This window comes from Roseovarius sp. THAF8, assembly GCF_009363735.1.
Taxonomy (GTDB): Bacteria; Pseudomonadota; Alphaproteobacteria; order Rhodobacterales; family Rhodobacteraceae; genus Roseovarius.
Genome location: NZ_CP045410.1, coordinates 167,997 through 280,798 on the forward strand (window position 1 = coordinate 167,997; position 112,802 = coordinate 280,798).

The window sequence follows — 112,802 nt, forward strand, 5'->3', positions numbered from 1 at the left end:
CATCCCCGCCCGCGCCGACCGTGGCGGACTGCGCCGTTCCGGCAAGCTCTTGCGCCAGCGCCGCGCGCTCCGTGTCAGAGGCGCTGCGCAGGGCGCGACAAAAGGCATTGTGCAGCCCTATGGCGCTGTCATGGCCCGGTCCCAGTTCCAAGGCCCAGGCCCGCGGCGCCAACCACTTGCCTGCGCCAAGCGCCGGTCCGAACACCTCGGTGAACCGTGCCTCTTTCATCGCGCTGGGGCGTTCCTGGCGATGGTGGGGGTGGGTGGCGGCCCAATGCCGCGCGATGTCGCTGCGACGCGGGCACCAGACCGCATCGTGACGCTGCACATGCTCGATGAAGCGGCGCAACCCGGCGATCTTGCCGGGGCGGCCGATCAGCCGGCAATGCAGCCCCACCGTCATCATCTTCGGCGCGCCCGCCGCACCCTCGGCATAAAGCGTGTCGAACGTGTCGGTCAGGTAGGTCTCGAAATCGCCGCCCGTCACCCAGCCGGGCGTGGCGGCAAAACGCATGTCGTTGGTTTCCAGCGAATAGGGGATCATCAGTTGATCGCGCCGGGCGAACTCGCGCCAGTGGGGCAGATCGTCGTCATAGCAATCCGAGATATAGTCGAACCCGCCTTCCTCGGCGACAAGGCGCACGGTGTTGGCGCTGCACCGGCCCGTGTACCAGCCGCGCGGCCGTTCGCCGACCACCTCGGTATGCAGGCGCACCGCTTCGGCGATGGCCGCGCGCTCTTCGTGTTCGGGCATATCCTTGTGGTCGATCCATTTCAGGCCGTGGCTGGCAATCTCCCAGCCGGCGTCGGTCATCGCCGCCACCTGTTCGGGGCTGCGCGCCAGGGCGGTGGCGACGCCATAGATGGTCAGCGGAATACCCGCCCCGGTGAACAGATCGTGCAACCGCCAGAACCCGGCCCGCGCGCCGTATTCATAGATCGACTCCATGTTCCAGTGACGCTGGCCCGGCCAGGGCACCGCACCGGGAATGTCCGACAGGAACGCCTCGGAGGCCGCGTCGCCGTGCAGAACGCAATTTTCGCCGCCCTCTTCATAGTTCAGCACGAATTGCACGGCGATCTTCGCACCGTCGGGCCAGCGCGGGTCCGGCGGCGTCGCGCCGTAGCCGCGCATGTCGCGGGGATAGCGGGTCATGTCTGCTCCTTTGTTGAAATCTGTCCGGGCACGCGCCAGCGTCGGACGGGCGGAAGGGGCCGGCGCGCGGCCCCTTCCGGGCGATATGCGCGCCTCAGCCGTCGAGGAACCGGCGCGCGGCGGGCATGTGCCGCATCAGCAGGTAATAGGTCAGCCCCGCCGGGATCAGGCTTGCATACCACGACACCGACGAAAAGGTCAGTGCCGCGGCGATGCCCACCACCATGGCGATCAGCGCCGCCGGGTTGAACCCCTTGTAGTCGCCGGTCTCGTCATAGAGCTTGTCGAGATCCAGCACCTGCCGGCGCAGCACGTAGTAATCCACCACCAGGATCGCGAAGATCGGGCCGAGGAAGGCGCTGTAGGTCTGAATGAACAGGTTCAGACCGGCGGCGGACTCGTCCTTGACCAGCTCCCACGGGAAGGTGGCGAAGGCCAGCAGCCCGACCAGCACCGCCGAGGTCTTGTAGTTCAGCTTGAACACATCCATCAACGCATAGGCCGGCGGCACCACGTTGTTGAGAATGTTGGTCGTCACCTGTGCAAAGGCGATGAACAGCAGGGTGATGACCAGCAACAGCTTGTTGTCCACCGCGTTCGAGAACACGCGGATCGGGTCCACCTCGCCGGTCGCACCCGACACCATCAGCCCGATCAGCCCCATGAACAGCGTCGCCGGCAGGATCGAGTTGGCATAGATCACCACCTGCCGCGTGCGTCCGACGGACCGGCGCAATTCGCGCGAATAGTCCGACACGTTCAGCATCATCGTCGCGTAGATCCCGAGGAAAAGCATCGTCGCCCCCCAGAACGGCGCGCCCCAGGTGCCTTCGACATTGACCAGGTTCGTGCTGATCTCGTCGCCGTATTTCCCGATCACCGACACGAACATGTAGATCAGCGACCCGATGATGAAGACCGAGCCGATGTTCTCCAGCCACTTGATGCCGTGAAATCCGAGGACCGACAGGAAGATCTGCAGGGACTGGAAGCCGATGAAGAACACCACGATGTTGGAATAGCCGAACAGAGTCTCGCTCACCAGGTTCAGCGCGCCGGCCCCGATCCAGCTTTGAAAGCCGAACCAGACGATGGCCGGCACCGACCGCACCAGCGCGGGAATGCGCGAGCCGGTGAACCCGAAGGCGGACCGCACCTGCACCATCATCGGAATGCCGTACTTGTGGCCTGCGGCACCGTTGATCATCAGCGCAACGCCGATGACGGTGCAACCGATGGCGATGGCGATAAACACCTGAAGCAGGTTCAGCGTGCCCACAAGGCCCGACCCGATGGTAAAGGTGCCGATCGACACGCAGCCGCCCAGCCAGGCGAACAGGTACGACCAAGGATCCATGATCCGGGTCTCCTGCGGGGCCAGCGATTCCTCTCCCAGGCCCTTCTTGTCGATTGCATGGGGCACGTGGTCTTCCTTGGACCCGACGCCCTTGTTTGTATCCGAAATTGTCATCTGTCTCCTCCCAGTTGTCTGTTATTTCGGGTTTGGTGCGGCGTAAGCTCCGATCTTGCTCGTCTTCAGCCCCGCACCGACCAGCGCCTCGGCGAATTTCGTCGCCACCGAGACACCGTCGATCACCGGAATGCCTGTCTCCTCCGACAGCCATTCCACCAGATCGGACATGCCGGCACAGCCCAGCACCACGGCCTCGCAGCGATCCTCCTCGATCGCGCGCAGGATCTCGTCGCGCACCTGAATGCGGGCATTCGATCCGGGCTCTTCCAGCGCCAGCACCGGAATCGCCGCCGCGCGCACCTTGCGGCACTGGTGATCCAGCCCGTAGCGTCGCACCAGTTCCTCGATGATCGGGGCAGAGCGGGGCAGGGTGGTGATCACGCTGAACGACGTGGCGATCATGCTGGCGGCCTTCACCGCCGCCTCGCACAGCCCCACCACCGGGCCGGTCGCGATCTCGCGGCAGGCGCCCAGGCCCGGGTCGTCGAAACAGGCCACGACGATGGCGTCGGCCTGTCCGGCTTCGGCTTCGCGGACCTGATCCAGAAGCTTTGGCATCGCCATCGCCTCGTCGTAATGGCCCTCGATGCTGACCGGCGCGCCGATGCCGGTGCGTGCCTCTATCTCCACGCCCGGTGCGCAGACCGACCGCGCCGTCGCTGCGATCTTGTCTGTCATGCTGACCGTGGCGTTCGGATTGATGACGGCGATTTTCATGTGCTCCTCCACTTGATTTGCATTTTGGATAACATAAATTGTTAACAATCAAAACAGACAATTTTTGCAGTCGAATTTTGTCGGGGAAAATGGCACCTTGCGACACAGGTTGAATTGCGGAGTTCCCATGCCCGAAAATCCAGAACTCTTGATCGTGGAGCATGTCTTGGACGCGGTCGCGGATCAGCGCCTTCAGGCGGGCACCAAGCTGGGAGAGCAGGCGCTGAGCGATCTTTTTTCCTGCAATCGCGCGCATGTACGCCGTGCGCTGGCGACCCTGGCCGCCCATCAGGTGGTCGATCTGATCCCCAATCGCGGCGCGTTCGTCGCCACCCCGTCCGAAGCCGAGGCGCGCGACGTGTTCCAGGCCAGGCGGGCGATCGAGGCCACGATCATCCGCAACGTCGTGCGCAACGCGAACGCCGCCGACCTGACCGCCCTGCGCGCCCATCTGGAGGAAGAGGACCGCGTGCGCCACGCCAGCGACCGGCCCCGGGCGATTCGCGCCTCACGCGCGTTCCACATGCTGCTGGGTCGGATCGGGCGCAACAGCGTGCTGGAAAATTACCTGTCCGAACTGACCATGCGAACCTCGCTGATCATCGGGCTTTACGGATCGGACCGCGCCAGCCTGTGTGACGATGACGAACATTCCAGGATCGTCGAAAGCATCGCCGACCGCGACGAGGCAACGGCGCAGAAGCTGGTCGACATCCACCTGCGCCACATCGAGGCGGAAATCGACTTCGGCAAGAAACGCCCGCGTGGAGGCCCTCTCTCGGTCCTGATCCAGACGTCTTCTCCAGAGTAAAAACCCCGTGCCAGCCCTCCGGGGCCGATCTGCGCCCTCACGGACCTGCTGCGCTCCCTCGAGCGTGTAACCTGCCACGCAGGGGAGCCATCATGGCGCAGACACCAGCCCCGGAGATCCGCGCCGAGGCCGCGCGACGCCAGGAAAATTCGTACGAATTTTCCATCCCCCAAACTCTTCAAGCAAAGGCTCCCGGCTCTCCGTGTCGGCTCAGGGACGATACCGCCCGCTCTTGGGGTCCACAGACATCCAGTCGGGCAGGCCGATGAAATACTCCGCCCCGGCAATCAGAAGACAGATCGCGACGATGGCGAAGACGAACTTGACCCGTCCCGCGCTCGGCGGGTTCTGGGCCCATCGGGACATGCGGAACAGCCAGCGGGGGTTCATCGACGCTGCGGTTCCGTGTCGTAGCGGATGACATTTTCGCGCGACATTCCGTGTTTCCCTTGCATTTCGCGGACCAGTTTACGACACAGACCTGCACCGCCACAACCCAACGGACCGATCTGCCTTCATGCCTACTCATGCCGAAACCCGGACGCTGCCCTATACCGCGCAGCAGATGTACGACCTTGTCGCCGATGTCGGCTCCTACCCGGAATTTCTGCCCTGGACCGCCGCCGCGCGCGTGACCAGCGTCACGCCGCAGGACGACGGCAGCAAGGTGATGGAGGCCGACCTGGTGATCAGCTTCCGCGTCTTCCGCGAGCGGTTCAGCAGCCGGGTCGTGTTGTGGCCGGAAAAGAAGCGGATCGAGACCGAATACCTCGATGGTCCGTTTCACCACATGCGCTCCAACTGGGAATTTCGCGACGTTGGCGACGGCCAGTGCGAGGTCGGCTTTGACGTCGATTTCAAGTTCAAGAACAGGCTGTTGCAGGGCGCGGCGGAGCTGTTCTTCTACGAGGCGATGAAGCGCATCGTGCGCGCCTTCGAGACGCGGGCGGAGAAGCTCTATGGACGGGGGTGAGATCGGCGAACGGCTGGCCGGCTTCGTGCTCGGGCCCGTGAAGGCCCAGGACGCGATGGAAATCCTGCGCCTGTCGCTGCTCGACTGGGCCGCCGTGGGCATCGCCGGGCGCGACGAGCCCGTGGCGGCGGTCCTGCGCGCGCAGGCCGAGGACGAGGGCGGCAGCCCGCAGGCGGGGCTCATCGGCAGCGATCTGCGCGTTCCCGCCCGCATGGCCGCGCTGGTCAACGGCACGGTGTCCCACGCGCTTGACTATGACGACACGCATTTCGCGCATATCGGCCACCCGTCCGTCGCCGTCATCCCCGCCGCCCTGGCCGTGGGCGAGGCCATGGGCGCCACCGGAACCGCGCTGCAGGAGGCCGCGCTAATCGGCGTCGAGGCGTCGATCCGCGTGGGCGTCTGGCTGGGCCGGGCGCATTACCAGGTGGGCTATCACCAGACCGCCACGGCGGGGGCTTTCGGCGCCACGCTGGCCGCCGGGCGCCTGATGGGGCTGACCGAGGGACAGATGCAGCACGCCATCGGCCTTGTCACCACCCGCGCCTCGGGGATCAAGGCGCAGTTCGGCACCATGGGCAAGCCGATGAACGCGGGCCTTGCGGCCTCGAACGGGGTGGAGGCGGCGCAACTGGCCGCGCGCGGATTTGTCAGCGCGCCCGGCGCCATGGACGGTCAGAACGGGTTTGGTCCGACGCATCATGGTCAGGGACAGGGCAGCGCCTTCGACACGTTGGGGCAAGAGTGGCTGTTCGAGAGCGTGCAGCATAAGTTCCACGCCTGCTGCCACGGCTTGCACGCCACGCTGGAGGCGCTGCGCGACCTCGATGCAGGCGCCGACGCGGTCGAGAACGTGGAAATCACCACCCATCCCCGTTGGCTGAGTGTGTGCAACATCGCCACGCCCGCAAGCGGGCTTCAGTCGAAATTCAGCTACCGGATGGTCACCGCCATGGCCCTGACCGGGTACGACACCGCGCGGCTGGACACCTTCGACGACGCGCTGTGCGCCGACGCCGGTCTTGCCACGTTGCGCGAACGGGTCACGGTGGACAGCGACGACAGCCTGACCGAAATGCAGGCCCGCCTGCGCGTGACGCTCAAGGACGGGTCCGTGCAGGATCTCTTTCACGACCTCGACGCTGATCCCGGCCTAGCCGCGCGCCAGAAACGCGTGCGCGCCAAGGCCGCCGCCCTGCTGGGCGAAGGCCGCGCCGAGGCGATCTGGCAGGCGATCGAGGCCGATGCCCCGCCAGAGGAGTTCGCGGCGCTGCTGGTGCGCTAGGCCGGTCAGTCCTTTGGGAAGATGACGGCGTCTTGGGGCAGGTCCACCACGCTGCCGTCGTACTTGGGCAAATCGTCATCAATCTTCAGCCACGGCAGCCGCTTGTCGTAATGCACGTGAAAGGCCGGTTGCACCGCGCCCGGGTCCTCCAGCGCGGCGGCGTAGACATGCATGTCGCCCGGATAATGCGCCGCCTCGAACGCCATGGGCGTGCCGCAACTGGCGCAGAAATGCCTGTAGGCGCCGGGCGAGCTTTCGCGGGTCGCGGGCGCCGCGCCGGTCCATCGGAAGGCCGCCACCGGCACGCCCAGCCACGCCACCACCGGCGCCCCGCAATTGCGGCGGCAGTCGTCGCAATGGCAATAGCACGCCCAGTTGGGCGCGCCCTCGAACTGCCAGCGCGTTGCGCCGCAATGACAATGGCCGCGTGTCGTCATGTCGGAATGTCCCGTGCTGAACCCTGCCTGCAAGACCTAGCCGCAGGGCAGGGGCCGGGGCAAGATATTCAGTCCAGCGCCTTGAGCAACAGCGTCAGCGCATGGTCCCGTGCAGCGGCGCGCAACTCGGCCCGCCCCAAGGCGCCGAACTCGACCGTTTCCACTTGCGTCACGCGGCCCACGCGGGCCAGGCCGAAACAGACGCGCCCCTCGGGTTTGTGTTCGGACCCGCCGGGGCCGGCAATGCCGGTGATCGACACCGCCACGTCCGCCTCGGAATGGTCCAGCGCGCCTTCCGCCATCTCCCGCGCGACCTCTTCCGAGACCGCGCCATGCGCCTCAAGCGTATCGCGCGAAACGCCCAGCATCTGCCGCTTGGCCGTGTTGGAATAGGTCACGAACCCGCGTTCGACGACCGCCGAGGAGCCGGCAATATCCGTCAGCGCGGCGGCCACCATGCCCCCGGTGCAGGACTCCGCCACCGATACCATCAGACCCGCCGCTTTGGCGGCCTTCAGCACGTCCCCGGCGCTCATAGCCCCAGCACCCCGTGCGACAGCCAGGCGAAAAACACCACACCCAGCGCGGCGAAAAGCCCCGCAATCAAATCGTCCAGCATCACGCCGAAAGCTCCGCCCTGCCGGTCGGCCCAGCCCACGGGCCCGGGTTTCCAGATGTCGAACAGGCGGAACAGCAGGAACGCGGTCAGGAAGCCCGGCCAGAGCTCCCAAAGCGCCGCGCCCGCATGGGCCGCGCCGATCGACACGGGCAGGAAGGCCAGCCATTGCCCGGCGACCTCGTCGATCACGATCTCGCTCGGGTCGTGATCCTCTTTCCCCTTTGTTTCCAGCGCCGTGGCCCACCATCCTAATGCGAATGAGACCGCTATCCCTAAGCCAAGCAGAACCGGCCCGCCAAGCACATGCAAAAGCGCCGCCACGGGCAACGCCGCCAGCGAGCCCCAGGTCCCCGGTGCCGGGCGCAAATAGCCCACGCCGCCGAAGGTCGCGATCAGCTGCGCCGCCCTCATGGCCGCACCAGCGTGGCCACGGCCTGCGCCGCGATGCCTTCGCCCCGCCCGGTGAAGCCCAGTCGCTCGGTCGTGGTGGCCTTGACCGACACGCGATCCACCGCAAGCCCCATGATTTCCGACACCCGCGCCTGCATCGCCGCCGCGTGCGGCCCGATCTTGGGCGTCTCGCAGATCAGCGTCAGGTCCACGTTGGTGATGCGAAAGCCCTTTTCGGCAGCGAGGCCCGCCGCGTGGGACAGGAACACATGGCTCTCCGCACCCTTCCATTGCGGATCGCTGGGCGGAAAATGCCTGCCTATGTCGCCCTCGGCCATTGCGCCATAGATCGCGTCGGCCAGCGTGTGCAGCCCCACATCGGCGTCCGAATGCCCTTGCAGGCCGCGGTCATGCGGGACCGCCACGCCGCACAGCATCACGTGGTCGCCCGGGCCGAAACGGTGCACGTCAAAGCCGGTTCCGGTGCGTATGTCCATGGGCCCTCTCAGGATGGTCTCGGCCCGGGCGAAATCCTCGGGCGTGGTGATCTTCAGGTTGCTTTCGCGCCCCGCCAGGATGCGCACGGGGATGCCCGCGGCGCAGGCCACCTCGACATCGTCGGCGGCGCCTTCGGGGGCTGTGGCGTGGGCGGCGGCAATGGCGGCCAGGTCAAAGCCCTGCGGGGTCTGCGCCCGGTAGAGCCCGGCGCGCTCCTGCGTGCCGCTCACCAGCCCGTCTTCGCCAAGCCACAGCGCGTCGCTGACCGGCAGGGCCGGGGCCGCGGCCGGACAATCGGGGCCAAGTGCCGCGATGATCTCGGTGATCTGGTCCGGGGATACGCAGCAGCGCGCCGCGTCGTGGATCAGCACATGGGTCACGCCCACGCCCTCCAAAGCCGCCAGCCCGTTGCAGACCGAACCCGCGCGCGTGGCCGCGCCCTCGGTCACGGTGATGCCCGTCTCGCCGGCCAGTTCGGCGATGTCGTCGGGATGCACCACCACTACGATCCGCTCCACCGCCGGCACCGCGCGGAACGCCGCCAGCGTCCAGTCGATCACCCGTTTGCCGGCCACGCGCTGCCATTGCTTGGGCCGCTCGCCCCCGGCACGGGTGCCGCGTCCTGCGGCGACGATGATGGCTGCGATGCTCATATGCTTTGCTTACGCAAGCGCGTGGGCTCATGCAATGGGCGCCTCATTCCGGGTATTTGCCTAATTTTTAATCACCCACACGTTTTTGATCTTAATTTGGGCGTTCATAAATTGTACTCGGACGGTTGCGGCCATAAAACCTCCACATGCTCATTCGTTAGGCACCCATGCTCAACATCGGCCCTCGAAACCTACATCCTCCGGTCCTTCTGGCCCCGCTCGCGGGGATCACCGACCTGCCGTTCCGCACCCTGGTCAGCCGCTTCGGCGCCGGACTGGTCGTGAGCGAGATGGTCGCCAGCCAGGAAATGGTGCAATCCAAACCCGGCGTGCGCGAAAAGGCCGAACTGGGCTTCGAGGCCGCCGACACCTCGGTGCAACTGGCGGGGCGCGAGGCGCACTGGATGGCCGAGGCCGCCCGCCAGGTCGAAGGCAACGGCGCCATGCTCATCGACATCAACATGGGTTGCCCGGCCAAGAAGGTCACCAGCGCCAGCGGCTCGGGCGCCAGCGGGTCCGCGCTGATGAAGGATCTCGACCACGCGCTCACGCTGATCGAGGCGGTGGTGGGCGCGGTGTCCATTCCCGTGACATTGAAAACCCGCCTTGGCTGGGACGACAGCAACCTCAACGCGCCGGACCTCGCCCGGCGCGCCGAAGGGGCAGGGGTGCGCATGATCACCATCCACGGCCGCACCCGCTGTCAGTTCTACAAGGGCTATGCCGACTGGGCCGCGATCCGCGCCGTAAAGGACGCGGTCGGCATCCCCGTCATCGCCAACGGTGACATCACCGGCACCCCCACCGCCCGCGACGCGCTGATGAAATCCGGCGCGGACGGCATCATGATCGGGCGCGGCGCGCAGGGGCGTCCATGGCTCCTGGCGCAGGTCGCGCACGAGTTGCACGGCACACCCGCGCCGGACATTCCCGAGGGCGGCGACCTCACGCGGCTGGTGCAGGACCATTACGACGCCATGCTGTCCTTCTACGGCACCGATCTTGGCATCCGCGTCGCCCGCAAGCACCTGGGCTGGTACATGGACGGGCGCGACACGCCCCAGGCCCTGCGCAAACGCATCCTGACCGAGCGCGACCCCGCGAACGTCAACCGCCTGCTCGAAGATGCGATGACCGCCCCGGAAAGGACCGCGGCATGACCGGGATGGACGAGATGGTCTGGACGTCGCTGCCGGTGCCGGGGCTGATCCTCGACGGGCAGGACCGCATCGTCCAGATCAACCCCGCCGCCGAGGGCTTCCTGATGACATCCGCCCGCTCGATCATCGGCCAGCCGGTGTGGGACAAGCTGGCCGTCGACGCGCCCATCGAAGAAGCGCTGGAACGCGCCCGCGAGAAATCCGCGCCGCTCTTCGTCAATGACGTGGACGTGGGCACCGGCGACCGCGCCCCGATGCAGTGCAACCTGCAGATCGCGCCGGTCTCGGGCTGGGACGACCACATGATCCTGCTCATTTCGCCCCGCGAACTGGCGGGCCGCGTGACGCAAAGCCAGTCGGTCAAATCCGCCGCCAAATCCGCCATCGGCATGGCCGAGATGCTGGCGCATGAAATCAAGAACCCGCTGGCGGGCATCACCGGCGCGGCGCAGCTTCTGTCGATGAACCTGGATCAGGACGACCTGGAACTCACCGACCTCATCGTGTCGGAAAGCCGCCGCATCGTCGGCCTGCTGGAACAGGTCGAGCAATTCGGCAATGTCAGCCTGCCCAAGCTGCGCGCGGTCAACCTGCACGACGTTCTGGACCGCGCCCGCCGTTCGGCGCTGGTGGGCTTTGCCGCGCACATGAGCATCGTCGAGGATTACGACCCCTCGCTGCCGCTCGCCGTGGCCGATCCCGACCAGCTGTTGCAGGTGATCCAGAACCTGTTGAAGAACGCGGCACAGGCCGCGGGCGACAAGGGCGGCACCATCACCCTGCACAGCTATTACGAGCAATCCCTGCGGGTGCGGCGGGACAGTGGAGGCCCGGGCAAGTCGCTGCCGCTTCAGATTGAGGTCATCGACGACGGCCCCGGCCTGCCGCCCGAAATCGCCGGCAACGTGTTCGAGCCGTTCGTGTCGGGCCGCGAGAATGGCACCGGCCTGGGCCTCGCGCTCGCTGCCAAGATCGTCTCGGACCTCGACGGCTGGATCTCGGTCAGCTCGGTGCCGGGACGCACAGTATTCAGGATATCGCTGCCGCGCGCCGGCAAGGACATGGAGGAAAGCTAGATGGATGGCACGGTACTGGTCGCCGACGACGACCGCACGATCCGCACGGTTCTGACGCAGGCCCTGACACGGGCGGGGTGCCGGGTGCACGCCACCTCGTCGCTGACCACACTGATGCGGTGGGTGGGTGAGGGCAAGGGCGACGCGGTGATCACCGATGTCATGATGCCCGACGGCAACGGCCTGGAAATGCTGCCCAAGATCAACCAGGACCGTCCGGGAATGCCGGTGATCGTGATCTCGGCCCAGAACACCATCATGACTGCCATCCAGGCCGAAGAGGCCGCGGCCTTCGATTACCTGCCCAAGCCGTTCGACCTGCCGGACCTGATGAAACGCACCGCGCGGGCACTTGATGCCCGTACCAAGCGTCCCCCGACCGAGCCGAAATCCGAGGACCGCCCCGACGAGTTGCCGCTGGTCGGGCGCACCGCGGCGATGCAGGGGCTCTACCGCGTGGTCGCGCGGCTGATGAACACCGACCTGCCGGTGCTGATCACCGGAGAATCCGGCACCGGCAAGACGCTCATCGCCCGCGCGATCCATGACTTCTCCGACCGGCGGACGCTGCCCTTCGTGACCGTGACGCCCACCGACCTGGCCGACCTGGAAGGGCCCGCGCGGGTCATGGCGCGGGCCAAGGGCGGCACCATCGTGCTGGACGGGGTGGGCGACCTCAGCACCGACGCGCAGGCGCGCGTGGTGCGGATGATGGACGCGCCGGGCGATCACGTGCCGCGCTTCATGGCCACCTCGCTCGGCCGCCTGGCCGACCGGCTGGAAGAGGGCAAGCTGCGCGAGGACCTCTATTACCGCCTGTCGGGCGCCGTCGTCGAGGTGCCGTCATTGCGCGCCCGCGTCGACGACATTCCGCTCTTGGTCCAGCACTTCCTCCTGAAGGCCGAGCGCGAGGGCCAGCCACCGCGCACCGTCTCCGAAGACGCGATGGAACTGATGCGCGCCTACAGCTGGCCCGGAAATGTCCGCCAGATCGAAAACGCGGTCCAGCGTCTGGGCCTCACCGCGCGGTCCTCCGAAATCACTCGCTCCGAGGTCGAGGCCGTGCTGGGCAACCAGCCCGAGGCCGCGCCGGTGGTCGGCGGCGGCGGAGGGGAAACCCTGTCGACCTCGATCTCGCGCCACCTGCGCCGCTACTTCGACCTGCACGGCAACACCCTGCCGCCGCCGGGCCTCTACGGGCGAATCCTCAAGGAGATGGAGATGCCCCTGATCGAGATCGCGCTCGATGCGACGGGCGGAAATCAGGCCAAATGCGCCGATCTTCTTGGCATTAACCGCAATACACTACGCAAGAAAATCACCGACCTTGATATTCGCGTGACACGACGCCGCAAGTTGATGTAAAACTGCAACATGACTGTGGCGCTTCGGAAGCCTTGCCAGGTTTCAAGCCATATCTGGAGGTCTGGCGCATCCCGCGCCACAACCTGATGGGGGGATTGCGTGGCTGCAAAAGCACGCAGACTGACGTGGGAAAGGCTCGGGCGGCTGCGCCGGATGAAGCGCGTGCGCAATGCCGCCGCGTTCAGCCTCGTCGTTCTGGGCCCGGTGCTGGCATTCCTGACCTATCTCGTCATGGGCCCGCTCGACCAGGGCAGCTCGTCCAACATCCTGCGCATCGTCCTTCTGGCCGACATGGTCTACATCATCATGGTCGCCGCGCTGGTGTTGCAGCGCGTGGTCCAGATGGTCGCCGCCCGCCGCCGCAAATCCGCCGGCTCCCGCCTTCACCTGCGCCTGACCGGCGTCTTCGCGCTGATGGCGCTTCTCCCCACCATCACCGTCGCCGTCTTCGCCACGCTGTCGGTGAACATGGGGCTGGAGGCGTGGTTCTCCGACAGGGTGGGGCGCGTCGTCGACAACTCCGTCGCCGCCGCCCAGGCCTATGAGGACGAGCACCGCCGCGACCTGCTGACCGACGCGCGCGCCCTGGCGTCGCTGATCAACGCCACCAAGCGCGCCGCCGTCTTCCTCGACGATGGCGACATCCGCCAGATCCTGTCGCGCGGCCAGCGCGAGATCCAGCGCGGTCTGCGCGAGGCCTTCGTGATCGACGGCACCGGCGACATCCGCTCGCGCGGCGAACGCTCCTACCTCTTCGATTACGAGGAACCCTCGCGCGACATGTTTCAGGAGGCCAAAGAAGAGGGCGTCGTCGTCATCCGCGACTGGGACAACAACGAATTCCGCGCGCTCCTGCCGCTGGACGAGATCCCCGACCGCTACCTCTATGTCAGCCGCAATGTCGACGGCGACATCCTCAGCCTCTTGGACGACACCCAGGAAACCGCGCGCTTCTACCAGCAGCGCGAGGATGAACGCGACCGCGTACTGTTCGAGTTCGGCGTGCTCTACCTCGGCTTCGCGCTGATCCTGATCCTTGCCGCCGTCTGGCTGGGCATGTGGTTCGCGGAACGGCTCAGCCGCCCGGTGGGCCGCCTGACCAGCGCCGCCCAGCGCGTGGGCGAGGGCGATCTGGACACGCAGGTGCGCGAAGAGGACGGCGACGACGAGATCGGGATGCTCTCGACCTACTTCAACCAGATGACCCGCCAACTGAAGCAGCAGCGCGACAGGCTCCTGACCAACACCGAGCAGATCGAACGCCGCCGCAGGCTCTTCGACTCCGTTCTGGGCTCGGTGTCCTCGGGCGTGGTGGGGCTCGACGTGAAGGGCCGCGTCACCTTCGTCAACCGCGCCGCCGAACGCCTGCTCGACTGGCACGAGGACCAGCAATCGCTGGCGCTCTCCGTGGCAATTCCGGAATTCGGCGCGCTCTTCGACCGGCTGAAGGAGTCCAACACCGGATTCCTCCAGGAGGAGATCAAGGTCAGCCGCTCGGGCCGGATGGAAAACCTGCTGGTGCGCATGTCCACCCGCACCAACGACGGTGGCCGGCGCGAGGGCTACGTGGTCGCCTTCGACGACGTGACCGACCTCGTGACCGCCCAGCGCATGGCCGCCTGGGGCGACGTGGCACGCCGCATTGCGCATGAAATCAAGAACCCCCTGACCCCGATCCAGCTGTCGGCCGAACGCATCAAGCGCAAGTTCACCCGTGTGCTGGACGACGAACAGGCCGCCAGCCTGGAACAGCTGACCGACGTGGTCGTGCGCCAGACCAACGACCTGCGCCGCATCGTCGACGAATTTTCCAAGTTCGCCCGGATGCCCGAGCCCCAGACCAAAGTCGAAAGCCTGACCAAGCTCCTGCGCGAGGCGGTCCTTCTGCAGGAGGCCGGTCAGCCCGACGTGACCTTCGAGACCACGCTCACCGAGGATGCCCTGATGGCCGAGGTCGATGGCACCATGCTGCACCAAGCGCTGACAAACCTGATCAAGAACGCCGGCGAAGCTATTGAAAGCCTTTACGAAAAAGAAGGCGGCGACGGCCACGTCCCGCAGATCCGCGTGATCAGCCTGCGCGAGGACGACCATGCCGTCATTCGCATTTCGGACAATGGCATCGGTCTGCCCGAGGACCGCTCGCGCCTGTTCGAGCCTTACGTGACGACGCGCGAAAAGGGCACCGGCCTGGGCCTGCCCATCGTCAAGAAGATCATCGAGGAACATGGCGGCAACCTTGCGCTGGAAGACGCCGAACCCTTCGCGGACGGCGCCCGCCCCGGCGCCATGGCCGTAGTCCGCCTTCCCCTGACCCGGGCCGAGGCGGCGCCAGATGCCGACCCCGATACCGACCCGGACCCCGACTCCGATTTGAACGAATATGACCAACGACAGGCCGTATGAGGTGACCCATGAGTGACATCCTGATTGTCGACGACGAACGCGATATTCGAGAACTGATTTCAGACATCCTGCAGGACGAAGGCTTCACCACCCGCCTTGCCGGCAATTCCGACGAGGCAATGGCCGAGATCCGCGACCAGCCGCCGGGCCTGCTGATCCTCGACATCTGGCTGAAAGACAGCAACATGGACGGGATCGACATCCTCAAGGCGGTCAAACGCGACTATCCCGAGGTGCCCGTGGTCATCATCTCGGGCCACGGCAATATCGAGATCGCGGTGGCGGCCATCAAGCAGGGCGCCTACGACTTCATCGAGAAACCCTTCAACATCGACCAGCTGATGGTGGTGATCCGCCGCGGCATGGAAACCAGCCGCCTGCGTCGCGAGAACCTCGCGCTCAAGCGCCAGGGCAGCGGCCCGGCCGACATGCTGGGCGAAAGCCCCGCCTTCCGCACCCTGGTGGGCCAGCTCGACAAGGTCACGCGCTCCAACGGCCGGGTCATGCTGTCGGGGCCTGCCGGCTCGGGCAAGGAACTGGCCGCGCGCTACATCCATGCCAATTCTGACCGCGCGGCCGGCCCCTTCGTCTGCGCCGGCTGCGCCTCGATCGAACCCGACCGCATGGAAGAGGTGCTCTTCGGGCGCGAGGCCGAGGACGGCACCGTCACCCCGGGCCTTCTGGAAGAGGCCAATACCGGCGTGATCTATTTCGACGAGGTCGCAGACATGCCCATGGGCACCCAGGGCAAGATCCTGCGCGTGCTGGTCGATCAGACCTTCCTGCGGGTGGGCGGCAGCGACAAGGTCCAGGTCGACCTGCGCGTCATCTCCTCCACCTCCCGCGACCTCGAGTCGGAGATCAGGGCCGAGCGGTTCCGCCGCGAGCTCTACCACCGCCTCAACGTGGTGCCCATCGCCGTGCCCAGCCTCGAGGACCGGCGCGAGGACATCCCCGTGCTGGCCGGCTACTTCATCGAGAAGCTCAACGGCGAACAGGGGCTGCCGATCCGCGCCCTGGGCGACGAGGCGGCGGCCCTCCTGCAAACCATGCGCTGGCCCGGCAACGTGCGCCAGCTGCGCAACGTGATCGAACGCATCCTGATCCTGGGCGACAGCTCTGGCGACATCAATGCGCGTGAGATCCCCGGCGACAGCGCCACGCCCAGCGACGAGAGCCGGGTTGTCCTCTCGGGCACCGTGGCCACCATGCCGCTGCGCGAGGCCCGAGAGGCGTTCGAGCGTGAATACCTGATGACCCAGATCAACCGCTTCGGCGGCAATATCAGCCGAACGGCGGAATTCGTCGGCATGGAACGCAGCGCCCTGCACCGCAAGCTGAAATCGCTGGGCGTGGTCACCGGCGCCAAGGGCGCGCGGCTCTCTGACGAGGAAGAGGACAGCCAGCAGGCCGCCACCGGCTGACCGGGCCGGGCGGCACGGGGCCGCCCATCTTCCTCTGGCCCCAAATATCCCCGCCGGAGGCAGTCCCGAGGCGGCACGCCGCCGAGACATCGAGCGCGCCGCAGGCGCTCCTCCTGGTCACGCGACCTAGTCCGGGTTCACGATCTGGTATTTCCCGCCCTTGATGCGGATCGCGCAGGAATTCTCCGTCAGGGGTGGCTGCACGCGCGTCGCGGTGATCACCGTCGCCTCCACCACCTCGGGCGGGCAGGGCTTCAGGCTGACCTTCTCATACCCCTGGTCTGCCATGCACTGCCTGGCCACCCGCGCCCGCAGCCCCTCGTTGGCGTCGTACCGCTCCCACCGGCCGGGGGACAGCATCACGCGGACCGTGCGGCACGCGCCCGCTCCGTTGCAGACCTGCCGATAGCTGTAAGTCGGGGGAATGTACCGCGTCAGCGTGCGCACCGGCACTTGGCGCAGGGCGTCCACGTCGCATTGCGTGCGGTCCCGGGCGACACCGCTTACCGGCGCGCCTTCCTTGTAATAGACATTGGTCGGCAGGCACCCTGCCAACAGCAGCGCGATCACGGTGAAAAGCGGGACTCGGAACCATCTCATACGCGCCAGCCTATCCGGCAAATCCCCGCAGGACAAAGCAATTGACCGTGACAGCCCCATCTGTCATGCAAAGCGCTCGATTGGGTCAATAAGGGCATAGCCCATGAAGGTCATCATCTGCGGGGCAGGGCAGGTCGGCTGGCAGATCGCACGCCACCTGTCGGGCGAACGCAACGACGTCACCGTGGTCGACAGCAACCCCGACCTGGTGCGCCGCGCCACGGAAACGCTGGACGTGCAGGGCATCAACGGATTTGCCAGCTATCCCAACGTGCTCGACCAGGCCGGCGCGCGCGATGCGGACATGATCATCGCCGCCACCTACTCGGACGAGGTCAACATGGTCACCTGCCAGGTGGCGCATTCGGTCTTTTCCATCAACCGCAAGATCGCCCGCCTGCGGTCGCAATCCTATCTCGACGCGATCTATTCCGACCTCTACCGCCGCGACCACATGCCCATCGACGTGGTCATCTCGCCAGAGCGCGAGGTGGCCGAGGCCGCCCTGCAACGCCTTGCCGCGCCCGCGGCTTTCGACACCGAAACCTTCATGGAAGGCAAGGCACAACTTATGGGCCTGCGGATCGAGGATGACTGCCCCATCGTCAACACGCCCCTGCGGCAGCTGACCGACCTCTTTTCGACCCTCGAAGTGGTCGTGCTGGCCATCCGCCGCGACGGCAAGCTCTTCGCCCCCGAGGCCGAGGACCAGCTTTTCGTCGGCGACGACGCCTATGTCTTCGCCCCCACCGAGGACGTGCCGCGCACCATGGAGGTCTTCGGCAAGACCTCGCAGACGCAGGAGCGGCTGGTCATCATCGGCGGCGGCAATATCGGCCTCAGCGTCGCCAAGCGGATCGAGAAGCGCGGCAAGCGCACCCGCGTCAAGGTGATCGAACGCGACCGCAGGGTGGCCGAACGCGCCGCCGACGCGCTGGAACGCACCATCGTCCTGAACGGCGACGGTCTCGACGCGCAACTGCTGGCCGAGGCCAACATCTCGCGCACCGATGCGGTGCTGGCCGTCACCGACGACGACAAGACCAACATGCTCGCCGCCGTGCGCGCCAAGGCCGAAGGCTGCCCCTTTGCCATCGCGCTGATCAACGACCCCACGCTTCTGCCGATGATGGAGCCCCTGGGCATCGACGCTTATATCAACCCGCGCTCCACGACCGTCAGCTCAATCCTGCGCCACGTCCGCCACGGCCGCGTGCGCTCGGTCTATTCCATCGGAGACGCCGAGGCCGAGGTGATCGAGGCCGAGGTCATGTCCACCTCCAACATCGCCGGCGCCGCCATCCGCGAGATCGACTTTCCCGAGGGCGTGCTCGTGGGCGGCGTGCTGCGCGACGGCAAGGTGCTCAAGCCCTCCGGCACCATGCGGATCGAGGCGGGCGACGTGGTGGTGATCTTCGCGCTGGCGTCGGATGTGGGCCGGGTGGAACAGCTCCTGCAGGTTTCGATTGATTTCTTCTGAGACATCGTCGCCGGGCCTGACCGCCCGTCTCCTGCGGTTTCCGCTCATTCTCGTGCTGACCGGAATCGCCAGCGTCGCCATGCTCGGCCCCGCGCTCCATGCCTTCGTGCAGGACGATCATTCCGTCGCCCGCGCCTTTCTCTATTCCAGCGTCCTCGGGATCACCTTCATCCTGCTCATCGGCCTCGCAATCTCCGGCCGCCGCCAGCAGGACAACACCGACATCCAGAACCTCGCCTCGCTGGCGCTGGCCTATACCGCGCTGCCGATCTTTCTGGCGCTGCCCTTCTACGAGGGGCTCGAGACCACGCGCTTTCTCAACGCCTATGTCGAGATGGTGTCGTGCCTCACCACCACCGGCGCCACGCTTTTCGACAACCCTTCGCGGCTGGTCGACAGCCTGCATCTCTGGCGCGGTCTCGTCGGCTGGTTCGGCGGTCTGCTGATCTGGATCGCGGCCTCGGCGGTGCTGGCGCCGATGAACCTGGGCGGGTTCGAGATCACCGTCTCGGCCGAGCCGGGGCAGGGCGAGGATGCGCTCAGCCGCTTCCGCCGCGCCACCTCCGCCCGCCGCATCGCCCAGAGCACCCAGGCACTGGCGCCGATCTACGTGGGGCTGACGGGCGTTCTGTGGCTCCTGCTGGTGATCGGCGGCGACCGACCGCTCGTCGCCGTGGTTCATGCCATGTCCACCATGGCCACCAGCGGCATTTCCGCCGTCGGCGGGGTCGAGAATGCCGGCAGCGGCTTTGGCGGCGAGATCGTGATCTTCCTGTTCATGTTCTTCGCCCTCTCGCGGCTGACCTTCTCCTCGGACACGCTGACCAGCCGCTCCACCAGCGTGCTGGGCGACCCCGAGTTCCGCATCGGCTGCGCTCTCGTCATCGGCGTGCCCCTGATCCTCTTCTCGCGCCACTGGCTGGGCGCGTTCGACGTCGACCAGGTCGAGGATCTGGGCATGGCGCTTCAGGCGCTCTGGGGCGGCACGTTCACCGTCATGTCGTTCCTGTCCACCACCGGCTTTCAAAGCGCGGCATGGGAGGCGGCCCAAAGCTGGTCGGGCCTCGGCACGCCGGGCCTTCTGCTGATGGGGCTGGCGATGTTCGGCGGCGGTGTGGCCACCACGGCGGGGGGCGTGAAGCTTCTGCGGATCTACGCGCTCTACCTCAATGGCCAGCGCGAGATGGAGCGCCTGGTGCATCCCTCGTCGGTGGGGCGCGCCGGGGTCCACACCCGCCGGATGCGGCGCGAGGGCGCGTTCGTGGCGTGGATCTTCTTCATGCTCTTCGCGCTGTCGCTGGCGCTGGTGACCGTGCTGATGGCCGCCCTGGGCGAGGATCTGCAGAACGCCATCGTGCTCTCGACCGCGGCCCTCGCCACCGCCGGCCCACTGACCCAGGTCGGGGCCGACGCGCCCATTCCCCTGCTGGAGATGCGCCCGGCGGCCAAGCTGGTCTTTTCCGCCGCCATGGTGCTGGGCCGGATGGAGACGCTGGCGCTGATCGCACTGTTCAACCCCAGCCTGTGGCGCCGCTGAGGCCCGGCGCAGGCCGGGCCAAGTTGCGCGCGTGTCACGGTCGTGACATATCTTCCCGGCAAGACGCCGCAACGATTTGATTTTTGGGCTGGAAACTCCGAAACGCCCACTCCATACTCCCTTGCGAGGGAGACCGGGGCCGCAACGCGCCCCACGCAAGAACAAAGGCTATAAAAACAATGGCGACAGACCGACAAAACCTGCAAGACGCATTTCTGAATCAGGTCCGCAAGACCAAGATCCCGGTTACCGTTTTCCTGATCAACGGCGTCAAGCTGCAAGGCGTGATCACCTGGTTCGACAATTTCTGCATCCTGCTGCGCCGCGACGGGCAGTCACAGCTTGTCTACAAACATGCCGTGTCCACCATCATGCCGTCCCAGCCGGTCAGCCTTTACGAGGGCGATGACGGGTCTTGACCCAGACCGACGTTTCGGACACCCGCGCCTGGGTCCTGCACCCGGATATTCCCAGTTCAGACCGCGAGCGTGACCCCGCGCGCGCGCTGGAAGAGGCCGTGTCGCTGGCCCATGCCCTGCCGGGGCTGATGGTGTTGGGCGGCTCGGTCGTGCGCCTGCGCGACCCGCATCCGGGGATGCTGTTCTCCAAGGGCAAGCTGGCCGAGCTGAAATCGCTGGTCGAGGACAACGAGGTCGAACTGGTGCTGATCGACGGCCCGGTGTCGCCCGTGCAGCAGCGCAACCTGGAAAAGCAGCTGGGCGTCAAATTGCTGGACCGCACCGGCCTGATCCTTGAGATCTTTTCCGACCGCGCCGCCACCCGCGAAGGCGTGTTGCAGGTGGAAATGGCCGCGCTCAGCTACCAGCGCACCCGCCTTGTGCGCGCCTGGACCCACCTGGAACGCCAGCGCGGCGGGCTGGGCTTCGTCGGCGGTCCGGGCGAGACCCAGATCGAGGCCGACCGCCGCGCCATCGACGAACAGCTCGTGCGCCTGCGCCGCCAACTGGACAAGGTGGTCAAAACCCGCACGCTGCACCGCGCCGCCCGCGCCAAGGTGCCGTTCCCCATCGTGGCGCTGGTGGGCTACACCAACGCCGGCAAATCCACGCTCTTCAACCACCTGACCGGGGCCGAGGTCATGGCCAAGGACATGCTCTTTGCCACGCTCGACCCGACCATGCGCAAAATCGCCCTGCCGGGCGGCGGCCCCGAGGTCATCCTGTCCGACACGGTGGGCTTCATCTCGGACCTGCCAACCGAACTCGTCGCCGCCTTCCGCGCCACGCTCGAGGAAGTGCTGGCCGCGGATCTCATCGTGCATGTCCGTGATATCTCGCACCCCGAAACCGAGGACCAGTCCGGCGACGTGCACGAGATCCTCACCAGCCTCGGCGTGCTGGAAACCACGCCCCAAATCGAGGTCTGGAACAAGATCGACCGCCTGTCGGCAGAGGACCGCACCCTGGTCGAGAACCGCGCCGCGCGCCTTGAGAACGTGCAGCTTCTGTCGGCCATCACCGGCGAGGGCATGGACGCGCTCAGCGACACGATCATCACGCGGCTTGCCGGGGCCACTCATGTGGAAACGCTGACCCTGGGCTTTGACGCGGGCCGCAAACGCGCCTGGCTGTTCGAGAAGGGGCTTGTCGAGGACGAAGTTCAGGACGAGGACGGCTACACCCTGACCGTGCGCTGGAACGAGACGCAGAAATCGCAGTTCGACGGGCTTTGACCGCGCCGCCTCGCGGCCTCGTGATTTGCGAAATACCCGCTGCATCCCGATCTAGCGGCCTTGAGTACCTGAAAGGACGCAAGACATGGCCAAGACATTCCACGAACTCGCTTTCACCGACGCCGTCCGCGCCATGCAGGAAAAACAGGGCTCTGCCGCCATGTACGCCCGCAGCCTTGCCCCCGATGCCCCCGCCGACGACCGTCTTGGCCCCAACGAGACACAGTTCATCGCCCTGCGCGACGGCTTCTACCAGGCCACGGTCAGCGCCACGGGCTGGCCTTACGTGCAGTTCCGCGGCGGCCCGCGCGGCTTTCTCAAGGTGCTGGACGACACAACGCTGGGCTATGCCGACTATCGCGGCAACCGCCAGTATATCTCTGCCGGCAACCTGGCGGACAACGACCGTATTTCGCTGATCCTGATGGATTATCCCAACAGCGCCCGGCTCAAGATCCTTGGCCGCGTGGCGATCTCGGACGACCCCGACGTGATCGGGCGGCTGATGGATGACGGCTACAAGGCGCGCCCCGAACGGGCCGTGGTCATCACCGTCGAAGGGTTCGACTGGAATTGTCCCCAGCACATCCCCGTCCGTCTGACGGTCGAGGAACTGGGCCCGATCCTCGAACCCTTCCAGCAGGAGCTGGCCGACCTGCGCGCCGAGAACGCCGCGCTCAAGGCCCGCCTGGACGCGGCTCAGTCGCTGTGAACCAGTCGCAAATAGGGCCGTTCGCTGGGGTGTGACAGCGGCGCGGGCCGCTCATGCCGGGCCTTCGGCGCAGGGGGCTCCAACGGCGCCTGCTCTTCACTGAATCCCGGCGCGGTCGCGTCGGTCAGATCGACCGGCGTCACCTGGCACTCCACGATGCCGAACCGCCGCGGTGTCGCGCCGATCGGCCCTTCGGTCACGAAACAGCCCAGCGCGCGCGAGATATCGCCCAGGTCGCTGCGCAGCGGCAGCACGATCAGCGTCGCCGCCAGCGCCGGACGTCGGATACCGGCGGGCGCGGTCAGGTCCAGCCGCAGCGTCGCGGGCCGCTCGAACAACTCCACCATCGCATCGGCCAGCTGCGCCCGGTCCTCGGGCGCGATCAGCGCCGACAGGGGCATGCCGCGCACTTCCATGCCCATCACGTCCGACAGGTGCGTGCCAGCGATGCGCAGCCGGGCGATGCCGGGGGCGACCTTCTCTACGATGAAGGCATTGCCCAGCAGGCTCTCGATGCCGCGCGGGTCGATCTCGGTGCGCAGCGGCACGTCGCCGCCGCGTCGCATCGCCGACCAGTAGTCGACGAACTTGCGCAGGTCCGCCTCGCGCCGGCGGCGGGCCGCGCCTGCGCCCGGTAGCTGCAAGTCCGAAATCTTGTCCGGGAACGAGGTTCCAGAATCATCCGTCATCGGTCTTTCCCCATCCGGCTCCGACGCCGGCCTCACCATGAATATTCCGATCCGAACGCGATCACGCGCCCGGAACGCCCCCGTGCGAGATCGACCCTGCGCCACTCCCGCGCGGTCCTGCACCGCCTTCAAATTGAATCAGATGCAGCTCGACTTGGAACAAGCTTGCCACAATTCTGCCCGAATTTGTTCAACTTTATTGCCCAGTGGTTAACGCGGCTCCGCGCAGGGCGCTTGCGAAGGGTGCCTCGACAGACTAGGACACCTGCACGAGACCGGGCGTTTTCACGGCCCGCGCGCGAAGGATAGGCTGCACCGTGACAAAAGATCCGTCCCCCCTGATTTCCATGACCGGCTATGCCGCGGGGCAGGGGGCGCATGGGCGTTTCGGCTGGACGTGGGACCTCAGGTCGGTGAACGGGCGGGGCCTCGATCTGCGCCTGCGGGTGCCCGACTGGATCGAAGGGCTGGAGGCGGCCCTGCGCGCGCGCCTGACCGGGGCGCTTTCGCGCGGCAATGTCACGCTCTCGCTGAAGCTTCAGGCGCAGGACGGCGGCGCGGCTGCGCAACTGGATACCGCCCAGCTCGACCGTGTGCTGGCGGCGATGACCGAGATCGAGGCCCGCGCCATGGCGCTCGGCCTGTCGCTGGCGCCGGCCAATGCCGCCGACGTGCTGGCCCTGCGCGGCGTGTTCGAGCCGGGCACGCAGGCCGAGGACACCACCGCCCTGGGCAAGGCGCTGGTGGCGGATTTCGAGACCGTTCTGGACAGTTTCCAGTCGATGCGCCACCGCGAAGGGGACGCATTGGCCGAGGTGCTGAGCGGCCAGCTTGCCGGGATCGCCGAGCTCACCGACGCCGCCGCCACCGCCGCCGAGGCCCGCCGCCCCGAGACCGAGGCCAATTTCCGCGCCGCGCTTCAGCGGGTGATGGACAATACCGACGGCGTCGAGGAAGCGCGCATCGCCCAGGAACTGGCCGTGCTGGCCGTGAAATCCGACGTCACCGAGGAAATCGACCGCCTGCGCAGCCACGTATCCGCCGCCCGCGACCTCATCGCCAAGGGCAGCCCCGCGGGCCGCAAGCTCGACTTTCTCGCGCAGGAATTCAACCGCGAGGCCAACACGCTGTGTTCCAAGGCGCAAAGTCGCGACCTGACGAGCGTGGGGCTGGAGCTGAAAAGCGTGATCGAACAGATGCGCGAACAGGTGCAGAATGTCGAGTGACCTGCAAAACAGGGTTTTGCAGGTCATCCCGGACCTGATCCTGCCTGCCCCGGGCTTGACCCGGGGGGATCTCCCGGCAATTTCGTACCACCTCGTCCCGGGCCTGACCCGGGACCTCCCGGCCAATCCCCCTCGCCCTGCCAAAGGAATTGCGCCGCCTTCGGCGTCGCCGCAGCGCGCCTTCGGCGCTTGCATGAGTATTTCGGGCAAGAAAAAGCCGGGCCGCGTGCCCGCACCGGAGGCCCCATGACGCAGCGTCGCGGTCTTCTGATCATCCTCTCCTCGCCCTCGGGCGCGGGCAAGTCCACGCTGTCGCGCCGCCTGCGCGACTGGGACGGGACGATCTCGTTCTCCGTCTCCGCCACCACGCGGCCGCCCCGCGCGGGCGAGGTGGACGGGCAGGATTACCATTTCCTCGACGACAGCACCTTCCGCCGTCAGGTGGCCGCGGGCGAGATGCTGGAACACGCCCATGTCTTCGGCAATTTCTACGGCTCGCCCCGCGGCCCCGTGCAGGCCGCCATCGACGCCGGCCGCGACGTGCTCTTCGATATCGACTGGCAGGGCGCGCAGCAGATCCAGAACTCGGTTCTCGGCCCCCATACCCTGTCGATCTTCATCCTGCCGCCCTCAATCACCGAGTTGCACCGACGGCTGGAAACGCGCGGGCAGGACAGCCCCGAAACCATCGCCAAGCGGATGCAGAAAAGCTGGGACGAGATCAGCCACTGGGGCGAGTACGATTACGTGCTGGTCAATGACGACCTGGATACCACCGACAAGGCGCTGAAGACCATTGTCTCGGCCGCCCGCCTGCGCCGCCTGCAACAGCCCGATCTGAACGCCCATGTGCAACGCCTGCAGGCCGAATTCGAGGAGAGATGAATGCCCATCTACGCGCTTGACGACGTGATCCCGCAACTGGAAGACGGCACCTGGGTGGCCCCCGACGCCAACATCATCGGCAAGGTGGTGCTGGAAAAAAATGCCTCGGTCTGGTTCGGCTGCACCCTGCGCGGCGATAACGAGCCGATCGTCGTGGGGGAGGGCAGCAACGTGCAGGAAAACGTGGTCATGCACACCGACCCCGGCTTTCCGCTGAGTATCGGGCGCGGCTGCACCATCGGGCACAAGGCGATGCTGCATGGCTGCACGCTGGGGGAAAACACGCTGATCGGCATGGGCGCGACCGTGCTGAACGGCGCCAGGATCGGCAAGAACTGCCTGATCGGGGCCGGCGCGCTGATCACCGAGGGCAAGGAGATTCCCGATGGCAGCCTCGTGATGGGCGCGCCCGGCAAGATCGTGCGCGAGCTGGACGATCAGGCCATCGCCGCCTTCACGGCCACCGCGCTGCACTACCAGAAGAACGCCGCGCGCTACCGGGCGGGACTGCGCCGCCTCGACACGGAATGAACCAGGGCAATATCGCCACGCTTTTGCAGGCGATTCCCCTGGCCGCGCTGCTGATCGGGCGGGGCGAGCGCATCCTTGGCGCCAACGACCGCGCCACGGCCCTTCTGGGGCCGGGGCTGACCGGGCGTCATTTCATCACCGCCATCCGCCAGCCCACCGTCCTCGACGCGGTCGAGGCGTGCTTGCGCGACCGCGAGACGCGCCAGACGCGCTACCTCTCCAGCGCCGGCGCGCAGGACACCACCTTCATCGTCACCTGCAGCCCGGTCGACACCGACGCGGGCTCGGGCGTGCTGTTGTGTTTCGAGGATGTCACGCATCTGGAACAGGTGGGCCAGATGCGCCGCGATTTCGTCGCCAATGTCAGCCACGAACTGCGCACGCCGCTGACCGCGCTGCTGGGCTTCATCGAAACCCTTCGCGGCCCGGCGCGCAACGATCCCGTGGCGACCGAGCGGTTTCTGGGCACCATGCAGGTCGAGGCCAGCCGGATGGAACGCCTTGTGAAAGACCTGCTGTCGCTCAGCCGGGTCGAGGCGCAGGAACGCGTGCGCCCCACCGACCGCGTCGACCTGATCCGGCTGATCAATGCCGTGATCCACGCCACCCGTCCCATCGCCGAGGAAGCGGACGTGACCATCGCCTTCCAGACCGACGTGCAAGAGATCCACGTGCCCGGCGATGCCGACCAACTGCACCAGATCCTCACCAACCTGATCGAGAATGCGGTCAAGTATGGCGGCCCCGGCAAGACCGTCACCGTGACGCTTGCTGCGCATTCCGATCACCCCGCGCTGCGCGGCCCCTCGGCGGTGGTCTCCGTGGCCGACCAGGGCCCCGGCATCGAGGAGGTGCACATCCCGCGCCTGACCGAACGCTTCTACCGCATCGACAGCCACCGCTCGCGCGAGATGGGCGGCACCGGGCTTGGGCTGGCCATCGTCAAGCATATCGTCAACCGCCATCGCGGCCGCCTCAAGGTCGAATCGGAACTGGGGCAGGGCACCCGATTCGACGTGATTCTGCCCTCGCGCCCCGCGTCGTCGCAGACCTGACGCACCCCCCATCTTTGCGTTGCGACGTCAACCGGAATTAATTCGGCGTTAATCTTCGCAAAAAGGGGCCTGTCATAAAACCGTTACAAAACCGTAACAAAAGCGTCGTGCCCGAGGCGTAGCAGGGCGCCAAGGTCGCCCGCTGCAAGGTGACCGGGATACATGGATATCAGGAGCTATATATGTCCTTCATGAAAATGACCGCCTCTACCCTGGCGATCGCGGCCGTTTCGGCCACCGCTGCCGCTGCACGTGACAACGTCCAGGTTGCCGGGTCTTCCACCGTGCTGCCCTACGCGTCGATCGTGGCCGAGCTCTTCGGCGAAAACACCGACTTCCCGACCCCGGTCGTGGAATCGGGCGGCTCGTCGGCTGGCCTGAAACGCTTCTGCGAAGGCGTTGGCGAAAACACCATCGACGTGGCGAACGCCTCGCGCGCCATCCGCGAAAAAGAGATCAAGGCCTGCGCCGACAACGGCGTGACCGACATCATCGAAGTGCGCATCGGCTATGACGGCATCGTCTTCGCCTCGCAACAGTCCGGTCCCGAGTTCACCGCGTTCGAACCCACCGACATCTTCAACGCCATCGGCGCCACCGTCCTGAAAGACGGCGAGCTGGTCGAGAACACCCATGAAAGCTGGGCCGAGTTCAACTCCGAGCTGCCCGACGCCGAAATCGCGATGTTCATCCCCGGCACCAAGCACGGCACCCGCGAAGTCTTCGAAGAGAAGGTTCTGCTGGTCGGCTGCGAGGAAACCGGCGCGATGCAGGCCATGCTGGACAGCGGCATGAGCGAAGACGAGGCCGAGGATTCGTGCCTTGACGTCCGTCAGGACGGCAAGTCCGTGGACATCGACGGCGACTACACCGAGACCCTGGCGCGCATCGACGCCAACACCAACGGCATCGGCGTGTTCGGCCTGGCGTTCTACGAGAACAACACCGACAAGCTGAAGGTCGCCACCATGAGCGGCATCGAGCCCTCGACCGAGACCATCGCCTCGGGTGAATACCCGGTGTCGCGTCCGCTGTTCTTCTACGTCAAGAAAGCGCATATCGGCGTGATCCCCGGCCTGAAAGAGTACGCACAGTTCTTCGTCGCCGACGAGATCGCAGGCCCGGGCGGCCCGCTGTCGAACTACGGCCTGGTCGCGGACCCGGAACTGGCGGCCACGCAGTCGGCTGTCGAAGCCGAAGAAACCATGGGCAGCGGCTCCTAAGCCTCTGACCTTCGGGGGCGGCCTATTCCGCCGCCCCCAATCCCCTTTTAGGTAATTTTTTCCAGACAGACGGATGGGGGGCTCATGCCGACACTCTGGCTATTCCTGATCGTGCTTGGCATCGCGGCGGTGGGCTACGTGCTCGGTCGCGGTCGGGCGCTTCAAAGCGTGGAGGGCGACAACCGCAAACTCCACTCGCTGCCGTCCTATTACGGCTCGAACGTGCTGATCAAAGTCGTCGTTCCGGCCTTCCTGCTGATGATCGCCTGGCTGCTGATCCAGCCGCTTATCGTCAGCAATACCATATCGGGCATGATCCCCGACCGCTCCATCGACAACAAGGGCTCGCTCGGGCTTGTCATGGCCGAGGTCCGGCGCACAGCGGACGGGTTGGACAATGCCGTGGCTCAGGGCGTCATGGAAGAAGATTTCGCCCGCAACGCGCGCGCCGAATTCAACGATGTAACCCAACGGCTCAGGGACGCGGGCCAGATCGTGACCTCCGAGGTCACCCAGACGGTCCTGCGTGCCGCGCAGCGCTACCGGATCATGAACGCCACCGGCAACCTGATGATGACCGTCGCGGTGCTGGTGCTGGCCGTCCTCGGCGCGCTCTGGGGCCTGCGCGAGTCGCATGGTGACTTCCGCGCTCGCAACACGGTCGAGCAAAGCATCCGCGCGCTTTTGATCGGCGCAGCCTCCATCGCCATCCTGACCACCATCGGCATCATCCTGTCGCTGGTGTTCAACACGATCGAATTCTTCCGGCTTTACCCTGCGTCCGATTTCTTCTTCGGCACCAATTGGGCGCCCAGCTTCTCGGGTCGGGGCGGCAGTTCCGACCTCGGGGTGATCCCGCTGCTGTGGGGCACGTTCTACATTTCCATCGTGGCGCTGGCCGTGGCCGTGCCCATCGGATTGTTCGCCGCGATCTACCTTTCGGAATACGCCTCGCCCAAGGTCCGCTCGGTCGCCAAGCCGCTGCTCGAGGTGCTGGCCGGTATTCCGACCATCGTTTATGGCCTCTTCGCCCTGCTGACGGTCGGCCCGCTGCTGCTCAAGGTCTTCGGCGATGACGGGCTTGGCATCATGCAGGCGGGCACCGCCGTCATGACCGCCGGTCTGGTGATGGGCATCATGCTGATCCCCTTCGTTAGCTCGCTTTCCGACGACATCATCAACGCGGTGCCGCAGGCCATGCGCGACGGCTCCTACGGGCTGGGTGCCACGCAATCGGAAACCATCCGCCAGGTGGTACTGCCCGCCGCCCTGCCGGGCATCGTGGGCGCCATCCTGCTGGCCGCCTCACGGGCCATCGGCGAGACGATGATCGTGGTACTGGGGGCAGGGGCCGCAGCCCGGCTTAGCCTCAACCCGTTCGAGGCCATGACCACCGTGACCGCCAAGATCGTCAGCCAGCTCACTGGCGACGCCGACTTCGCCTCGCCCGAGGCGCTGGTGGCCTTCGCGCTCGGGATGACGCTTTTCGTCATCACGCTCTGCCTGAACGTCTTCGCCCTTTATATCGTGCGCAAATACCGGGAGCAGTACGAATGACCGACGCAACGCTCAACGGCGCCAGCGGCGGCGGCCATGGCCGCTCCTCGCTCAAGACAGCCGATGCCAACACCAAGCGCCGCAACGCTGCCGAGAAACGCTTTCGCGCCTACGGTATGACGGCGATCATCATCGGCATCTTCTTTCTTGTCGTGCTGTTCTTCTCGATCATCCGCTCGGGCCTCCCCGCCTTCACCCACACCGTGGTGGAGATGGAATTCACCTTGACCCAAGAACAATTCGACGAGGCCGAGGGCGAACTTTTCAAGACCAAGGCCTATTCGAACCTCTTCATCGCGCAGCTTCAGCAGCAACTTGAGGAACGCGGGATGGAGGTCGAATTCGACGAGGCCTCGATCGAACGCGTGCTGGGCAAGGTCGGCGGCAACCTGCGGGAATACTACGCGGGCAACCAGAACCGTCTCGGCGAGCCGACGTCCTTCTCGCTCTCCGCCTCGTCGCGCGTCGACGGCTATTTCAACGGCCGTGTCACCCGCGAAAGTATGCAGGACAGCCGCTTCCTCATGGCCTCCGACCTCGATCTGGTGGATGCGCTGCGCAACGCCGGCATCATAAAGTCCGAGTTCAACTGGAACTTCATCACCGGCGCGGATTCCGGCGTGGACAACCCCGGCGGGGCCGGGATCGGCGCCTCGGTCATCGGCTCGTTCTTCATGATGCTGGTGGTGCTGGTCCTGTCGCTGCCCATCGGCGTCGCCGCCTCGATCTATCTCGAGGAATTCGCGCCGCAGAACAAGTTCACCGACCTCATCGAGGTGAATATCTCGAACCTTGCCGCCGTGCCGTCAATCGTCTTCGGCATCCTTGGTCTTGCTGTCTTCATCCAGTTCATGCACCTGCCGCAATCCGCCCCGCTGGTGGGCGGGCTGGTGCTGACACTGATGACCCTGCCGACGATCATCATCTCGACCCGCGCCTCGCTCAAGGCGGTCCCGCCCTCCATTCGCGACGCCGCGCTCGGCGTCGGGGCGTCCAAGATGCAGGCGGTCTTTCACCATGTCCTGCCGCTCGCCATGCCCGGCATCCTGACCGGCACCATCATCGGCCTCGCACAGGCCCTGGGCGAGACCGCGCCGCTGCTGCTCATTGGCATGGTCGGCTTCGTCGCCCGCGGCTACCCTGACGGCTTCGTCGCCGGCTTCACCGAGCCGAACTCGGCCATGCCTGCCCAGATCTACACCTGGGCCGCCCGCGCCGACGCCAGCTTTTACGAGAAAGCCTGGGGCGGGATCATCATCCTTCTGGTCTTCCTGCTGACCATGAACATCATCGCCATCATCCTGCGCCGCCGCTTCGAGCGCCGCTGGTAGAAAGGGACCACGCCATGTACGATACGCCAAATACGGAGAGAGCCGTGGATCAGAAAGACATCAAATTCTCGGCCAAGAAGGTGCAGGTCTATTACGGCGACACCCATGCCATCAAGGACGTGGACGTGGCGCTGGAAGACAAGACCGTCACCGCCTTCATCGGCCCCTCGGGCTGTGGCAAGTCCACCTTCCTGCGCTGTCTCAACCGGATGAACGACACGATCGACATCTGCCGGGTCGAGGGCGATATCCTGCTCGATGGCGAGGATATCTACGACAAGAAGGTCGACCCGGTGCAACTGCGCGCCAAAGTCGGCATGGTGTTCCAGAAACCCAACCCGTTCCCCAAGTCGATCTACGACAACATCGCCTACGGCCCCCGCATCCACGGCATGGCCAAGTCCAAGGCCGACCTTGACGAAATCGTCGAACGCGCCCTGCGCCGCGGCGCCATCTGGGACGAGGTCAAGGACCGCCTGCAAGCCTCCGGCACGGGCCTCTCGGGTGGCCAGCAACAGCGCCTCTGCATCGCCCGCGCCGTGGCGACCGAGCCGGAAGTGCTCCTGATGGACGAACCGTGCTCGGCGCTCGACCCCATCGCCACCGCGCAAGTGGAGGAGCTGATCGACGAGCTGCGCAGCGAATACTCGGTCGTGATCGTGACCCACTCGATGCAGCAGGCCGCCCGCGTCAGCCAGAAGACTGCCTTCTTCCACCTCGGCAACCTGGTGGAGTTCGGCGAAACCGGCAAGATCTTCACCAACCCCGAAGATCCCCGCACCGAAAGCTACATCACCGGCCGGATCGGCTAAGGAGCGCACGTTATGAACGACGAACACATCTCATCGGCCTTCGACCGTGACCTCGAAACCGTCCAGGCGCTGATCATGAAAATGGGCGGCCTGGTGGAAGAGGCGATCATGAACGCCGCCATCTCGCTCGACACCCGCGACGAGGAACTGGCCGAAACCGTCCGCGCCGGCGACCGCGTCATCGACGACCTCGAAGAACAGATCGACGAGGAAACCGCGCGGACCATTGCCCTGCGCGCGCCCACCGCCATCGACCTGCGCGTGATCCTGACGGTGATGAAAATCGCCTCGAACCTCGAACGCATCGGCGACTACGCCAAGAACATGGCCAAGCGCACCACGGTGCTGGCACAGATGACCCCGATCACCGGCGCCACCGCCTCGCTGCGCCGCATGGCGCGTGAAACCGAACGGATGCTGCGCGACGTGCTGGACGCCTATATCCAGCGCGACGCGGCACTGGCCCGCGAGGTGATCCAGCGCGACCATGATGTCGACCAGATGTACAACGCGCTCTTCCGCGAATTCCTGACCTTCATGATGGAAGACCCGCGCAACATCACGCCCTGTATGCACCTGCACTTCATCGCCAAGAACACCGAGCGCATGGGCGACCACGTCACCAACATCGCCGAACAGGTGGTCTATCTGGTCACCGGCACCATGCCCGAAGACAACCGCCCCAAAAGCGACAAGACCTCGCTGGACCCCAAGGTCTCGCCCCAGGTCGGCGCATAACGAAGGACACAAGACGTCATGGCAAGCGAACAGCCCAGCGTTCTTCTGGTCGAGGATGAACCCGCACAGCGCGAAGTGCTGGCCTACAACCTCGAGGCCGACGGCTTTGCCGTGACCCGCGCCGAGAACGGCGAAGAGGCCCTGATGCTGGTCGAAGAGGCCGCGCCAGACCTCATCCTGCTGGACTGGATGCTGCCCAACGTGTCAGGCATCGAGGTCTGCCGCCAGCTCAAGACCCGTTCCGAGACCCGCAACGTGCCGATCATCATGCTCTCGGCCCGCTCCGAAGAGGTGGACCGCGTGCGCGGGCTGGAAACCGGCGCCGACGATTACGTGATCAAGCCCTATTCGGTGATCGAACTCATGGCCCGCGTCCGCGCCCAGCTGCGCCGCACCCGGCCCTCGACCGTGGGCGAGCGGCTGGAATACGAGGATATCATCCTCGATTCCGAGACCCACCGCGTCACCCGTCAGGGCGAGGGGCTGAAGCTTGGGCCGACCGAGTTCCGCCTGCTCTCGACCTTCATGGAAAAACCGGGCCGGGTGTGGAGCCGCGAACAACTGCTCGACCGCGTCTGGGGCCGCGACATCTATGTCGACACCCGCACCGTCGACGTCCATATCGGCCGGCTGCGCAAGGCGCTCTGCCAGCACGGCGGCGAGGACCCGCTGCGCACGGTCCGCGGGGCAGGGTACTCGCTGGGCTGATCGCGCCGCGCCCGCCTTTCACTGTTCTCCAAATACTCAATCCAAAGAAACAAAGCGTGGCGCAGCCACTCAATTTGGTTGGTTGCGCTCCGGCCGGGCCCGTCTACTCTGTCGCAGTGGACCGGACCTCAAAGGACGCAGATCATGCCCCCACTTCACGACAAGGTCGCCCTCGTCACAGGCACCGCCGCCCCCAACGGGATCGGACAGGCCATCGCCCGCAGGCTGGCAGAGGACGGCGCGCATGTGGTCGTCACCGATCTCGGCGGCACGGTAGAGGTCGACGGCGTCGCCACCCCGCGCCTCTCGCTGCTGGAAACGCTCGCCGCCGACCTCGATACCACGGGCGCGGCGCTCGAACTGGACGTCACCGATGCCGCGCAGATCGACGCGGTCGTGGCGCAGGTGCAGCGCAGGCTGGGGCGCGTCGACATCCTTGTCAACAACGCCGGCAGCCTCGCGGGCGCGGACAATTTCATGTCCACCACGCCCGCCCAGTGGACCAGCAGCTTCAACGTCAATCTTCTGGCCCCGATGATGCTGTCGCGTGCCGTGATCCCGGCGATGCAGGCCGCCGGGGGTGGCCGGATCATCAATATCGGCTCCACCGGCAGCCTGGGCGCCGAACCCGGTTTCGGCGCGTACACGGCGATGAAACACGGGCTGGTGGGTCTGACCAAGACGATCGCCGCCGAGTTCGGCCCCGAGGGCATCCTGTGCAATATCGTCTGTCCCGGCTACATCGCCACCGACATGCATATGGCCGCCAACACGCGGATCGCCGGCGAACGCGGGCTGAGCCTGGACGAGGTCAAGGCGCAGCGCTATACCAGCGTGGCGCTGCGCGACGCGGGCCGACCCGCCGACGTGGCCGATGCCGTGGCCTATCTGGCCGGCCCGCAGGCGCGCTATGTCACCGGAATCACGCTGCCAGTCTCGGGCGGCGTCCCCTACGGCATCTGAGCTTCGACGGGTCACCGGGGCAGGGGGTCTTCCTCCTCGGCCTGCGGCGCCAGCCAGTCGCGAAACTTCATCACCGCGCTGTCCCGCGCCTTTTCCTCGGGCCAAACCAGGTGATAGGCGCCGGGGCTTTCTGTGCGCCCACCCCAGACCGTGACCAGCTTGCCGGTCGCCAGGTCCTGCTCGGCCAGGTAATCCGGCAACAGCGCCACGCCCAGCCCGTGCAATGCGGCCTGCGTGATGGTCGAGAACTGGTCATAGATCGTGCCCGCCACCGTGCCCGTCTCGACTCCATGCGCGGCGAACCACGCGCGCCACGCCTCGGGGCGGGTTTCGATATGCAAGAGGGGCAGGGACAGCACATCGCCCGGTCCCGATACCGGCGTCCGTTCCAGCAGCGCGGGGGCCGCGACCGCCACCACCGCCTCGCTTTTCAGCCGCAGACTTTGGGTGCCGGGCCAGCCACCGTCTCCGAAAAGTATTGCCGCGTCAAAGGGTTCCGAGGCGAAGTTGAACGGCTTCAGCCGGGTCGAAAGGTTCAGCGTCACCTCCGGATGCGCGCCCGCAAACTCCGGCAGGCGCGGCACCAGCCAGCGCATCCCGAAGGTCGGCAATATCGCCAGGTTCAAACTGCCGCCCCCGGGGTTCAGCGCCAGCTTCAGCGACGCCTGGCTGATCCGGCTCAGCGCCGCGCGTGTCTCTCCCGCATATTCCCGCGTCTCCGGCGTCAGCCGCACGCGCCGCCCTTCGCGCAGGAACAGCGGCACACCCAACTGGCTCTCCAGCGTCTGCAACTGCCGGCTCACCGCGCTCTGGCTCAGGCTCAACTCCTCGGCCACCGCCGTCAGGCTGCCCAACCGCTCCAGCGCTTCCAGCGCGCGCAGCGCGCCGAGCGAGGGCAGAAAGCGGCGGGGCAGGGAAATATATGCGGTTTCCTCATGAATATATACCGAAATGCCGCTTTTTATTGCGCTTATCTCAGGATAAATTCAAGCCAAACCCGTTTGATCCCTGCAAAGGAGCCCGCCATGAGCCTCGACGCCCCCAAACTGCGTGACAAGGACAAGCCCGACCTCGCCGGGTTCGACTGGGCCGATCCGTTCCTCTTGAACGCCCAGCTGGAAGAAGACGAACGCATGATCGCCGACAGCGCCCGCAGCTTTGCGCAGGAGACGCTGCAACCCAAGGTCAAGGACGCCTACGCCGCCGAGACCTCCGATCCCGGAATCTTTCGCGAGATGGGGCAGATGGGCCTTTTGGGCACCACCATCCCCGAGGAATACGGCGGGCTAGGCGCCAATTACACCACCTACGGCCTTGTCGCGCGCGAGATCGAGCGCGTGGATTCCGGCTATCGCTCGATGATGTCCGTGCAGTCCAGCCTGGTGATGTATCCCATCTACGCCTATGGCAGCGAGGAGCAGCGCCAGAAATACCTGCCGGGCCTCGCCTCGGGCGAACTGATCGGGTGTTTCGGCCTGACCGAACCCGACGCGGGCTCCGACCCCGCCGGCATGAAGACCCGTGCCGAGAAGACGGCCGATGGCTACAAGATCTCTGGTTCCAAGATGTGGATCTCGAACGCGCCCATTGCCGATGTCTTCGTCGTCTGGGCCAAGTCAGACGCCCATGACGGCAAGATCCGAGGCTTCGTGCTCGACAAGGGCATGAAGGGCCTCAGTGCCCCAAAGATCGGCGGCAAGCAGTCCTTGCGCGCCTCCATCACCGGCGAGATCGTCATGGATGGCGTCGAGCTGGGCGAAGAGGCACTTTTGCCGAATGTTCAAGGGCTTAAAGGCCCTTTTGGATGTCTCAATCGCGCCCGCTACGGCATCGCCTGGGGCGTCATGGGATCGGCCGAGTTCTGCTGGCACGCAGCGCGCCAATACGGCCTCGACCGCAAGCAGTTCAAGCGCCCGCTTGCCCAGACCCAGCTCTTCCAGAAGAAGCTCGCCGACATGCAGACCGAGATCACCCTGGGCCTTCAGGCAGCCCTTCGCGTCGGTCGGTTGATGGACGAGGCGCAAGCCGCGCCCGAAATGATCAGCCTGATCAAGCGCAACAATTGCGGCAAGGCGCTGGATATCGCGCGGCAAGCCCGCGACATGCATGGCGGCAACGGCATTTCCGAGGAATTCCACGTCATCCGCCACATGATGAATCTGGAAACCGTCAACACCTACGAGGGCACGCATGACGTGCACGCCCTGATCCTGGGGCGCGCGCAAACCGGGCTTCAGGCGTTTTTCTGAAGCTTTTTCAAGGCGGTGCAGGGCAGGGGGCTGCCCTGCTCTATTGCCTTTGCCGCGCGTAATCGCTCAGCACCAGCAAACCGCCCGCAATCGCCCAGTTCTTGACGAAGATCGACATCTGCCAGCCATCCTCGGGCTGAAAGTGAAAGACGCTCGTCACCATGCAATAGACGCTCAGCGCCAGCGCAACCCAGCGCGTCGCATATCCCAGCAACAGCGCCAGTCCCGCACCCGCGTTGAACACCAGCGCAGGCCAGATCAGCGCGCCGGGCAGTCCAAGGTTGCCCAAGAGTGCCATGCCTTGCTCCGGCGCCACGGCTTTCTGCACCGCGCCGGCCAGGAACAGCGCCGCGATCAGGCCGCGCCCGATCCGCAGGGTCCAGGGGGTCTTTTTCGTCTCCGGCACTGATCTCTCCATCGGCAGGGGGCGGTCGGCTTTAATCGTGCGAGGTAATCCGTTTCCCATCAACGCAAACCCGGCCGGTCAAGTTTCAGCGCATCCCCGTCAGCCCGTAAGGCTTTCACGCATAATCAGTATTATGTTAAAATAATACCTACTCCAAATAGCACGCACGGCTCCGTAAAACCCTTGCGCGTCCGGCACTTGGTCAAATCTCCTCACCTGCCTGCCGCGCCTGTCATCCCCGATGCCACAGTCCCGTACAGAGTGCCACACCCCGTAACTCTCACTCGACACCACCGTATGTCACGGTCTATGACGTAGCGGAAAGGACGCGCGCCGCATGACTTCCATCCTGATCCTCAACGGACCCAACCTCAACCTGCTGGGCACACGCCAGCCCGAGGTCTATGGCACCACGACGCTGAGCGACATCGAGGCACAGTGCCACGCTGTTGCCGAGGATCTGGGCGTCACGCTCGCCTTCGCGCAATCCAACGCCGAAGGCGCGCTCGTCGACAGGATCCATGACGCCCGCGGCACGCATCACGGGCTCATCCTCAACGCCGGCGCCTATACCCACACCTCCATCGCCCTGATGGATGCGATCTCGAGCACTGAAGTTCCCACGATCGAGCTGCATCTCAGCAACATCCACGCGCGCGAGGATTTCCGCCACACATCCTACATCGCCAGGGTCGCGGTCGGCGTGATCTGCGGCTTCGGCGCCCATGGCTACACGCTGGCGCTTCAGGCCATGGCGCGGCACCTGGAGACCGGCGCATGATTTCCACGACCCATCTCAACGCGCTCCTGAACGCGCCCAGCATCGAAGAGCTCTGGGACATGCACGTGGCGCAGATGGCGGACTATGGCTTCGACCGGCTGATCTACGGCTTCACCCGCTACCGCACGCCAACCTCGCTGGGCGATCCGGAAGATTTCGTCCTGCTCAGCAACCACACGCCCGAGTACATGAACACCTTCATCGGCGACGGTCTCTATCACCATGCGCCGATGGTCCGCTGGGCGCTCGACAACGAGGGCGCCTGCTCGTGGCGTGTCCTGGCCGAGATGCTGGAAACCGAAACGCTGACCCCGCAGGAACGCAAGGTGGTCGATTTCAACGCCTCCATGGACGTCACCTGCGGCTACTCGATCAGCTTCAAGTCGATGTCGCCGCGCACCAAGGGGGCCATCGCGCTGACCGCCCATGCCGATCATGACCAGGCCGACTGCGACAAGCTGTGGGAAGAGCATGGCGAGGACATCGTCCTGCTCAACAACATCGTGCACCTGCGCATCCTCACCCTGCCCTACGAGGCGCCGGGCCGCTCGCTGACCCGTCGCCAGAAAGAGGTGCTGGGCTGGGTCGGCGACGGCAAGACGATCCAGGACATCGCCCTGCTGATGGAACTGACGCCCGCCACCGTGGAAAAGCACCTCCGCCTCGCCCGCGAAGCGCTCAGCGTCGAAACCACCGCCCAGGCGGTGCTCAAGGCCGCGTTCCAGAACCAGATCTTCGTGCTCCACACCTGACAGGCGACAATTTCCGGCATGGGTGTCCCTGCCAGGGCGCCACGATTTTGCGAAATTCTCAAGCGATTTGAATGATTTTACCGTTTGGTAAGGATTCCCCTACTTTCTCAAATTGACGTTACGTCGCAAAGTGGCCACGTTCCGTGAGTGGTGGCTTTTAAGCCTGGGAACATGGGTCGGCGCCCCCTGTGATATCAGGTGAGTACCCGGCCTGCCGGTTTGTCCGGGGGCCGGTCGGTTTGCCTATTTCTCGGCGGATCGACCGGATTTGCCTGCACCGTCTCATCCCGTTTCAGGTGCTGGGAACAACGGTGTCGCCCGCCCGGGCGGCACCGTTTTTCATGGCCCCCTGCCCGCACGGACACGGAATGTGATCCTCGCCGACCGTCCCGGGGTCCGGCGCCGGCATGGTCAGCCACCCCGACGCACGGCACAGCGGCAGTGCCGCCTCGGGCCGGACCGCCGAGTCCTCCTGCCGCCATCACCGCAACAGCGGGCGGTCGTTCGCAAACGCGACCCTGCGACAGCGACAAGGCACCATCGCTTGCAGAATCGCGCGGCCCCCGGTCAACAACACATTGCGCGCCGTCTCCTGCGGCGGAATGTGGCAAGCCCCTGCCGGCGCACGCTCCGGCCACCACACGCGCGCCGCTCAAACGAAAAAGCGCGCCCCGATCTCGGAACGCGCCCTGTCTTCCTCTGGCCGAAAATATCCCGGGGGGTGCGGGGGGCTGGCCCCCCGCTTCGAACCGTGAGACCGAGGGGCTGGCCCCTCGGTCTCACGGTCAAAGCAATCTCAGCCCTGCGCCGCCTTGGCGACTTCCTCGGCGAAGTTCTCTTCCTTCTTCTCGATCCCCTCGCCCACTTCCATGCGGATGAAGCCGGTGATCTCGACACCCGCCTCGGAGGCGGCGGCGCCGACGGTCACGTCGGGGTTGATGACGAAGGACTGGTTCACCAGCGTGATCTCGGACATGTACTTCTTCATGCGGCCTTCGATCATCTTCTCGATCACCTGCTCCGGCTTGCCGGATTCGCGGGCGATGTCGATCTGCACCTGGCGTTCCTTGTCGACGACGGCCTGGTCCAACTCCGCCTCGTTCAAAGCGGCGGGGTTGGTGGCGGCGATATGCATCGCGACCTGACGGCCGAATGCCTCGTCACCACCCTTCATGGCGACCAGCACGCCGATCTTGCCCATGCCGTCGGTGGCGGCGTTGTGGATATAGCTCACCACGGTCTCGCCCTCGATCTTCTCCATCCGGCGCAGGCCCATGTTCTCGCCGATCGTGGCGATCTTGTCGGTGATGATGTCCGACACGGGCTTGCCGCCGATCTCGGCCTTCTGCAGCGCCTCGAGATTGGCCACGCCCACCGCGGCACCGGCGATCTCGGCCACCATCTTCTGGAAGTCGGCGTTCTTGGCGACAAAGTCGGTCTCGGCGTTCACCTCGACGGCGACGCCTGTGCCGCCGGTCACGCTGACGGCCACCAGGCCCTCTGCGGCGGTGCGGCCGGATTTCTTGGCGGCCTTTGCCAGGCCCTTGGTGCGCAGCCAGTCAACCGCGGCCTCCATGTCGCCATCGGTTTCGGTCAGCGCTTTCTTCGCGTCCATCATGCCCGCGCCGGTCTTGTCGCGCAGTTCTTTCACACTTGCAGCTGTGATCGCCATCTTGGCTCTCCTCGAATATTGGGGCTGTCATGGGCGCGGCCTGTCCCGCGCCCATTTTCCATAAGCAAAGTATAGGTTTCGTGACAGGCTCAGCTGTCAGCGGCCTCTTTCTTGACCTCTTCGGCGGACTCGATGTCCAGCGGCGCGTCCTTCGACATGGCATCGTCATGCATCGCCTCGTCGCTCGGCGCGGGGGCCTCCGCCGCCGGGGCCGGCGCTTCGCTCACGGCCTCCTCGGCCGGGGCTTCTTCCATCGCGCCAAGGTCGATCCCGGCCGCGCCCATCTGCGCCGACATGCCGTCGAGCGCCGCGCGGGACACCAGGTCGCAGTAGAGCGAGATCGCACGCGCCGCGTCGTCGTTGCCGGGGATGATGTAATCCACGCCATCGGGCGAACAGTTGGTGTCGACCACGGCCACGACCGGGATTCCCAGCTTGTTGGCTTCGGCCACGGCCAGCGCTTCTTTCTTGACGTCGATCACGAAAAGCAGGTCGGGCACGCCGCCCATCTGGCGGATCCCGCCCAGGCTGGCCTGCAGCTTCTCCTGGTCGCGCTCGAGGCCCAGGCGTTCTTTCTTGGTCAGGCCTTCCGCGCCGCCTTCCATGATCTCGTCGATCTCGTTCAGGCGCTTGATCGACTGGCTCACGGTCTGCCAGTTGGTCAGCGTGCCGCCCAGCCAGCGGTGGTTCATGTAATATTGCGCGCATTTCTCGGCCGCCTCGGCGATCGGTGCGCTGGCCTGCCGCTTGGTGCCCACGAACAGCACCCGGCCGTTCTTGGCCACGGTCTCGCGGATGACGTTCAGCGCCGCGTCGAGCATCGGCACGGTCTGCGTCAGGTCCATGATGTGGATGCCATTGCGCGCGCCATAGATGAACTCGCCCATACGGGGGTTCCAACGCTGCGTCTGGTGGCCGAAGTGAACGCCAGCTTCAAGCAGCTGACGCATGGAGAACTCTGGAAGAGCCATGGTCGTTTTCCTTTCCGGTTTGCGCCTCGGTACGGGGATGAGAAGCGGATGCTTCAACCGGTGGACCTTCGGGGATGTCTCCCCCGACAAGCCCGCCCATACCTGCGGGATTGAATGGCGCGCGTATAACCGGCTCTGCTGCGCGGCGCAAGCCCCCATATGCACTGCCTTCGAACGCCGCGCGCCGAAATCTTTCAAAGATTTCGACCCGTTTTCTTTTTAAGAAAACGTCCGCCCTACCCTTCGCATCCACCCGAAAGTTCACGCGTCACGCCCTGAAGTTCCGGCGCCGCCTCGGCCAGCATGTCGTTCAGCGGTTCCGTCCCCACAGGAGCATAGAACCAGTCCGCATTGTCCCAGACCACCAGCCACCGCGCGCACCAGCCGGACGGGGCGTCCTCGGGCGACAGATCCTCCGCCCCGCTGGCCGCAAGCCCCCAGTGCCACGGCCCTTCCATACCATGCCCGCCGAACTCCGGCCCGGTCACCTCGAAGGCCGAGATGTCGAACGGATGCGCATAATCGGGGTCCAGCACCGCGTCCCGCATCCAATCCTCCGGCATGTCGATCCGGTCCGCATAGGCCTCCAGCAGCCCCGGCAGCACATGGTCCCGCCGCTCCCGGCGCACCCGCGCCTCCTGTCCCGACAGGTCCGCCACCGTACCGAGAAAGGCAAAGGCCCCCTCCCCCGGCGCCGCGCTGAGGTTGGCAAAGGCGGAAAACACCTCCGCCCGCCGGTCTTGTGCCGTCTCTTCGGTGAACCAAGATGCCGGCAGGTTCGCCGCTACTGCCGCGACGACCAGCAGCACCAGCACGGGTTTCAGCGGGATGCGAAAGCGGCGTGTGTCGTCCATCCCGCCACCCTACGCCGCGTCGCCGCCCTCCGCAAACCGCTTGCCCTCCCCTGTCCGGGCGGTGCAAATGTCCCCATGACGCGCCCGCCCGACATCCTCTGCATCGGCTCTGTCCTCTGGGACATCATCGGTCGTGCCCCCAGCGCCATGCGGCCCGGCGCCGACGTGCCCGGCCGCATCACCCGCGGCCCGGGCGGTGTCGCGCTCAACATCGCGCTCAGCCTCGCGCATTTCGGCCTGCGCCCTGCCCTGCTCAGCGCCGTGGGCCGCGACGCCCCGGGCGAGGAATTGCTGGTGCTCTGCGCCGCACGCGGCCTCGACACATCCCATGTCTGGCGCGCGTCCGAGCTGTCGACCGATCAGTACATGGCCATCGAAGGCGCGGGCGGGCTGGTGGCGGCCATCGCCGACGCCCATTCGCTCGAAGCCGCCGGAGACCGGATTCTCGCGCCGCTGCACGACGGGACATTGGGAAGCGCCGCCAATCCCCATACCGGACCCATCGCTCTCGACGGCAACCTGACCACGGCCCTGCTGACGCAGATTGCCCACGACCCGGCCTTTTCCGCCGCCGACCTGCGCATCGCGCCTGCCTCGCCCGGCAAGGCCGAGCGCCTGCTGCCCTTCCTGCAAACCGGGCGCGGCATCCTCTACGTCAACCTCGAAGAGGCCGGCATCCTCTGCGGTCGCCCCTTCGCCACCGCCGCCGGGGCCGCCGAGGCCCTGATCGCACGCGGGGCGGCGCGGGCGATCGTCACCAACGGCGCCGCCCCCGCCGCCGATGCCGAGCCGGACGGTGTTCTGACCGGCCAGCCCCCGCCCGTCCTCGTCACTCGTGTCACCGGCGCGGGCGACACCTTCATGGCCGCCCACATCGCCGCCGAATGCACCGGCGCAAGCCGCGCCACCGCCCTCGACCGCGCGCTTCAGGCCGCCGCCACCCACGTTTCCAGCGAGATCGCCCCATGACCACCCTGCCCTTGCAATTCTCGCCCGAGGTCGCCGCCGCCCGCGCCGAGGCGCGCCCCATCGTGGCGCTCGAAAGCACCATCATCACCCACGGTATGCCCTCTCCCCGGAACCTGGAGACCGCCCGCCAGGTCGAGGAGACGGTGCGCGACGCCGGCGCCACCCCGGCCACCATCGCCGTGCTCGAGGGCCAGTTGCATATCGGCCTCGACGAGGGCCAGCTCGACTCCCTCGCCCGCGCGCAGACCGTCGCCAAGCTCAGCCGCGCCGACCTCGCGCTCTGCATCGCCACCGGCGGCACCGGCGCCACGACGGTCGCCGCCACCATGATCGCCGCCCATGCCGCCGGCATCGCCACCTTCGCCACGGGCGGCATCGGCGGCGTGCATCGCGGCGCCGAACTCAGCTTCGACATCTCCGCCGACCTTCAGGAACTGGCGCAAACCCCCGTCACGGTGGTCTGCGCCGGGGCCAAAGCCATCCTCGACCTGCCCAAGACGCTTGAAGTGCTGGAAACCCTCGGTGTGCCCGTCATCGCCTATGGCCAGGCCAGTCTGCCCGCCTTCTGGTCCGCCACCTCGGACCTGACAGCCCCTCTGCGGCTGGATGATCCGCACTCCATCGCCCGCGCGCATCTCGCCCGCGCCGCGCTTGGCCTGCCGGGGGGACAGCTTGTCGCCAATCCCATTCCGGCCGAGGCCGAGATCCCCGCCGCAGAAATCATTCCCATCATCGAAGAGGCCACGCGCGAGGCGACGGCCAAGGGCATCACCGGCAAGGCCGTGACACCCTTCCTGCTCGACCGTATCTACAGCCTCACCCAAGGCCGCTCGCTCGACGCCAATATCGCGCTGGTCCTCAACAATGCCCGGCTTGCCGCGAAAATCGCCATCTGCCTCGCGGATGCGGGTCAAAGCGGTGCCGGGGCACTGAAATCCGTTGTAGCGCCCCGTTGAAGCGCCTAGATATCGCCTGACAAGAACCCCCCGAAGGCTCTCATGAACACCCCTTTCGACGACGATCCCCCGCCACCGCCCAAGAAACCCGGACGGTTTGCGGGGCTGCGCGCCAGCTTTTTGACCGGCATCGTTGTGATTGCCCCGGTCGTTCTGACAATCTGGCTGATCTGGACACTGGTCGGCTGGGTCGACGGTTTCGTTCTGCCCTTCGTTCCCGACATCTATCAGCCGGAATACCTGGTCAATCGCTTCGTTCTTGGCAACACCCGCCCCGACGACGCCGACTGGGTTCATTTCAATATCCGCGGCCTCGGCGTGATCGTCTTTCTTGTGTTCACGCTTTTCGTCGGCTGGGTCGCCAAGGGCCTGATCGGCCGCTCCCTCATCCGCTACGGCGAAAGCCTGGTCGACCGGATGCCCGTGGTCCGCTCGATCTATTCCGGCGTCAAACAGATCGCCGAGACGGTCTTTGCCCAGTCCGAGCGCAGCTTCGAGAAGGCCTGCCTGATCCAATACCCGCGCAAGGGCATCTGGGCCGTCGGTTTCATCTCGACCCAGGCCAAGGGCGAGGTCGCCGACAAGGCTCAGATATCCGAGGACATGCTCAGCGTCTTCGTGCCCACCACGCCGAACCCGACCTCGGGCTTCCTGCTGTTCTTTCCGCGCTCGGACGTGATCGAGCTGGACATGTCGATCGAGGACGCGGCCAAGCTGGTGATCTCCGCGGGCCTCGTCTATCCGGGCCAGAACGGCAAGGCGGTCCCGTCCGACAGCGAACACTGAAATCCCTGCGAATTGCCAAACGCAGCGGACGGCGCCTCGACCGGGCGAAACGCGATCAGGCGCACCGTCGCGATACCACTGGAATACCGACGCGATACCGACGTCCCGTTTCGGCCTGTCCGGCGCCGTTGACCGGCCCGATCCGAGTCAGCCGAACATCGCCTTCAGATCCACGCTGTCGCGCTGTCCGACATCCCCGAAGCCCGTCTCCAGGAACCTCTCCGCCGCCGCCCGCCCGGCCTGCTTCAGCCGGTCCAGCACCGGCGGAGTCGGCACCAGTTTCGTGGCCACCGACAGGTCCCGCATCAGCGCGTCATCGGCAATCATGTGCACCCGAACCCGCTTCATAGCACCCTCCGCGATGGTCCCCGCATCCATCAGCTCCTGCACGAAATGGATCGCCCGCAACTCTCGCAAAAGCGCGGCGTTGAAGCTGATCTCGTTGATCCGGTTCTGGATCTCCTGCGGTGATTTCGGCACCTCGTCCCGCACCAGCGGGTTGATGTTCACGACGACGATGTCATCCGGCAAGTCCTTGCGGAACAAGGGGAAAAGCGCCGGGTTCCCGCTATAGCCGCCGTCCCAGTAATGCGCCCCGTCGATCTCGACCGCCTGGAACAGCGTCGGCAGACAGGCCGAGGCAAGCAGGCTGTCATCGGTGATGCCGTCGCCCTCGAATACCCGGATCTTGCCGGTATGCACGTTGGTGGCGCCGACAAAGAACTGCGGCTCGCAGACGCGGCAGACCTTGTCATAGGCGAACCGCCGCACCACCCGCCGCAGCGGGTTCACGTAGAACGGGCCATAGGCATAGGGCGACACCACCCGGCTGGCCGCATCGGCCAGGGTATAGACCGGCGACAGCTCCAGCACGTCGCTCAGCGTGCCGACGCCGGGCAGGTGCCCGGTCATCCACGCCGGCAGCCGCAAATCCTCCACCGCGCCCATCTGCGCCCACAGCCAATCGAGGTTCTCCCGCGCGCCCTCCCGGCCCCCGGCCAGCATGCCGGCTTTCAGCGCAGCACCGTTCAAGGCCCCGGCGGAAGTGCCCGAAATCCCGGCGATTTCAACCTCTTCCGCCTCCAGCAGGCGATCGAGCACACCCCATGTGAAAGCCCCGTGTGCGCCCCCGCCCTGCAAGGCCAGATTGATCCGCTTACCGCTCACGTCACGCTCACTTCCTCTGGCTTCAAATATCCCGGGGAGCCCGAGGGGCTGGCCCCTCGGATGGCCCGATCACAGCGCCGTCCAGCCGCCATCCACGCTGATGGTCGTGCCGGTGATCTGCTCGGCCGACGGCGAGCACAGAAAGACCGTCGTGCCGCCCATCTGTTCCACCGTCGCCATCTGCTTGGACGGCTGGCGCTCCAGGATCACCTCGCGGATCACCTCCTCGCGGCCCATGCCGTATTTCTCCATCGTGTCCGGGATCTGCTTTTCGACCAGCGGCGTCATCACGTAACCGGGGCAGATCGCGTTGCAGGTGATCGGCTCCTCCGCGGTCTCCAGCGCCGTCACCTTGGTCAGGCCGACGATGCCGTGCTTGGCGGCCACATAGGCCGATTTGAACGGGCTCGCGGTCAGGCCATGGGCACTGGCAATGTTGATCACCCGGCCCCAGCCCCGTTCGCGCATCACCGGCAGGGCGGCGGCGGTGGTGTGAAAGGCGGAACTCAGGTTCACGGCGATGATCTGGTCCCATTTCTCGACCGGGAAATCCGGGATGCCCGCCACGTGCTGCACACCGGCGTTGTTCACCAGGATATCGCAGCCACCCGCCTCTTCGATCAGCTTCCGGCAGGCCTCCGGGTCGCTCATGTCCGCGGCGATGAATTCGACCTCCGCGCCGGTATCTTTACGAATTCTTTCCGCTATCTCGTAATTCTCGTCCCGCGCGGCCCGACCGTTCAGCACGACGCACGCTCCGGCCTCGGCCAGGGAGGTGGCGATTCCAAGACCGATTCCCGAGGTCGATCCGGTGACGATGGCGGTTTTTCCGGCGAGAGACATGGTGCAGCACCTTCCTGTTAAACTTTCGCGCCAGACCTAGCGCGTTTCGCGGGTCGTTGAAAACCTGCCATACACGGGTTTCGGCGCCTATGGGCGCATGTTTGCGATGTTGAGAAAAAACTGCCGTTCGCGTAAAAAAAACGCCGGCACAAGGCCGGCGTTAAGTTATTGAGGCAGGTTTCATACAGGCAAGAAACCTATCGAGCAGTGCCCCCTTTATACGCAATTCGCCGTGATGATCCAAGCTAAAAGTTTGAAAAGACGTAAATCCGCCTTTAACGTCGTTGGTCAGACAAATAAGGCCTGAGCAGGATTGTTGCCCAAATGGGACCAGAATTTTTCCACCGCGCGCTGCGCACAATCGCGATTCTTGGCGCTGGTTTTGCGGCCAATCCGGGCGTTGCCGAGCCTTCGCATGGCATAGCTATGTACGGCGACCCCGCCCTGCCCCCAGATTTCGTGTCCCTGCCCTATGCCAACCCCGACGCGCCCAAGGGCGGCCGGCTGGTCAGCGGCAACGTCGGCAGCTTCGACAGCCTCAATCCTTTCGTCCAGAAAGGCGAGCCGCCCTGGCAGTTGCGCTACCTCACGCACGAGTCGCTCATGGGGCGATCCTATGACGAACCCTTCTCGCTCTACGGTCTTCTGGCCGAATCGGTCGAGACCGGCCCCGACCGCGACTGGGTCGAATTCACCCTGCGCGAAGAGGCCGCGTTCTCCGACGGCTCCCCCGTCACCGTGGACGACGTGATCTGGTCGTACGAGACCATCGGCACCGAAGGTCACGGGCGCTATCGCGGCTTCTGGCAGAAGGTCGAAAAGATCGAAGCGACCGGCCCGCGCAGCGTCCGGCTGACCTTCAACACCGAGGACCGCGAACTGGCCCTCATCGCCGGCCTGCGCCCGATCCTGAAAAAGGCCCAATGGGAGGGCAAGGACTTCTCCGAGGCCGCGCTGGCCGACGTGCCCATCGGCTCGTCGGCCTACGTGGTCGAGAATTACGAGGTCGGGCGTCACGTGACCCTGCGGCGCAACCCCGATTACTGGGGCAAGGACCTGGCCTTCCGGCGCGGCACCAACAATTTCGACGAAATCCGTATCGAGTTCTACGGCGATGATGCGGTGCTGAAAGAGGCCTTCAAGGCCCAGGCCATTTCCTACGTCCGCGAGTTGAATGCCGAGAAATGGGCGTCGCAGTACAACTTCCCCGCCGTTCAGTCCGGCGCCGTCACCCTGTCGGAAATTCCGCAGGGCACGCCCTCGGGCATGACCGGCTTCGTGTTCAACACCCGCCGCGCGCCGCTCGATGACTGGCGCGTGCGCGAGGCGCTGATCCTGGCCTTCAATTTCGAGTATATCAACGACACGCTCACCGGCGGGCGCCAGCCGCGCATCACCTCGTATTTCTCGGGCTCGGAATTGGGTATGCGAGACGGCCCGGCTTCGGGCCGCGTGCGGGAGCTTCTGGAGCCTTACGCCGACACGCTTCTGCCCGGCGCGCTCGAAGGCTACACCGTGCCCGAAGGAGACGGCACCAAGCGCAACCGTGGCAACATCCGCAAGGCGATGAACCTGCTGAACGAGGCCGGCTGGACCGTCGTGGATGGCGAGTTGCGCAATGCCGAGGGCGCTCCGCTGAACCTGACCGTGCTCTTGCGGCAGGACGGCCTGTTGCAGCAGGCCGCCACCTACATGGAGATCTACGCCCAGGCGCTGGAACGGCTGGGCATCGACCTGGCGATCGAGACGACAGACCCTGCCCAGTATAACGAGCGCGAGCAGAATTACGATTTCGACCTCACCTTCTTTCGCCGCGCCTTCTCGCTCAGCCCCGGGAACGAGCAGATCTACTACTGGGGCGCCGAGTATGCCGACATTCCCGGCAGCCGGAACGTCATGGGCATGAAATCCCCCGCCGCCGAGGCGATGATCGACACGATGCTCAACGCCACCAGCCGCGAAGACTTCACCGCCGCGGTGCGGGCGCTGGACCGGGTGTTGATTTCAGGTCGCTATGTCATTCCGATCCACGAGTATGCCGTCGGCCGGATTGCGCATCTCAGCCACTTAAAATATCCTGCCGACCGACTGCCGGTCTACGGGGACGGGATCTGGTTCCTCCCCGAGGTCTGGTGGTCAGAGGCAAATGAAAAATAAAAACGACAGTAACAATCGAGCAGATATCATGAGGAAAATCGCTGTTTTCACGCTGATCGCCGCGGCCCTGTCGGGCTGTGCCACGATCGAGGGTGTCGGCCGGGACATCTCCGGCGCATCGCGCGGCGTGCAAAGCTGGTTCTGACGCCGCGCTGACGGCGACAGACGGACCCCTCCAACGTCTTCGGTAACCGAAGGCGAACGGTGTGTTGCGGCCGTTTGCCCGATGCTCCACGCAAAAAGACCGACGCGTCTGCGCCGGCCTTTTCAGTTTCCGTCTCGAGGCGGTTCAGCCGACCTTTTGCTCGGCCCGGCTTTCGCGCAGGTCCGACAGTTGCTGTGCCACGAGGAAGGCCAGTTCCAGCGCCTGCGAGGCATTGAGCCTCGGGTCACAGGCCGTGTGGTAACGGTCCGACAGGTCCTCTTCGGTGACGGCCCGCACGCCTCCGGTGCATTCGGTCACGTCCTGTCCGGTCATCTCGAAATGCACGCCGCCGGGGATGGTGCCCTCGGCCCGGTGCACGCCGAAGAACTCCTGCACTTCGCGCAGGACGCTGTCGAAGGGGCGCGTCTTGTAGCCCGAGGCCGACTTGATCGTGTTGCCATGCATCGGGTCGCAGACCCAAGTCACGTTGGCGCCCTCTTCGCGCACGGTCTTGATCAGGCGCGGCAGATGCTCCCCCGCCTTGCCCGCACCGAACCGCGCGATCAGCGTCAGCCGTCCGGCCTCGTTCTCGGGGTTCAGCTTGGCCAGCAGCTTTTTCAGGTCGTCCTCTTCCATGGACGGACCGCATTTCAGCCCGATCGGGTTCAGAACACCGCTCAGGAACTCCACATGCGCCCCGTCCGGCTGACGCGTGCGGTCGCCGATCCACAGCATGTGCCCCGACCCCGCCAGCCAGTTGCCCGAGGTCGAGTCGACACGTGCCAGCGCCTCCTCGTATTCCAGCAGCAGGCTTTCATGCGAGGTGTAGAACTCCACCGTGTGCAGCGTGTGCGCGCTGGTGCTGTCGACGCCCGCGGCGCGCATGAAATCCAGCGTGTCGGAAATCCGCGACGCCATCTCGCGATAGCGCTCCGCCTTTTCGCCGTCGGTAAAGCCCAGCGTCCACGCGTGCACCTGGTTCACATCCGCATACCCGCCGGTCGAAAAGGCCCGTATCAGGTTCAGCGTGGCAGCCGCCTGCGTGTAGGCCTGAAGCATCTTCGCCGGATCTGGGATGCGCGCCTCGGGCGTGAAGGCCAGCTCGTTGATGATGTCTCCGCGGTAGCTGGGCAGTTCCACACCGCCGACGACCTCGGTCGGGGCAGACCGGGGCTTGGCGAACTGGCCGGCCATGCGCCCGACCTTGATCACCGGCACCTTGGCACCATAGGTCAGCACCATCGCCATTTGCAGCATCACCTTGAACGTGTCGCGGATCGCGTCGGCCGAGAACTGATCGAACGCCTCGGCACAATCACCGCCCTGCAAAAGGAAAGCCTCGCCCCGCGATGCCGCGCCAAGCTGTTTCTTCAAACGCCTGGCCTCTCCTGCAAACACCAGCGGCGGGTACTTGGAAAGCTTCGACTCGACCGCCTGCAGGGCTTCTGCATCGGTATAGTCGGGCATCTGGATCCGCGGCTTGCTGCGCCAGTCAGACTTCTGCCAATTGCTCATCTGTTCTCTCCGCTCATCGAATTTCGAGACCCGTCTATACTAAAGCCGACCCCCGGACACCATACAGGTTCGACGGAATATGTCGGAAATTGACTGCGGCTCTCTTGCCAACCTCAGGGTTTTCGTGGAAGACCTGACCGATACGCCACTGCGCAGGGAGTAGCGAACATGCGCGCGGAAGCGAAAAAAACGAGCGGCGACGCCACGTCTGGTCCGAAGCGTTTCGTTTTCGTATTGCTGGAGAATTTCACGCTGCTGAGCTTTGCCTCGGCGCTGGATTGTCTTCGTATTGCGAACCGCATGGCCGGTGAAACCCTGTATGAATGGGTGATGTCGGGCGAGGCCGATGAAGACGGCACTGTGTCGTGCTCTGCCGGCTCGCGGTTCAAGGTGGACATCGATCTGGACGAATTGCGCCGCGAGGACGTCGTGCTGCTCTGTGGCGGGTCCGATATCCAGAAAGCGGCGACAAAGAAGCTGCTGAACTGGCTGCGACGCGAGGCGCGTCGGGGACCGCGGATCGGCGGGCTTTGCACCGCGTCCTACGTCATGGCCAAGGCCGGTCTGCTGGATGGCAAGCGCGCGACGATCCACTGGGAAAACCACGACAGCTTTGTCGAGGAGTTCGACGAGGTCGAACTGACCAAGTCGGTTTTCGTCGTGGACGGCAACCGCATGTCCACGGCGGGCGGTACCTCGTCCATCGACCTGATGCTGAAACTCATCGCCGACGACCACGGCGAGCAGTTGGCCAACGCGGTTGCCGACCAGATGATCTATTCCTCGATCCGAACCGACCAGGACACGCAGCGGCTGTCCGTCCCAACGCGCATCGGGGTCCGGCATCCCAAGCTGAGCCAGGTCATCCAGATGATGGAAAGCAACATCGAAGAGCCGATAAGCCCTGCGATCCTGGCCAAGCAGGTTGCCATGTCCACGCGGCAGCTGGAGCGGCTGTTCCGGCGCTATCTGAACCGTTCGCCCAAGCGGTATTACATGGAACTGCGCCTGCAAAAGGCCCGGAACCTGCTGATGCAAACCGACATGACGGTGATCAACGTGGCGCTGGCCTGCGGTTTCGCCTCGCCCTCGCATTTCTCGAAATGCTACCGCTCGCATTACAACACCACGCCCTATCGCGAGCGCGGCAGTCAGGCGGCTCGGCTTTCGGTGTGAGCCGTCCCACGGGCCCGGTCGTAGTCCTCATGAAGGGACCCCAGATCGGTGTTGAACCTGAAACTCACGGCGTCAACAGCGTGCGGACGTAAGAAATCAAAGCGCAAGGCGGCCACCCGACAGACGGCTGCGCTGACTTGGCAGGGTGGTGTCGGGGTGCGTTAACTTCGATTCGAACAATGCGGCGAACAAAGGGCTTTTGGCCGCCTGAATTGCCCCTGTTGTTTCACCACGGTTAACAGTTTCGAACCTCGGCCTCGATTGACAACTTTGATCGGCGAAAAACGGCGCGAATTCGGCGTTCCGAAGCGCCAGAACCGCGCTTTCGCCCCATTTGCCTCATTTCCGCCCCATTTGGCGTCGATTTTAGATTTCGTTAACCGAGGTGCGGCGCTGCTGCCGCGTCTCAAGACCACGAAACGAGGAAGGCCGGCCACATATGCCAAGCTATCTACGACACTTCATGACCGATGATACCGGCGTCGTGAGCGTTGACTGGATCGTATTGGCGTTCAGCGTGATCTGTCTTGGATGCCTGACGATCGCCACGGCCGCCGATGGAACTTTCGGGCTGGCCGACTCGGTCAAGACATCCGTCGGAAGCAAGACCGTCGAAGGGGTCGACCAATAGGTTTGAGTTGAAACCGGCCAAATGCCGGAAATGAAATGTCGAAGGAAAGTCGCTGCCATGTTTTCCGTTTTCAAAACCTTCTGCGCCGAGGAAGACGGCGTCGTGACTGTCGAATGGATGGTGATCGCCGCCGCGATCACCTGGATGTGCCTTGGCGCGATCACTTACGCGCAAAGCGGCGTCAACAACTTGGCGAGGGCACTGGAACAAGGCATATCGGTGAAGTCCACCCAAGAGGATTAAGTTTCTCCTTCAGGTGAATTGTTTAATTGGTAAAATCTCCGCGCCCGTTTCTCACGCTCGCTTGCCTGCGATATTCCCCACGCCAAGCACGTCCAGCACTTTTGCTTCGATCTGCGCGGCGTTCAGGCCCGCCACCGCGTACATGTCAGCCGGGCTTGCCTGGTCGATGAAGATGTCGGGCAAGACCATCGAACGAAACCTGAAGCCTTCGTCGAACACGCCCTGCTCGGCCAGGTGCTGTGCAACATGGCTGCCGAACCCGCCGATGGCGCCTTCCTCGATGGTGATCAGCGCTTCATGATCGGCGGCCAACTGGTCGATCAGGTCGGTGTCCAGCGGTTTCGAGAACCTCGCATCGGCAACGGTCGGCGTGATGCCGCGCGCCCCCAGCCCCTCGCAGGCCTTCATCACCTCGCCAAGACGCGTGCCGAAAGACAATATCGCAACGCGGGAGCCTTCGCGGATCATGCGACCCTTGCCAATCTCCAGCACCTCGCCGTGTTCGGGCATGGTGACCCCCTCGCCCTCGCCCCGCGGGTAGCGAAATGCGATCGGCCCACTGTCATGGGCCGCGGCGGTGGCGACCATGTGCACCAGTTCGGCTTCGTCCGCGGCGGCCATCACGGTAAAGCCCGGCAGGTTCGACAGGTAAGCCACGTCGAAGCTGCCGGCATGGGTTGCGCCGTCGGCCCCCACCAGCCCCGCGCGGTCGATGGCAAAGCGCACCGGCAGGCGCTGAATGGCGACATCGTGCACCACCTGGTCGAAACCGCGTTGCAGAAAGGTGGAATAGATCGCGCAGAACGGCCGCATCCCGCCCGCGGCAAGCCCGGCTGAAAACGTGACGGCGTGTTGTTCCGCGATGCCGACATCGAAGCAGCGCGACGGATAGCGCTTTTCCAGCAGATCCAGCCCGGTACCGTCCGGCATGGCGGCGGTCACGCCGCAGATGCGGTCATCCTCGGCGGCATGTTTCAGAAGCGCCTCGGCAAAGACCTTGGTGTAGCTGGGCGCGTTCGAGGGCGATTTCTTCTGCTCGCCGGTCGTGACGTCGAATTTGGCGGTGGCGTGCCCGCCGTCGCGGCGGCTTTCGGCCGGGGCATAGCCCTTGCCTTTCTTGGTGATCATGTGGATCAGGATCGGCCCGCTGGCGCGCGCCTTGACCGTGCGCAGCACCGGCAGCAGCTGGTCCATGTCATGCCCGTCGATGGGTCCGACATAGCTGAAGCCCAGCTGCTCGAACAGGGTGCCGCCCACGGCCATGCCCTTGAGCACTTCCTTGGCCCGCTTCGCGCCCATCTGGAACGGTTCGGGCAAGAGCGAAACCGCGCCCTTGGCGGCGGCCTTGAATTCCTGGAACGGCTCGCCCGCGTAGAGGCGGGACAGGTAGGATGACAGCGCCCCCACCGGCGGCGCGATGGACATCTCGTTGTCGTTCAGGATCACGATCAGGCGCTTTTTCAGGTGGCCTGCGTGGTTCATCGCCTCGAAGGCCATGCCCGCCGACATCGCGCCGTCTCCGATGACGGCAATAGCGTCACCGTGGCCGGTCTCGCTGGCGCCGCCAAGGTCACGCGCCACGGCAAAGCCGAGCGCGGCGGAGATCGAGGTGGAGCTGTGCGCGGCGCCGAACGGGTCATAGGGGCTTTCAGAGCGCTTGGTGAAGCCGCTGAGGCCCCCCTCCTGCCGAATGGTGCGGATACGGTCGCGGCGCCCGGTCAGGATCTTGTGCGGATAGCACTGGTGGCTGACATCCCAGATGATCTTGTCGCGCGGCGCGTCGAAGATGTGGTGCAGCGCCACCGTCAGTTCGATCACGCCAAGGCCCGCGCCAAGGTGCCCGCCGGTTTCGGAGACCGCCGCGATGGTCTCGGAACGCAACTCGTCGGCCAGCTGGCGCAGCTCGGCATCGGAAAAGCGCTTGAGATCGGCGGGGCTGGAAACGGTGTCCAGCAAGGGGGTCTGGGGGCGTGTCACGCGTCGCCGCTCCTTCGAATGTGGCTGCCGGCCTTGGCCGGGCGGCTAGCTTTGCCGCGAGATAACGAAGCGGGCCAGATCGCGCAAGCGGTCGGCCCGTGCTCCGTACTCAGATAAGCTGTCACAGGCTGTGTCAACAAGGGCCGCGGCACGGTGTTTGGCCTCGTCGAGGCCCAGAAGCGACACGAAGGTCGCCTTGCCGGCGACCGCGTCCTTGCCCACGGCCTTGCCCGCGGCGGCGGCATCGCCGGTCCGGTCAATGACATCATCCTGGATCTGGAACGCGAGGCCGAGCGCCTGCGCATAAGCCAAAAGCGGCGCGGTGTCGGCGCGGGCCATGACGGCCCCGGCGCTGGCGGCCCAGCCGAAGAGCGCGCCCGTCTTGCCGTCCTGCAACGCGACGATCTGGTCGAGCGTCAGTGGGACCGCCGTGGTTTCTGCCGCGATATCAAGGGCCTGGCCCAGAACCATGCCCTCCTTTCCGGCGGCGCGCGCGAGCGTCAGCGCAAGGTCCGCACGTGCCTCGGGCGTGGCGGCGCCGTCAGGATGCGCGGCCATCTCGAAGGCCAGCGACTGCAACGCGTCGCCTACCAGGACGGCGGTGCCCTCGTCCCATTTGACGTGCACCGTGGGCTGGCCCCGGCGCAGATCGTCGTCATCCATGCAGGGCAGGTCGTCATGCACGAGACTGTAGGCGTGCATCGCCTCGATCCCCGACGCGGGAAAGACTGCCCGAGAAGGGTTAACGTCATGCAAACGGGCCGTTTCCATCACCAGAAATCCGCGCAGCGCCTTGCCGCCGAACAGCGCGTGGCGCATCGCGGCGTGCAGCGGCAGATCCCCGGTGATCTGGGCGTCGAGGCAGGTCTGGATGGCCGCCGCGTCCTCGGCCAGAGCGGCCTGCAGCATCAGAGTCCCTCGACCGGCGTGGTGCCCTTGGGCGTGCCGTCGCCGTCGAGCGTGATCGCCGCCACTTTCTCTTCGGCTTCTTTCAGCTTGGTTTCACAGCGTTTTTTCAGTTTCGCCCCCTGCTCGTAGAGCGCGATGGATTCGTCCAGCGGGACGTCGCCACGCTCGAGCCGCGTGACGACATCCTCGAGCGCTTTCATGGCCTCTTCGAAAGACAGGGTGTTGATCGCGTCGTCATCCATTGCGTGGTCCCTTGCACGGTAATTTTGCAGGCACCATAGCGCCGCGGGCGGTGGGCTTCAATTCGGTTGACGGTCTTCGGGGCATGGGAAATTATGACGGCATGAAGATGTCCTCCACACCCTCCGCCGATATGATGCCAGACCTTGAGATGCGCGATTTCATGAGCCGGCAGTTTGCGGTGGCTTGCGCGGAAAACGAAGACTTTTCAAAGGCTCGGGCGACGGAGTTGATCCGGCATGTTGCGGAAAAGCGGATTGTTGCACGCGGGCTGCTGGACGACCGTCCGGCGGTCTTTCGCGTCTACCTGGATGGGGTGGCGGATTGTGCGCGGGACTGGGAGGAAATCTGCCGGATCTGGCCGCAGATGCGCGAGGGGGAGTTGCGGGTCTGTGCCCCGCTCGCCTGCGCGCCGGACTGCGGTATGTTGGCGGTGGCCGACGTGCCCGGCACGCCGCTGTTGAAATGGATCTATGGCGCCGCCGAGGACGAGCGCGCGCGCTACCTGAAACCGGCTGCGCGGTGGCTGCGGGCCTACACCGAGTGCTCCGAAACGCAGGCCAACGCCCAGCCCGCCGGCTGGGCCAAGCGGGCGGAACGGGCGGCGAAAGCCCAGGCCTTCAACCGCCTGAAACGGGTCGAGAAGCCGATCCTGTCAGAGATCCAGCGCCTGGTGCCGCAGCTGCAGGACAGCCAGTGGCGCTTTGCCGTGTCGCATGGAGATTTCCATCCCAACAACCTGATAGTGAACGATAATCTTGTCACGGGGATTGATTGCGGCGGGTCGCGCCCGGCGCCCATCTACAAGGACATGGCGCGGTTCCTGATGCATATGGGACGCCGGGCGATGATCCCGTCGGGAGAGATGTATCTTGGCGTCGACAAGCAGGGGTTCATCGCCTTTGCCGATGCCTTCCGCCTGTCGGCGGAGGAACGTGAACTGACCCTGCCCTTTTTCATCGCGGTCGAGGCGCTCCTGCGGGTGGAAACGCGGGGCTTGTCGCCAAGCCGGGTGCGGCGGGCGCGGAAGATGTCGGAGGCGCTGCTGGAAGACCTCGAACGCGTCGGCCGATAGCGGAATCGGGGCCGCTCGGATCCGCGAAAACGGCGGGTCGGTATCGCGTCGGTATTTCAGTAGCATCGCGTCGGTGGAGTTTCCAAGCCCGGCGGGGGCCGGGCCGCAGCCAGTGGATGCGAGCAAACATGGCATCGCGCGTGGGTTTTCACCCACCCTACGTCATCGGCCCTTGAAGAGGCCGCCGAGGATGCCGCGCACGATGCGGCGGCCGGTGGTGCCTTTGAGTTCCTTGACCACGGCGCCCAGGACCGCGTCGCCGATGCCCTCGCTTTTCTTGCGTCCGCGCGACGAGGAGCGGTCGACGCGGCTGCCGGAATAGCGGCGGCCGGCGTTGAATTCGCGCTCGGCGGTGGATTGGTCTTCGGCGGCGGCCTCGGCCTTTTCGGCCTCTTGCGCAGCCGATGCGGCACGTTCGGCAAGGATTTCGTAGGCGGACTTGCGGTCCATGACCTTTTCGTATTTGCCCGCCACCGGCGAGGCGGCGATGACGCCGGCGCGCGCCGCGTCGTCGATGGGGCCAAGCCGCGAGGATGGCGGGCGAATGAGCGTGCGCTCGACGATGCCGGGCACGCCCTTCTCCTGCAGCATCGAGGTCACCGCCTCGCCGGTGCCCACGTCGCGGATGGCGTCGGCGGTGTCGAAGCGGTCATTGGGGCGATAGGTCTCGGCGGCGCGTTCCAGCGCCTTGCGGTCGCGGGCGGTGAAGGCGCGCAGGGCGTGCTGCACCCGGTTTCCGAGCTGGCCCAGGATATCCTCGGGCACGTCATCGGGATTCTGGGTGATGAAATAGACGCCGACGCCCTTGGAGCGGATCAGGCGGGCGACCTGCTCGACCTTGTCGATCAGCGCCTTGGGGGCGTCCTCGAACAGCAGATGCGCCTCGTCGAAGAAGAAGACCAACTTGGGTTTGTCGGGGTCGCCCACCTCGGGCAGTGTCTCGAACAACTCGCTGAGAAGCCACAGCAGGAAGGTGGCATAGAGGCGCGGGGCGCCCATCAGCTTGTCGGCGGCAAGGATGTTTACCTGCCCGCGCCCGTCGGGGGCGGTGGTCATGAGGTCCGAAAGCTCCAGCGCGGGTTCGGCGAAGAACTGGGCGCCGCCCTGGTTTTCCAGCACCAGAAGCGAGCGCTGGATCGCGCCCACGGACTGGCGCGAGACGTTGCCATAGCGCAGGGAAAGCTCGCCGGAGTTTTCGCCGACCCAGACCAGAAGAGCCTGAAGGTCCTTAAGGTCCAAGAGCGGCAGGCCCTGTTCGTCGGCCACACGGAAGGCGATGTTCATCACGCCCTCCTGCGCCTCGGTCAGTTGCATCAGACGGGATAGCAGCAGCGGCCCCATCTCGGCCACGGTGGCGCGGACGGGGTGGCCTTGATCGCCGAAAAGATCCCAGAAGGTGACCGGAAAGCTGTCATAGGTGTAGTCGTCAAAACCGATGGTCTGGGCGCGGCTGGTGAACGCCTCGTGCAGCTTGAAATCCGCCGATCCGGCGGCGGCGAGGCCGGAAAGGTCGCCCTTCACGTCCGACAGGAAGACCGGGACACCGGCGGCAGAGAAGCCTTCGGCCAGGATTTGCAGCGTGACGGTCTTGCCGGTGCCGGTCGCCCCGGCGATCAGCCCGTGACGGTTGGCGTATTTCAGGGCCAGCCCCTGTTTCTCGGCGTAATCGACGCCGCCACCGCCCAAGAAAACCTTGTTTTCCAAGCCCCTGCCCCTTTGCCCAAGTTATTTCACGATGCGACCATACAAAATTAACGATTGTCTGCCAGTGTTTATCACGCTCCGGGCCTCATGTCCTCTTGGCCCGGGGCGACTTCCTCCCTGTCAGACTGGCCGCGCCTTCGGGTGCGGCCTTTTTTTCACGGCGCTGAGGCGTTGCAACCTAAGCGTGCTAGATCGTTGTTATGGCTTGATAAGTTTTTTTAATCATTGCCTGTTGACGGGTCGACAGAACTGTCCTAGCGTCTGTTCAATAGATAAGTCGGCCAGTCCGGCAGGGAGAATTGGGAAAGAGACCTTACGGGTCTCTTTTCCTTTTTGCGGACAGGGGTTTTGCCGTTGTTTCAAGGCGATACGATGGAGGATCCCACCCACAATCACGGCGAAAATCCGCCTTGCGCCGCCGTCGGCGTTACGGTTTTATCCTGACATGCCGGCGCACCCATGTTAGAGCGCACACAGCTTGATTTCATACAAGAAAATGGGGTCCACATGACCAAGATTCTGCACAGCCTGCCCTTGATCGCCCTTCTGGGACTGGGAACGGCTTTGACCGCACAGGAAACTGAACAGACGGATGGTGCCGACACCGAAACGCAGGCCACCGAGACGGAAGGCTCCGAGACGGAAGCCACCGAGAGCGAGACGACCGAAACGGACAGCGCAGAGGACGGCGCCGCCGGTACGGATGAGGACACCGCCGGTGAGGCGGGCACCGACCCGGCCACCGGGCTGGACCTGGGCCGCGAGGCGGAGGAGCCGCCGTCCTATGTCAAGGAGACATATGGCGACTGGCAGCTTCAGTGCTTCCGCAGCGAGGCCGGTGAGGATCCTTGCCAGATGTACCAGCTGCTGCGCGAGGAAGGTGGCAACCCGGTGGCCGAGTTCAGCCTGTTCAAGCTACCGAGCGAAGGTCAGGCCGTGGCCGGCGCGACGATCGCGGTGCCGCTGGGCACGCTGCTGCCGCAGGGCCTGAAGATCTCGGTCGATGGCGGCAAGGCCAAGAACTACAATTACTCGTTCTGCTCGATGGGCGGATGTTTTGCCCGGATCGGCTTTACCCAGGCCGATATCGACGCGTTCCAGGCCGGTGCCGCCGCCCGCCTGACGCTGATCCCGGCACAGGCGCCTGACCAGGTGGTCGAGATCGAGGCGTCGCTGTCGGGCTTTACCGCCGCGTATAACGAGGTGTCGGTTCTGGAGAACTGAGACACGTCACCGTTCCGGACCTGGAAAGCGCCGCCCCCCGGGGCGGCGTTTTTCGTTTCTGCTTTTGATGGCATGACAATGACGATGAGCAAGCGCGGGGCGCAGGGTCGGCTTAGAGTCTAAAGCAGACTAAGTTCCTAGTGCCTGATCCAGGCTCGGGATTACTTGGTGATTTTTCGATACTCTAGGTCCGGCCATTCTTCGCTTTTGAGCCAGCCCAAAAAAAGATTCTCGAAATCGTCGTGTTGGGCCCGATACCCGTGACGCCACCACCAAGCAACATCCGCAGATCGTGATCCATCTATGGATGGGTACACGTAGGCACAGCCCAGATATTCGGCGCTGCCATCTTCGATTATCCATGCGAAGCTACGCTGGGCCTCAAACTCCTTTTGGTGCCAAGCCAAATCGACTAGATTTTTTTCCAGCGTAAGTCCTTTTGGCCATGTCAATTGCGGTGCCGCTGAATGAATGTTCGCAACGCTTTCCATAATCGCCGAATAGTCTCGCTCGTTTTCCGAGATGCCAAGTGATTTGAGATTGAAACCGCCCAATTTGTGAGTTTTTGGGATTTTCCATCCTTGAAAAAACGGGTGAGGTCTCATGCATTCTCCGATTAAAATTGATGAATTTACTCTAGATACGAACCCTGCAGATGGATAGCGGTTCGTTCAGCCGTGCGCTCCGTCCCGCTTTGGCGACCAAGTACCCGCGCGGAATCGAGGTGCGGCTTGCCGCGCCGCCGCGCATCGCCGGGCCGCACCCACGGCACTGCGATTTGGTGAGGCCGGGTGCTTCGCTCGAAAGTCTTCCGGATTTGGCAGGGATAAATTGCGGTAGAACAACTGCAGGATCGCCGCGCCGCGGCCCGTCGATTCGCGGCCCCTAACAACCCACCGTCCGCTTCGTCCCGCCAAACCGCCCCGGAACGCCGACGAACGCCGTCAGGCGAACCGCTTGAGCGCCAGCACCGCGTTCAGGCCGCCGAAGGCGAAGGCGTTGGAGAGCGCCACTTCGACCGACGCCTCGCGCGCCTCGTTCGGGACCACGTCGAGGGCGCATTCGGGGTCGGGCTCGTCATAGTTGATGGTGGGCGCAATGACCCCGTCGCGCAGGGCCATGATGCAGGCCAGAAGCTCGACCGCGCCGGTGCCTCCGATCAGGTGGCCGTGCATCGACTTGGTGGACGAGATCATCAGCCGGTCGGCATGGGCGCCGAAGACATCCGCGACGGCGGCGCTTTCGGTCTTGTCATTGGCGGCGGTGCCGGTGCCGTGGGCGTTGATATAGCCCACCTCCGACGCGTTGATCCGCGCGTCCTGCAAGGCGCCGGCGATGGCGCGCGACGCGCCGTTCTTGGAGGGCATGACGATGTCGGCGGCGTCCGAGGACATGGCGAAGCCGGCCACTTCGGCGTGGATCTCGGCGCCGCGCGCCTTGGCGTGTTCCAGTTCCTCGAAGACGAAGATGCCCGCGCCCTCGCCCTGGACCATGCCGTTGCGGTTGGCGGAAAACGGGCGGCAGCCGTCCTTGGACATCACGCGCAGCCCTTCCCAGGCCTTGACCCCGCCGAAGCAGAGCATGGATTCAGACCCGCCCGCGATCATCACCGGGGTGAGGCCGCCATGGACCATCTGGAACGCCTGCGCCATGGCGTGGTTCGACGAGGCACAGGCGGTCGAGACGGTAAAGGACGGGCCCTTGAGGTTGAATTCCATTGACACGTGGCTGGCCGCGGCGTTGTTCATCAGCTTGGGCACGACAAAGGGATGAACGCGGTTCTTGCCCTCCTCGTAGACCGAGCGGTAATTCTCGTCGAGCGTGGTCATGCCGCCGCCCGAATTGCCCAGCACCACGCCGGCCCGCGCGGCCAGTTCGCCGTCGAACTTCAGGCCGGATTGCGCAATGGCCTCGCGGGCGGCGATCAGGGTGAACTGGGTGAAGCGATCGTAAAGCGCCAGTTGCTGGCGGTTGAAGCGTTCCTCGGGTTCGTAATTCTTGACTTGGCCGCCGATCTTGATGGCCAGCCGGTCGACATCGCGGATGTCGAGCTCGGAAATGCCCGAGCGGCCTTCGCGCATGGCCTCCAGCGTTTCGGGCACGTTCGTCCCCAGCGCGTTGATCGTGCCCGCGCCTGTTATGACGACCCGCTTCACGCTTTCTGTTCCGCCACCAGCTTTTCGATGCCCGCAACGATGGAGGCGACCGACGAGATGTCGAAATCGCTTTCCTGGGGCGCGTTGGCGTTGAAGGGCACGGAGATGTCGAAGGCTTCCTCGATGGCGAAAATGCTTTCGACGAGGCCGAGGCTGTCGATGCCCAGTTCCTCCAGCGTGCTGTCCATCGTGACGTCAGACGGCTCCAGCACCGCCTGCTCGGCAATGATGTCGATGACCTTGTCCTTGGTATCCATGCTGCACCCCGTTCTTTTCGCGAACCGCTTTAGTCACTCTGATCCGGTTTTGAAACAGCTTTCTTGAGGTCGGCGACATCGGCAAACAGCCGCTTGATGCGGCGAAGGTATTTGTAGACCTCCATCTGGGTGTCCATCTTCATCGCCGGGTAGCCGAGCATGACGCGGCCGGCGGGCACGTTCGACAAAAGCTTGGTGCCGCCGCCGGCGATGACGTTGTCGCCGATGAAGATGTTGTCGGCCACGCCCACCTGCCCGGCCAGCACGACGTTGTTGCCGACCTTGACCGACCCGGCCAGACCGACAAGGCCGCACAGCAGGCAGTCCGTGCCGATGACGCAGTTGTGGCCGACCTGGACGAGGTTGTCGATCTTGGTGCGGTCGCCGATCACCGTGTCCCGGATTGTGCCCCGGTCGAGCGAGGCATGGGCGCCGACCTCGACATCGTCGCCGATGCGCACCGAGCCAAGGCTTTGAATGCGCACATAGGATTGCGCCGCGATTTCCCCCTGGTCGCCGAGGGACTGGCGCGCGCGTTCGACGCCCGAGACGTCCGGCGTGACATAGGAAAACCCGTCTGAACCCACCACCGCGTTGGGCTGCGCGATGAAGCGGTCGCCGATGACCACGCGGGCGCCGATGCGGGCGCCTTCGCGCAGGAAGGCCTTTTCCCCCAGAACCGCACCCGTGCCGACAAAGCTTTGCGGCCCGATGACGCTGCCCGCACCGATGCGGGCACCGGCGCAGATCACGGCGAGCGGACCGACGGAGACATTGTCGCCAAGGCTGGCGGTGTCGTGGATCACGGCGGAGGGGTGAATGCCGTCGTCCCAGCCCTGGCCGGGGTCGAACAGGGTGGAAAGGCCCGACATCACGTAGCGCGGACGCGGTGCGACGATGGCGGCCTCCAGCCCCAGCGCCTGCCAGTCGGCCCCGTCCCAGACCAGCGCGGCGCGCGCCGCGCCCTGCGACAGGGTCTGGGCGTATTCGGGCTTCATTGCCAGGGCAAGGTCCCGGGCCGTGGCGTCGGCCGGTTCGGACACGCCGGCAACGGTGACGGAAACATCGCCCAGGGCCGTGGCCCCAAGCGCATCTGCGATCTGCTCAATCGTGTAGGACATGACGGACCCCCTGCGTTCGGGGCCGGTTTACCCCCGAACGCCGGGCAGCGAAACCCCTGCCCGCTCCAGCGCGTCCCAGATCCGGGCATCCCGGCCATAGACATCCGCGCGGTAGTTGGTGTGGCCCTTGGGCTCGGTCACGGCGGTGCGGTAGATGATGTGCACCGGCACCTTCACCTCGAGGTTCACCTTGGTTTCGCGGCCCGTGTTCAGGATGCGGTGGAACGCGCCCTCGGGGTCGGCCTCCTGCCGCGCCAGAAGGGCATAGGCGAAATCGAACGGCTGTTGCAGCCGGATGCAGCCGTGGCTGTAGGCGCGGGTTTCATGGTCGAAGAGGTGCTTCTGCGGCGTGTCGTGCAGATAGATGTTGTACTTGTTCGGGAACATGAACTTCACCAGGCCAAGCGCATTGCGGCTGGAGGGCGGCTGCTTGATCGCGAAGGGGAAGTTGCGGGCGTTGTAGGCGCCGAAATTGATGCTGGAGCGGCTGACCGTGCGGCCGCGGCTGTCGACGAGGCGCAGGTGGCCGGCGGCGTTGCGGTTGCGCTTCATCTGCGGCAGGTATTCCTTGACCGCGATGGAGCGCGGCACGTGCCAGGTCGGGTTGATGACCATGTGCTCCATCTCGTCCGAGAATTCGGGGCTTTGACGGTCGGCGGCCTTGGCGCCGATCACGGCCCGGGTGCGGAAGGTCTCGATGTCGTCATCCATGATCCGGGCGGAGAAGTCGGTGAGGTTCACCAGGATGTGGCGCTTGCCCCTGCCCTGCGGCAGGTTCAGCCAGCGCTCGCGTTCCATCGCCACGATGATGGATTTCAGCCGGTCTTCGGCGGTGGCGTTGATTTCGCGCAGGGTGCTTTCGCCCGCGACGCCGTCGGTTTCCAGCCCGTGGTCGCGCTGAAACTCGCGCACGGCCTTCTGGATCGTGGAATCATAGCTTTGCGTCGCGGTCCGCCCGAGATAGCCCTTGGCCATCAGCCGGTTGCGCAGGGCAACGACGGCGGGCCCGGTGGCGCCCGGTTCCAGCTTGGTGGCCGGAACGGTCGGACCCCAGCCGCCGCTGACGACGAGGCCCTCGAGGCGCATCTTTTCCTTCATCAGGCGCTTGTATTCGTTGGTCGAGGGGGCAAGCTGCCGGATGAACTGGCGCGGCTCGCGGCTGGCGGCAAAGGCGGTCAGGGTGCGGGTGCGGTCGTAGTCGCGCAGCTCGCGCTTGATCGCGGGGACCACGCGGCGCGGATCCAGCACGCCGGTGCGCATGTCGTCGGCAAGGTTCAGGAACGCCTTGCTGAGCGCGACCTCGGCAAAACCGATATCGCGGGGCGTGCGCGCGGCGCGCAGCGTGTCGATCAGGGCGTCGATGTCGTAGCGCGACTGCGGCAGACCGTGGGCCGACACCGATTGCAACCCCAGGATCAGCGCCTGCCGCCGTGCCTTGTCGGCTTCCTCGTCGGTCCAGATGCCGCGAAAATCGGTGCTGCGGTAAAACGCTGCCAGATCGCGATCGTCCGCGGCGGCTTCGGCCACGGCCTGTTTGTAGGCGGTGACCTGCGCGTGAGCCGGCGTGGAGGCGGACAGCCAGACGACGACCGCCGCGAGCGCACTGACGATGGTGGTGAAAATGCTGGTGTGCCCCAAGGTGCGCAACGCGCTGCTCATGCCGTTCTCCAAGTTACCGTATTCCCCTGCGTGCAAAACAAGCGCACGCGATCATTAGTTCCTATTGCGGGCGGAACTGTCCAATCACAATTGGTTTTAAAGGTAAAATCCGCCGCATGTTGCAGCATCGCCGCAGGCTGGGCCGTGCTTCGCAGACACATCTGACCGAAATTTGCGCAAATTCTTGCCGAAATCGCTTGCGCTATGGAACCGGCGGACTTTCACCCCTTGGTAACCGAATCCTGATATGCCATAACACTTCTGCATCTGGGGATGAGATGAACAGAGCCGCTTCTTAACGCGGCAACAGGCAAGCGACGGGACAGGCGCTAACAACATGACCGATCAAAGCTCGACGAGCGTAACGCGGCGTGCGTTACTGGGTGCATTTGCGGCTACGACAGTGGTTGCGGCACCAACGTTTTCCAAGGCGGCAGGGTTCCTTCGGGGCGCAGGCGACATTCGTCGGCTGACCATGGCCTCGCCCCGCACCGGTGAAAAGATCGACACGATCTACTGGATCGAAGGGGAATACATCAAGGACGCGGTCCGCGAGATCAACCTCTTCATGCGCGACTGGCGCACCAACGACGTGCACAATATCGATATGCGCACGATGGACATCATGGCAGCGGCCCACAACCTGATGGATGTGAACGAGCCCTACCTGCTGCTCTCGGGCTATCGCAGCCCGAAGACGAACGCGATGCTGCGCTCGCGCTCCAGCGGCGTGGCGAAGAACTCGCGCCACCTGCGCGGCCAAGCGGCGGACCTGCGGCTGAACTCGCGCTCGGTGAACCAGATGTTCCGCGCGGCCTCGGCCTGCCGCGGCGGCGGCGTGGGCCGCTATTCGGGGTCAAACTTCGTGCACATGGATTGCGGTCCGGTGCGCAGCTGGGGGCGGTAAGGCCCCGCCCGACAAAACGCAAATATGTCTGTTCAGCACCGGCCCTGCGAGGTCGGTGTTTTTGTCTGCGGGGGTGAGATCCCGGATCAGGTCCGGGACGGTCTGTCGCTGCTTTCGTTCGGCACAATCCTGGTGCAGACGTCATCCCGGACCTGATCCGGGATCTCTTGCTGGTGTCGACGGGCTGCGGCGCCCCTACCCCAGCCTGGCCATCCGCGCGTCGCGCAGCCGGGCGAAATCGTCACCCGCGTGGTAGGACGAGCGCGTCAGCGGCGTGGCAGAGACCATCAGGAAGCCCTTGCCATAGGCGACCTTTTCGTAGGCGGCAAACTCGTCGGGATGCACGAAGCGATCCACGGCGTGGTGCTTGGGCGTGGGCTGAAGGTACTGGCCGATGGTCAGAAAATCGATATCGGCGGCGCGCATGTCATCCATCACCTGGTGCACAGCTTGTCGGTCTTCGCCCAGGCCCACCATGATACCGGACTTGGTGAATATGCCCGGATCCATTTCCTTGACCCTTTGCAGCAGGCGCAAGCTGTGGAAATAGCGCGCACCGGGGCGCACCTCGGGGTAAAGGCCCGGTACGGTTTCGAGGTTGTGGTTGAAGACGTCCGGCTGCGCCGCGACCACGACTTCAAGCACCGCAGGGTCGCAATGCAGGAAATCGGGTGTCAGGATCTCGATCGTGGTGCCGGGAGAGCGGTGGCGGATCGCGCGGATCGTCTGGGCGAAATGCTCGGCCCCGCCATCGGTTACGTCGTCGCGGTCCACCGAGGTGATGACAACGTGGTTGAGCCCCAGCTTCTGCACCGCGTCCGCCACGCGCCCCGGCTCGAAAGGGTCCAGATCCTCGGGCGGCTTGCCGGTGGCGATGTTGCAGAACGAACAGGCGCGGGTGCAGACCTCGCCCATGATCATCATGGTGGCGTGGCCCTGATTCCAGCATTCGCCGGCATTGGGACAGCCCGCTTCCTCGCAGACCGTGACCAGCTTGTGCTCGCGCATGATCCGGTGGGTTTCGAGATACCCTTTGCCGACCGGCGCCTTGACACGAATCCAGTCGGGCTTTTTCGGTTGGGCGTTGTCGGGCCGGTGCGCCTTTTCAGGGTGGCGCTGGTCCGGGATCTTGAGATCGCGCACGAATTTTTCCCCGCAAATCCTTTGGTAAGACATCCTATTTATAAGTCACCGTGGTGGGAAGTTCCAGTGATGCAAACCTGTCATGCATGTGGCGGGTGCGCGCTTAACGAGTGGCCCACCTCCTGCCATCCCGGCGTGCCCGGTCTTCGCGCCGGCGCCACCGCCGACTTCGGGCGTTTGCGCGGGGTCCGGGCCGGTCTATGCTGCCGCTCGAGGCGGAACGCGGGGGCAGGATGGATTGGCAGAGACACAGGCGCGAGGCGCACCGGCTGAGCCAGACGCAGGAATACCTGAAGCAGATCGTCTATGGCGGCAATGACGGGATCGTGACCACCTTCGCCATCGTGGCGGGATTCGCCGGCGCGCAGGCCGAGGGCGTGGCGCAGATCGGCGGCGTGGCGGTCCTGGTTTTCGGTCTGGCCAACCTCTTTGCCGATGCGATCAGCATGGGGCTGGGCGAATTCCTGTCGCTTCGGTCGCAGCATGACCTTTACCGGGCGCGGCGCACAAGCGAGCTGCGCGAAATCGCCGCCGACCCGGAGCACGAGCGGATGGAGCTGTTCGAGATCCTGCGCCAGCGCGGCCTGCCCGCGGGCGAGGCCGACACGGCGGCGACGATCATGTCGCGCCATCCCGAGATCATGGCCGACCTGATGATGACCTACGAATTCGGGATGCAGGACCCCGACGAGGACAGCCCCGTTCTGAGCGGGCTGTTCACCTTCGGCGCGTTCCTGCTGTTCGGGGCGATTCCCTTGTTTCCCTATTTCGTGCTGGAGGCCACGCGGACGACCTTTGTCCTGTCGGTTGCGGCAACCGCGGCGGCGCTGATGGCGCTTGGGGTGCTGCGCTGGAATGCGACCGGCGAACATATGGGGCGCTGCGTGGGCGAGACGCTGCTGGTGGGCACGATCTGTGCGCTGGCGGCCTTCGGCGTCGGCTGGCTGGTGGGCGGCTGAGGCGCGGGCCCCCTACCCCATCAGGCCCGCGCTGTCGCCCAGCTCGGCGTAGTGACGCTTGAGCCGTTGCAGCGCGATGCGCAGGACAATCTTTCCCGACCGCGCCGACCAGCCAAGCTTTTTCTCGGTGGTTTCCAACCCTTCGAGAAAACAGCAGCAGCGCAGGGCCACATCTGCAAGCCCCGGCCCCAGATCGCGCAGGGCGCCAAGCACCCGCGCCTGCGCGGCCTGGGCACTGGCGGCGGGCGGAGCGACGGGCGCGGGCTGGGTCTTGCCGGTCAGAATGTCGGTCCAGTCCGTCCGGGGCGTGTCGCCCAGGTGGCCCATCTCGAAATCTTCGCGCAGGCGTTCGCCGGCCCGCACCAGGTCGGGCGCGAGAAAGCGGCTGCCGTCGCGGTCGCGGCGGCGCGAGAGCAGGATCAAGGGAGACTCCCCGATGCCATGGCGGAGGCGGCGCCGGCCCTCGGCCGCGTCATCCTCCGGGAGCGGCGCATCCTGCCCCAGGAAGGCGGCCTGCGACTCGGCAAAGCCCTGGGCGCTGTTCTCCGCCCGGGCCATCAGCTGTCCAAGCGCGGATCGTCCCGCCGACGTGATGGCATAGCGTGACACGCGGCCGGGCGTGTCGCAGCTGATCCAGCATTTCAGGGCCATCGCCTCGGCCACGTCGCGGTCGACGACCGCGGTGCGGTTCTGGCCCGCCTCGGTTTCGCGGACCACGACGGCCTTGTCCATTTCGCTGGCCACGGCCAGGACCGCGCCTTTCTCGCAAAGCCGGCGCAGAACGCGCAGCGCCTCGCGGTTCAATCGGGATTCGGTGAGGGTTGTCGCGGTCTCGGCGGGGGTCGGCAGCATGGTCATGCGGGTCTCCTTGAGGCATGAACCGGCACCGGGCTGCGACATGACCTGTGGGCCAAGGCGGCGCAGGGCCTCGTCGACGAGGTGATCGTCGCGCAAGGCCTCGAACGCACGCACTTGTCGGGAAACGGTCGAGGCGTGACAGCCGAGTTTCCGGGCCAGCGCCCGGATCGACGTGCCGCCCTCCGTATGGGCCAGATAGGTTATGGCCGCCATCGGCACCCAAGACAGATCTTTGCCGGGCGTCGACCCGGGCACTCCAGCCATGCTCATCCGTTTCCCTCCTTGGCCTGATCTCTTGTGACAGGATCAGTTGTCCCCAAAGTGCCCACAGAGTTCTCCACAAGCGACATGCAACCTAAGGGCGACTTGGTTACCAGTTCGTTAATTTTCACTCCGTTCGGCAACAATGGTTTCTCAAGTGTAAACAATTGGCCACGGCGGCGTGCGGTGGAACGGCGATTCACGCAACGCACCGGCGAGTCGTGTCACTCAGAGGGCTCCGCAGAACAGGAGACCGACACCATGACCCACGCGCTTGCCCTTCTAGATACGCTGACCCGCCCGCGCCTGTTGATCAAGGCGGCCAGGATCGGCGCCGCGCAGTATCGCCGCGACATTCACCTGGGGCGCCTTCTGGACATCGAACCGCTGCCCGACAGCGGCGCGGCGCTTGAATTGTTGATCGAGATCGAGGCCGCGCTGGACGAAGCGCGGCGGCGGCGCAGCGCCGAATACGCCGTGGCGCGGCATCTGGACCTTTTGATCGCAATCATGGGAGAGGCCCGGCTGATCCGGGCGGCGATGGCGCCCGAAGGCGCGACACCGGCGCAGGGCATGGCACCCGCGCCGGTGTCTTGAGGGATCAGGCGAAGGCGTCGGGCATGGACGCCTTTCTTTCCGCCACGTAGGCGTCGAGCGCTTCGAGCACGCCGGGGTCGAGATGGGGCTGCTGGTAGTTGGCCAGCTGCTTTTCGACGCGGGTGGTGGCCAGCGCCATCGTGTCCTGCCCGCCCTCGTCGGCCCATTGCTCGAACGGCTTGTAATCGAGCATTTCCGAGCGCCAGAAGGCGGTCTTGAAGTTGGCCTGGGTATGGGCGCAGCCCAGGTAATGCCCGCCCGGGCCGACCTCGCGGATGGCGTCCATCGCCTGGCCGTTCTCGTCGGTGTAGATGCCCTTGGCGAGGTGGTGGTAGACGCCCAGCTGGTCGGCATCCATGACGAATTTCTCGAACGAGGACACCAGCCCGCCTTCGAGCCAGCCGCAGGAATGCAGCATGAAGTTGACGCCCGACAGAAGCCCCATGTTGAGGCTGTTGGCGGTTTCATACGCGGCCTGCGCGTCGGGCAGCTTGGAGCCGTTGAACGACCCGGCCGAACGGTAGGGCAGCCCCAGGCGGCGGGCGAGTTGGCCCGCGCCATAGGTGATGTGCGCGGCCTCGGGCGTGCCGAAGGTGGGCGCGCCGGAGTTCATGTCGATCGAGGTCACGAAGGCGCCCATGATGACGGGTGCGCCGGGGTTGCAAAGCTGGTTGAAGGCGACGCCCGCCAGCGCCTCTGCCATCACCTGCGTCAGGGTGCCCGCCACGGTCACCGGCGCCATGGCGCCACCGACGATGAAGGGCGAGACGATGCAGGCCTGGTTGTTCTTGGCGTAAACCTCCATCGCGCCCATCATCACCTCGTCGAAGGTGAGCGGCGAGTTGATGTTGATCAGTGAGGTCATCACGGTGTTCTGCTGCACGAACTCCTCGCCGAAGAGGATTTTGCACATATCCACGCTGTCCTGCGCGCGGGAAGGTTCGGTCACCGAGCCCATGAAGGGCTTGTCCGACAGCACCATGTGGGCGCGTAGCATATCGAGGTGACGCTTGTTGACGGGGATGTCGGTGGGTTCGCACACCGTGCCGCCCGAGTGGTGCAGCCACTTGGACATGTAGCCGAGTTTCACGAATTTCTCGAAGTCGGCCATGGTGGCATAGCGCCGGCCGCCCATGGCGTCGCGCACGAAGGGAGGGCCGTAGACCGGGGCGAAGACCAGGTTGTTGCCACCCACCACGACGTTGCGCTCGGGGTTGCGGGCGTGCTGGGTATATTGCGACGGCGCGGTCTTGATCAATTCGCGCGCGAGGCCGCGGGGGATGTGCACCCGCTCGCCCTGCACGTCGGCGCCGGCGTCCTTCCACATTTGCAGAGCGCGCGGATTCTCGACAAAGTTGACGCCGATCTCTTCCAGAACGGTTTCGGCATTGTGCTCGATCATCTCGAGCGCCTCTTCGTTGAGGATTTCGTAATTCGGGATATTGCGCTCGATATACTTGGCGGTTTCGACGCTGACGGCGGTACGTTCCGCGCGGCGGGCTGCGCCGCCTCCGCCCCGGGCCCGTCTGCGGGTTGCTGCTTCGGCCATATTCTGGTTCCCCAACGTGAACTTGCACCCATGACAGAGTGCGACTGCGCCCTTAAATATCCGCTAACGCGACCGAGTCGCGGGAGATTTGCGCCGTTTCACGGTCTATAGCGACATTCGGCGTGGACGATGGGAGCGATCGGCCGGGGCGCGTGGGCTCTCGCCCACCCTACGGGATGTGGCGGCGCGGCATCCCGGACTTAATCCGGGATCTCCGGGTACGAGGGATCCTCGGGTCAGGCCCGAGGATGACGGAACGCTTCACGGTCACACGGCTTGGTCAAGCACGCGCAAACCTGTTGCATCGGCCCGGCGCATTTCATAATGGCTTGGCATGACCCAGCACGATCGCCTTCTCATCATCGACTTCGGCAGCCAGGTGACGCAGCTGATCGCGCGCCGCCTGCGCGAATTGAGCGTCTACTGCGAAATCCATCCCTTTCAAAAGGTCACGGACGACTTCCTGAAGGAGTTCGCGCCCAAGGCGGTGATCTTCTCGGGCGGTCCCGATACGGTGACGCGCGAGGGATCGCCCCGGCCGCCGCAATCGGTCTATGACCTTGGCGTGCCGATCCTGGGGATCTGCTATGGCCAGCAGGTGATGATGCAGGACCTGGGCGGCCGCGTCGAAGGCGGCAAGATCTCGGGCGGCGGCGGCACGGCGGAGTTCGGCCGCGCCTGGGTGTCGCCCAGCGAAGAGCGGATCGAGCTGCTGGCGGGCTGGTTCCTGGACGCGCGCGAGCAGGTCTGGATGAGCCATGGCGACCACGTGGCCGAGCTGGCGCCCGGCTTTGCCGTCTACGGCACCTCGCCGCACGCGCCCTTTGCCATCACCGCCGACCTTGAGCGGGATTTCTACGCAGTGCAGTTCCACCCGGAAGTGCATCACACGCCCAACGGCCGCACGCTTTACGAGAATTTCGTCAAGCGCGCCGGGTTCAAGGGCGACTGGACCATGGCCGCCTATCGCGAGGAGATGGTCGAGGCGATCCGCGAGCAGGTGGGCGATGCGAAAGTCATCTGCGCGCTGTCGGGCGGCGTGGACAGTTCGGTGGCCGCGGCGCTGATCCACGAGGCGATCGGCGAGAACCTGACTTGCGTCTTCGTCGATCATGGCCTGTTGCGCCTGAACGAGGGCGAGGAAGTCGTGGGCATGTTTCGCGACCACATGAATCTGCGGGTCATCCACGCGCAGGAGCAGGATCTGTTCCTGGGCGAGCTGGAAGGCGTCTCGGACCCCGAGACCAAGCGCAAGATCATCGGCAAGCTCTTTATCGACGTGTTCCAGAGATACGCTGACGAGATCGAGGGCGCGGCCTTTCTCGCGCAAGGCACGCTTTACCCGGATGTCATTGAATCGGTGAGCTTTTCCGGTGGCCCCAGCGTGACGATCAAAAGCCACCACAACGTCGGCGGCCTGCCCGAGAAGATGGGGCTGAAGCTGGTCGAGCCGCTGCGGGAACTCTTCAAGGACGAGGTGCGGGCCTTGGGCCGCGAATTGGGCCTGCCCGACAGTTTCATCGGGCGTCACCCCTTCCCCGGCCCCGGTCTTGCCATCCGCTGCCCCGGCGAGATCACCCGCGACAAGCTGGAGATCCTGCGCAAGGCCGATGCCGTCTATATCGACCAGATCCGCAAGCACGGGCTGTATGACGAGATCTGGCAGGCCTTCGTCGCGATCCTGCCGGTGCGCACCGTGGGCGTGATGGGCGACGGGCGGACCTATGACTATGCCTGCGCCCTGCGGGCGGTGACGAGCGTGGACGGCATGACCGCCGATTACTACCCGTTCAGCCACGATTTCCTGGGCGAGACCGCGACGCGGATCATCAACGAGGTCGAAGGCATCAACCGGGTGACCTATGACATTACCTCGAAGCCGCCGGGCACCATCGAGTGGGAATAGGCGCCTGCCCTCGGGTCCCCCGCTCCCAATGACGCCACGTTGAACTTCATGACGCCCCCGCATCATACCGGCTACCGCAGAGAGATCGACGGCCTTCGGGCCTTCGCGGTCCTGTCGGTCGTGGCCTTTCATGCGTTTCCCGGCGCGGTGCCGGGCGGGTTCGTCGGGGTCGACGTTTTCTTCGTCATCAGCGGCTTTCTGATCACCAGCCATATCTTCGAGAAGCTGGACCAGGGCGCGTTCAGCTTTGCCGACTTCTTTCAACGGCGCATCCGGCGAATCTTTCCCGCGCTTCTGGTGGTGATGTCGCTCAGCCTGCTGTTCGGCTGGCTGGTCCTGTTGTCGGACGAGTTCAACCAGCTTGGCCTGCACGTCGCCAGCGGTGCCGCCTTCATCAGCAATTTCGTCTTTGCCGCCGAGGCCGGCTATTTCGACGCCGCCGCCGAGCTGAAGCCGATGCTGCACCTGTGGAGCCTCGCGGTCGAGGAGCAGTTCTATATCCTGTGGCCGCTGGCGCTCTGGGTGGCGTGGAAGCTGCGGGTCGGCCTGCTGATCCTGACCCTGATCGTGTTCGCGGCCTCCTTCGTCGTGAATGTCGTCTATGCCACCTCGCATCCGGTCGAGGCGTTCTTCTGGCCGTTCGGGCGCTTCTGGGAACTTTTGAGCGGCAGCCTTCTTGCGTGGGTCACGGTGCACCGGCGCAGCCCCCTGGCAAGCGAGACGGTACGAAAGCTGGCGGGCGGTCTGGGCCTGGTGCTGCTGGTCGTGTCGGTGGCGGTGATCGACCGGACGGCCGCATTTCCGTCCTGGTGGGCGATCTTGCCGGTTCTGGGGTCGGTGCTGGTCATTTTCGGCGGGGCCACGGCCTGGGGTGTTGCACCGCTTTTCACCAATCGCGTCGCGGTCTGGTTCGGGCTGATAAGTTATCCGCTCTACCTTTGGCATTGGCCGGTCCTGTCGTTCCTGCACATCGCAGAGGACGACGTGCCGCACCGGGACGCGCGGATCGCGGGCGTGCTCCTGGCCATCCTGCTGGCCTGGCTGACCTACCGCCTGATCGAGCGGCCGATCCGCTTTGGCACATTCCGCGAACCGGCACGGTCGCTGTGGCTGGCGGCGATCATGGTGGCGGTCGGACTGGCGGGGTTCGTCATCAGCCGGACCGATTTCAGCGACACGCACACCGCCCGGTCGGTGTATTTGCGGGGCGGTCTGGAGCACCGGATCGGACCGTCCAGCCGGTGGTTCGAGGGGCGTGACGACTGGCTGTTCCTGGGCAACAGCTATGACCGGACGGTGGCCAAGCTGCGATCCGACAGCCCGCCGCCGCCCGACGAGGTGGTAGACACGCGCGCGCTCTTTGCAGAGATCGCCGAGACGGCGGCGCGATCCGGCACGCGCGTCGCCCTGATTGTCGGCCCGAACAAGTCGTCGGTCTATCCCGAGTACCTGCCGCCGGAACTGACGCCCGCGGACAGCCGGTATTTCGGGGCCTTCGCGCAGGCGTTGGGCGCTGTCCCGAACCTGACGTTCCATGATCCGACCGCCGGGTTCCTGCGGGACAAGGAGGCCGAGGGCGAACTCTATTTCCGCACTGACACGCATTGGAACAGCAAGGGCGCGTTTCTTGCCTGGGACGGGCTGATGCAAGCGCTCGGGCTGCCGGTGCCGGAGGTGGCGTTTGTGCCCGGTCCCGAAGTGCGCGGCGACATCATAGAGATCGCCGGGATGGAGCGCTTTCCGCTGCGTCCCGGCGACAACTGGCTCTACGAGTTCCGGCGGGATTTCGAGCTTGAGCGCCGCGGCATTCCCGACGCGACGGTCACCGATTCCTTCGGCCTGCGCGAAGTGGTGACGAACTCGAATCCGCCGTCGGACATGACGGTCTGGGTGATCGGGGATTCCTTTGCCTCGTCGGTCAAGCCGTTCATCGAGGCGAGTTTCCGCGAGGTTCACCACAAGGGCCATTGGAACGAGCGCCTGCCGCGACTGGCGGACGATCTGAACGCCGCCGAGGAAAAACCGGATCTGATCGTGGTCATCCGGGTCGAAAGATCCTTCTGACCGCTGCATCACGAGCGCATCCCCAAAACCGCACTCTGCCCTTGGAAAGCGCCCTGCGGCTCTTTAGAGAACGTGTCAGCGCCAGCGGGCCCCGGCATCTGCCGGACCGGTCCGTTGCGCGCCATGATCCTTCAGCCGATCCGGGGACCAGATGACCGACAACCTGCAAAACCCGCCGCGGGACACCGCGGCGTCCGTCCTGCGCGCGGGCGTTTTTATGCTGGGGGCCGTGGCGTCCTTTACCCTGATGGCCGTGGCCGGGCGACAGGTGAGCTTCGAGCTGGATACATTTGAAATCATGATGTTTCGCAGCTTCGTCGGTCTGGCCGTCGTGATGGCGTTCGTGCTGGTTCAGGGACGCCTGCACGAGCTGCCGACGCGAAAGACCGGCACGCATCTTCTGCGCAACATCTTTCATTTCACCGGACAGAACCTGTGGTTCTTCGCCATCACCATGATCCCGCTGGCGCAGGTCTTCGCGCTGGAATTCACCACACCCCTGTGGGTGCTGATCCTGTCGCCGCTGATGCTGGACGAACGGATGACGCGGATGCGGGTCATCGCCGCCGTGCTGGGCTTTGTCGGTATCCTGATCGTGGCGCGCCCCACGCCCGAGACGCTGAACATCGGCACCGCGGCCGCGGCGGCCTGCGCCATCGGATTTGCCGGGACATACATCTTCGCCAAGCGGCTGACGCGCACGGAATCGCTGGCGTGCATCCTGTTCTACATGACGGTCATGCAGGCGGTGTTCGGGCTGATCTGCGCCGGCTTCGACGGCGACATCGCTCTGCCCTCGGGCACCAGCCTGCCGTGGCTGGTGGCCATCGGCATCTGCGGGCTGACGGCGCATTTCTGCATCACCTCGGCCCTGTCGCTGGCCCCCGCCACGCTGGTCAGCCCGATCGACTTCATGCGCCTGCCGGTGATCGCCATCGTCGGACTGCTGGTCTACGGCGAGGCGGTCAGCATCTATGTCTTCGTGGGTGCCATACTGATCTTCGGGGCGAATTACCTCAACCTCTGGTCGGAAACCCGCAAAAGCTAAACCACTCGGTTCGGAACAGCCCATAGCTGTGACATTCTTGCATGCCGCACCCCTGCTCCTCGTTTCATGACGTCGCGTAAAAATTGACCGATTTTCACACGTAACAGTAGTGTGAAGTCATGTTCTGGAGGAGAGGAACTCATGAAAAATCTAGCTTTGGCAGCCTGCGCGCTCACCGCAACTGCCTCTGCCGCCTCAGCAGGCGGAATCGAACGCCGCGGTGACCCATCGCAAATCCTGTTCGAAGAGGGCAGGAACTATCTGCAATTCTCGGCGGCGACGGTGCACCCGAATGTTTCGGGCCCGCCGATCGGAACCGCCGCGGCGATCGGGGCAACCCCGACCGGCAACATCCAAAACAGCTATGAAAGCTATGCCCTGGGCTTCAAGCACCAGTTCAATGACCGCCTGGCGCTGGCCTTTGTCATCGACGAGCCGGTGGGCGCATCGGTGAACTATCGGACGGCCCCCTATACCGGCCCGGGCACCGGCGCATTCTTCGGCGCCTCGAACGCCGAAGTGTCTTCGATCGCGTTCACGGCCATGGCCAAGTACGAGGTCGTGGACAACATCAGCGTCTATGGCGGTGTCCGCTATCAGGGTCTGAAAGGCGACATCACGGTCATCTCGCCCGCCACCGGGCCCGCCGGAGGCCCTGGCCCCTACACGCTGAGCGTCGATAACGACTTTCAGCTTGGCTACCTGGTTGGTGCGGCCTACGAACGGCCCGAACTGGCCATGCGCTTTGCGCTGACCTACGAGTCGAAGATCGAGCATTCGTTCCGCGACAACAACGGCACGCCGTTCGACGTGGAAATTCCCCAGGCCGTAACCTTGCACGCCCGCTCGGGGATCGCGCCCGACACGCTGCTGTTCGGGTCGATCAGGTGGCGTGAATGGACGGCCTTCAACGTGCAACCGGCGGATTTCTTTTCCTACTCGCCAGTGCCGGGCACGCCGCCGGTGAACACATCTATTGCCAGCGGCACCAGCGATATCTGGACCTACGAGCTGGGTCTTGGCCGGCGGTTCAGCGAGAACTGGAGCGGTGCGGCGATCATCGGCTATGAAAAGGACAACGGCGACGTCGTCGGCAACCTTTCGGGCACGGACGGCTATGTCAGCTATGGTCTGGCCGTGACCTACGAGACCGAATCGTGGGAGATCACGTCGGGCATCCGGTATATCGACGTCGGCAGCGCCAACAGCTCGGTCACCGGGTTTACCGGCAGCGACGCCATTGCCGTCGGCACCCAGGTCGGCTTCAAGTTCTGACGTCTGTCGTCAAGCAACTTCGGAAAACCCCGCCGCCCCATTCGGCGGGGTTTTTCTTTTGGCCATACCGCTTTGAGGTTTGACGCCCCGCGCGGTGCTGGCTACCAAAGCGGCTCAAAGGAGAGCCGCGACCATGATTTACAAGACCGCGAAGGCATGGCGGGATGCGCCGCACAAACGGGTGCTGTTCTATGGCATGTCGGGGCTGGGCAAGACGCACCTGTCCAACATGCTGCGCGATGCGGGCACGTGGTTTCACTATTCCATAGATTACCGGATCGGCACGCGCTACATGGGCGAGCTGATCGCCGACAACGCCAAGGCCCACGCGATGAAGGTGCCCTTCCTGCGTGATCTGCTGAAGTCCGACTCGATCTACATCGGCTCGAACATCACCTTCGACAACCTGTCGCCGGTCTCCACTTACCTGGGAAAACCCGGCGACCCGGACAAGGGCGGTCTGCCCATCGACGAGTACCGCATCCGGCAGGAGCAGTTTCGTCGGGCCGAAGTGAACGCGCTGATGGACACCGGCCATTTCATCGACCGCGCCGAACGGCTTTACGGCTATCCGCATTTCGTCTGCGATACCGGCGGGTCGATCTGCGAATGGGTGGATGGCGACGACCCGGACGACCCGATCCTGACGGAACTGGCCTCTCACTGTCTTTTGATCGGGCTGAAGGGCAATGAAGCGCACCGGCAGGAGCTGATCCGCCGGTTCGACCGCGCGCCCAAGCCGATGTGTTATCAGCCCGAGTTCCTGGCGGCCGCCTGGGCGGAATACCTGAGCGAAAACAAGGTCGAAGAAGGCGATGTTGAACCCGATCATTTCATCCGCTGGACCTATGCCCGCGCGCTGGCCCACCGCGCGCCGCGCTATGCGGCGATGGAGAAATGGGGCATCACGCTGGATCACGACGAGGTTTCGCAGGTCACAACTGCCGACGGGTTCGAGGCGCTGGTGGCCGCAGCCCTTGAGCGTACGGGATAAACCTCTATCTAGGCCGGACCGCCGCAAACAGGTTATCACATGCCCATAAAGATCCCTTCCAGCCTGCCCGCCTTCGACGTCCTCACCCGCGAGGGCGTCATGGTGATGGACGAGGATCAGGCATCGCGGCAGGATATCCGGCCCTTGCGGATCGGTCTGTTGAACCTGATGCCCAAGAAGATCCAGACCGAGAACCAGTTCGCCCGCCTGATCGGCGCGACGCCGCTGCAGATCGACCTGAGCCTCATCCGCATGTCCGAGCACCGCACCAAGAACACCGCCGCGGATCACATGGAGAGCTTTTATCGCCCCTTCACCGAGATCGAGGCGACGGGCGAGAAATTCGACGGGCTGATCATCACCGGCGCCCCGATCGAGCATCTGGAGTTTTCAGACGTCACCTATTGGGACGAGCTGACCCGCGTCTTCGAGTGGACGACGACCCACGTGCATTCCACCTTCGGCGTCTGCTGGGGCGGGATGGCGATGATCAACCATTTCCACGGGGTCAAGAAGCACCTGCTGGACGCCAAGGCGTTCGGCTGTTTCCGGCACCGCAACATGGCGCCCGCCTCGCCGTTTCTGCGCGGGTTTTCCGACGATTGCGTGATCCCGGTCAGCCGCTGGACCGAGATGCGCCGCGACGAGATCGACGCGGTGGACGGGCTGGAGGTGCTGCTGGACAGTGACGAGGTCGGCCCCTGCCTGGTGCAGGACAGCGCGGCGCGGTCGCTCTATATCTTCAACCACCTGGAATATGACAGCGACACGCTGAAACAGGAATACGACCGCGACATCGACGCGGGCACGCCGATCAACGTGCCGTGCAATTACTATCCCGACGACGACCCGGCCTGCCCGCCTCAGAACCGCTGGCGCAGCCATGCGCACCTGCTCTACGGCAACTGGATCAACGAGATTTACCAGACGACACCCTTTGAAATGGACGCGATCGGGCTAGGTTCGCGCTGGTAACGATCGACGGGGGTGCAGGGCTGATGAAACGCGGGCTGGTCTGGGCGGCGCTTGGCGCCGTGGCGCTGTTGTCAAGTTGTGCGGGGCTGGCCGGCGTCAAGGAACGCACCGCCGAGGAAACCCATCCGCCGCTGGGCCGGTTTGTCGAGGTCGACGGCACCCGCGTGCATGTCTGGGTCGAGGGGTCGGGACCGGACGTGGTGCTGATCCACGGCGCGGGCGGCAACCTGCGGGATTTCACCTTCGACCTGGCGAAACGGCTGACCCCGCGCTACCGCGTCATCGCCTTTGACCGGCCCGGCCTGGGCTATACCGAGCGCCTGCCGGGCTATGGCGGCGTGGGCAGCACCGAGGGCGAAAGCCCGCGCGAACAGGCGGCGCTCCTGCAAAAGGCCGCGCGGCAGATCGGCGTGCGGCGGCCGGTGGTGGTGGGCCACAGTTTCGGCGGCGCCGTGGCGCTGGCCTGGGGTCTGAACGCGCCGCAGGACACGTCCGCGCTGGTGCTGCTGGCAGGTGTATCGAACCCCTGGCCGGGCGAGCTGGGCACCTTCTACAATGTCACCGGCACGGCCCTGGGCGGTGCGGCCGCGGTGCCTCTGATCACCGCGCTGGCCTCGGAGGAGCGGATCGAGCGCAGCATCGAGGGCACGTTCGCCCCGCAACGCGCGCCCAAGGGGTATTCCGAATACCTCGGCCCCGGCCTGACCCTGCGGCGCGAGACGTTGCGGGCCAACGGTCAGCAGGTGCTGGGCCTGCGCCCGCATATCGTGGCGATGTCGCAGCAGTATCGCGACCGGCTGCGGATGCCGGTCGAGATCGTGCATGGCGACGCGGACACCACCGTGCCGCTGGACGTCCACTCGATCCCGCTGTCGAAACAGCTGCGGCGTGGCACCCTCACGGTGCTGGAGGGCGTGGGCCACATGCCGCATCACGTGCGGCCCCAAGCAACGGTCGCGGCAATCGACCGCGCGGCCTCCCGCGCCGGATTGCGTTAAGCTGTTTAACATTCCATAGTCGCCCTAAAATCAAGGGAGTGGCCGCATGGACCTGCCATTTGACGGCGCGATCAGCACCTATTTCAAATCCGAGGCCCCGGAGGAGTTGCGCAACGCCATCCGCCGGGCCGACAAGGGCGATATCCTGTCGCCCGATTACCCGCATTCGGACCGGATGCCGCGCAAGGCGTACGAGCAGGACCTGCACCGCTTGCAGATCGAGCTGGTGAAGCTGCAGGCCTGGGTCAAGGACACCGGCGCGCGTGTTGTCTGCGTCTTCGAGGGGCGGGATGCCGCCGGCAAGGGCGGGACGATCAAGCGCTTTCGCGAGAACCTGAATCCGCGCGGCGCGCGGGTTGTGGCCCTGCCCAAACCCTCCGAGACGGAAGCCACGCAATGGTATTTCCAGCGCTATATCGATCACCTGCCCGCGGGCGGCGAAATGGTCTTCTTCGACCGCTCCTGGTACAATCGCGGCGTGGTGGAAAAGGTCTTCGGCTTTTGCACCGAAGCGCAGCGCGAGCATTTCTTTCACCAGGTCGGCGATTTCGAGAAGATGCTGGCCGACGAGGGTATTCACCTTTTCAAGTTCTGGCTGAACGTGGGGCGTGCCGAGCAGCTGCGCCGGTTCATGAAACGCGAGAGCGATCCGCTGAAGCAGTGGAAGCTGAGCTGGATCGACGTCGAGGGGCTGAAGAAATGGGACGCCTATTCAGAGGCCATTTCCGAGACGCTGGCGCGCTCGCACAGCACCCACGCGCCCTGGACGGTGGTCCGCTCGGACGACAAGCGGCGTGCCCGGGTTGAGGCGATCCGGCATATCCTGCTGAACATAGACTATGGCCGCAAGCTGCCGAAATCGCTGGGAAAACCTGACGCTTCGGTCTGCGGCGGTCCAGAGATATGGGATGCCTAAGCGCGGCTATCACCACGGCAACCTGCGCCAGGCGCTGGTGGACGCGGCGCTGACCCTGATCGAGGAGAAGGGTCCGACGGGCTTTACCCTGTCCGAGGCCGCCAAGCAGGCCGGCGTGACCCCGGCGGCGGTCTATCGCCATTTCGGCGGGCGCGAGGACCTCATCGCCGAGGCGGCGCGGCAAGGCTACGAGATCTTCGCCGACGTGATCGAATACGCCTATGGCACCGGCCAGACGGCGCTGAGCGCGTTTTCGGCCACGGGGCGCGCTTACCTGGCCTTCGCGCGGAAGTATCCCGGGCACTATATTGCGATGTTCGAAAGCGGCATTTCCGTTAATCGCAACGCCGACCTCGCCGCCGTGTCGGGCCGCGCCCGCACCGTGCTGGAACGGGCCGCCGAAGGGCTTTCGGCGCACATCCCGCCCGACAAGCGCCCGCCCACGGCGATGGTCTCGGCCCATGTGTGGGCGCTGTCGCATGGCGTGGTGGAGCTGTTCGCCCGCAACTCGCCCGGCACCCAAAGCCCCTTCCCGCCCGAGGACCTGCTGGAATCCGGCTTCGGCATCTACCTGCGGGGCCTGGGTCTGTTGCCGCCGGACAGCTGACAGGGCTTTTTGCGGCCGCGCCGGGCGCTACATCCGTCCGTCGCCGAACAGGGCCTTGTCCAGCAAGGGGGCTATCGCGCGGGCCGCCGGGGCCGAGATGTGATCCGCGTCCGTGTAAAGAAGCGCGCGGTCGAGCAGCCAGGCATACCGCCCCTCACGCTCGAAGAACGCGTTGACCGAAATCAGGTCCGCGCCCAGGTCTTCCGCGACATCCACCAGGATCGTGCGGGCGCCGCGCATCAGTTCGTCATGCACCCGGGTCTCGATGAAACTGCGCGCGACATCGGCCTCGAACTCGGCCTCCGGCAGATCGCGCAGGATCGCCTGCCCGAGCACGTTGATCGGCAAGACCACCTGCTGCGGCACCTGATCCAGGATCACGACACGAATGCCGGCATCCCTGTAGTGGGAAATCGTCTGTCGCAGGCCGGTCTCGAAGCTGGCGAACCATTCCGCATCGCTTTGCCGGCGGTTGTCGGGATCGGTCGAGATCATGAACCGCCGCGGCTTGCGCGTGAGGTCGCCTTTGACATAAAGGCTCCACCTTGCGGCGAGGAATACCATGTCGACCCCGCGTGCCACGGCGTCTTCCGCAAAGGCCTGAACCTCGTCGTGACACTCTTGCGACGTCCGTCCGCCATTGACGAGATAGACGCCCAGCAAGGGCGGACAGGCGGCGCGGACACCGCGCAGCACGCGAATGTCCCGCATGGCCGCGATTTCGTCGAAGGCGGGCAGGATCGCTCCGGCATGACTGTCGCCCAGCACCGCGATCGTCGGGCTTGGTACGTCGCTGTCGTGCACCACGCAGAGACCGCCGGGGCGCTCGGGCGCGCCGCCGGGGCATGAGGCGCCCTGGTTTACAGGTCGGTTAGGCGTGAAGAGGTCGACATACGCCTGATCTGCCTTGCCATCCAGGCGTTGCGGCACGCCTTTCAACGCGAGAACCGTAAAGCCCACGGCGCCGAAGGCGACGATGCCCCCAAGGCTCGCACCGAAGACGGCCTTGCGCGACGGCAGCCATCCGGCGCGCCGGAACGGGCGTTCGACAAAGGCCCAGGACAGCACCGCCAGCGCGAAGGAGAGCGCGATCAGCCCCCAGATCAGGCCCGGCACCGTCTCGGCCCAGCCGCGGATGCGGGCAAAGGCAAAAATCGGTTGATGCCAAAGGTAAAGCGAATAGCTGATCAGCCCGATGCCGACCAGCGGACGCCACGACAGGACCCGCGCCGTCACTGTCTCGCGCGCGGCAAAGAGGATGACCAGCATCGCCCCGGCAATCGGCACCAGAGTGTAGGCCGAGGGCGACGGATCGTCAGGGCCGAGCCAGAAGACACTGCCCACGATCAGCGCAAGGCCGATTGCCGCCAGCGCCTCGTTCCGCATCTGTGGACGGTTCAGCAAAAGCGCGGCACAGATCGAGCCGGCCAGCAATTCCCACAGGCGGGACGGGGTGAAGAAGAAGTTCTCGGCCGGCAGGTTCCACGCGCCCCAGATGGCCAGCGCGATGGATGCCACGGCGCAAAGCGCGAAGACCGCGACATGCTTGCCGCGCCGAAAGCGGCCCAACGCCCAGAGCAGCGCCGGAAACAGGATATAGAACTGTTCCTCGACCGCGAGGCTCCAGGTGTGCAGCAGCGGACGCAGGTCGGCGGAGACGTCGAAATACCCCGAATGTTCCAGGAAATGGACATTCGAGATGAAGAGAACGGTAAAGGCCAGGCTGCGCGCGAAATCCTCCAGCGGATCAGGCGGGATCCACATCCACGCGAAGGGCACGCAGCAGGCCAGGACAAGGAACAGTGCGGGCAGGATGCGCCGCGCGCGCCGCTCGTAGAACCGCCACAGGCTGTAGGCGCCGGCCTCTCGGTCGGAAATCAGGATCGTGGTGATCAGGTAGCCGGAGATGACGAAAAAGATGTCGACGCCGATATAGCCGCCGCCGAAGACGGTAAAGCCCGCGTGAAAGAGGATGACCGGCAGCACTGCAACCGCCCTGAGACCGTCGATTTCACGCCTGTATTTCACACCTGACTGCCCCGAGAATTTCTTGCCATCCGTGAACCCGATAAAGGGCTGAGTTGCAAGAAAAAAGCGCGGCCTGCGCTGAGTCCGCGCTTTCGCATGGCGTGGTCGCGCTCTTCGCCCGCAACTCGCCCGGCACCCAAAGCCCCTTCCCACCCGAGGATCTGCTGGAGTCCGGCATCGGCATCTACCTGCGCGGCCTGTGCCTCTTGCCGCCGGACCAACAGGAACCGCCCCCCACTCTTCCTCTGGCCAAAAATATCCCGGGGGTTTGGGGGCTGGCCCCCAATTAAACCTGCGTTTGGGGGCTGGCTCCCGATCGCCCTTGCGTCTGGGGCCGGCCCCGTGCGGCGGTCATCCTCCGGCCTGACCCGAGGATCTCTCTGCCGCGGAGATCCCGGATCAGATCCGGGATGACGTGAGTGCCGGCCGGCAAAGAGAAGGGCCGCCCCACCGGACGGCCCTTCCCGAAATCCTGAACCCAAAGCTTAACGCTTAGAGAACTGGAAGCTCTTGCGGGCCTTGGCGCGGCCGTATTTCTTGCGCTCCACCACGCGGCTGTCGCGGGTGAGGAAGCCTGCTGCCTTCAACGCGCCGCGCAGCGACGGGTCGTAAAGCTGCAGCGCCTTGGAGATGCCGTGCTTGACCGCACCGGCCTGGCCTGACAGACCGCCGCCCTTGACGGTAGCCTGCACGTCGAACTGGTCCTCGACACCGGCCACCGTGAACGGCTGGCGCAGGATCATCTGCAGCACCGGGCGCGCGAAGTACTTGTTCATTTCCTTGCCGTTGACCGAGACCTTGCCCGAGCCGGGCTTGATCCAGACGCGGGCGACCGCGTCCTTGCGCTTGCCGGTGGCGTAGGAGCGGCCCAGGTCGTCCCGGACAGGCTCGCGCGGCGCTTCCTCGGGCGTGCCCTGGACACCGCCGATATCATCGGTGACGGCTGCTTCGAGACCGTCGAGTGTTTTGATTTCGTCAGCCATGTCTCTTACACCCGCGTGTTTTTCTTGTTCATGGATTTCACATCCAGCACTTCGGGGCTTTGCGCCTCGTGCGGATGCTCGGTGCCGGCGTAGACGCGCAGATTGGTCATCTGGCGGCGCGCAAGGCGGTTCGACGGCAGCATCCGCTTGACGGCCTGCATGACGACACGCTCGGGGTGCGCGCCTTCCAGGATCTCGGCGGTGGTGCGCGACTTGATGCCGCCCGGGTGACCGGTGTGCCAGTAGTTGGGTTTCTCGCGCTTCTTGCCGGTCAGCTGCACCTTGTCGGCATTGATGACGATGACGTTGTCACCCATGTCCTGGCTCGGTGTGAAGCTGGGCTTGTGCTTGCCACGCAGGCGCGTTGCGACGATCGACGCAAGGCGGCCCAGAACGATGCCGTCGGCGTCGATCACGATCCACTTCTTGTCGATATCTGCCGGTGTTGCAGAAAAGGTTTTCATGGTCTTGTCCCCAAAGGTCAGAGGGTCATAATTCGGATTGCGGGGTTATATAGGCTCCGTTGCACAGTTCAAGCGGGAAATGCGCGTTATTTTGAAGCTAAAACATATACTTACGATTTAGGTATTATTTTACCCCACATGGAAAGCCTGATTCACAACCCCGGCCCGCCGCTTGCCGCGCTGCTGCTTCTGGCGCTGTCCACGGCGCTTGGCATGGCGCAGGTGGCCAAGATCATCAAGGTCTACGAAGCCAAGCACGAGCTGAAGCACGGATCGGCTGGATTCATCCGCGGCATCGCGGGCTGGTCGCTGGTGGCGTTCTGGGCCATGGCAGTGTGGTTCGTGGCCACGGTGATCGGCGACTGGTGGGCGACCGAAGACCTGGCCGGCGCCATGGACCGCGCCTGGCTGCGGCTGCGCATCCTCCTGGAGATCGCGGCGGCGCTCGCGGATAGCGACTGATGGCGGGCCCGGTTCCCGGCGCGCAGGCGATCCAGACCGCGCTGCAATGCCCCAGCTGCGCCGGCCAGTGCCGCTACAGCGCCGAGGCCAAGGGCCTGCGCTGCGACAGTTGCGGGGACGTGCGGTCGCTCGACACGCCCGACGACCACCTGGCGCGGACCGAATTCGGCTATGACCCGGACGTGCCCGCAGAAGAGCCGAAAAGCCGCCCCGACCTGATGGAGCACGGCTGCCAAACATGCGGTGGGCACGTGATCTTCACCGGCCCTGCCCTGTCCGAGCGCTGCCCCTATTGCGACGGGCCGGTGGTGCTGGCCCAACCCGACATGGGGTTCGACACCATGGCGCTGATCCCTTTCCGGGTGACGCTGGAACGCGCGAAGGCCAATGCCCGCGACTGGGTCCGCGCCCGGATCGCCGCGCCCTCGGACCTGTGGGCACAGGTCGAAGACGGGCATTTCAGCGGGCTTTACGCCCCGTTCTGGACCTTCGACAGCAAGGAGGCGCTGCGTTACTGGGCCAAGTATACCACCGGGTCGGGCGACAACCGGCGCACTCATTCCATCGACGGGGCGATGACGATCGACTTCGACGATCTGCTGGTCCCGGCCTCGACGCATGTCACGCCTCTGATCCGGGACGGCATCCTGCACGAGTTCTACCCCGACCGCCTGCGCCTCTATCGCGCCGGTTACCTGGCCGGGTTCGCGGCCGAGCGGCACCACCAGACCGTGGCCGAGGGGCTGGAGGCGAACAAGTCGGACAAACGCCTGCTGATCCGCAACCGGATCAAGGCGCATATCAACAAGCGCGGGGTGCATGACATCCGCTATCGCACCGACACGACTGGCATCCATTACCGGCGCATCCTGCTGCCGGTGTGGATCCTGCACTATGTCTATGACGGCAAGGCGCAGAAGGTCGTGGTGTCGGGGATCGACGGGCGCACGTTTGGGGAGCGGCCCCTGTCGAAGCTGAAGCTGATGGGCTATGCCGCCGCCCTCAGCGCCCTGGTGATCGGGGTCGGCCTCGCCTGGGGCGCGGGCGGTCTGCTCTAGGTCCTGCTCAGACCCCGATGCCTTCGGGCGGGTTGTCCAGAAGGCGGCGCAGGCGCTGCATCGCGGCCTCGAAACTGGCCAGGCTCACGCCGGCATTGACCGCCATGCGCACCGCGTGGGGCGAGGCCGCGTCGCGGCTGGCGAAATCCTCGGCCGAGCGCACCTGCACGCCCTGCTCTGCCGCGGCCTGGCAAAAGGCGGAGGTGCGCCAGCCCGGCGGCAGGGTCAGCCACAGGAACGGCACGTCGCGGCGCCATTTCACGTCATACCCGCCCAGCACGTTCAGCGCGGCCTGGATATAGTCGCCCGACTGGCTGCGCACCGCTTCCATGAGGTCGTCGAGCCGGTCATGCGTCAGAAGCGCCGCCACGAGGTCCGCGATCGGCGTTGCCAGCCCGAAGAACGACGACTCCGCCGCGCGGCGCAGCGCCACGGACTGCTCCCTGGGCGCCAGCGCGAAGCCCACGCGCAACGCGGGCGTCAGGGATTTCGACAAGGACGCCACGTACCAGCCGCGTTCGGGCGCCAGCATCCGGTAGGCCGGGGCCTGGGACGGGCCGATGCGATAGCAGTCGTCTTCCAGGATCTGCAGGTCGCAGCGGCGGGCGACCTCGACGATCTCGTCGCGGCGCGCGGCGGGGGTGAAGACGCAGGTGGGATTGTGCACCTCGGCCGAGGTCATGATCATCTGCGCCTGGTGGCCTTTCGCCGCCGCCTCCAGCGCGTCGGGGCGCAGGCCGTGGGCATCCATCGCCACCGGGATCACCTCGGCCCGCATCAGGTCGGCGGCGCGGCGGAATCCGGGATAGCACAGTTCCTCGACCAGCACCGTGGGGCGACGCCCGCACAGGACCGTCTGCATGATCAGCGTGATCGCGTTCTGGCCGCCATGGGTCAGCACCACGTCCTCCTGGGTGAAGCGCCCCAGCGGTGCCCGGCTGAGGTACAGCGCCGCGGCGGCGCGGGCCGGTTGCATGTTGCGGCGGCTGGGATAGTGCATGACGCCCGAGGGTGGATCCTCTGCGATTTGTGCCAGAAGCTGACGGATCAGCCCCGCCTGCCCCACGCTGGGCAGATGCGGAGAGATCATGTTGACCGCATAGACGTCGTCCTCGGAATTGTGCTCGACGGTGTCGGCCTCGATCGGGAACAGGTCCTGGGGGACGGGTTTGGGGCTGGCCACGAAGGTGCCGCGCCCGACCTCGGCCACCAGCGTGCCATCGTCCGTCAGCCCCGAATAGGCCCGCGCCACGGTGCCCGGCGTCATGCCCAGCCGCCAGGCAAGGTCACGCACCGGCGGCAGCTTGTCGCCGGGCGCGAGCGCCTGATCGGTGATACCGGTGCGGATGGCCTGCATCAGCGCCTTGTACTTGGGCGCGGCGGTATCGGTCAGCTGTGGCTGCCAATTTGTACCCATGACAATATTTCCGTGGATTCGAACAATTGCGCAATGTATCCCTTAATTGTGGCAATCACACAATATTGTGTCAATACAATTTATCAGGAAAGGACACGCCATGACCAGTTTCACCCGCATCGACTGCACGGCGCTCGAGGGGCTTTCGGCCCGCACCACCCTGCCCGCCCTGTCGCTGATCGCGGTACAGCTGGCCTGGGCCTATGTCCTGTGGACGCAACGCCGCAAGACACGGGTGCACCTGTCGCGGCTGGACGATCACATGCTGCGCGACATCGGCCTCAGCCCGCGCGAGGCCGACATCGAAATGCGCAAACCTTTTTGGAGGCCGTAATCGTCCCCGATACGGATCTCTTCCACCTGGGCCGGGATTTTCCCGGCCCTTTTTTCATGCCTTGGGCGGAATGGAATAGGTCAGGCTGGCCCGCGCCACGGGCTGTTCGAACCCGTCCGAGAAGATCAGCACGTCCCCCACGGCCAGCACGCGGCCCAGTTTCAGCAGCCGGCAGTCGGCAATAAGGTCGGTGTTGGCGGCGGGCTTGCGCATGAAGTCGATGGAACAGCTGGTGGTGACCGCCAGCGCCTCGCGCCCCGTCATGCTGAGCACCGCCATGTAGACGGCCACGTCCGCCAGCGCAAAGATCGACGGCCCCGACACCGTGCCGCCGGGGCGCAGGTGACGGTCGTCGACGTTCAGGCGCACGCGCAGCGCCATCTCTTCCAGGCTGTCGATGGTGAAATCGCCCTTCACCTGCGGAAAGACCTCGTCGATATAGGCCATCAGGTCGGTTGCATTCAGTTTCAGGGCCATGCTTTCCTCCGTGCGCGTGCCGGCGTAAGAAGGCACAAGCCCCGAGGAGGATCAAGATGACAATCCTGGAACGCCAAGATGACGGCGCCATCGCCCGTCTGACGATGAACCTGCCCGAGAAACTGAACGCGCTGAGTGACGGGATGCTGGAGGCGCTACAGACCGCGCTGGATGACATCGCGGCGGACAGTTCGATCCGCGTGGTCACGCTGGCCGGGGAAGGCAAGGCGTTCTGCGCGGGCCACGACCTCAAGGAAATGACCCAAGGTCGCCAGGCCGAGGATGGCGGCAAGGCGTATTTCACCGATCTCTTCGCACGCTGCAGCAAACTGATGCGCACGATCCGCGATCTGCCCCAGCCCGTGATCGCCCTGCCCCACGGCATCGCCACCGCGGCGGGCTGTCAGTTGGTGGCGACCTGCGACCTGGCGGTGGCGGCCACGGGCACGCGGTTTGGCGTGAACGGGGTGAATATCGGGCTTTTCTGTTCCACGCCGATGGTGGCACTCAGCCGCAACATCCCGCGCAAGCAGGCGTTCGAAATGCTGACCACCGGCGAGTTCATCGAGACCGACCGCGCGATCGAGCTGGGCCTGGTCAACCGCGCGGTGCCGTATGACGCGCTGCAAGCCGCCGGTGACGATCTGGCCCATACCATCGCCGCCAAGCTGGGTGCGGCGGTGAAGATCGGCAAACAGGCGTTTTACAAGCAACTGGAAATGGGTCTCGACGATGCCTATGCCTTCACAGGCGACGTCATGGTCGAGAACATGATGTGGCGCGACACCGAGGAAGGCATCAGCGCTTTCATCGAAAAGCGGCCGCCCGAGTGGAGCCAGGATTGAGGCGAAAAACGCACGTATTAAGTGTATCTTGCGCCAGATACTCCTCCCCAGGGTGGGATTTCGGGCGCCAGATCGCTGCTGTTGAACGCCGTGTGATGACAAGATCGCGGAATTCCTGCCCTTAGAACAATACATTAACCGATTGTTAACGAATCGCGTCCTCACTGTTCCGCTTTCGGCGGTTTATTGCCGCCTCATTTCAGTCATTATCTATCCGAGGTTGGCACGACGCAAAGTAGGATCACCCGGTCCGTTTTTCAGCATCTCATTTTACATACGTCGCGCCAACCTCACGATCAGCCAGCAAACACTGATCTCTTGCCGGGGCGCCGCGGCGCTCGGCAATGTTTCCAAAGCCGTGCCACAGTTTTTCCGCATTTGCCGTTTTGTCGCCACATTCCATCCGCTAGACCGTATGGTGGGGGCATCGTGTGGGATTTGCACGACGCTATGGTTACGGCGCTATGACATCTCGGGTGGCGGTCTTCGGCATCTGGTCCCTCCTGGCCAGCCTCTCTCTGGCCATTCCATCGGAGGCCACGGACCTGCCCGACCCGGCAAACCGCGCGTCGTTTCCCACACCGGGGGCCACGTCGGTTCTGCTGGGCCGTGATCTGTTTTTCGATCCGATCCTGTCGGGCAATCGCAACATCGCCTGCGCCACATGCCACCATCCCGAAATGGCCGGCGGCGACGGCGTGTCGCTGTCGCTTGGCGAAGGTGGCCGCGGGCTTGGCCCGGCGCGAACGCGCGCCGCCGATAACCCGCCCAAGCGCCTGGCGCGCAATGCACCACCGCTTTTCAACTTGGGTGCCGCCGAGTTCACCGCCTTTACCCATGACGGCCGTGTCAGCGCCAGCAAGACCGAGCGCTACGGCATCAGCCTCCCCGAGGAGCTTCTGCTGGAGCGCCCGGTCAGCCTGTTGGCCGCGCAGGCATTGCTGCCCCTTGTCGCGATGGACCAGATGGCCGGCCACCCCGGCGAGAACATCATTGCCGACGCCGTGGCGCAGGGCCGGATGGCAGGCTATGACGGTGCCTGGCAGAAGATCGCAGAGCGGGTCTGGGACATCCCCGAGTATCGCCGCCGCTTCGCGTGGCTGATCGGCCCTGACGAGCCTTTGCACATTACCCATATCACCGCCGCGCTGGCCGATTTCGTGGCCTACGAATTTCGCGCCACGGACAGCCCGTTCGATGCCTTCCTGTCGGGCCGGGACGAGGCGCTGAGCAACGACCAATTGCGCGGCATGGCGCTGTTCTATGGCAAGGCGGGGTGTGGCGGCTGCCATTCCGGCACGTTCCAGACCGACCACGGTTTTCATGCCATCGGCCTGCCCCAGATCGGGCCGGGCAAGGGGCACGGGGCCAACGGCAATTCCGATATCGGCCTCGGGGCGATCACCGGCGATCCCGGCGATGCCTACAAGTTCCGCACGCCGTCCTTGCGCAACGTGGCGCTGACCGCGCCTTATGGCCATAACGGCGCCTATCGCGACCTTGGCGCCATGATCCGCCATCATGCCGATCCCGGCGCGGGACTGGCGCAATACCCCGGCCTCCAGGCGGCGTTTCTGCCCGACATCGGCACCGACGAGACCGGGCTGGACGCCGCGATGCAGGACGAGGCCGAGGTACTGAACATCTACGCCGCCGCCACCCTGCCCCGGATCCCCCTGACGGACAGGGACATCACCATGTTGGTCACCTTTCTCGACGCGCTGACCGACCCGGTGTCGCGCACGGGCCGCCTTGGCGTGCCGGACGCCGTGCCTTCGGGCCTGCCGGTGGCCGGGCTGCCGGGCGACAGCTGACCCTTTCCAAATGACCCGCGACCCCTTAAATGCGGGGCCATGACAGAGACACTTCATATCGTCGGCGGCGGCATGGCCGGGTCCGAGGCCGCGTGGCAGGCCGCCAACATGGGCGTGCGCGTGGTCATCCACGAGATGCGCCCCAAGGTCGGAACCTTCGCGCACCAGACCGGCGACCTGGCCGAGATGGTCTGCTCCAACTCCTTCCGCTCGGACGATGACGAGCAGAACGCCGTCGGCCTCTTGCACTGGGAGATGCGGGCCGCGGGTGGCCTGATCATGGAAATGGCCGAGACCCACCGCCTGCCCGCCGGCGGCGCGCTGGCCGTGGACCGCGAGGCGTTTTCCCAAGGTGTCACCGCCCGGCTGCGCGCGCATCCCAACGTCACCATCGAAGAAGGCGAGATCACCGCCCTGCCCGACGATGGACGCTGGATCTTCGCCACCGGCCCGCTGACCTCGCAAGGGCTGGGCGCGGCCATCGCCGCCGAGACGGGCACCGACCGGCTGGCCTTTTTCGACGCCATCGCGCCGATTGTTTACCATGACACGATCGACATGAGCCAGGCGTGGATGCAGTCGCGCTATGACAAGGGCGAGACCGAGGAAGAGCGCACCGCCTACCTCAACTGCCCGATGACGCGTGACCAGTACGAGGCGTTCATCGACGCCCTGCTGGCCGCCGACAAGACCGAGTTCCACGAGGGCGAGACGGCGACCTATTTCGATGGCTGTCTGCCCATCGAGGTGATGGCCGAACGCGGCCGCGAGACGCTGCGGCACGGGCCGATGAAACCGGTGGGCCTCACGAATCCGCATCAGCCGGACGTGAAGCCCTGGGCCGTGGTCCAGCTGCGCCGGGACAACGCGCTCGGCACGCTCTACAACATCGTTGGCTTCCAGACCAAGATGAAGTACGGCGCGCAAACGGATGTTTTCAAAATGATTCCCGGGCTGGAGAATGCCAGTTTCGCGCGTCTTGGCGGCATCCACCGCAACACGTTCCTGAATTCCCCCACGCTGCTGGACAACCAGATGCGCCTTCGCGCCAAGCCGCATATCCGCTTCGCCGGTCAGATCACCGGTGTCGAAGGCTATGTCGAATCCGCCGCCATGGGCCTTCTGGCCGGACGGCTGGCCGCCGGAGAGATCCTGGGCCGCTCCCTGCCCGCGCCGCCGCAGGACACGGCCATGGGCGCGCTGATCCACCACATCACCGGCGGGGCCGAGGCCAAGACATTCCAGCCGATGAACGTCAATTTCGGCCTCTTCCGCCCCGTCGACGGGCTCAAGGGCGGGCGCCGGGGCCGGCGCGACCGCTACAAGGCCTATACCGACCGGGCCAAGGCGGCCTGGACCGGCTGGCTGGGTGAAACACAGGTGGACGCCGCCGAAACCGTGTGATTTTCTGCGCTCATGCAGGACAGCTTTTTCGACAAGGCCTATGCCATGGCCGATCCCGACGAAACCCGTGCGCTCTATGACGCGTGGGCGGCCAGTTACGACGCCGAGATCGCCGCGAACGGCTATGCCACGCCGGGCCGCGTGGCCGACGCGATGTTCCGTTTCGCCAAGTCGCACGAGGCGCCGCTGCTGGATTACGGCTGCGGCACGGGCCTGTCCGGGCTGGCGCTGAAACTGGCCGGGTTTACCACGCTCGACGGCATGGACCCCAGCCACGAGATGCTGGATGGCGCACGGCGCAAGGCCGTCTACCGCAGCCTGACACCCATCGACCTGTCGGATCCCGCCCCGATCCCGTCGGGGGCCTACCAGGCCATCACCTGCATCGGCGTGATCGGCACCGGCGCGGCCCCGGCCTCGACGCTCGACCTGGTGATGCGCGCGCTGCCAAAGGACGGCCTTCTGGGCTTCAGCCTGAATGACCACGCGCTGGCAGACCCGCAATACGAAGGCGCGCTGAACGGCTGGCTCGATTGCGGCGCGGCGCGGCTGCTGTTTCGCGAGCACGGGCCGCACCTGCCCGGACAAAACATCAAGTCAACCGTTTATATCATTGAAAAAGCGTGACTTTCAGAACCAGATTTGCCCCGTCCCCCACCGGCCCGCTGCACTTGGGTCATGCCTTCTCGGCGATCCTGGGGCATGACATGGCCCGGGCGCGTGACGGCGCGTTCCTCTTGCGTATGGAAGACACCGACCTGCAACGCAGCAAGCCGGAATGGGATGCGCAGATCCTCGACGACCTGACATGGCTGGGCCTGACCTGGGACGGACCCGTGCTGCGGCAGTCCGAGCACCTGACCGGCTATGACCCCGCCCTGCACCGGCTCGACGCGATGGGCCTGCTCTATCCCTGCTCGTGTTCCCGCAGCCAGATCCAGGCCGCGCTCGCCGCGCCGCAGGAAGGCGTCACCCACGAGGTCTATCCCGGCACCTGCAAGCACCGCAGCATGGACAGTCGCCAGCCCGGCGACGCGCTGCGCCTGCATCTCGACCGGGCGCTCGATCACTTCGGCGGTTTCTATCCCGACTTCGAGGAAACCGGCCCGTTGCATACCGGCACGCATCGGATCGATCCTGACCAGGCCCTGGCCGAAATCGGCGACGTGGTCCTCAGCCGCAAGGGCGAGGACATCGTCGCCTATTTCCTCGCCTCCGCGCTGGACGATATCGGCCAAAATATCACCGACGTGGTGCGCGGCGAGGACCTGTTCGGCTTCGTGCCGATCCAGGTCATCCTGCTGAGCCTTCTGGGCCACGCGATCCCGCGCTATCACCACCACCGCCTGATCCGCGACGAGGACGGCAAGCGCCTGGCCAAGCGCGACGACGCGCGCAGCATCGCCACCTACCGCCAGGCCGGCAAGACGCCTGCCGATATCCGCGCGATGGTTGGGCTATAACCCGCGCTTTTTCTTGCCAAAAATACTCACGGCGCGACGGGCGCCATAAGCTCGACCTCGAGCCCGTCCTGCACACCCGTATAAAAACAGCTGCGCCGGTTGGTGTGGCAGGCCGGCCCGGTCTGGTCGACCAACACCAGCAGGCAGTCGCGGTCGCAATCCACCCGGAACTCCACCAGCTTCTGCACGTGACCCGAGCTTTCGCCCTTGACCCAGAACGCCTGCCGTGACCGGCTCCAATAGGTCACCCGGCCCGTCTCCAGCGTTCGGGCCACGGCCTCGGCGTTCATCCACGCCATCATCAGCACCTCGCCGCTGGCTGCATCCTGCGCAATGGCCGGGATCAGGCCCTGGTCGTTGAAGCGCAAGCTGGAAACATCGAATTCCATGTCAGAAAACCTTTTGCCTTGCCGGTGTCAGCCCTTATCTATGGGGTCAACGACGAAAGGGAAAGCCATGAGCGGCGAAACCGACCTGATCAAGCTCTACTCCGCGCGGATCCTCGAACTGGCCGCAGACATCCCGCATCACGGCCGGCTCGACGCGCCGGACGCGACGGTCAAGCGCCGGGCGCCTCTCTGTGGCTCGACCGTAACGGTGGACCTGAAGACCGATGGCGACCGCATCACCGACTATGCCGCCGAGGTCAAGGCCTGTGCGCTGGGGCAAGCGGCAGCGAGCGTCGTGGGCGGCGCGATCATCGGCTGCTCCTATGACCAGGTGGTCGAGGCGCGCGACGCGCTGAAAGCGATGCTGAAATCCGACGGCCCGACGCCTCCGGCGCCCTTTGACGGGCTGGAAGTGCTGCGCCCGGCGCAGGATTACAAGAACCGCCACGCCTCGATCCTGCTGACGCTGGAAGCCGCGACCGAAGCGATGGAAGAGGCCCGAGCTACGGCCTGAGAGTCATCGTCCGAAGCCGCTTTTTAGCGCACCACTTCGATCGTCGCGTGATCTACGCCGTAGTCTTCGCGCAGCCTGTCACGCACCGCCTGCTTGACCGTCTCGGCATCGTGCCCGTCGCTCACCGACAGGTCCAGCGTCGCCATGGGGCGCTCCTGCGTGACCTGCCAGGCATGAACGTGGCTGACCTCGGCCACGCCCGGCACATCCCTGGTCAGAGCCTCGGCCACCTCGCGCCGGTCGAACCCGCCGGGCGCGCCCTCGAGCAGGATGTGCCCGCTTTCACGCACCACTTTCAGCGCCGAGCGCAGGATGATCACTGCCACCAGCACCGACAGGATCGGGTCTATGGGCATCCAGCCCGTCCACAGAATGACCAGCGAGGCCACGATGGCCGCGATGGACCCCAGCAGGTCTCCGGCCACGTGCAGCGCCGCGGCGCGGATATTGAGGTTGTCGCTGTCCTCGCGCGTCAGCACCCAGAAACTGGCGATATTCACCACGAGCCCCGCCAGCGCCACCCATAGCATCAGCCCGCCCAGCACCTCGACCGGCTGGGCCAGCCGCCGCAGCGCCTCGATCACGATCCAGATCGCGATGGCGAAGAGCGTCAGGCCGTTGACGAAGGCGGCCAGCACCGAGAACCGGTCATAGCCGTATGTCCGCTTCCAGTCCGCCGGCCGCCGGGCGATGCGAAAGGCGAACCAGGCCAGCATCAGCGAGGCGAAATCGGTCAGCATGTGCCCCGCATCGGCCAGGAGCGCCAGCGAGCCCGACAGGAGGCCGCCCACCAGTTCCGCCAGCATGAAGCCGCCCGTCAGGGCTGCCGCGATGGCGATGGTGCGTTCCTTTTTCGGAACGTGGCTGTGCCCGTGGGCGTGGTCGTGCATTGCGGTCTCCTTGTGCGCGCAACCTGTCACGAGGCGCACGCGCCCGCAATCCGGGCGCCGAGATTCTTCGTACGAAGAATCTCTGGCCGCGCACCAAAAAAAACCGCCGCACGCTGGAACAGCGGCGGCGGCAGGAATGCGTGATCCGCTTCGGCGCGTCGTGTCGGGGGAAGAGGCAACAACCCCGGACGATGGGACAGTATCGGGCCGCGTCAAAGGGGACAGGAGACGCAGGCGCGACGCGCGAGGGATATACGCAGGCAGAAACCGTTACATCAGGCCAGGCAGGTAGAGCCCGCCCACCAGCGTGACCACCAGCGCCGCACCGCCGATGAAATCACCGAGCAGAGTGTCGGCAGAGCGTTTGGCGGCGGTCGAGATCTGGGTCAGCATCGGGTGGCTCCTTGGTGCCGTGAACTTCTGTTGCTCCTTTGTTCTCATTTTGAAAAGCATTTGTAAAGAACTTTATGAGAACATTTGCGAACTTTTACGGAAGTTAGCTGATATCGGTCCGGAAGCGCTGGGTTTCTTGGGTCAAAAAAATCTTGAACCCGCACCGCCCTGCTTCCGACTCCCTGAAGTCAACTGACCGAAAAAGGAGAAACGCCATGACCGACACAAATAACCATGTTTGGAGCAGAGTACTGAATCAGCCGAACCTGTCTGTTAGCCTGATGCCGGACCAGTCCAGTCAAGCCGATGCGAAGGACGTGTTTGATCCGCCCGAGAGCTTCCTGCTCTTGCCGGCCGTGCAGACCGCGCCCGAGGATCCTGCCACTGACGCTTTCGACTTCAAAACGTCGCATAGTGGCGACGAAACGGCTTTCGATGTCGCGGACGTGTTGGTCAGCAGCTATCAGACAGGCGGATCTGGCAGCGATGATCGGGACGTGCTGCCCGAGCCCGAGCCGGTACCGGAGTTCGGCATGACCGACCATTTCGATTTCTTCTGAACGGCGCGGCGGCCTCAGCCGACCGACAACAGGCGGATCGCCTCGTCCTGGCCCATCAGCCACAGCAGGACGCGGGCGGCTTGCCCGCGGTCCGACGTCAGGTCGGGGTCGTCGGCCAGCAGTTTCCGCGCATCGGTCTGCGCCGTGGCCATCAGCCCCGCCTGCGCCTCCATGTCCGCCACGCGAAACCGCGGCAGGCCCGATTGCGCCGTGCCGATCAGGTCGCCGACGCCGCGCATCTCAAGGTCCACCTCGGCGATGCGAAACCCGTCCTCGGTCTCGCGCATCGTGTCCATCCGGCGCTGGCCGCCCTCGGACAACGGCGCCTGGTACATCAACAGGCAGGTCGACTGCGCCTCCCCCCTCCCCACGCGGCCGCGCAGCTGGTGCAGTTGCGCCAGCCCGAAATGCTCGGCCCGTTCGATCACCATGATCGAGGCGTTGGGCACGTCCACGCCCACTTCGATCACCGTGGTCGAGACCAGAACGCTGGTTTCGCCCGTCTGGAAGGCCGCCATCGCCGCGTCCTTGTCGGCGGGCGGCATCTGACCATGCACCAGCCCGACGCGTCCCTCGCCCAAGGCGGCGCGCAGGTGCCTGAAGCGTTCTTCCGCGCTGGTCAGGTCCATCACCTCTGATTCCTCGACCAGCGGGCAGACCCAATAGGCCTGCCGCCCCTCGGCGATGGCGCCCTTCAGGTGCTCGACCACTTCCTGCATCCGCGCCATGTTGGTCAGCGCGGTCTTGATCGGCTTCCGGCCGGGCGGTTTTTCATCGAGGATGCTGACATCCATGTCGCCATATTGCGCCAGCGCCAGGCTGCGCGGGATCGGCGTTGCGGTCATCACCAGAACGTCGACCGCCTGCCCCTTGCGCCCCAGTTCCAGCCGCTGGCGCACGCCGAACCTGTGCTGTTCATCCACCACGGCCAGGCGCAGGTCGTGAAACTCCACGTCCTTCTGGAACACCGCGTGGGTGCCCACGAGAATATGGATATCGCCGCGCTGCAACGCCTCCAGCTTGGCGCGCCGCTCGGCCCCCTTGTCGCGGCCGGTCAGCAATTCCAGCACCACGCCCGCCGATTCCGCCAGTGGGCGCAACCCTTCCAGGTGCTGCCGCGCCAGGATCTCGGTGGGGGCCATCATCACCCCCTGCCCGCCCGCCTCGACCGCGACCAGAAGCGCCATCAGCGCCACCAGCGTCTTGCCCGCGCCCACGTCGCCCTGCAGCAGGCGGTTCATGCGCAAGGGCGCGGCCATGTCGGCGGCGATCTCTTCGATGGCGCGGGCTTGTGCGCCCGTGGGCGTATAGGGCAAGGCGGCGCGGACCTTTGCCTGCAACCGGCCCGTGGCCTCGCTCACGCGCCCCTTGCCGCGCCGCGTCCTGGCGCGGGCCAGCGCGAGAGTCAGCTGGTGCGCCATGAACTCGTCATAGGCCAGCCGCGTGCGGGCCGGATCGGTCGCCGCCAGATCGCCGATTTTTGCGGGGCAATGGGCCTGCTCCAGCGCCGCGTGCCAGTCGGGCCAGCCGCCCTGGGCCTTTTGCGAGGCGTCGATCCACTCGGCCAGGTCCGGCGCGCGTGCCAGGGCTGATCGCACCGCCTTGGCCATCGTCTTTTGCGTCACGCCGGCGGTCAGCGGGTAGACCGGCTCGAAATCCGGGATCTCTCCCGCTTCTTCGATGGGCAGGATATGGTCGGGATGCACCATCTGCGCCATCCCGTCGAAGAGTTCCACCTTGCCCGACACCACCCGCCGCGCGCCGGTGGGCAGCACGCGATTGAGGTAGTCATCGCGGCCGTTGAAAAAGACCAGTTGAAAGGCCACGCTGCTGTCCTCGACCTGGATGCGATAGGGCCGCCCCCGGCTGCGCGGCGGATCGTGCCGGCCCACCGTCACCTCGACCGTGACCGTGCCGGGCGGGTCCGCGCCCTGCACCGTGTCGCGCTTGCGCCGGTCGATGCCGGAATGCGGCAGCGTGAACAAGAGGTCGCGGGGCTTGGAAATATGCAGCGCCTCCAGCGTCCTGGCGGTCTTCGGCCCCACGCCCTCCAGCGTTTCCAGCTCCGCGAAAAGCGGAAAGAGAATTTCGGGCCGGGTGCTCATGCGTCGCCGATCAGCTCCAGCCAGCCATCCTCGTCGATGGTCTCGATCCCCAGATCCGCAGCCTTCTTGGCCTTGCTGCCCGCGCCCGGCCCGGCCACCAAGAGGTCGGTCTTTGCCGAGACCGAGCCCGACACCTTGGCGCCCAACGCCTCGGCCCGCGCCTTGGCCTCGGCGCGGGTCATCTTTTCCAGCGTGCCGGTGAAGACGACCGTCTTGCCCGCGACGGGGCTTCCGTCGGTGGCGGGGGCCGCGGCCTCCTGGATCGTCAGATGTGCCGTCAGCCGGTCGATGCTCTGGCGCTCGTGATCCTGCGCGAAGGCGGTCACCAGGCTGCGGGCCATGACCTCTCCCACCCCGTCGATGGCCAGAAGGTTGTCCCAGTCCGGACCTTCGCAGTCCTTCGCGGCATCCATCGCCCGGGTGAAGTCGTCCCACCTGCCATAGCTGCGCGCGATGAGGGTGCTGGCCTGCTCGCCCACGTGGCGGATGCCAAGCGCGAAGAGCACGCGGCCGAAGGGAATGGCGCGCTTCTCTTCGATCGCCTGGAACAGGTTCTCGGCGCTTTTCTCGCCCCAGCCTTCGCGATTCTTGAGCTGCTTCACGCCCGAACCGTAGCGCTCTTGCAGGGTGAAGATGTCGGCAGGCTCCTTCACCCAGCCGTCGCGATAGAACTGTTCAACCTGTTTCGCGCCCAGCCCCTCGATGTCGAAGGCCGCGCGGCTGACGAAATGTTTCAGCTTTTCCACGGCCTGCGCGGGGCAGATCAGCCCGCCAGTGCAGCGGCGCACGGCATCGCCCTCCTCGCGAATGGCCTCCGAGCCGCATTCGGGGCATACCGTCGGGAAGTCGTAGGGCTTCGTCCCCTCGGGTCGCTTCGACAGGTCCACGTCGGCCACTTTCGGGATCACGTCCCCGGCGCGGTAGACCTGCACCCAGTCGCCCTCGCGGATGTCCTTGCCGCCGCGGATCTCCTGCCCCTTGCTGTCCCGACCCTTGATGTAATCCTCGTTATGCAGGGTTGCGTTGCTGACCACCACGCCGCCCACGGTGACCGGCGTCAGGCGCGCCACCGGGCTGAGCGCGCCGGTGCGGCCCACCTGAATTTCGATCTTCTCCAGCGTGGTCCAGGCCAGTTCGGCGGGAAATTTATGCGCCGTGGCCCAGCGGGGCGTGGTGCTGCGAAAGCCCAGCCGGCGTTGCAGGTCAAGGTCGTTGACCTTGTAGACCACGCCGTCGATGTCATAGCCCAGGCTCGCGCGCTGCTGTTCGATCTGCTCGTAATGCGCCTGCATCTCGGCCGGGCCATCGCACAGCGCGGTCAGCGGGTTGGTCTGGAACCCCAGGTCGGCCAGCCGGTCGATCGCGGCCTTTTGCGTATCCGCCAGGGCCTCGCTCACCTCGCCCCAGGCATAGGCGAAGAACCGCAAGGGCCGCGCCTTGGTGATGCTGCTGTCCAGCTGCCGCAACGAGCCCGCGGCGGCGTTGCGCGGGTTGGCAAAGGTCTTGGCGCCCTTCTCGGTTTGTCGCGCATTCAGCGCCTCGAAATCGGCGTGGCTCATGTAGACCTCGCCGCGCACCTCCAGCACCTCGGGCGCGCCTGTCAGCGTCACCGGGATATCCTCGATCGTGCGGGCGTTGACGGTGACATTCTCGCCCACGGCGCCGTCGCCGCGTGTGGCGGCCTGAACGAGCGTGCCACCCTCGTAGCGCAGGCTCAGGCTCAGCCCGTCGATCTTGGGCTCGGCGGTGTAGTTCAGCGGCGCATCGGCTTTGAGACCCAGATAGCGGCGGATGCGGTCGTCGAACTCGGTCACCTCGGCGTCGTCGAAGACGTTCGACAGGCTCAGCATCCGGACCGCGTGCGTCACTTTCGCGAAACCGTCGGCCGGGGCGGCACCCACCTGTTCGCTGGGACTGTCTTCGCGCTTCAACCTGGGGAACCGGGCCTCGATCGCGGCGTTGCGGGCCTTGAGCCGGTCATATTCGGCGTCGCTGATCTCTGGCGCGTCATCCTGATGGTAGGCGGTGTTGGCTTCGGCCAGCAGGCCCGCCAGGCGTTCCAGCTCGGTGCGCGCGTCCTCTTTGGTCAGCTCGTCCACGGGTGTCTCGGTGCTCATGCCCTGTCCTCGATGCGTCTGGCGATCATCTCCGTTTCCGAAGTGTTAAAGCCTTTCGCAGCGAAGCTGAATGACCGATTTTCAGGGCCGGCCGCGACGGACCCGCGCCGCTTGCGAAGACCCGCCAGGTTCGAGTGGCCCCGAGCGCCGGGCGTGGTCCCGGTCCGCCGGTGCAGGCCACCGGCGGAATTAAACCGGGCCCGGCGCTGGGGCCGGACCCGGTCGGGGGAACGCCGTATGGCAAGACCCGGCGTGTCGGGCCGGTTTTGCGCGACGGCGTCTTTGCAGGCACGCGGCGCAGGATCGGAGGGGGGCGGCTCGCCCGCCAGTCCGGTCTCAGGCGCCCACGGCGAGGCGGGGACCGTCGCCCTTGCCTTCACTCGGATCGGGGTCGCGCAGGACATAGCCGCGGCCCCAGACCGTTTCGATGTAGTTGTCACCGCCCGTTGCCTCGGCGAGTTTCTTGCGCAGCTTGCAGATGAAGACGTCGATGATCTTCAGCTAGGCCGGAAAAGCCTTTGAAATCATTATAAACAGTATGTTAGAGCTTCCGAAAGCGCACAACTTGTGTCACAAAGTGTGTCACATTGAGGGTTCAAGCATGGCAAAATCAGACGTCCCCGGCACACGCATTCGAGGCCCTCGGAGGCTCTACGGCCTCAACCTACGAATCCCCCCCGCCCTTCAAGATGAGTTCTATGGTGGCAAAAAGTGGCTGAGGGATTCCCTTGGCACTGACTCGAAGTCCGAGGCGGAAAAAGCCGTCACTTTGGCCAAGGCCCGTTTTATCGAGCAAGCCGAAGAGCTACAGCGCCGCGCCGCTCTCTCAGAAGCTTTCGATAGCCTGCCCCCAGATCAACGCGCCGTCTTCGACGAAGCGGAAAGTGTGAAAGCACTGCGAAAGCAGTTTGACCTCTCCGACACCGCCCGCGTGTTCTTGGTCGCTGGCGGGGCGTTAACGGAAAGCGACCTTCGAGGCGATGAGCCGTCTACTATCGCTGAGAGGGAACAGGCCGTGGACAGCCACCAGAGAGAGTTGAAATCCTTCGATAAGGCTGTTGCTAGGGAAGCAAAAACCCTTCGGGCTTTGGGAGAAGATGTAAAAGACCCCGAAGTTTTCGGCCTACGTGAACTCATCGCCGTTCTTGATGGATATGACATAGTCAAACCCGGCACCGTGAATCGCTGGCGAATGGTCGCAGACCGCTTCATCGACTTTGTCGGCGACCTTCCCTTGAATGCTCTGACCATAGACCAACTGCGCGAATTCACGCTTGCCTACCGTCAGCTTCCAGCGCACCAGAACACTATTGAGCTAAGGAGCCTCAACTTCAATGAGCAGGTATCCGTAGCGAGGGCGAAAAAGCTCGAAACAGTTAGTGAAGAGACGGTACGGCAGCACATCGGTGCTATCCGGGCGCTGATGCCTCACGCAATCTCAACGGGGTACCTGACAACGGACCCGTGGGCGCACTTCAAACTGCTTTCACCACGTAAGAAAAACTCTGCGAAGAAAGAGCGGAAACGACTGCCCTTCAACCCGGAGATGGTGGCGGCGACCTTCGACGATGCAGCCGCCCGCGACGCGGCTTCCGTCGATCACTGGGGTCCACTACTTGCTGCGTACATGGGCGCGAGGATTGGGGAGATTTGTCAAATTCTCGGCAAGGACGTTATCCAAGTGGGTGAGACTTGGTGTGTGTGGCTGACGGATGCAGACGAACGGCAGACGACCAAGAATGCACCAAGTGTAAGGCTGCTACCTGTTCACCAAGCTTTGCTCGAAGCCGGTTTCATCGAATTCGCGAAGAAACAACCAGATGACGACTACCTCTTCAAAAACGAGACCGCCAAAGGGTTGATGCCAATCACTCCGAACGAGAACGGACATACCAGCATCCAGTTCTCCGGAAGGTTCAACAAGAGGCTGCGTAAGAAGCTGGGGATCACCGATCAACGATACACGTTCCACAGCTATCGGCATTTGTGGGAAGACTGCGCCACTGCCGTAGGAATGAACCTCATACACAACCTAGAGATGGGTGGACGAAGCAAGGAAGAGGTATTGGGGTCAAAGGCGGCATATGGTCAAGGCGCTCGGATGAAAGCGCTCAAAGCGAGCTTAGACAAGATCGACCCACGGGCGGACCTTGAAGCACTCGCCTTGTAACTGCCCTGCCCCGCTACGCGGGCACTCACCAGACCACCCACACAACGCCCCGCCGTCTCGCTGGGGCGTTTCTGTTGTCGTGCGGCGATCCGGTTTTGGGCCACCAAGGTAGGTCAGCATTGCTGACCTTGACCCGAATTTGCCGAAACGTGGACATCTGATTCGGATTCTGCTATTGCTTGTGTCAAGCACAAAATGACTGTGCGACAAATTTTCCCGATATTGAGGATGAGCATGGAAATCTCACAGCACGACTACGCGCGGGCCTGCGGCTGCTGCGTCGAGACAGCAGGACGGCGACTCCGCAGCGCAACCTATCGTTCCGGGCCGCGCGGCACCCGCCTTTACAATTTGGCAGAAGCCCTGCCGACCGTCCGCCCCCGCGAAATTGCCAAGGGCGCTATCCCGGCCCTTCTGAGCGCCGCTACGCCCCCTGAAGACACCTTGTATGTCGGCGGTGTTGAAGCCGCAGAGGTCGCCCGACGCCTGATTGAATGGCTGCCCGACGACGCGCGGACCCGCCTCAGCAAGGTTCAGAATTTCTTTGTGGTCAGCGTGGCAAACTCTAACGTCTGCGCCGCCCCGGTGGTCGAAAACCTCGAACTGCTCCGCGTCCTGATCGGCCTGCAGCCCGATGTGCTGAAGTTCGTCTTCCGGGCCGGGGACGTCCCGGACATGGATCGTATGAGTCCGGCCTTCGCAATCTGTAATTACACCACCACCACAAAGGAGGCCGCATAACATGGCTAACCACGACACGTTTCTGGACCTTGTTCGCGGCTCGCAGGTCATCGCAGAGCGATGGGCCGCAATCTGCGAAAAGGTGATTTCGGACGCGGCGGAACGCGGCGTTCAGATCGAACCTGAGCAGGTTCTGGACATCCGTGAAGCCCGCCTTGCAGCGCTCGGAAATGGCGGCGGTAAGATGGATGCAGACAACTACCTTGCGGAATTGGAAGCGCTGCCTGCACTTCATGAGTCCGCGCTCGCCCGCCGCATTGCGGAGGGGGACGCAGAAGCTCGCTCAGCCGCCGTATCACAGGTCAACCGCGGCAAGGATGACGTCCACCCCGACCGATGGGCCAGTTCTGCGTCGCGCCGTATCTCGAAGGCGCGCGAGCTTGGAATTGCCACCGCGCCCGCCGAACCGGACACCGCCTCTCGTGCGGAACGGTTGGAGATGCTGAGCGAAATCGAGGACGCAGGTACTCGCTTGTCGATGGCGCGCAAGTGGGGCTTGGTATGAGCCGCGCGGACCACATCGTCAGCGCCATTCGCCACTGGAAGGCCGTTGAGAACGGCACCTATCGTCGGCTGTTTCAGTATCGTACTGACCTTGCAGAAACGCCGGACGGTCCGCCGATCTACAAGGGCGAGGGGTACGTCTTTCTTCCCACGGGCGAGACCGTGACCGTCGCCGAGTTCGAGGCAATCTGCGAGGCTCTGGAAGCGCCTGTTGCGGTCCCTGAAGCCGCTCCGGCACCGGCAGCACCTCTGACCACTGAAGACCGCCGCAGAAATAGCCTGAGGGCGCGGAGCGACGCCGCCGCCCGCAAGGCAGGAGGCCTCTAAGTTGACCTCTGAGATTAACAGTACTGGCGACTTCCTCCACCTGTCGCCCGCTGAACGCCGCAAGGCCAAGGTGCGGGCGAAGAAGCGAGCCGAAGTGCTTCGGCGCTGGAAAGAGGCGCGGTCGCATTGGACCCCTAAAATGTTCGAGGAAGAGAATGCAGAACTTGAACGGCAGAAGCAGGCGATGCTCGCAGAGCGCCGCGCCGCGTAAGCCACTGCCTTTTCGGAAGGTGATGGAGAGACCCGCCCGCCGCCGCGCCCTGTGGCACGCTGCGTGGCTGGCCTGTGCGTCGCCCGCTGAATGGAGGGAGAACCTTCACATCATCGAACGCGCCATTGCCGCGCAGATGGAAAGAGAATTCGGGACGGCCTAGCCGTCCCGTCCCCGGCGGGGTTCTTTTTGGGTATCGCCCCCGCCGGGACCACATCGAGGAGATCACAATGCGCAAGCATCATCTTGGGGCGTTGCCCCGCGAAACGAATTACGACGAAGACATGATTGACGACCTCGCGGACCGGTTGCGGGCCGTAGGTGCGCGCAATGGCGGCGTGAGGATCGAATTCGATTGGCTGCGCGATGCCCTTGGAGGCGATGCGGCGCTGACGCGCCGGGTGTTCAAGTCGGCGGGCTTCAAGCAGCCCGCGTCGGAGGAGTGGTATGTCGGACATGGGGCGAAGCGCCTTGAAATCGCGGCCTATCCGGCAAAGCTTGCGGACGATCTGGCGGACATTCTCGACGACTACGCCTGAGGCCCGCTTTTCGGCTTCAAGCTTATGGCGAGAAAACCGTCTGCGCGACAGATTTCGGCTTCAAGCCGTTAAGCTATTGTAAATAAACAAATATCTTGACTCTGTGATTAGGAATCTCTACTCACCGGACGGGTAGATATCGGCATTGGGAAAGTCGGCGTGGAAGAGATCATTTGGAGGGCCTACAGCCTTCAAGAGTTGTTGGAGCAGCGAGACGAACAGTTCGCGTTGGAAGGCGCGAAGGCGGCGCTTGCCGACCTGACCGCTCGTGTGGATCAACGAATCGATGAGCGCAGCAGGCAGGTTGTGCCACTGCACCGGTAATTCGATTGTGCCCCCGTTAGGGGGCCAGCCGAAACATAGATGGGATGGCGGCTTTGTCCTGTTTCGCCGCCGTCCGTCGCCGAAAGTAAATGGGTCTGAAGGAGGTGAAGAGATGCAATAACTTGCTGGAGAACAGAAATGGTAGAAACCAAGACCCCCTTTGACGTCTTCGAACATATGGACGTTGAAGACCCTTCCGAAATCGCGGACGGCGATATCCCTGAGCGGCGTGAGCCGCCCCTTTGGATGTACGATCATTGCAGCGACGGGAACGTGGTCCGCTTTAGTCGTCCCGCGCTGACGCGCATCAATGACGCAACGGTGATCGGTGATCTTAGCGCACCGGAATGTGACGCAATTCTGAATTCGTCTATTGTCGTTGGAACGACTGACACCGCGCCGCGCACGTTGGGCAGTAACTGGGAACGGCATGAGCAGAGCTTTGGAGCCGCGGTTTCCGCGTTTCTCACCCGGCACCCCGAACAGGCCAGCAAGGGCGGAAATGCCTTGTTCTTCGCCGAAGGGCAGCGGGCGCGTAAGCGCCGGAACGGTGTGGAATTCTGTTACAAGCTGGAAAAGAAGATTCTGAATGTCCGGGCCGTCTCAGCCGACATTGACGGCGGATGCACGGTCGAACAGATCATCCCGCGCCTGCGGGAACTGGGCCTGTTCGCGGCAATCTACACGACCCATTCGCACACCACCAAGGGCGGCACCGGAAGTGACCGCTTCCGCATCATCATTCCTTTGACTGAGACTTTCGAGTTGGGCAATCGTGATGACGATCCGAACGCGTGGGAAAAGCGCTTGGGCGAATGGAAGAGCCGCTACTTCGGATTCCTCGAAATGCTCATTCCCGAGGGCGGCGAGATCGACTCGCGTGGTGCCCTTCCTTCGCAGATGATGCATGCCCCGGCACGGCCCGAGGGCGCTGAATTCAAGCACTACATTCTGGCGGGGCGTGGGCTGTCGCCGGATGACATGCCTGCCGGTGATGTTGCCAAGTACACCCGCCGCGCGCCGTCAGGAGCGAAGGGGGGCAATGGTGGCGTACAGGGGGAACCTGCATTCCTGTCGGATGGCTTTGACCTTCTGGCGTGGTTCAACGATCATGGCGAGATTTTTGACCTTCCCGCTTTTCTGGAAATGATCGGCTGGGACGTGCGCGGAGATGCAGGGCGTGGCGTCGATATCCTCTGCCCCAACGCAAGCGCGCATACGACCGGGGCAGACATGGCGTGGGGCGCTGCAGGCGAAAGCGCGGATGAAACGGCGATTATCTACTGCCACCATGACCATTGTTCGGGCCTGTACACCTGCGATTTCCTTCGCCTGCTCGAAGACCAGACCGACCTGCCGGACGGTGATTCATTTTCCGTCCTTTTGTGCGACCCGATGTTCTACCCTTCCGAAGTTGACGGCGAGGCGATCACGGTAGACCGCGCGGACTACGTGGCCGAAGAAATCAGGATTGGTTGGCTCAAGACCCCCGCCGCTGTGGGACGTGCGTTCACGGCCCTGCCTGCTAACGCAGGCGCTGACCATTTCGCCGCGATCTATGCCGGTATCTGTAAGGCCGGTGAAGGCGGCAAGGCCGTCGACAAGTGGGGTGAATTGGCAAAGGCGCATCTCGACGCTAATGGGCGTAAGCGCGTGGAACGCCGGGGGCGTGAGATGCTGGCCGCAGAGAAGGCCTCACACGCGGCTGAGAAGGCCGAAGAGCGTCACGCGGCTTATGCCAACGCTCTGGAAGGTGATCCGGACAATGATAGCCTCGATCCCGCAGAGCCGCTGGGAGATGACATGGAAACTGCTCTGGCAACCCTTGGTCACCGGTATGCGCCCGTTGATCTGGGCGGATCATTCCGTATTGTCCGCAAGCCGGACCTGAACGCCTTTAGCTCCGAGTTCGACTCCACTATCGCGGTGTACCGCAAGGACGACTTCCTGCACCTGCACCTTGATCGGCAGATCATGGAAGGTGACAAGCTGGTGAACCCGGCGCAGACCTTCCTTGAAACCGCCAAGCGCAAGAGCGGACTTGTGTTTGCTCCGCCGCCCACAGTGCCGGGTGCAAACGACTTCAACATGTATCAGGGCCGGAAGCTGAGGGGAGTTTCGGGTAAGTACGGCGATAAGCACGACTTTCCTGTCCTGCATGATTTCCTGTTGCGGATTGTGTGTGACGGCTCAGAGGAAAAGCTTGCGTGGCTGTTGCTCTGGATGGCGCACCTTGTCCAGCGGCCCGGTGAGAAGCCGGGGACGGGGATCATTGGAATCGGCAAGGGCGGTATCGGGAAGGGGCGCTTCGGTGCGCTGCTGTCGAAGCTTGCCGCACCGCATTTCAAGCAGCTTGAGAATGAGGCGCATGTAACCGGACAGTTCGCAGGCGAGCATATTAGCAAGTGTGTACTGGTGCAGGTTCCCGAGGCGGTGTTTGGCGCGAACCCCAAGGTTTCCAGCGCTTTGAAGTCCATGCTCGACTCGACCACGATTCCGGTGGAAGTGAAGGGCTACAGTCTCATTATCATGCCTTCATTTACCCGGTTCTATTTCGACTCGAATGAGGCGGTGCCGGTGCTGATTGAAATGAATGGATCGGAAAGGCGGTATTACGTGCTGCTTTTCAATTCCGAGGAAAAGGGCAATTCAGAATTCTTCGCGGACCTGACCGCCGCGATTGAAGGCGAGGAAATGGCAATGCTGCTGGCCTATCTGGAACGGTACGACCCGGCGTCAGCCGGGTTCACTTGGGCAGACGTCCGCACCGCACCTGAAACGCCCGAGCGTCGGGTCATGGGTTACAATTCCATGCGGCCCGCAATGCGCCGCCTTTTGACCGTGTTGCGGGAGCGCGAAGCGACCTTGCGTGTTGCCGGTTACGACGAAACCTTCAAGGCTGGGGAGGATGGTCTGCGCCTGCCGATTTCCGCCTTCCGGTCCTACATCGAGGCCTCAGGGAACAAGCACAATGCCGAGGACGCGGATGTTGTTGCAATGGTCAAGCGGCTGTTCCGTGTGGAAGTCGCCGAAAAGCGCGGGCGGTGTGGTGAGCACGGGGATATGCGGTATTGGCTCTTCCCGCATGAGGTGCTGGGTGAGAACGTGGAGAAGGCGCTGCTGGGCAGCGAATGAGCGCTTCCCGGCATCAGCCGGGGCAGAACCTCAAAACGCCTCCAAAGGCTTGGAGGCGTTTTTTCTTAACAATACTTGGCCCAAATGCCTCTACCTCCAAACCTCCAAGGATCACGCCCCTTACCGGAATTCAGGCGGGGGCACACACACCCTCATGCCGTTGGTGTGTATGTATACTTCCAATTATTTTTGAAAAGATTCTCTTGGAGGTTTGGAGGTAGGGCCGTTTGACCCTTGTTTTTATGGCTCGAACCGCCTCCAAGGGCTTGGAGGTTGTTTGGAGGTTTGGCAGCTGCGTTCTATTGAGACAGCTCGCGGTGCGTCGGTGACCACATTTGCTAAGGCAGACCCCGCACAGTTACATGGTACATAAAAGGTGGACGAAGCACACCAAGCAACCATATGTTGATACGAAACTTCGATTCTTGAGGTGTTCCTTTTTTGTTCTTTCGTGTAACATCGTCGAACCCCGGAAGGCGAAGCAGGGAGTAAAGCGCATGCTAAAATTTCACAGAACTAGCCTCATGACATCATCCGCACAGACGGTTGTAAACACGGTCAACACTGTTGGAGTTATGGGGAAAGGTCTCGCTGCTGCATTCAAGGAGCGTTATCCCGACATGTTCGGAGAGTATAAAGCATTGTGTAAAAAAGGCGATCTTTTGCCCGGTTCGTTCTGGCTGTGGAAGGGACCAGATCAGTGGGTTTTGAACTTCGCGACCAAGAAGCATTGGCGCAACCCTTCGAAGATTGAGTATGTGCGGGATGGCTTGCTAGAATTTAGAGCTAAGTATGAGGCTATGGGCATTCGCGAAATCGCATTTCCCCGGCTCGGCTGCGGGAATGGCGGTTTGGATTGGGAAGAAGTTAGGCCGCTAATGGTTGAAATGCTTCATGACCTCCCAATCACAGTTTTTATCCACGACTTTGAAAAGAAGCTAGGGAAGCTTGAACACGAGCTGCCGTTGATGCAACAAGCTCGCAAACCAAGCTCATTTGAAGATTTCTATAGAGATCTGCGCGACTTAATCGAGAAAAACCATGGCGAAATTCGCCCCTTGTTAATGACTGAACCGTTTTACGTGGCTCTAAACGAAAAGTGCGAGTTGCGTGGTGCCCGTGGTTGCGAACAACTCTTAGCTGCCGAAGACGACTTATTCCGTATTTGGAATCTTCTGACAATCAGCCAAGTGTCGCGTTTCGATCTTCCAGAAACTGTTCAGAGTTCCGCACTTAAGGTGTTTAGCGTCTTGTCTAATTTGCCATATGTTAGGCCAATCAATATAGCCAATCGCCACGGTCGTGTGAACTTGGCAGTTGAATGTGTGCGAAGCAGCTCCCCCGCGCCGATGTCGTTTGGGGTGCACTAGAGGGCTTCAATTATGGGAATAAGCGTCGAGCGCCATGAGGCTCATGTTGCCGAATGGCTTGGGAAATTTTCTAACTACAAGAAGAAATGGCCTGAGCACCTATTCCATCACGCTAACGTAGAGGCAGCAATTGACATTCTGAAGCAAGGTCAATTGCTTTCAAGAAACGACGCTGTTGCTGCCGGGGTTCTTGGGATCGACATCGCGCCCGAAGAAATTATTCAAAACCGTGAAGACGCCCACGATTATGCTCGCCTGTACTTCCGCCCTAGGACACCGACGCAATATCATATCGAGGGTATACGAAAAGAAGCTGACTATTATATGGGGCGACACGCAGGTTTTCTTGTTGTGCTAGCATTTGATGGCGAAACTGTTTTGAAAATGCAAAGTACTCAATTTTCTACCTGCAATATGCAATCGCCTGCCTCGCAGATACTGGACGGTGACTGTGGCTTTGATCAGTTGGACTTCCAAGGCATTTACCATGATGAGGCTTACCCATCTGACGATGAGAGACGGAAACGCTGTGCGGAGGTTCTAGCAAACAGCCCGTTGGACATACCTTCGACACTTAAGGCTATTCTTGTTCGAACGGACGCCGATGCGGCAACTGTGAAGCATTTGTTGATCAAGAATGGTTTGCCTGAATTAGTTTCGAAAATCACTAAGCCGCAAAGCACTGGCATATTCTTTGACAACTATACTGCGGTTCAATTTGTTGATGCAGCCCCCGGCAGGATTAAGTTCAAACTGCGTGGAACACGCTCAGTTGGCGACATTGAAACTGAACTCGAAGTGCGGGATGAAGTCACAGGGCGCACAGTGCTTAGCGCCAATGAGGCTCTGAAACCCTTTCAAGACTATTATATTGATGCCGATCTACCGCCCGGTGACTATCGCGTCAGTTTCACTTTGGAATCTTGCTTCGCCTACGAGGCTGTAATGAGCTTGGGCCACTAGTCCGACTAACAGCATTTCCCTCATCGGCCGCCATGCGCGAGCCGAAACGCAACTACTGAAAATATGTAAGCGATGTTGACATATCTTAAACTCCTTTAAGGTAAGGCGCTTGGAACTGAAAGCTGACGCGCTCACAAACCTCTGAAAAACCCATTGTTTCCAAAATTCAAAGCGGACTCACCCCGCCAGAAGTGTTATATCTCTCAGGTATCATAACGGAATCACCCGCAAGAGACTGGAATCATGACTGAAAATGGCGCTATCGCATATCTCAGAACATCCAGCGCAGCCAATGTCGGTGACGATAAGGGGAGTGGAGCACGCCAGCGGGACGCCATTGCCCGGTGCGCCAAAGAGAACGGCTTCCAGATCGTCGCGGAATACTATGACGAAGCGGTGTCCGGCGCGGAACTCATCGAAAACCGTCCCGGCTTCAAGGCCCTGCTGGAACACATCGCAGGCAACGGAATCCGCACCATCATCATCGAAGACCCGTCGCGTTTTGCCCGAACCATGCACGCCAGCATCTTCGGCGAAGTGCTTCTGAAGGGCCTTAATGTACAGGTTATCTGCGCCAACGGCGAACCGCTCTTCGAAGAGGAAGACGACATGCGTCGTGCCATGTCGCAGATTGGCATGGTCTTCGCCGAACTGGAAAAGCGCAAGTTGGTCAAGCGTTTGAAGGATGGTCGCGACAGGCGCTCAGAGGCCGCAGGACGCCGGGTAGAGGGCGGGTCTCGGCAGTACAGTGAAGACACGCTCACGCGTGCCAAGGCCCTCTACAGAGCCGACAGGAAGGGGAACCGTCGATCCCTCCGCCAGATAGCCACAGACCTCGCAAACGAAGGCTTCACCGCACCATCTGGCAAAGCATATCAGGCGAATAGTGTCCGTCAGATGCTGGTGAAGGCCGGTGTTTATAGGCCGGATGCGGCGTGACGGTAGAGGCGCTGACAGGTCAAAAC

Annotated in this window: 111 protein-coding genes and 2 pseudogenes (1 of these 113 only partly in view); 71 read left to right on the forward strand and 42 right to left on the reverse strand. The window is 64.4% G+C overall.

Going from position 1 to position 112,802, the window contains the following annotated elements; translation table 11 throughout:
- From puuE to FIU85_RS00870, 3 genes are all read right to left on the reverse strand, one after another.
- Positions 1-1,156 carry the 5' portion of an allantoinase PuuE gene (puuE, locus tag FIU85_RS00860; RefSeq protein WP_152495508.1) on the reverse strand. The gene continues 95 nt to the left of window position 1, outside the view, so 1,156 of the gene's 1,251 nt are visible here — the first part of the coding sequence; its start codon is at positions 1,154-1,156; its stop codon lies beyond the left edge, outside the window.
- Positions 1,157-1,250: 94 nt separating this feature from the next.
- Positions 1,251-2,627: an NCS1 family transporter gene (locus FIU85_RS00865; RefSeq protein WP_254702967.1), complete on the reverse strand. Its 1,377-nt coding sequence runs from the start codon at positions 2,625-2,627 to the stop codon at positions 1,251-1,253.
- Positions 2,628-2,648: 21 nt separating this feature from the next.
- On the reverse strand, positions 2,649-3,347 hold the full coding sequence (locus FIU85_RS00870; RefSeq protein WP_152492497.1) for an aspartate/glutamate racemase family protein: 699 nt from the start codon (positions 3,345-3,347) through the stop codon (positions 2,649-2,651).
- 127 nt (positions 3,348-3,474) lie between these two features.
- On the opposite strand from FIU85_RS00870, the gene FIU85_RS00875 reads away from it, so the two are divergent.
- Positions 3,475-4,158 (forward strand): GntR family transcriptional regulator, encoded by a 684-nt coding sequence (locus FIU85_RS00875; protein WP_152492496.1) that lies wholly within the window; start codon positions 3,475-3,477, stop codon positions 4,156-4,158.
- Between the two features lie 210 nt (positions 4,159-4,368).
- Here FIU85_RS00875 and FIU85_RS00880 read toward each other — a convergent pair whose 3' ends face one another.
- On the reverse strand, positions 4,369-4,548 hold the full coding sequence (locus FIU85_RS00880) for a hypothetical protein (protein ID WP_152492495.1): 180 nt from the start codon (positions 4,546-4,548) through the stop codon (positions 4,369-4,371).
- 127 nt (positions 4,549-4,675) lie between these two features.
- Here FIU85_RS00880 and FIU85_RS00885 point away from each other — a divergent pair, with 127 nt between their 5' ends.
- Positions 4,676-5,131, forward strand: coding sequence for a type II toxin-antitoxin system RatA family toxin (locus FIU85_RS00885; RefSeq protein ID WP_152492494.1), 456 nt, complete (start codon positions 4,676-4,678; stop codon positions 5,129-5,131).
- Positions 5,118-6,416 (forward strand): MmgE/PrpD family protein, encoded by a 1,299-nt coding sequence (locus FIU85_RS00890; protein WP_152495509.1) that lies wholly within the window; start codon positions 5,118-5,120, stop codon positions 6,414-6,416. The genes FIU85_RS00885 and FIU85_RS00890 overlap by 14 nt, the downstream gene beginning before the upstream one ends.
- A gap of 5 nt (positions 6,417-6,421) precedes the next feature.
- On the opposite strand, the gene FIU85_RS00895 is transcribed toward FIU85_RS00890, so the two are convergent.
- The 4 genes from FIU85_RS00895 to FIU85_RS00910 form a co-directional block, all read right to left on the reverse strand.
- A complete protein-coding gene (locus tag FIU85_RS00895) occupies positions 6,422-6,853 on the reverse strand; it encodes a GFA family protein (protein ID WP_152495510.1) in 432 nt (143 codons plus the stop codon).
- A 68-nt stretch (positions 6,854-6,921) separates the two neighbouring features.
- The gene (locus FIU85_RS00900; protein ID WP_152495511.1) at positions 6,922-7,389 is read right to left on the reverse strand and encodes a CinA family protein; all 468 of its coding nucleotides are present in this window, start codon (positions 7,387-7,389) and stop codon (positions 6,922-6,924) included.
- Positions 7,386-7,883 (reverse strand): phosphatidylglycerophosphatase A, encoded by a 498-nt coding sequence (locus tag FIU85_RS00905; RefSeq protein ID WP_152495512.1) that lies wholly within the window; start codon positions 7,881-7,883, stop codon positions 7,386-7,388. Before FIU85_RS00905 ends, FIU85_RS00900 begins: the two co-directional genes overlap by 4 nt.
- Complete coding sequence (locus FIU85_RS00910; protein ID WP_152495513.1) at positions 7,880-9,013, reverse strand: bifunctional 2-C-methyl-D-erythritol 4-phosphate cytidylyltransferase/2-C-methyl-D-erythritol 2,4-cyclodiphosphate synthase; 1,134 nt, start codon at positions 9,011-9,013, stop codon at positions 7,880-7,882. The genes FIU85_RS00905 and FIU85_RS00910 overlap by 4 nt, the downstream gene beginning before the upstream one ends.
- 167 nt (positions 9,014-9,180) lie before the next feature.
- On the opposite strand from FIU85_RS00910, the gene dusB reads away from it, so the two are divergent.
- The 5 genes from dusB (at position 9,181) to FIU85_RS00935 (ending at position 16,444) form a co-directional block, all read left to right on the forward strand.
- Positions 9,181-10,173, forward strand: a complete 993-nt coding sequence (gene dusB, locus FIU85_RS00915) for a tRNA dihydrouridine synthase DusB (protein WP_152495514.1) — start codon at positions 9,181-9,183, stop codon at positions 10,171-10,173.
- A complete protein-coding gene (locus tag FIU85_RS00920; protein ID WP_152495515.1) occupies positions 10,170-11,249 on the forward strand; it encodes a nitrogen regulation protein NR(II) in 1,080 nt (359 codons plus the stop codon). Before dusB ends, FIU85_RS00920 begins: the two co-directional genes overlap by 4 nt.
- Positions 11,250-12,614, forward strand: coding sequence for a response regulator (locus FIU85_RS00925; RefSeq protein ID WP_152492486.1), 1,365 nt, complete (start codon positions 11,250-11,252; stop codon positions 12,612-12,614).
- Between the two features lie 153 nt (positions 12,615-12,767).
- Entirely contained in the window at positions 12,768-15,020 is a 2,253-nt protein-coding gene (locus FIU85_RS00930; RefSeq protein ID WP_152498133.1) for a PAS domain-containing sensor histidine kinase, read from the forward strand.
- An 8-nt stretch (positions 15,021-15,028) separates the two neighbouring features.
- Positions 15,029-16,444, forward strand: a complete 1,416-nt coding sequence (locus tag FIU85_RS00935) for a sigma-54 dependent transcriptional regulator (protein WP_152495516.1) — start codon at positions 15,029-15,031, stop codon at positions 16,442-16,444.
- 126 nt (positions 16,445-16,570) lie between these two features.
- Here the strand turns inward: FIU85_RS00935 and FIU85_RS00940 are convergent, their stop codons facing one another.
- A complete protein-coding gene (locus FIU85_RS00940; protein ID WP_152495517.1) occupies positions 16,571-17,044 on the reverse strand; it encodes a hypothetical protein in 474 nt (157 codons plus the stop codon).
- Positions 17,045-17,147: 103 nt separating this feature from the next.
- Between FIU85_RS00940 and trkA the strand changes: the two genes are divergently transcribed.
- The 5 genes from trkA (at position 17,148) to FIU85_RS00965 (ending at position 22,466) form a co-directional block, all read left to right on the forward strand.
- On the forward strand, positions 17,148-18,524 hold the full coding sequence (gene trkA / locus FIU85_RS00945) for a Trk system potassium transporter TrkA (protein ID WP_152492483.1): 1,377 nt from the start codon (positions 17,148-17,150) through the stop codon (positions 18,522-18,524).
- Positions 18,525-18,540: 16 nt separating this feature from the next.
- Entirely contained in the window at positions 18,541-20,061 is a 1,521-nt protein-coding gene (locus tag FIU85_RS00950; RefSeq protein WP_152498134.1) for a TrkH family potassium uptake protein, read from the forward strand.
- Between the two features lie 179 nt (positions 20,062-20,240).
- Positions 20,241-20,480 (forward strand): RNA chaperone Hfq, encoded by a 240-nt coding sequence (gene hfq, locus FIU85_RS00955; protein WP_057789335.1) that lies wholly within the window; start codon positions 20,241-20,243, stop codon positions 20,478-20,480.
- Positions 20,477-21,754 (forward strand): GTPase HflX, encoded by a 1,278-nt coding sequence (hflX, locus tag FIU85_RS00960; protein ID WP_152495518.1) that lies wholly within the window; start codon positions 20,477-20,479, stop codon positions 21,752-21,754. The genes hfq and hflX overlap by 4 nt, the downstream gene beginning before the upstream one ends.
- Positions 21,755-21,839: 85 nt before the next feature.
- Positions 21,840-22,466 (forward strand): pyridoxamine 5'-phosphate oxidase family protein, encoded by a 627-nt coding sequence (locus FIU85_RS00965; RefSeq protein WP_152495519.1) that lies wholly within the window; start codon positions 21,840-21,842, stop codon positions 22,464-22,466.
- Here FIU85_RS00965 and FIU85_RS00970 read toward each other — a convergent pair.
- Positions 22,454-23,155 (reverse strand): PAS domain-containing protein, encoded by a 702-nt coding sequence (locus FIU85_RS00970; protein ID WP_172978760.1) that lies wholly within the window; start codon positions 23,153-23,155, stop codon positions 22,454-22,456. The genes FIU85_RS00965 and FIU85_RS00970 overlap by 13 nt on opposite strands.
- A gap of 317 nt (positions 23,156-23,472) precedes the next feature.
- Between FIU85_RS00970 and FIU85_RS00975 the strand changes: the two genes are divergently transcribed.
- From FIU85_RS00975 to FIU85_RS01025, 11 genes are all read left to right on the forward strand, one after another.
- Complete coding sequence (locus FIU85_RS00975) at positions 23,473-24,381, forward strand: YicC/YloC family endoribonuclease (RefSeq protein ID WP_368372973.1); 909 nt, start codon at positions 23,473-23,475, stop codon at positions 24,379-24,381.
- A 246-nt stretch (positions 24,382-24,627) separates the two neighbouring features.
- A complete protein-coding gene (gene gmk / locus FIU85_RS00980) occupies positions 24,628-25,266 on the forward strand; it encodes a guanylate kinase (RefSeq protein WP_152495521.1) in 639 nt (212 codons plus the stop codon).
- On the forward strand, positions 25,267-25,797 hold the full coding sequence (locus FIU85_RS00985) for a gamma carbonic anhydrase family protein (RefSeq protein ID WP_152492478.1): 531 nt from the start codon (positions 25,267-25,269) through the stop codon (positions 25,795-25,797). It begins immediately after the preceding gene.
- Entirely contained in the window at positions 25,794-26,852 is a 1,059-nt protein-coding gene (locus FIU85_RS00990) for an ATP-binding protein (protein ID WP_152495522.1), read from the forward strand. Before FIU85_RS00985 ends, FIU85_RS00990 begins: the two co-directional genes overlap by 4 nt.
- Before the next feature lie 182 nt (positions 26,853-27,034).
- Entirely contained in the window at positions 27,035-28,075 is a 1,041-nt protein-coding gene (locus FIU85_RS00995; RefSeq protein ID WP_152492476.1) for a substrate-binding domain-containing protein, read from the forward strand.
- Between the two features lie 84 nt (positions 28,076-28,159).
- A complete protein-coding gene (pstC, locus tag FIU85_RS01000; RefSeq protein ID WP_152495523.1) occupies positions 28,160-29,632 on the forward strand; it encodes a phosphate ABC transporter permease subunit PstC in 1,473 nt (490 codons plus the stop codon).
- Complete coding sequence (pstA, locus tag FIU85_RS01005; RefSeq protein ID WP_152492474.1) at positions 29,629-30,963, forward strand: phosphate ABC transporter permease PstA; 1,335 nt, start codon at positions 29,629-29,631, stop codon at positions 30,961-30,963. The genes pstC and pstA overlap by 4 nt, the downstream gene beginning before the upstream one ends.
- A 14-nt stretch (positions 30,964-30,977) precedes the next feature.
- Positions 30,978-31,775 (forward strand): phosphate ABC transporter ATP-binding protein PstB, encoded by a 798-nt coding sequence (gene pstB, locus FIU85_RS01010; protein ID WP_152495524.1) that lies wholly within the window; start codon positions 30,978-30,980, stop codon positions 31,773-31,775.
- 12 nt (positions 31,776-31,787) lie between these two features.
- Entirely contained in the window at positions 31,788-32,513 is a 726-nt protein-coding gene (gene phoU, locus FIU85_RS01015; RefSeq protein ID WP_152495525.1) for a phosphate signaling complex protein PhoU, read from the forward strand.
- Positions 32,514-32,531: 18 nt separating this feature from the next.
- Positions 32,532-33,221 carry a phosphate regulon transcriptional regulator PhoB gene (phoB, locus tag FIU85_RS01020; RefSeq protein ID WP_152492471.1) on the forward strand — a complete coding sequence of 230 codons (690 nt, stop codon included), beginning with the start codon at positions 32,532-32,534 and terminating at the stop codon, positions 33,219-33,221.
- A gap of 144 nt (positions 33,222-33,365) precedes the next feature.
- On the forward strand, positions 33,366-34,184 hold the full coding sequence (locus FIU85_RS01025) for an SDR family NAD(P)-dependent oxidoreductase (protein WP_152495526.1): 819 nt from the start codon (positions 33,366-33,368) through the stop codon (positions 34,182-34,184).
- An 11-nt stretch (positions 34,185-34,195) separates the two neighbouring features.
- Here the strand turns inward: FIU85_RS01025 and FIU85_RS01030 are convergent, their stop codons facing one another.
- On the reverse strand, positions 34,196-35,104 hold the full coding sequence (locus FIU85_RS01030) for a LysR substrate-binding domain-containing protein (protein WP_152495527.1): 909 nt from the start codon (positions 35,102-35,104) through the stop codon (positions 34,196-34,198).
- A 105-nt stretch (positions 35,105-35,209) separates the two neighbouring features.
- Between FIU85_RS01030 and FIU85_RS01035 the strand changes: the two genes are divergently transcribed.
- Positions 35,210-36,433 carry an acyl-CoA dehydrogenase gene (locus FIU85_RS01035; protein ID WP_152495528.1) on the forward strand — a complete coding sequence of 408 codons (1,224 nt, stop codon included), beginning with the start codon at positions 35,210-35,212 and terminating at the stop codon, positions 36,431-36,433.
- Between the two features lie 40 nt (positions 36,434-36,473).
- On the opposite strand, the gene FIU85_RS01040 is transcribed toward FIU85_RS01035, so the two are convergent.
- Entirely contained in the window at positions 36,474-36,839 is a 366-nt protein-coding gene (locus tag FIU85_RS01040; protein ID WP_254702968.1) for a DoxX family protein, read from the reverse strand.
- A gap of 337 nt (positions 36,840-37,176) precedes the next feature.
- Here FIU85_RS01040 and aroQ point away from each other — a divergent pair, with 337 nt between their 5' ends.
- Both aroQ and FIU85_RS01050 read left to right on the forward strand, forming a co-directional pair.
- On the forward strand, positions 37,177-37,620 hold the full coding sequence (gene aroQ, locus FIU85_RS01045) for a type II 3-dehydroquinate dehydratase (RefSeq protein WP_152495530.1): 444 nt from the start codon (positions 37,177-37,179) through the stop codon (positions 37,618-37,620).
- Entirely contained in the window at positions 37,617-38,372 is a 756-nt protein-coding gene (locus tag FIU85_RS01050) for a LuxR family transcriptional regulator (RefSeq protein ID WP_152495531.1), read from the forward strand. The genes aroQ and FIU85_RS01050 overlap by 4 nt, the downstream gene beginning before the upstream one ends.
- 796 nt (positions 38,373-39,168) lie before the next feature.
- Here FIU85_RS01050 and tsf read toward each other — a convergent pair.
- The 3 genes from tsf to FIU85_RS01065 all read right to left on the reverse strand — a co-directional run bounded on the left by tsf (position 39,169) and on the right by FIU85_RS01065 (position 41,869).
- Positions 39,169-40,044 (reverse strand): translation elongation factor Ts, encoded by an 876-nt coding sequence (tsf, locus tag FIU85_RS01055; RefSeq protein WP_152492465.1) that lies wholly within the window; start codon positions 40,042-40,044, stop codon positions 39,169-39,171.
- 89 nt (positions 40,045-40,133) lie between these two features.
- Positions 40,134-41,015, reverse strand: a complete 882-nt coding sequence (rpsB, locus tag FIU85_RS01060; RefSeq protein WP_152492464.1) for a 30S ribosomal protein S2 — start codon at positions 41,013-41,015, stop codon at positions 40,134-40,136.
- A 236-nt stretch (positions 41,016-41,251) separates the two neighbouring features.
- Positions 41,252-41,869: a hypothetical protein gene (locus FIU85_RS01065; RefSeq protein ID WP_152495532.1), complete on the reverse strand. Its 618-nt coding sequence runs from the start codon at positions 41,867-41,869 to the stop codon at positions 41,252-41,254.
- A gap of 75 nt (positions 41,870-41,944) precedes the next feature.
- Between FIU85_RS01065 and FIU85_RS01070 the strand changes: the two genes are divergently transcribed.
- Genes FIU85_RS01070 through FIU85_RS01080 form a run of 3 tightly spaced genes read left to right on the forward strand, consistent with a single transcriptional unit; the run spans position 41,945 to position 44,580 of the window.
- Positions 41,945-42,838: a PfkB family carbohydrate kinase gene (locus tag FIU85_RS01070; protein ID WP_152495533.1), complete on the forward strand. Its 894-nt coding sequence runs from the start codon at positions 41,945-41,947 to the stop codon at positions 42,836-42,838.
- On the forward strand, positions 42,835-43,794 hold the full coding sequence (locus FIU85_RS01075) for a pseudouridine-5'-phosphate glycosidase (RefSeq protein ID WP_152495534.1): 960 nt from the start codon (positions 42,835-42,837) through the stop codon (positions 43,792-43,794). Before FIU85_RS01070 ends, FIU85_RS01075 begins: the two co-directional genes overlap by 4 nt.
- Before the next feature lie 42 nt (positions 43,795-43,836).
- A complete protein-coding gene (locus FIU85_RS01080; RefSeq protein ID WP_152492460.1) occupies positions 43,837-44,580 on the forward strand; it encodes a DUF502 domain-containing protein in 744 nt (247 codons plus the stop codon).
- A 147-nt stretch (positions 44,581-44,727) separates the two neighbouring features.
- Here the strand turns inward: FIU85_RS01080 and FIU85_RS01085 are convergent, their stop codons facing one another.
- Complete coding sequence (locus tag FIU85_RS01085; RefSeq protein WP_152495535.1) at positions 44,728-45,747, reverse strand: patatin-like phospholipase family protein; 1,020 nt, start codon at positions 45,745-45,747, stop codon at positions 44,728-44,730.
- A gap of 69 nt (positions 45,748-45,816) precedes the next feature.
- Positions 45,817-46,590: a 3-hydroxybutyrate dehydrogenase gene (locus FIU85_RS01090; RefSeq protein ID WP_152495536.1), complete on the reverse strand. Its 774-nt coding sequence runs from the start codon at positions 46,588-46,590 to the stop codon at positions 45,817-45,819.
- 426 nt (positions 46,591-47,016) lie between these two features.
- Here FIU85_RS01090 and FIU85_RS01095 point away from each other — a divergent pair, with 426 nt between their 5' ends.
- A complete protein-coding gene (locus tag FIU85_RS01095; RefSeq protein ID WP_152498136.1) occupies positions 47,017-48,747 on the forward strand; it encodes an extracellular solute-binding protein in 1,731 nt (576 codons plus the stop codon).
- Positions 48,748-48,775: 28 nt separating this feature from the next.
- Positions 48,776-48,892 carry a lipoprotein gene (locus FIU85_RS01100; protein ID WP_152492456.1) on the forward strand — a complete coding sequence of 39 codons (117 nt, stop codon included), beginning with the start codon at positions 48,776-48,778 and terminating at the stop codon, positions 48,890-48,892.
- A gap of 144 nt (positions 48,893-49,036) precedes the next feature.
- Here FIU85_RS01100 and FIU85_RS01105 read toward each other — a convergent pair whose 3' ends face one another.
- The gene (locus FIU85_RS01105) at positions 49,037-50,407 is read right to left on the reverse strand and encodes a class II 3-deoxy-7-phosphoheptulonate synthase (RefSeq protein ID WP_152492455.1); all 1,371 of its coding nucleotides are present in this window, start codon (positions 50,405-50,407) and stop codon (positions 49,037-49,039) included.
- 168 nt (positions 50,408-50,575) lie between these two features.
- Here FIU85_RS01105 and FIU85_RS01110 point away from each other — a divergent pair, with 168 nt between their 5' ends.
- From FIU85_RS01110 to FIU85_RS01115, 3 genes are all read left to right on the forward strand, one after another.
- Positions 50,576-51,583: a GlxA family transcriptional regulator gene (locus FIU85_RS01110; protein WP_152492454.1), complete on the forward strand. Its 1,008-nt coding sequence runs from the start codon at positions 50,576-50,578 to the stop codon at positions 51,581-51,583.
- A gap of 463 nt (positions 51,584-52,046) precedes the next feature.
- Positions 52,047-52,214: a hypothetical protein gene (locus FIU85_RS21855; protein ID WP_172978081.1), complete on the forward strand. Its 168-nt coding sequence runs from the start codon at positions 52,047-52,049 to the stop codon at positions 52,212-52,214.
- A 57-nt stretch (positions 52,215-52,271) separates the two neighbouring features.
- Positions 52,272-52,457 (forward strand): hypothetical protein, encoded by a 186-nt coding sequence (locus tag FIU85_RS01115; RefSeq protein WP_152492453.1) that lies wholly within the window; start codon positions 52,272-52,274, stop codon positions 52,455-52,457.
- Positions 52,458-52,508: 51 nt separating this feature from the next.
- Here the strand turns inward: FIU85_RS01115 and dxs are convergent, their stop codons facing one another.
- From dxs to FIU85_RS01130, 3 genes are read right to left on the reverse strand one after another with little or no spacing between them, the layout of a single operon-like run.
- Positions 52,509-54,434, reverse strand: coding sequence for a 1-deoxy-D-xylulose-5-phosphate synthase (gene dxs, locus FIU85_RS01120; protein ID WP_152495537.1), 1,926 nt, complete (start codon positions 54,432-54,434; stop codon positions 52,509-52,511).
- Between the two features lie 45 nt (positions 54,435-54,479).
- Complete coding sequence (locus FIU85_RS01125) at positions 54,480-55,343, reverse strand: polyprenyl synthetase family protein (protein ID WP_152495538.1); 864 nt, start codon at positions 55,341-55,343, stop codon at positions 54,480-54,482.
- On the reverse strand, positions 55,343-55,585 hold the full coding sequence (locus FIU85_RS01130; protein ID WP_152492450.1) for an exodeoxyribonuclease VII small subunit: 243 nt from the start codon (positions 55,583-55,585) through the stop codon (positions 55,343-55,345). Before FIU85_RS01130 ends, FIU85_RS01125 begins: the two co-directional genes overlap by 1 nt.
- Before the next feature lie 161 nt (positions 55,586-55,746).
- Between FIU85_RS01130 and FIU85_RS01135 the strand changes: the two genes are divergently transcribed.
- Complete coding sequence (locus tag FIU85_RS01135) at positions 55,747-56,658, forward strand: phosphotransferase (protein ID WP_172978761.1); 912 nt, start codon at positions 55,747-55,749, stop codon at positions 56,656-56,658.
- 162 nt (positions 56,659-56,820) lie between these two features.
- Here the strand turns inward: FIU85_RS01135 and FIU85_RS01140 are convergent, their stop codons facing one another.
- Positions 56,821-58,362, reverse strand: coding sequence for a helicase HerA-like domain-containing protein (locus FIU85_RS01140; protein ID WP_152492448.1), 1,542 nt, complete (start codon positions 58,360-58,362; stop codon positions 56,821-56,823).
- A 507-nt stretch (positions 58,363-58,869) separates the two neighbouring features.
- Between FIU85_RS01140 and FIU85_RS01145 the strand changes: the two genes are divergently transcribed.
- Positions 58,870-59,586: an invasion associated locus B family protein gene (locus tag FIU85_RS01145; RefSeq protein ID WP_172978762.1), complete on the forward strand. Its 717-nt coding sequence runs from the start codon at positions 58,870-58,872 to the stop codon at positions 59,584-59,586.
- Positions 59,587-59,747: 161 nt separating this feature from the next.
- Here the strand turns inward: FIU85_RS01145 and FIU85_RS01150 are convergent, their stop codons facing one another.
- The 5 genes from FIU85_RS01150 to FIU85_RS01170 form a co-directional block, all read right to left on the reverse strand.
- Positions 59,748-60,191, reverse strand: a complete 444-nt coding sequence (locus tag FIU85_RS01150; RefSeq protein ID WP_152495541.1) for a hypothetical protein — start codon at positions 60,189-60,191, stop codon at positions 59,748-59,750.
- Between the two features lie 339 nt (positions 60,192-60,530).
- Entirely contained in the window at positions 60,531-61,742 is a 1,212-nt protein-coding gene (locus FIU85_RS01155; RefSeq protein ID WP_152495542.1) for a beta-ketoacyl synthase, read from the reverse strand.
- Positions 61,739-61,999, reverse strand: a complete 261-nt coding sequence (locus FIU85_RS01160; protein ID WP_152492444.1) for an acyl carrier protein — start codon at positions 61,997-61,999, stop codon at positions 61,739-61,741. The genes FIU85_RS01155 and FIU85_RS01160 overlap by 4 nt, the downstream gene beginning before the upstream one ends.
- A gap of 29 nt (positions 62,000-62,028) precedes the next feature.
- Positions 62,029-63,120 (reverse strand): UDP-3-O-(3-hydroxymyristoyl)glucosamine N-acyltransferase, encoded by a 1,092-nt coding sequence (lpxD, locus tag FIU85_RS01165; RefSeq protein ID WP_152495543.1) that lies wholly within the window; start codon positions 63,118-63,120, stop codon positions 62,029-62,031.
- Positions 63,121-63,147: 27 nt separating this feature from the next.
- The gene (locus FIU85_RS01170) at positions 63,148-64,779 is read right to left on the reverse strand and encodes a murein L,D-transpeptidase (protein WP_152495544.1); all 1,632 of its coding nucleotides are present in this window, start codon (positions 64,777-64,779) and stop codon (positions 63,148-63,150) included.
- Between the two features lie 337 nt (positions 64,780-65,116).
- Here FIU85_RS01170 and FIU85_RS01175 point away from each other — a divergent pair, with 337 nt between their 5' ends.
- On the forward strand, positions 65,117-65,686 hold the full coding sequence (locus FIU85_RS01175) for a DUF882 domain-containing protein (protein ID WP_152492441.1): 570 nt from the start codon (positions 65,117-65,119) through the stop codon (positions 65,684-65,686).
- A gap of 195 nt (positions 65,687-65,881) precedes the next feature.
- Here the strand turns inward: FIU85_RS01175 and lipA are convergent, their stop codons facing one another.
- Positions 65,882-66,829 (reverse strand): lipoyl synthase, encoded by a 948-nt coding sequence (lipA, locus tag FIU85_RS01180; RefSeq protein ID WP_152495545.1) that lies wholly within the window; start codon positions 66,827-66,829, stop codon positions 65,882-65,884.
- A 233-nt stretch (positions 66,830-67,062) separates the two neighbouring features.
- Here lipA and FIU85_RS01185 point away from each other — a divergent pair, with 233 nt between their 5' ends.
- Complete coding sequence (locus FIU85_RS01185) at positions 67,063-67,788, forward strand: VIT1/CCC1 transporter family protein (RefSeq protein ID WP_152495546.1); 726 nt, start codon at positions 67,063-67,065, stop codon at positions 67,786-67,788.
- A 12-nt stretch (positions 67,789-67,800) separates the two neighbouring features.
- Here the strand turns inward: FIU85_RS01185 and FIU85_RS01190 are convergent, their stop codons facing one another.
- Complete coding sequence (locus FIU85_RS01190; RefSeq protein ID WP_254702969.1) at positions 67,801-68,916, reverse strand: DUF6456 domain-containing protein; 1,116 nt, start codon at positions 68,914-68,916, stop codon at positions 67,801-67,803.
- 252 nt (positions 68,917-69,168) lie between these two features.
- Here FIU85_RS01190 and FIU85_RS01195 point away from each other — a divergent pair, with 252 nt between their 5' ends.
- The gene (locus tag FIU85_RS01195) at positions 69,169-69,504 is read left to right on the forward strand and encodes a DUF6477 family protein (protein WP_152495547.1); all 336 of its coding nucleotides are present in this window, start codon (positions 69,169-69,171) and stop codon (positions 69,502-69,504) included.
- A 4-nt stretch (positions 69,505-69,508) separates the two neighbouring features.
- On the opposite strand, the gene FIU85_RS01200 is transcribed toward FIU85_RS01195, so the two are convergent.
- Positions 69,509-71,053: a trimethylamine methyltransferase family protein gene (locus FIU85_RS01200; RefSeq protein WP_152495548.1), complete on the reverse strand. Its 1,545-nt coding sequence runs from the start codon at positions 71,051-71,053 to the stop codon at positions 69,509-69,511.
- A gap of 334 nt (positions 71,054-71,387) precedes the next feature.
- On the opposite strand from FIU85_RS01200, the gene guaA reads away from it, so the two are divergent.
- From guaA to FIU85_RS01245, 9 genes are all read left to right on the forward strand, one after another.
- Positions 71,388-72,959 carry a glutamine-hydrolyzing GMP synthase gene (gene guaA, locus FIU85_RS01205; protein ID WP_152495549.1) on the forward strand — a complete coding sequence of 524 codons (1,572 nt, stop codon included), beginning with the start codon at positions 71,388-71,390 and terminating at the stop codon, positions 72,957-72,959.
- 48 nt (positions 72,960-73,007) lie between these two features.
- Positions 73,008-75,023: an acyltransferase family protein gene (locus FIU85_RS01210; RefSeq protein ID WP_152495550.1), complete on the forward strand. Its 2,016-nt coding sequence runs from the start codon at positions 73,008-73,010 to the stop codon at positions 75,021-75,023.
- Between the two features lie 151 nt (positions 75,024-75,174).
- A complete protein-coding gene (locus FIU85_RS01215) occupies positions 75,175-76,071 on the forward strand; it encodes a DMT family transporter (protein WP_254702970.1) in 897 nt (298 codons plus the stop codon).
- A gap of 141 nt (positions 76,072-76,212) precedes the next feature.
- Positions 76,213-77,346: an outer membrane protein transport protein gene (locus tag FIU85_RS01220; protein ID WP_152495551.1), complete on the forward strand. Its 1,134-nt coding sequence runs from the start codon at positions 76,213-76,215 to the stop codon at positions 77,344-77,346.
- A gap of 133 nt (positions 77,347-77,479) precedes the next feature.
- Positions 77,480-78,340 (forward strand): ATPase, encoded by an 861-nt coding sequence (locus FIU85_RS01225; protein ID WP_152495552.1) that lies wholly within the window; start codon positions 77,480-77,482, stop codon positions 78,338-78,340.
- Between the two features lie 39 nt (positions 78,341-78,379).
- Positions 78,380-79,315, forward strand: coding sequence for a homoserine O-succinyltransferase (gene metA / locus FIU85_RS01230; protein WP_152492432.1), 936 nt, complete (start codon positions 78,380-78,382; stop codon positions 79,313-79,315).
- Between the two features lie 23 nt (positions 79,316-79,338).
- Entirely contained in the window at positions 79,339-80,313 is a 975-nt protein-coding gene (locus FIU85_RS01235) for an alpha/beta fold hydrolase (RefSeq protein ID WP_152492431.1), read from the forward strand.
- Positions 80,314-80,359: 46 nt separating this feature from the next.
- Positions 80,360-81,229 carry a polyphosphate kinase 2 gene (gene ppk2, locus FIU85_RS01240; protein ID WP_152492430.1) on the forward strand — a complete coding sequence of 290 codons (870 nt, stop codon included), beginning with the start codon at positions 80,360-80,362 and terminating at the stop codon, positions 81,227-81,229.
- Positions 81,222-81,836 (forward strand): TetR/AcrR family transcriptional regulator, encoded by a 615-nt coding sequence (locus tag FIU85_RS01245; RefSeq protein ID WP_152492429.1) that lies wholly within the window; start codon positions 81,222-81,224, stop codon positions 81,834-81,836. Before ppk2 ends, FIU85_RS01245 begins: the two co-directional genes overlap by 8 nt.
- Before the next feature lie 27 nt (positions 81,837-81,863).
- Here FIU85_RS01245 and FIU85_RS01250 read toward each other — a convergent pair whose 3' ends face one another.
- Positions 81,864-83,864, reverse strand: a complete 2,001-nt coding sequence (locus tag FIU85_RS01250; protein ID WP_172978763.1) for an acyltransferase family protein — start codon at positions 83,862-83,864, stop codon at positions 81,864-81,866.
- 86 nt (positions 83,865-83,950) lie between these two features.
- On the opposite strand from FIU85_RS01250, the pseudogene FIU85_RS01255 reads away from it, so the two are divergent.
- A pseudogene (locus tag FIU85_RS01255) lies at positions 83,951-84,082 on the forward strand (TetR/AcrR family transcriptional regulator); the annotation flags it as partial.
- Positions 84,083-84,349: 267 nt separating this feature from the next.
- On the opposite strand, the gene rpsI reads toward FIU85_RS01255, so the two are convergent.
- Together rpsI and rplM are read right to left on the reverse strand one after the other, a co-directional pair.
- Complete coding sequence (gene rpsI, locus FIU85_RS01260; RefSeq protein WP_057789222.1) at positions 84,350-84,847, reverse strand: 30S ribosomal protein S9; 498 nt, start codon at positions 84,845-84,847, stop codon at positions 84,350-84,352.
- Positions 84,848-84,852: 5 nt separating this feature from the next.
- Positions 84,853-85,311: a 50S ribosomal protein L13 gene (gene rplM, locus FIU85_RS01265; RefSeq protein WP_057789221.1), complete on the reverse strand. Its 459-nt coding sequence runs from the start codon at positions 85,309-85,311 to the stop codon at positions 84,853-84,855.
- A 138-nt stretch (positions 85,312-85,449) separates the two neighbouring features.
- Between rplM and FIU85_RS01270 the strand changes: the two genes are divergently transcribed.
- Together FIU85_RS01270 and FIU85_RS01275 are read left to right on the forward strand one after the other, a co-directional pair.
- On the forward strand, positions 85,450-85,773 hold the full coding sequence (locus tag FIU85_RS01270; RefSeq protein ID WP_152492426.1) for a hypothetical protein: 324 nt from the start codon (positions 85,450-85,452) through the stop codon (positions 85,771-85,773).
- Positions 85,773-86,831 carry a hypothetical protein gene (locus FIU85_RS01275; protein WP_152495554.1) on the forward strand — a complete coding sequence of 353 codons (1,059 nt, stop codon included), beginning with the start codon at positions 85,773-85,775 and terminating at the stop codon, positions 86,829-86,831. The genes FIU85_RS01270 and FIU85_RS01275 overlap by 1 nt, the downstream gene beginning before the upstream one ends.
- Positions 86,832-86,838: 7 nt before the next feature.
- On the opposite strand, the gene FIU85_RS01280 is transcribed toward FIU85_RS01275, so the two are convergent.
- Complete coding sequence (locus tag FIU85_RS01280) at positions 86,839-88,248, reverse strand: PLP-dependent aminotransferase family protein (RefSeq protein WP_152492424.1); 1,410 nt, start codon at positions 88,246-88,248, stop codon at positions 86,839-86,841.
- 100 nt (positions 88,249-88,348) lie between these two features.
- On the opposite strand from FIU85_RS01280, the gene FIU85_RS01285 reads away from it, so the two are divergent.
- The gene (locus FIU85_RS01285; RefSeq protein ID WP_152495555.1) at positions 88,349-88,582 is read left to right on the forward strand and encodes a DUF1127 domain-containing protein; all 234 of its coding nucleotides are present in this window, start codon (positions 88,349-88,351) and stop codon (positions 88,580-88,582) included.
- A 54-nt stretch (positions 88,583-88,636) separates the two neighbouring features.
- On the opposite strand, the gene FIU85_RS01290 is transcribed toward FIU85_RS01285, so the two are convergent.
- A complete protein-coding gene (locus FIU85_RS01290) occupies positions 88,637-89,059 on the reverse strand; it encodes a PaaI family thioesterase (protein ID WP_152492422.1) in 423 nt (140 codons plus the stop codon).
- Between the two features lie 56 nt (positions 89,060-89,115).
- Here FIU85_RS01290 and FIU85_RS01295 point away from each other — a divergent pair, with 56 nt between their 5' ends.
- The 5 genes from FIU85_RS01295 to gluQRS all read left to right on the forward strand — a co-directional run bounded on the left by FIU85_RS01295 (position 89,116) and on the right by gluQRS (position 94,585).
- Positions 89,116-89,904 (forward strand): enoyl-CoA hydratase, encoded by a 789-nt coding sequence (locus FIU85_RS01295; protein WP_152495556.1) that lies wholly within the window; start codon positions 89,116-89,118, stop codon positions 89,902-89,904.
- 464 nt (positions 89,905-90,368) lie between these two features.
- The gene (locus tag FIU85_RS01300) at positions 90,369-91,718 is read left to right on the forward strand and encodes a cytochrome-c peroxidase (RefSeq protein WP_152495557.1); all 1,350 of its coding nucleotides are present in this window, start codon (positions 90,369-90,371) and stop codon (positions 91,716-91,718) included.
- 39 nt (positions 91,719-91,757) lie between these two features.
- Positions 91,758-93,122: a methylenetetrahydrofolate--tRNA-(uracil(54)-C(5))-methyltransferase (FADH(2)-oxidizing) TrmFO gene (trmFO, locus tag FIU85_RS01305; protein ID WP_152495558.1), complete on the forward strand. Its 1,365-nt coding sequence runs from the start codon at positions 91,758-91,760 to the stop codon at positions 93,120-93,122.
- Between the two features lie 12 nt (positions 93,123-93,134).
- Complete coding sequence (locus FIU85_RS01310; protein ID WP_152495559.1) at positions 93,135-93,749, forward strand: class I SAM-dependent methyltransferase; 615 nt, start codon at positions 93,135-93,137, stop codon at positions 93,747-93,749.
- The gene (gene gluQRS / locus FIU85_RS01315; protein WP_152495560.1) at positions 93,746-94,585 is read left to right on the forward strand and encodes a tRNA glutamyl-Q(34) synthetase GluQRS; all 840 of its coding nucleotides are present in this window, start codon (positions 93,746-93,748) and stop codon (positions 94,583-94,585) included. The genes FIU85_RS01310 and gluQRS overlap by 4 nt, the downstream gene beginning before the upstream one ends.
- A gap of 26 nt (positions 94,586-94,611) precedes the next feature.
- Here the strand turns inward: gluQRS and hisI are convergent, their stop codons facing one another.
- Positions 94,612-94,974: a phosphoribosyl-AMP cyclohydrolase gene (hisI, locus tag FIU85_RS01320; RefSeq protein WP_152492416.1), complete on the reverse strand. Its 363-nt coding sequence runs from the start codon at positions 94,972-94,974 to the stop codon at positions 94,612-94,614.
- A gap of 67 nt (positions 94,975-95,041) precedes the next feature.
- Here hisI and FIU85_RS01325 point away from each other — a divergent pair, with 67 nt between their 5' ends.
- Positions 95,042-95,488 carry an iron-sulfur cluster assembly scaffold protein gene (locus FIU85_RS01325; RefSeq protein WP_152495561.1) on the forward strand — a complete coding sequence of 149 codons (447 nt, stop codon included), beginning with the start codon at positions 95,042-95,044 and terminating at the stop codon, positions 95,486-95,488.
- A 23-nt stretch (positions 95,489-95,511) separates the two neighbouring features.
- Here the strand turns inward: FIU85_RS01325 and FIU85_RS01330 are convergent, their stop codons facing one another.
- Positions 95,512-96,378 (reverse strand): cation diffusion facilitator family transporter, encoded by an 867-nt coding sequence (locus FIU85_RS01330; RefSeq protein ID WP_152495562.1) that lies wholly within the window; start codon positions 96,376-96,378, stop codon positions 95,512-95,514.
- Between the two features lie 270 nt (positions 96,379-96,648).
- The gene (locus tag FIU85_RS22460) at positions 96,649-96,771 is read right to left on the reverse strand and encodes a hypothetical protein (RefSeq protein WP_261391185.1); all 123 of its coding nucleotides are present in this window, start codon (positions 96,769-96,771) and stop codon (positions 96,649-96,651) included.
- A gap of 215 nt (positions 96,772-96,986) precedes the next feature.
- Here FIU85_RS22460 and FIU85_RS01335 point away from each other — a divergent pair, with 215 nt between their 5' ends.
- Positions 96,987-97,331 carry a hypothetical protein gene (locus tag FIU85_RS01335; RefSeq protein ID WP_152495563.1) on the forward strand — a complete coding sequence of 115 codons (345 nt, stop codon included), beginning with the start codon at positions 96,987-96,989 and terminating at the stop codon, positions 97,329-97,331.
- A 14-nt stretch (positions 97,332-97,345) separates the two neighbouring features.
- On the opposite strand, the gene recG is transcribed toward FIU85_RS01335, so the two are convergent.
- The 3 genes and pseudogenes from recG to FIU85_RS01350 all read right to left on the reverse strand — a co-directional run.
- Entirely contained in the window at positions 97,346-99,436 is a 2,091-nt protein-coding gene (gene recG / locus FIU85_RS01340; protein WP_152495564.1) for an ATP-dependent DNA helicase RecG, read from the reverse strand.
- Positions 99,433-101,553, reverse strand: a complete 2,121-nt coding sequence (gene ligA / locus FIU85_RS01345; RefSeq protein ID WP_152495565.1) for an NAD-dependent DNA ligase LigA — start codon at positions 101,551-101,553, stop codon at positions 99,433-99,435. The genes recG and ligA overlap by 4 nt, the downstream gene beginning before the upstream one ends.
- Positions 101,554-101,889: 336 nt before the next feature.
- Positions 101,890-102,054: pseudogene (locus FIU85_RS01350) on the reverse strand (helix-turn-helix domain-containing protein); the annotation flags it as partial.
- Between the two features lie 100 nt (positions 102,055-102,154).
- Here FIU85_RS01350 and FIU85_RS01355 point away from each other — a divergent pair.
- The 7 genes from FIU85_RS01355 to FIU85_RS01380 all read left to right on the forward strand — a co-directional run bounded on the left by FIU85_RS01355 (position 102,155) and on the right by FIU85_RS01380 (position 106,045).
- Positions 102,155-103,723, forward strand: coding sequence for a phage integrase SAM-like domain-containing protein (locus tag FIU85_RS01355; protein WP_172978764.1), 1,569 nt, complete (start codon positions 102,155-102,157; stop codon positions 103,721-103,723).
- A gap of 228 nt (positions 103,724-103,951) precedes the next feature.
- Positions 103,952-104,464: a hypothetical protein gene (locus FIU85_RS01360; protein ID WP_152495567.1), complete on the forward strand. Its 513-nt coding sequence runs from the start codon at positions 103,952-103,954 to the stop codon at positions 104,462-104,464.
- Between the two features lies 1 nt (position 104,465).
- Entirely contained in the window at positions 104,466-104,969 is a 504-nt protein-coding gene (locus FIU85_RS01365; protein ID WP_152495568.1) for a hypothetical protein, read from the forward strand.
- Positions 104,966-105,295 carry a hypothetical protein gene (locus tag FIU85_RS01370; RefSeq protein WP_152495569.1) on the forward strand — a complete coding sequence of 110 codons (330 nt, stop codon included), beginning with the start codon at positions 104,966-104,968 and terminating at the stop codon, positions 105,293-105,295. Before FIU85_RS01365 ends, FIU85_RS01370 begins: the two co-directional genes overlap by 4 nt.
- Position 105,296: 1 nt before the next feature.
- Entirely contained in the window at positions 105,297-105,506 is a 210-nt protein-coding gene (locus FIU85_RS01375; RefSeq protein WP_152495570.1) for a hypothetical protein, read from the forward strand.
- A gap of 22 nt (positions 105,507-105,528) precedes the next feature.
- Positions 105,529-105,669 carry a hypothetical protein gene (locus tag FIU85_RS21860; RefSeq protein ID WP_172978765.1) on the forward strand — a complete coding sequence of 47 codons (141 nt, stop codon included), beginning with the start codon at positions 105,529-105,531 and terminating at the stop codon, positions 105,667-105,669.
- A gap of 67 nt (positions 105,670-105,736) precedes the next feature.
- Positions 105,737-106,045, forward strand: coding sequence for a hypothetical protein (locus FIU85_RS01380; protein WP_152495571.1), 309 nt, complete (start codon positions 105,737-105,739; stop codon positions 106,043-106,045).
- Positions 106,046-106,162: 117 nt separating this feature from the next.
- Here FIU85_RS01380 and FIU85_RS21865 read toward each other — a convergent pair whose 3' ends face one another.
- Complete coding sequence (locus FIU85_RS21865; RefSeq protein WP_172978766.1) at positions 106,163-106,363, reverse strand: hypothetical protein; 201 nt, start codon at positions 106,361-106,363, stop codon at positions 106,163-106,165.
- A 144-nt stretch (positions 106,364-106,507) separates the two neighbouring features.
- Between FIU85_RS21865 and FIU85_RS01385 the strand changes: the two genes are divergently transcribed.
- From FIU85_RS01385 to FIU85_RS01400, 4 genes are all read left to right on the forward strand, one after another.
- A complete protein-coding gene (locus FIU85_RS01385) occupies positions 106,508-109,504 on the forward strand; it encodes a primase-helicase family protein (protein WP_152495572.1) in 2,997 nt (998 codons plus the stop codon).
- A gap of 497 nt (positions 109,505-110,001) precedes the next feature.
- Entirely contained in the window at positions 110,002-110,874 is an 873-nt protein-coding gene (locus FIU85_RS01390; RefSeq protein WP_172978767.1) for a macro domain-containing protein, read from the forward strand.
- 12 nt (positions 110,875-110,886) lie between these two features.
- Positions 110,887-111,837 carry a DarT ssDNA thymidine ADP-ribosyltransferase family protein gene (locus FIU85_RS01395; protein ID WP_152495574.1) on the forward strand — a complete coding sequence of 317 codons (951 nt, stop codon included), beginning with the start codon at positions 110,887-110,889 and terminating at the stop codon, positions 111,835-111,837.
- Positions 111,838-112,080: 243 nt separating this feature from the next.
- Entirely contained in the window at positions 112,081-112,776 is a 696-nt protein-coding gene (locus tag FIU85_RS01400; RefSeq protein WP_152495575.1) for a recombinase family protein, read from the forward strand.
- Positions 112,777-112,802 lie beyond the last annotated feature (26 nt).

Coding starts and splice junctions, on each gene's coding strand:
- FIU85_RS01270 (WP_152492426.1), top strand. CDS start 85,450: ATGGAAAGCCTGATTCACAACCCCGGCCCGCCGCTTGCCGCGCTGCTG.
- FIU85_RS00865 (WP_254702967.1), bottom strand. CDS start 2,627: ATGACAATTTCGGATACAAACAAGGGCGTCGGGTCCAAGGAAGACCAC.
- metA (WP_152492432.1), top strand. CDS start 78,380: ATGCCCATAAAGATCCCTTCCAGCCTGCCCGCCTTCGACGTCCTCACC.
- hisI (WP_152492416.1), bottom strand. CDS start 94,974: ATGGAATTCGATGTTTCCAGCTTGCGCTTCAACGACCAGGGCCTGATC.
- FIU85_RS00940 (WP_152495517.1), bottom strand. CDS start 17,044: ATGAGATGGTTCCGAGTCCCGCTTTTCACCGTGATCGCGCTGCTGTTG.
- FIU85_RS01065 (WP_152495532.1), bottom strand. CDS start 41,869: ATGGACGACACACGCCGCTTTCGCATCCCGCTGAAACCCGTGCTGGTG.
- FIU85_RS01175 (WP_152492441.1), top strand. CDS start 65,117: ATGACCGATCAAAGCTCGACGAGCGTAACGCGGCGTGCGTTACTGGGT.
- FIU85_RS01245 (WP_152492429.1), top strand. CDS start 81,222: ATGCCTAAGCGCGGCTATCACCACGGCAACCTGCGCCAGGCGCTGGTG.
- ligA (WP_152495565.1), bottom strand. CDS start 101,553: ATGAGCACCGAGACACCCGTGGACGAGCTGACCAAAGAGGACGCGCGC.
- FIU85_RS01235 (WP_152492431.1), top strand. CDS start 79,339: ATGAAACGCGGGCTGGTCTGGGCGGCGCTTGGCGCCGTGGCGCTGTTG.
- FIU85_RS01130 (WP_152492450.1), bottom strand. CDS start 55,585: ATGGATGACGACGCGATCAACACCCTGTCTTTCGAAGAGGCCATGAAA.
- FIU85_RS01310 (WP_152495559.1), top strand. CDS start 93,135: ATGCAGGACAGCTTTTTCGACAAGGCCTATGCCATGGCCGATCCCGAC.
- FIU85_RS01185 (WP_152495546.1), top strand. CDS start 67,063: ATGGATTGGCAGAGACACAGGCGCGAGGCGCACCGGCTGAGCCAGACG.
- FIU85_RS00995 (WP_152492476.1), top strand. CDS start 27,035: ATGTCCTTCATGAAAATGACCGCCTCTACCCTGGCGATCGCGGCCGTT.
- FIU85_RS00930 (WP_152498133.1), top strand. CDS start 12,768: ATGAAGCGCGTGCGCAATGCCGCCGCGTTCAGCCTCGTCGTTCTGGGC.
- tsf (WP_152492465.1), bottom strand. CDS start 40,044: ATGGCGATCACAGCTGCAAGTGTGAAAGAACTGCGCGACAAGACCGGC.
- FIU85_RS00875 (WP_152492496.1), top strand. CDS start 3,475: ATGCCCGAAAATCCAGAACTCTTGATCGTGGAGCATGTCTTGGACGCG.
- FIU85_RS01050 (WP_152495531.1), top strand. CDS start 37,617: ATGATTTCCACGACCCATCTCAACGCGCTCCTGAACGCGCCCAGCATC.
- FIU85_RS00900 (WP_152495511.1), bottom strand. CDS start 7,389: ATGAGCGCCGGGGACGTGCTGAAGGCCGCCAAAGCGGCGGGTCTGATG.
- FIU85_RS00920 (WP_152495515.1), top strand. CDS start 10,170: ATGACCGGGATGGACGAGATGGTCTGGACGTCGCTGCCGGTGCCGGGG.
- FIU85_RS00885 (WP_152492494.1), top strand. CDS start 4,676: ATGCCTACTCATGCCGAAACCCGGACGCTGCCCTATACCGCGCAGCAG.
- FIU85_RS01325 (WP_152495561.1), top strand. CDS start 95,042: ATGAGCGGCGAAACCGACCTGATCAAGCTCTACTCCGCGCGGATCCTC.
- phoU (WP_152495525.1), top strand. CDS start 31,788: ATGAACGACGAACACATCTCATCGGCCTTCGACCGTGACCTCGAAACC.
- FIU85_RS00965 (WP_152495519.1), top strand. CDS start 21,840: ATGGCCAAGACATTCCACGAACTCGCTTTCACCGACGCCGTCCGCGCC.
- FIU85_RS01190 (WP_254702969.1), bottom strand. CDS start 68,916: ATGAGCATGGCTGGAGTGCCCGGGTCGACGCCCGGCAAAGATCTGTCT.
- trkA (WP_152492483.1), top strand. CDS start 17,148: ATGAAGGTCATCATCTGCGGGGCAGGGCAGGTCGGCTGGCAGATCGCA.
- FIU85_RS01105 (WP_152492455.1), bottom strand. CDS start 50,407: ATGAGCAATTGGCAGAAGTCTGACTGGCGCAGCAAGCCGCGGATCCAG.
- FIU85_RS01330 (WP_152495562.1), bottom strand. CDS start 96,378: ATGCACGACCACGCCCACGGGCACAGCCACGTTCCGAAAAAGGAACGC.
- FIU85_RS01295 (WP_152495556.1), top strand. CDS start 89,116: ATGACAATCCTGGAACGCCAAGATGACGGCGCCATCGCCCGTCTGACG.
- FIU85_RS01150 (WP_152495541.1), bottom strand. CDS start 60,191: ATGAGACCTCACCCGTTTTTTCAAGGATGGAAAATCCCAAAAACTCAC.
- FIU85_RS01145 (WP_172978762.1), top strand. CDS start 58,870: ATGACCAAGATTCTGCACAGCCTGCCCTTGATCGCCCTTCTGGGACTG.
- FIU85_RS01225 (WP_152495552.1), top strand. CDS start 77,480: ATGATTTACAAGACCGCGAAGGCATGGCGGGATGCGCCGCACAAACGG.
- FIU85_RS01080 (WP_152492460.1), top strand. CDS start 43,837: ATGAACACCCCTTTCGACGACGATCCCCCGCCACCGCCCAAGAAACCC.
- pstB (WP_152495524.1), top strand. CDS start 30,978: ATGTACGATACGCCAAATACGGAGAGAGCCGTGGATCAGAAAGACATC.
- FIU85_RS21855 (WP_172978081.1), top strand. CDS start 52,047: ATGACCGATGATACCGGCGTCGTGAGCGTTGACTGGATCGTATTGGCG.
- FIU85_RS00990 (WP_152495522.1), top strand. CDS start 25,794: ATGAACCAGGGCAATATCGCCACGCTTTTGCAGGCGATTCCCCTGGCC.
- FIU85_RS01070 (WP_152495533.1), top strand. CDS start 41,945: ATGACGCGCCCGCCCGACATCCTCTGCATCGGCTCTGTCCTCTGGGAC.
- FIU85_RS01400 (WP_152495575.1), top strand. CDS start 112,081: ATGACTGAAAATGGCGCTATCGCATATCTCAGAACATCCAGCGCAGCC.
- FIU85_RS00890 (WP_152495509.1), top strand. CDS start 5,118: ATGGACGGGGGTGAGATCGGCGAACGGCTGGCCGGCTTCGTGCTCGGG.
- FIU85_RS01195 (WP_152495547.1), top strand. CDS start 69,169: ATGACCCACGCGCTTGCCCTTCTAGATACGCTGACCCGCCCGCGCCTG.
- ppk2 (WP_152492430.1), top strand. CDS start 80,360: ATGGACCTGCCATTTGACGGCGCGATCAGCACCTATTTCAAATCCGAG.
- FIU85_RS01395 (WP_152495574.1), top strand. CDS start 110,887: ATGGGAATAAGCGTCGAGCGCCATGAGGCTCATGTTGCCGAATGGCTT.
- lpxD (WP_152495543.1), bottom strand. CDS start 63,120: ATGTCCTACACGATTGAGCAGATCGCAGATGCGCTTGGGGCCACGGCC.
- FIU85_RS00880 (WP_152492495.1), bottom strand. CDS start 4,548: ATGAACCCCCGCTGGCTGTTCCGCATGTCCCGATGGGCCCAGAACCCG.
- FIU85_RS00935 (WP_152495516.1), top strand. CDS start 15,029: ATGAGTGACATCCTGATTGTCGACGACGAACGCGATATTCGAGAACTG.
- FIU85_RS01285 (WP_152495555.1), top strand. CDS start 88,349: ATGACCAGTTTCACCCGCATCGACTGCACGGCGCTCGAGGGGCTTTCG.
- phoB (WP_152492471.1), top strand. CDS start 32,532: ATGGCAAGCGAACAGCCCAGCGTTCTTCTGGTCGAGGATGAACCCGCA.
- hfq (WP_057789335.1), top strand. CDS start 20,241: ATGGCGACAGACCGACAAAACCTGCAAGACGCATTTCTGAATCAGGTC.
- FIU85_RS01125 (WP_152495538.1), bottom strand. CDS start 55,343: ATGCTGCAGGCCGCTCTGGCCGAGGACGCGGCGGCCATCCAGACCTGC.
- pstA (WP_152492474.1), top strand. CDS start 29,629: ATGACCGACGCAACGCTCAACGGCGCCAGCGGCGGCGGCCATGGCCGC.
- FIU85_RS01365 (WP_152495568.1), top strand. CDS start 104,466: ATGGCTAACCACGACACGTTTCTGGACCTTGTTCGCGGCTCGCAGGTC.
- rpsB (WP_152492464.1), bottom strand. CDS start 41,015: ATGGCTCTTCCAGAGTTCTCCATGCGTCAGCTGCTTGAAGCTGGCGTT.
- FIU85_RS22460 (WP_261391185.1), bottom strand. CDS start 96,771: ATGCTGACCCAGATCTCGACCGCCGCCAAACGCTCTGCCGACACTCTG.
- FIU85_RS01095 (WP_152498136.1), top strand. CDS start 47,017: ATGTACGGCGACCCCGCCCTGCCCCCAGATTTCGTGTCCCTGCCCTAT.
- FIU85_RS01370 (WP_152495569.1), top strand. CDS start 104,966: ATGAGCCGCGCGGACCACATCGTCAGCGCCATTCGCCACTGGAAGGCC.
- FIU85_RS01135 (WP_172978761.1), top strand. CDS start 55,747: ATGAGCCGGCAGTTTGCGGTGGCTTGCGCGGAAAACGAAGACTTTTCA.
- FIU85_RS01360 (WP_152495567.1), top strand. CDS start 103,952: ATGAGCATGGAAATCTCACAGCACGACTACGCGCGGGCCTGCGGCTGC.
- FIU85_RS21860 (WP_172978765.1), top strand. CDS start 105,529: ATGGAGAGACCCGCCCGCCGCCGCGCCCTGTGGCACGCTGCGTGGCTG.
- rpsI (WP_057789222.1), bottom strand. CDS start 84,847: ATGGCTGACGAAATCAAAACACTCGACGGTCTCGAAGCAGCCGTCACC.
- FIU85_RS01215 (WP_254702970.1), top strand. CDS start 75,175: ATGACCGACAACCTGCAAAACCCGCCGCGGGACACCGCGGCGTCCGTC.
- FIU85_RS01110 (WP_152492454.1), top strand. CDS start 50,576: ATGCGCGCGGAAGCGAAAAAAACGAGCGGCGACGCCACGTCTGGTCCG.
- FIU85_RS01220 (WP_152495551.1), top strand. CDS start 76,213: ATGAAAAATCTAGCTTTGGCAGCCTGCGCGCTCACCGCAACTGCCTCT.
- FIU85_RS01280 (WP_152492424.1), bottom strand. CDS start 88,248: ATGGGTACAAATTGGCAGCCACAGCTGACCGATACCGCCGCGCCCAAG.
- FIU85_RS01115 (WP_152492453.1), top strand. CDS start 52,272: ATGTTTTCCGTTTTCAAAACCTTCTGCGCCGAGGAAGACGGCGTCGTG.
- FIU85_RS00970 (WP_172978760.1), bottom strand. CDS start 23,155: ATGACGGATGATTCTGGAACCTCGTTCCCGGACAAGATTTCGGACTTG.
- FIU85_RS01160 (WP_152492444.1), bottom strand. CDS start 61,999: ATGGATACCAAGGACAAGGTCATCGACATCATTGCCGAGCAGGCGGTG.
- FIU85_RS01290 (WP_152492422.1), bottom strand. CDS start 89,059: ATGGCCCTGAAACTGAATGCAACCGACCTGATGGCCTATATCGACGAG.
- gmk (WP_152495521.1), top strand. CDS start 24,628: ATGACGCAGCGTCGCGGTCTTCTGATCATCCTCTCCTCGCCCTCGGGC.
- FIU85_RS00985 (WP_152492478.1), top strand. CDS start 25,267: ATGCCCATCTACGCGCTTGACGACGTGATCCCGCAACTGGAAGACGGC.
- FIU85_RS00905 (WP_152495512.1), bottom strand. CDS start 7,883: ATGAGGGCGGCGCAGCTGATCGCGACCTTCGGCGGCGTGGGCTATTTG.
- FIU85_RS01075 (WP_152495534.1), top strand. CDS start 42,835: ATGACCACCCTGCCCTTGCAATTCTCGCCCGAGGTCGCCGCCGCCCGC.
- FIU85_RS01300 (WP_152495557.1), top strand. CDS start 90,369: ATGACATCTCGGGTGGCGGTCTTCGGCATCTGGTCCCTCCTGGCCAGC.
- trmFO (WP_152495558.1), top strand. CDS start 91,758: ATGACAGAGACACTTCATATCGTCGGCGGCGGCATGGCCGGGTCCGAG.
- FIU85_RS01200 (WP_152495548.1), bottom strand. CDS start 71,053: ATGGCCGAAGCAGCAACCCGCAGACGGGCCCGGGGCGGAGGCGGCGCA.
- guaA (WP_152495549.1), top strand. CDS start 71,388: ATGACCCAGCACGATCGCCTTCTCATCATCGACTTCGGCAGCCAGGTG.
- FIU85_RS01390 (WP_172978767.1), top strand. CDS start 110,002: ATGCTAAAATTTCACAGAACTAGCCTCATGACATCATCCGCACAGACG.
- FIU85_RS00910 (WP_152495513.1), bottom strand. CDS start 9,013: ATGAGCATCGCAGCCATCATCGTCGCCGCAGGACGCGGCACCCGTGCC.
- aroQ (WP_152495530.1), top strand. CDS start 37,177: ATGACTTCCATCCTGATCCTCAACGGACCCAACCTCAACCTGCTGGGC.
- rplM (WP_057789221.1), bottom strand. CDS start 85,311: ATGAAAACCTTTTCTGCAACACCGGCAGATATCGACAAGAAGTGGATC.
- FIU85_RS01335 (WP_152495563.1), top strand. CDS start 96,987: ATGACCGACACAAATAACCATGTTTGGAGCAGAGTACTGAATCAGCCG.
- FIU85_RS00870 (WP_152492497.1), bottom strand. CDS start 3,347: ATGAAAATCGCCGTCATCAATCCGAACGCCACGGTCAGCATGACAGAC.
- recG (WP_152495564.1), bottom strand. CDS start 99,436: ATGAGCACCCGGCCCGAAATTCTCTTTCCGCTTTTCGCGGAGCTGGAA.
- FIU85_RS01355 (WP_172978764.1), top strand. CDS start 102,155: ATGGCAAAATCAGACGTCCCCGGCACACGCATTCGAGGCCCTCGGAGG.
- dusB (WP_152495514.1), top strand. CDS start 9,181: ATGCTCAACATCGGCCCTCGAAACCTACATCCTCCGGTCCTTCTGGCC.
- FIU85_RS01170 (WP_152495544.1), bottom strand. CDS start 64,779: ATGAGCAGCGCGTTGCGCACCTTGGGGCACACCAGCATTTTCACCACC.
- FIU85_RS01035 (WP_152495528.1), top strand. CDS start 35,210: ATGAGCCTCGACGCCCCCAAACTGCGTGACAAGGACAAGCCCGACCTC.
- FIU85_RS00895 (WP_152495510.1), bottom strand. CDS start 6,853: ATGACGACACGCGGCCATTGTCATTGCGGCGCAACGCGCTGGCAGTTC.
- FIU85_RS01275 (WP_152495554.1), top strand. CDS start 85,773: ATGGCGGGCCCGGTTCCCGGCGCGCAGGCGATCCAGACCGCGCTGCAA.
- FIU85_RS01025 (WP_152495526.1), top strand. CDS start 33,366: ATGCCCCCACTTCACGACAAGGTCGCCCTCGTCACAGGCACCGCCGCC.
- FIU85_RS01210 (WP_152495550.1), top strand. CDS start 73,008: ATGACGCCCCCGCATCATACCGGCTACCGCAGAGAGATCGACGGCCTT.
- pstC (WP_152495523.1), top strand. CDS start 28,160: ATGCCGACACTCTGGCTATTCCTGATCGTGCTTGGCATCGCGGCGGTG.
- FIU85_RS01380 (WP_152495571.1), top strand. CDS start 105,737: ATGCGCAAGCATCATCTTGGGGCGTTGCCCCGCGAAACGAATTACGAC.
- FIU85_RS01090 (WP_152495536.1), bottom strand. CDS start 46,590: ATGTCTCTCGCCGGAAAAACCGCCATCGTCACCGGATCGACCTCGGGA.
- FIU85_RS01385 (WP_152495572.1), top strand. CDS start 106,508: ATGGTAGAAACCAAGACCCCCTTTGACGTCTTCGAACATATGGACGTT.
- FIU85_RS01100 (WP_152492456.1), top strand. CDS start 48,776: ATGAGGAAAATCGCTGTTTTCACGCTGATCGCCGCGGCCCTGTCGGGC.
- FIU85_RS00925 (WP_152492486.1), top strand. CDS start 11,250: ATGGATGGCACGGTACTGGTCGCCGACGACGACCGCACGATCCGCACG.